Raw genomic sequence first — 113,880 nt, forward strand, 5'->3', positions numbered from 1 at the left:
GCAGCTTCCCACGAAAGGTGCCGTCGGGCTTCGCGGTCACAATGTTCAGTGCACCGCCTTCGGTGTTTCTGCCAAAAAGGGTACCTTGCGGCCCACGCAAAACCTCGATGCGCTCCAAGTCGAGGAAGCCAGTGTCGAATGCCAGGCTCGGTTGATAGACGCCATCGACGAAGGTTCCGACAGCGGGATCGTTGGATGCCGCCGCTCCGACGCCGCGAAGTACGAGATAGGTCTGGTTGGGAAGCGGCCCGAACGCCTGGTTCTGGCTGGTGAAGAGGCTCGGAACCGTCCCGATCAGGTTTGTCACATTGTCGATGCCCTTCTGTTCGAGGGCAGCTCCGCCGATCGCCGAGACCGCCACCGGGATATCCTGGAGGCGTTCTTCGCGCTTGCGGGCGGTAACGACAATGTCGAGCGATCCGCCCGATGAGGACGCGGAAGAATCTTGAGGCGCCTCGGGTGTCGCCTGCCCGAAGGCTGGCGTCGCCGATCCGGCCAGAACAGTAGCGGCAAGCAGGGCCGCTACCGACCCGTTCGTTCTATTCGACCGAGACATAAACCCCCCTTATTATTTGCTGGAAGGAGCCGTACGCATGCCGCGCCAGCTGCCTGTCCAACTTCATAAGGCGAACGTCCTCCTCGCTGCTTTTGCCAATCTCTCTTCAATCATTGCACTTATGTGAAATACCTTTGCCGCGTTGCGCGGGCAATGATCAGTCCTTCGCGAACAGATTTGCCTCTTCGATGCCCGCAAGTGCACAAGCTTCGTCATTGTCCGAGGTGTCGCCGGTAACGCCGACGGCACCCAGTGTCTGGCCGTCGCTGTCAACCACGATCACTCCTCCGGCGGCCGGCACCATACCGAGAGGCGCTATGCCTACGAGCGAGTTGAAAAATGTCGGTCGTTCGGCCGCGATCGCCGCGATCGAGCGGGAAGAGACGCCGAGATTCAAGGCGCCGGCCGCCTTCGCGATAGCAATTGCTGGTCGAAGATGCGACGCGCCGTCCGCTCGGTGCAGGACTATTGTATGACCTCCCGGATCGAGCACGGCTACGCATAGCGGCTTCAGTCCTTTTTCGGCACCGGCCTTGAGAGTGCGAAGTGCAATATTCTGGGCTTGCTTCAAGCTTAGGATCATTCTCGAAATCCTTCTGATGAATAATGTGGATCGAAGCTACGCGGCGAAGTCGCTGTCCAGGCGCATGGCGATCATCTCGGCAGTTGCAGCGGAAAGCGTCCAGCCAAGATGGCCGTGGCCGGTGTTGTAGTAGACGCCACGCACTCTCCCCGGCCTGACAACAGGCAGCATATCGGGCGTCATGGGGCGCAGGCCTGCCCATGGGGTGACGCTGTCAGTATCCATTTTGGGGAACAGGCGTTCCGACCAGCGCAGCAACGGGCGGATCCGGTCAGCGCGAATATCTAGGTTGAACCCATTGAACTCTGCGGTGCCGGCCACCCGGAATCGATCTGGACCGAGGCGGCTTGTGACGATCTTCGCAGCGTCGTCGAGCAGGCTGACACTCGGTGCAGCTGTTCGGCTCTGCTCGTCTCTCAAGTTTACAGTGATGGAATAGCCCTTCACCGGATAAATGTTTACTTTCTCGCCGAGCTTTCTGGCGATTTCTCGGCTTTCAACCCCTGCGCAGACAACGATGGCATCAGCTGTCTGAGAGGCGATCGGCCGACCACTCTCGTCATCGGTCAAGCTGATGGTACAAATCCGGTTCTGTATCTCCACTCGCCGGACAGCAGCTCCAAACTTGAAAATCACGCCTCGGCGTGCACACGCATCTGCGAGCCCGCGTGTGAACTTGTGGATGTCGCCCGTGGCGTCCCCCGGGGTGAAGAATCCGGCGTGAAGAGCGCCTTGCAGGCTCGGCTCGATCGCGCGCATTTCTCCAGCTGACACTGCGTGCCTTTCGAGCCCGCCCTTGAGGAGGAGGGCGTTGCCCACTTCGGCAGCACGAAACTCCTGTTCATTGTGGTAGAGATGAAGGATTCCGCATCGCTTCAGATCGAAATCGATGCCCTCTGCTTCCGCAATGGTGAACATATGCCTTCGCGCGTCGAGTGCGAGACGAACGGTCGCGATCGTGTTTCTTTCGTGCCGAAAGATATTGCCGCAAAACTCGGCGAGCCACCCGTATTTGTGAAGGCCGGGCTTGAGGTTCAGCAACAACGGCGCGTCATTTTTCAAGAGCCATCTCATACCCTTTGCGATGGTGGCCCAGCTGTTCCAGACTTCGGCATTGCTTGCGGAGAGCTGGCCACCGTTGGCAAATGAGGTGACCATCGCCGGATAGCGGCGACGATCGTAGACGGTGACTTCATGACCGCGGACAGCCAAGCTGTAGGCGGTTGTTACGCCGGTAATGCCGGCGCCGATGATGCTAATACGTGCCACTGGGAGCCGCTCCCCAAAAGGTGGTGGATGCGCCCCATCTGTCCGCTGTGCCTGAGATCGCTATCCCGTCGGCGGGCACCCAGGCGGGCGCCACTCTCCAGATATCTTGATGCCCTGCGGTCCTTTTGCCTGAGAGTTTCCGGGGCGGTTGCTCCTTCGGCGCCGGCGAACGGTCTCTCCCGCAATGGCAAGTCTGGCCTGCCTGGAAATGTGCGCTCAAGTCAATTCGGACGACCGAGAATGACGAAACCGCAAACGTCCTTCACATATCGTCAAAAGCAGCAGCTCCATGCCGATGCGAAGGATAAGGTTCGAAGGAAAATTCCGAACAGTTCCGAGGCTTATAATGCTTTCAAAAATTCGAGGCAGCGCGTCCGAAGCGCTTGAGGGTTTGCTGTTCGACGGAATGTCGATCATGTCGGGTGGCTTTGGCCTTTGCGGAAACCCGGAGAACCTTATCGCGGAGCTTTATCGAAGCGGTACCCGAGGGCTTACAGTGATTTCGAACAACGCGGGCGCAGAAGGCTTTGGTCTGTGGCAGCTGCTGCAAAGCAGGCAGATCAGTCGCATGATCGCATCGTATATTGGCGACAATCGTCTTTTTGAGCGGCAGTTCCTGGATGGTGACATCGAACTTGAGCTGAATCCGCAAGGTACGTTAGCCGAGCGCATTCGCGCCGGCGGCGCCGGCATTGCGGCATTCTATACCCGGACCGGGGTAGGAACCGTCGTCGCGCAAGACAAGCCTGTCGAAACTTTCGACGGCGATGAATATATTCGAGAGCGCTGGCTGAAAGCTGATCTTTCGATAGTCAAGGCTTGGCGGTCTGATCCCGAAGGCAATCTGGTTTTTCGAAAGACAGCGCGGAATTTCAACCCGATCATGGCGACAGCCGGACGGGTGACGGTCGCCGAGGTCGAGGAGATCGTGCCAGCTGGCGCCATCGACCCGGATGAAGTGCATACGCCCGGCATTTACGTCGATCGGATTGTTCGAGCGACGGGCCTCGAGAAGAAGATCGAAAAGCTGACGATTCGCGCTCGGGAGCCTGCATGATGGCTTGGTCGCGCGATCAGATGGCAGCGCGCGCTGCTCGAGAACTCAAGGACGGATTTTACGTAAATCTCGGAATCGGCATCCCTACGCTGGTTGCCAACCATGTCCCCGAAAACGTGACCGTCACGCTGCAAAGCGAAAATGGCATGCTCGGAGTGGGCCCTTACCCGTTCGCTGATGAAGCTGATGCAGACTTGATCAATGCCGGCAAGGAGACAGTCACCACGCTGCCGACTTCGAGTTTTTTCTCGTCTGCCGACAGCTTCGCCATGATCAGGGGCGGGCACATCGACATGGCCATCCTGGGAGGCATGCAAGTCGCGTCGAATGGCGACCTCGCCAACTGGACCATTCCGGGCAAGATGGTGAAGGGGATCGGAGGAGCGATGGATCTGGTTGCAGGCGTCAAGCGGGTGGTGGTCGTCATGGATCATACGTCCAAGGATGGCGCGCCCAAGATCGTCCAGAAATGTACTCTGCCCCTGACCGGCAGGTCGGTGGTTGATCTGATCATTACGGACCTCGGGGTGATGGAGTTAGACCCGCAAGCCGGAGTGCTTGCGCTGCTCGACATGGCACCATCCGTCTGCGTCGAGGAAATCGCTTCCAAGACGAATGCCCCTCTCTTTCTGGGCAAGCTCCGGGAGAATTGCCTGTGACAACGGACATCGCATATGCGCCTGACGACGCGGGCTTGCCACCACTCCTCTACCCAGAGTATCGCTCGACCGGATTGCGTAGTCCGCGTCACCCCTTGGTCAACGCTCCGCAGACTTTGACTGAGGTGAGCGGCCCCAGCGGTTGCTGGAGCGCTCTTATGGGTCAAGCCGAGGTAGACCTAACGTCGCAACATGGATCTGCTCCCCATGGCCAGCGCATCCGCATCTCTGGCAGGGTGCTGGATGACAGTGGTCGTCCGGTACCAAACACCATCGTCGAAATCTGGCAGGCGAACGCGGCCGGGCGGTATATCCATCGCAACGATAATTGGGACGCGCCGCTCGATCCGAACTTCACCGGAGCTGGTCGGGTGATTACCGATGATCAGGGCTGGTATTCCTTCACGACCATCCGGCCCGGAGCTTACCCTTGGGGTAACCATCACAATGCATGGCGCCCGGCTCATATTCACCTGTCGTTGCTTGGCCCCGCCTTCGCCACTCGTCTCGTCACCCAAATCTACTTTCCTGACGATCCATTGATCGAGATCGATCCGATCGCGAATGCGGTTCCGATGCCGTATCGCAATCGCCTCATCTGCCGGTTTGATATCGACACGACCATCGCCAACTGGGCGCTCGGATACCGTTTTGACATCGTGCTGAAGGGGGCAATGCAGACGCCCTTCGAGGGTACTGCCAATGGATAACGACTTGGAAAAGCGTAAAGCGTCTGCGCGGTTCGATAACCAGGATCCTCGATTATTCGGTCAAACTCCTTGGCAGACTGTAGGCCCCTTCTTCCACTACGGTCTGCCTTGGAAAGGCGGCGCTGACTTGGTGGGACTGTCAGATCTGGGAGCCCGACCGGAGCTCTTCGCGGATGATCACTATGTTCTGAATCGCCCGACGCGAACGGGCGCTCCCAGAGGGGATGTGATAGACATTGCTGGCCAGATTCTCGACGGAAATGGCGACCCGATTTCAGACGCATTGGTAGAAAGTTGGCAAGCCAACGCGTCGGGAAGATATTCCGGAGGGGCGGATAAGCGAGCCGAAATTCCACTCGATCCGGAGTTCATAGGGTTCGGCCGATGCGCTACCGACGAATCCGGCGTGTATCGCTTCCGCACTGTTTTCCCGGGCCGCGTGCCCGGACCAGGCAATTCGCTCCAAGCTCCCCACATCGCGTTATCGATCTTCGCGAGAGGGGTGCTGCGAAGACTTTGCACACGCCTGTATTTCGACGGCGCAGAAGGCAACGACACAGATGCCATCCTCTCCCTTGTGCCATCGGACCGTCGATCGACGCTTGTTGCGCGCCAGCGCGATGATGGAGTCTGGTGGCTCGATATTCACATCCAAGGTGATGCAGAGACGGTCTTCTTTTCGCTGTGAGCAGGCTCCTTCACGATCGTTCAGCGACAACGCCGGCGATGCTGGCGGTCTATGACGACCGCTCGACCGTCAAACACGCCCTGGAATTTGAGGCTGCATTGGCGCAGGCTCAAGCCGCAGAAGCGATCATCGAGGAACGCGTCGCCGATGAGATCGGCGCCGTCTGCGCGTCGCTCGCCATCGACCCTCAAATCCTCGCCGACGAGGCTGCGTTCGCAGGTACGCTCGCGATACCGCTGATCGGCAGGATCCGTTCGGCGATGGCGCCAGAGACGGCGATGGCGGTCCACAAGGGCGCGACCAGTCAGGACCTGGCTGACACGGTGATGATGATGCAGGCGAGAGAAGCCTCCGCATTGCTGATCGACGATGCCGATCGTCTCGACCTTGCCCTGACAGCCTTGGCGGAAAACTATCGCCGCGTGCCTGCCGTAGGCAGGACGTTGATGCAGAATGCGATGCCAATATCTTTTGGACTGCGGATCGCCCAATGGCGTGCGGGGATCGCCGAGGCAGCGGCGCGCATGCGAGCCGACGCCGGCGCGTACATATGCGTTCAGCTTGGCGGGGCCTCGGGGACGCGGGCAGGCATGTCGGGCAGAGGCTCTGCGGTCGCGCGCCGGCTATCCAGCGCGTTGCAGCTGAAACCTGCGCCTCCTTGGCATAGCCGCAGAATCGCCGTGGCCGCGATCGGCACGAGCGTCGGCATCCTGGTTGGCACCGTTGGCAAAATGGCAAAGGATATCGCCTTGCTGTCGCAGGACCATATTCGGGAAGCTCTTGAGCCGGTCGTCCCGGGCCGTGGCGGGTCCTCTGCGATGCCGCACAAACGGAACCCGACAGGCTGCCAAGTCGCTCTATCCGCTGCGCATCGCGCGCCCGGACTGGTTGCCACATTGCTGGGGGGCCTTCCCCAGGAACAGGAGCGGGGGCTCGGTGGATGGCAGACAGAGGCTTCAATTCTGGCGGATCTCTTTTCCATCGCCGCCGGAGCAATAGGCTCGATGGTCGTTACGATCGAAGGCCTCCAAATCGATGGAGATGCCATAGCTTGCAATCTCGCGGCTTCCGCCTTGGGGAATGACATAGGCGAAAGCGAAGGCATCGTCCGCGAACTTCTAAACCTCTGACGAGGGATATCGATGCCGTTCACAAAGCATAACGGGGTCCGGTTATACTGGAAGGAGCAAGGCTCCGCAGAGTTGCCAGCCATCGTCCTGATAAACTCAATCGGTACCGACATGAGCTTGTGGGACAAGGCGCTTCCTCATCTCCTGCCGCATTATCGGCTTATACGCCTTGACAACCGTGGTCATGGCGCTTCGGACGCGCCGGGGGGCGACTACAGCCTTGATGTGCTCGGTTCAGACACCGTCGCGGTGATGGACGCAGCGAATGTAGAAAAGGCGATCATTGCTGGGATTTCTCTCGGCGGGATGATCGCCATGGATATGGCGATCAACCATCCTCGGAGAGTGGCAGGCCTTGCATTGATCTGTACCTCCGCCACGATGGACAAGGCGATTTGGACAGACAGGGTCGCAGCCGTCCGGTCCAACGGCACGGAAGCCATCGCAGATGCCGCGATAAATCGCTTCTTCTCGCCGAAGTTCATCGAGAACCGTGCCGCAGAGGTGAGCTCGGCGTGGCGGGCGCTCGTGAACAGCTCCGACACCGGATATGCCGGCTGTGCCGCAGCAATTCGCGACATGGATATCGCGGACCGTCTCGGCGCCATCGCCGTGCCAACGCTCGTCATCACCGGAGACGATGATATCTCCACACCGTTTCTTGGACATGGGGAATTCCTGGCAGCAAGCATTCCCGATGCAAAAGCGGTGCGCCTCAAGACCGGGCATCTTCCCGCTATCGAGGATCCAGCAGCATTGGCATCGGCAATCGTTCGATTCTTCGGCACCAAATCGACTGTGACATCCGCCAGAGACATCCTTTTCGAGGCCGGTCTGGTGACACGGCGCGCAATTCTTGGCGACGAATGGGTAGACAGATCGCTCGCCGGACGCACTTCTTTCAACGAAGACTTTCAGGCTATGATCACCCGTATCGCTTGGAACGAAATATGGAGTCGTCCCGGCCTTGACGAGCGGACGCGGCGATTGATCGTTGTAGCCACAACTGCGAGTCTCGGAAGATGGGAAGAATATGCCCTTCACGTGCGCGCGGGGCTGGCTCAAGGAGGGTTCACGCAGGACGAACTCAAAGAAGTGCTGATGCAAATCGCCATCTACGCAGGGGTCCCCGTCGCCAATACCGCATTTGGTGAAGCTACCAAGATCATTTCCGAGATCGTTTAGCCAGACGTATCGAGAACGATCTGTTCTCATGAACGAAGACGATCGAATAACATCTATCTCGTTTGGAAGAGGACTGACCGAAGCCCACGGGCTAACCCGCTCGGAAAAATCAGCGCGCTGGGAAACATGCAGAGAAACGATCGGAAGGACGCATTGAACTCCGGAAGGGAGGTGGCCGCTGGCGTAATCCTCTTCTGGTTTGGAACAATGGTTTATGGGATCCTGCCACTCTACATCGGCACGCAGGCGCCACGATTGGCCTTGTCCCCCAATATGGCAGGATATATCGGGACGGCTTACCTCTGTGGGTTTGTGGCGAGCACCGCTTCAGCCGTCTGGTGGATTCCACGGTTCGGAATCCGCAAACTGTCCGCTATCGCCGGTATGATATCGCTCGCCCTGATAGGCACGAGCGGGCTTATCACCGATGTTGCCGTTCTTTACCCCTCGCTTTTTGCAGCCGGCCTCGGCTCCGGCGTGATCTATGCTATCGCGTGCCGCATAATCGGAAGCTCTGGTGATCCGGACCGAAACTTCGGATTTGGGACTGGAGGCCAGGTCGCAACGGTGGCTATCGTCATGGCCACGGCGACAGCTTGGGCCATTCCTTCGGCGGGCATGCCAGGCCTGACTTTCCTGACCGCGATCGCCATGCTTCTCTTCTTGTCGTGCGTGCCTTTCCTGCCCGGCCGCATCACGCAGTCCTTCGACGAACCCGCCGCGCACAGGCATGACGGCAGCTTGGCCAGTATTCTAAGCCTGCTTGCCATGCTCTTCCTGTTCGGCGGTGGAACGAGCATCTGGATCTTTGCGCAGCAGATCGGAGTTTCGCACGGCAACTCCCTTTCGGCGACGGGGTATGTTCTTTCTTTTGCCCTCATTGCCAACGCCGCTGGATGCATCGCGGCGTCGTGGATCAGTCGCCGTCTAGGTCGAGGGCCGCTCCTGATCGTCGTTCAATTCTGCCTGAGCGCTTTTTGCTTGCTTCTGGCATATGGGCACGCAGGCCTCCCATATTTCGCGATCGCGATCTTTGGGTGGTCGTTCTTCTATGGATTTTCTGTCGTAATCGGGATGTCCCTGATCGCCGTGGTCGATCGATCGGGAAGGGCGATTACCGGCGCCGGCGCCGTGCAGTCTCTTGGCGCCGCAATCGGCCCTGCCGTCGGCGGCAATATCGTAGGCGGCGGATCATTTGAATCGCTTGGCATCCTGAGTGCGTCGGCCGTGATAGTGTCGTTGCTGCTCGGCCTCACGGCGCTTCAATCTCACCGTCGCCATGCGCAAGACCGGTGAGGGTAGGAACATTGGAAACGAGCCTGCCCCGCGAACTCCTATGGATCGGCCCGCTTGCGGATGGGGTGGGCTTCAGGATCGCGAGCCCGGTGGACCTGCGCCGAGACTGCACTGCAACGGAGCGGTCTGGGTTCTGGCCCATCGAAATAGCCAAGAGGGCAATAATTTCGTCAACGCTCGCGACTTAGTCGCTTAGAAGCTCGACAAGCGAGCCGATGACGCGCTTGGGAGCCGCGTCGAGATATTCGTCTGGCATGCCGCTGCGGTTAACCCAAATTGTGTAAAATCCGGCCTTGGTAGCTCCTGCGATATCCCAGCGGTTCGACGAAACAAAGGCGATCTCCGCACGATCCAGTGCCCACCGCGACGAGTAGACGGAATAAGCCAGCGGATGCGTCTTGAAATTTCCAACCGCATCAATTGAGAACGGTGCCTCGAGTATCTCGTCAAGGCCGGCGGCCACCGTCGCCGTCCGAAGCATTGTCGACGTGCCATTTGACAGAAACGCCAGCCGAGCGCCCTTGGCTTTGAGGTCTGTCAGGGCCTCCAGCGCCCCGTCGTGGGGTTCAAGTCGCAGATATGCATCCAGAAGCTCCTTGCGAATTGCCGGATCGACGGATCCGAATAAACGCAGGACATGGTCCAAGGCATCCTGCGTCAGCTGCCAGAAATTTTCGTAGTTGCCCATCAAGGTACGCACCCACGAATATTCCAGCTGCTTCGCGCGCCATAGATCTGAGAAGGCCTGGAAATCCGGGCCGATGGATTCGGAGTGGCGACGCACGGCTGCATGGACATCGAGGACAGTACCATATGCATCGAACAGATATGCCGGCTTCATGATCGCTCGCCCTATCTCGACTATGTTGAAGTGGAAATTCACGGATGACTCGATAATAACATCTAAGTGGTATCGAGGCGCCGTTGTCGAACATCCTATCACCGCGACGTATCGGGTAGCAACTGTAATAGTATGATATCGACAGGGAATTGCACAGGTGCAAATCAAAGATCGATTTTGTCAAAACTAATGCTCGATCACATAATATGATCCATCTCAATTTCCGTATTGAATGATATTCACATCAGAAAGCGCGAATTTTCGGTAATCGACAGATTCGCAGGCTTGGAAGATGTGGGCCAATGGCGAAGGCCGGTGCGCGGGCCGCTTCGTTGCATTTTCCCGAGTGCGCCTGTCCGAGAAATAGTGCGGAGACGGTATCGATGACAAAGGCTATGACTGAAATAGGTAGGCTGTCGGTCTCCGGCGCGCTTGTGGATTTCGTCGAACAAGAGGTTCTTCCCGGCACCGACATCAGCGCTTCGGTATTCTGGCGAGGACTGGAAGCGATCTATTCCGCTTTTGCGCAAGAGAACGCTCAGTTGCTTCGAGTGCGCGACCGTATCCAGGAGCAACTCGATGGCTGGTACGACGCTCGTGCAAGCGAGCCTATAGACCAGAAAGCCTATCTAAGCTTCCTTCGATCGATCGGATACCTGGTCGACGAGCCGGCGCCTTTCCTTGTTGGCGCTGACAATGTCGACGAAGAACTGTCCGCGATATCGGGTCCGCAGCTGGTTGTGCCGATCTTGAATGCGCGCTTTCTTCTCAACGCTGCGAACGCGCGCTGGGGCAGCTTGTACGACGCACTCTACGGGAGCGACGTCGTCGGTACGAAGGTCGAGGCCGGCGGTTATGACGCCAAGCGCGGCGAAAAAGTCGTCGATTGGGCCAAGCGCTTCCTCGACAGGGCGATACCGCTTGCAAATGGGAGTTGGCGGCGCTGGAAAGGCGGGGAATTGTCGTTGTCCGACCCGGCGTTGTTGGCGGGACGAAATGGCGACAATCTGCTCTTTCGGCATAATGGCCTCCATATCGAGGTCGTCATTGATCACGATCACCCCATCGGCCGGGATGACCCGGCAGGCATCGCCGACATTATTCTCGAATCTGCAGTGTCGACCATATGCGATCTTGAGGATTCGGTTGCCGCAATCGATGCGGCAGACAAGATCGCGGCCTATCGCAACTGGCTCGGTCTGATGAAGGGCACCCTCGAGGACAGCTTTCAGAAGAATGGCCGAATGGTCACCCGCCGCCTGAATCCCGATCGCGCATATACAGCGTCAGATGGAAGCACATTCGCTCTTTCCGGCCGCAGCCTTCTTCTTGTCCGCAATGTGGGTCACTTGATGACAACTCCAGCGGTGCGCCTGCCCGATGGCTCGGAGGCTCCCGAGGGCATATTGGACGGCGTCCTGACTGCGGTCATCGCCCTGCATGATCTGAAGGGTCGAAAGGGCAATAGCCGGCGAGGCTCGCTCTATATCGTGAAGCCGAAAATGCACGGACCCGATGAGGCCGCTTTTACCGATCGGCTCTTCGATGCGATAGAGGATATGCTCAGCCTCCCTCGCTATACGATCAAAGTCGGGATCATGGACGAGGAGCGCCGTACGTCCGCCAATCTTGCTGCCTGCATCTACGCTGTGAGGAACCGGATCGTTTTCATAAATACGGGATTTCTCGATCGTACGGGCGACGAGATTCATACTTCGATGCTCGCTGGGCCGATGGTTCGGAAAAGCGAGATGAAGGCGGCCGATTGGATCGGCGCTTATGAAGATCGCAACGTCCAGATCGGACTAGCGTGCGGGCTCGGGGGCCGAGCACAGATCGGCAAGGGCATGTGGGCCGCCCCTGACATGATGGCGGATATGATTGCGCAGAAGATCGCGCACCCCCAGGCCGGCGCCAGCACGGCGTGGGTTCCGTCGCCTACCGCCGCAACGCTGCACGCCACCCATTATCATGCAGTCAATGTCTCAGTCCGCCAGGCGGAGCGACGCGGTGAACCGGTGGCGCCCCTAGAGCGGTTGCTAGCCCTGCCCTTGGCGGGGGGGCGAAACTGGCAAGAGGACGAGTTGCGAGAGGAGCTTGATAACAATACCCAAGGCATTCTCGGTTACGTCGTCCGATGGATTGACCAAGGTGTTGGCTGTTCGAAGGTCCCTGATATTCACGACGTTGGCCTGATGGAGGATAGGGCGACGCTCCGGATATCCTCGCAGCATATCGCAAACTGGCTGCTGCACGGCGTCGTCAGCGCCGACGACGTTGAAAACTCGCTTCGCCGGATGGCCGTAAAGGTGGACAGGCAGAATGCCGGTGATCGGATATATCTGCCGTTGATCAGCGGTGAAAAAGTAAGCTTGGCATTCGAAGCTGCGCGTTCGTTGATATTCGAGGGACGGGTGCAGCCCAACGGCTACACCGAGCCACTGCTTCATTCATACCGTGCTCGATACAAGCAGCAGCAGGCGGGAGGTTCCCCCGCATAATGCGTGCCGCAGGCACCCTCAGTGTTTCCGCCGTCGATCCCTGCGTTCCGCAGCACCTACCGCGCCGTATCCTCGCCGATTTGCGCGATGACGTGACCGGCTCCTCAATGACAGCATCGTCAAATTCGAGGTGATTGCTGAAGGCGCCCGACTTTCCGACATGCGCTTCGGTGTATTCCTCCAGCCCGGGTCAGTAAATGCCAAGTCTGAATGGATCTGCACTCCCTTAAGGGCAATCGACGCATGGCGCGCACTACGTCGTGCGCTGACTCGTTTGCGCTACCCTCGGTACTCAATAGCGTAGCCACGGCAGTGTATGACGGCAGGAAGTTCGAGTCCGTTTCGTGAGATGGCTGGATCGCGCCTCGTCTTGGTTGTTTGGAGCGCGACTCCTCGGCCCCAAAAAGCTGCCGCGCGCCAGCGTCAGGGATCGACGTAGTCGACGCCGATGCGGGATTGATGCTGCCCCGCCGCCATCAGGAAGCGTGTCGCGAACGCACTCCTTAACTGTGCAACAATTTCGAGGACAAAAGGCGCGTCTGCTTGCGCCGCCTCGCCCGGAAGTTCGGGCAGAGCTTCGATGTCCAACGCATTTGCATTTTCCCCGACCGGAGCGGGGATCTCCTGCGCTGGTGCTGCAGCCTCGGGGGCGGCTGCGGCTGGGAATCCCTGCGCCGCGGAGGCAGCGCGAAGGCCAGCCTCAGTAGCGAACCAACCGCTGGTGGTTGCACGCCCGCCGTCGCGGCTTACCCTCGTGCCGCCGGGAAGGACGAGCATCGTCAATGCCGGCTGCCGTCCCTTCTTGTCGAGCGCACGCAAGATCGTGATCTCACGCGTGCTTCCGACCACGACAAATTCCCCAGGCGTGAACCTTTCGGGCGGTGCCCCGGTCTTCTCCAGCTTGATTAGCTGGACGACGATCGGCCCGTCCTCGCGCGGGACGAGGTCACATGCCGGTGACGCGCACAGCCAAAAGGCGTCATCCGCGTCCCGCAGGACGGTTCCCGTCGTAACGTGACCGCCCCTGAAGGCATCCGATACCATGAAGGCATTTACGGCCGGCACGACCTTCTGCTGCCAATCGATGCTTCGATCCGCCGCGATATGTGCCAGCTCGCGGGCACGGATACGTCGGGCGCTCTCGCCGGCCGGCGCCGTGCCAAGCGTCGTGGAAAGCCGGGCGCTGAGAAGATCGTTGGCGGTCCTGGATATACCGTCGTGGGTCGCAAGCCGCCGCCTGATGATGTCTACGAAGCGGTCGATCAGACTTTGTGCCGAGCCCTCGATATCCGACGGCGACAATACTCCGCTTGCGGCCTCGTCGCTCTCCAAGAGATAAAGTCCGAGCCCGAGTGACAGGTCATCGTCCAGCCAGTTCTCGTGATGCGCGACGGCCTCCAACTCCAGCGCATTCTGGATTTCGGACAGAATCAGGCGGTAAATGTTCGGCTTCCACGCACGCAGCGCCGAACCCAGCCGCCCCCAAACGTATTCTCCCTCGTCCTCCTCGGAACTCGATGGCAGCTTCTGGACGATCGCTACGAAGCAGCTTCCGCAATGCACCCACATAGGCTGGTCGGGCCCGATGTTCAGACCGAGAGGAAGCTCACTTGCATCAGGCTCATAGTCGTCAACGAGGGTCGCGATCCATTGCCGGGCAACATAATCAGCCAAACTCTTGAGGTTGGAGAGATGGATTCCGGCGGTCTGCATGGACTGGCGCAGGTCGTTGTTCCAGCCGATCTTGCCGTCGGTCAAATAGTCACGCAGCCCCGGTGCGTCGATTTCATAAAAGCGCTCCTCTGCAAGGATATCCTCGGCCGCTTCGAGAATTTCCGGAGACGGCGCCGTGTCGTCCTGAACCGGGGCAAGCCCGCGCATTGCGGTCGCCACAGTCAGCGCCGTGTTGGCGTTAGCCTCGGCGGTATACAGCACCACCAGATTGAAGTGCGACGACACCGCGAGATGGCGCAGAATCTTGAGCGCCGTCTTCGATCCGGCTGCACCGAGCTGGTAATCAAGGAGAATTAGGTCGCTCTTTCGCGCCTTATCGAGAAGATGCACGTCCATGTCGTCCGGGACGCGCCAGTTCTGGATATCGCAGATGAGACCCTTGGCGTGCATGAAGCCATATATGTGCTTTGCGCGCGCGATCTCGCTGAACTCTTCGTCAGTGGCATCGCTCATCCGGAGATAGTCCGGAAACTGATCATCGATCAGGACGGCGGTGCGGATTGCGTCGTCGCGAAAGCTCCTTTCGACCGCATCGGCAAAGCGCGCCTCGAACGCTTCAAGCTCCACCTTCCAGCCCCCTCATCTCAATTATGAAGTTTGCGCCGGGCAGAATGTGCGGATCTTCCTCGGTCGCGTAACGGATCGCATGGCGGCCAGCCTCAAGGTTCACCCGGGACAGATACAGTCCGACGCCGCGACCGGAAGAGCGGCGCGTGTAGAACAGCTGAAAAAGACGCCAGACGTCATCCCGGTCGATACCGGGGCCGGTGTCACCGACAACGATCTTGCCATCGACAAAATCGAAGCGGATCACTCGCTCTTCCGACCGTCCGACCCAATAAACGGCGTTGTTCACGAGGTTGATGAACACCGGGTAGATGCGTGATTTGAGTTCGGTGAAGCGGATCGAGTCGAAAGCTGGCGTACTCTCAAGCCGGATGCCCCCGTCCGTGAAGACCGGCCCGAAGAAATCGCGGACATAATCAACGATAGCCTTGCCGGTGATCGTCTCTCGCAACCGGGCGCCGGCCAGTTGGAGAGGTGAGAGGAAGCGTAGCTTTTCGGTGAGTGACCGATGCGCGTCCATCGCCCGGGTGAAGGCCAGCGTCTTCTTGGCCGTGTCCGGCAGCTTCTCCAAGTTACGGCTCACCTCACTGTCGAGCGCTTCAAGCTCATGTCCGATGATCTCGACCGTGATTCCGAGCTGTGCGACCGCGTTCAGGTCACGAACCCGGCGATCGAGTTCTTCCCGATCCTCGTCAATCGTGGCGAGCGCCATCTCCGCGTCCACGCCTTCGATTATGGTCCGGATATTACGGACAATCGGCCGGTACCGGTCGTTGAATTCGTCTTCCAGCTCGCGCCGCACCGTTTCCAACAGGCCGAGAAGATCGTTCAGATCGGTGTCTTGCGACAGCTTGCGCAACAGGGGAGTCGTCGCTCGCTCGTATCGCGTCCGGTCGTCCTCAAGATTGGATGTCCAATTGGATGTGATCGCCTTGATACCCTCACGGATGTCACCTTGGAACCCCGAGAGAAGTTCGTTCAGTGCTTTCTCGTGCCGATCCCTGGCGGCTGCAGCGACCTCACGAGGCGAAGACGCACCGACCGTGGCCTCCATCTCGCGGAGCGCTTGGTCGGACAGCAGGATAAGATCGCTGGCTTCATCCAGTTCGTCCCTGAACGTTCGGTAGCGCGATTCAGCGTCGCCCAACGTGTTCGGGACGTCGAGAGGCGTCAGCGCGGCTAATTCCGCGCGAGCCAACTCGACCTCGGCGCGCATCATCGCGACCGTGTCCTTCGAAGCCGGCTGTTTCACATCTTCCAATCGTGAAGAGATGCTCTTCGCTCGCTCAGCCAATTGCGGCATGCGTTTGATCGCGTCGGCGAGGTAAGTCCTGAATTCGCCCCGCCGACGTTTACGCGCCTGCTCGGCCGCCTTGCGACCCTTGATGTTTCGCTTCTTGGTCTCCGCGATGCGCTCTTCGCGTTCCGGAGAGTCTGTTCCGAAATAATCTCTGGCCAGTTTGATGAGCAGGGCCTGGACGAGGAGACGAAGCTCGCGGCTCGCTCGGTTCTCGACCAGGCCTTCGCGGCCAGCCTTGTCCTTTAGCGCGGGATTTCCGGCGCGCGTGAAGGCAAGTCGTCCGAAACTCCGTCGGTGGGCCCAAAAGTAGCGTCCAGCGTGCTTCTGGCGAGTTTCTTCCAGTGAAAAGAAGTCGGCGTCGGCTGAGCCGTATGGCATCACGCGCAAGCCGTCGCGATACACCCGAACCCCACCGTACCGGTCGACGAGTTCCATTAGATCCTGATGCCGCTTGGCATTGTGCGTTGAGGCCATCGCGACCTGCTCGAACGTACCGATCGCAAATGCAAAGGGACCCGGCCGATCCGATCTTGCCGGGGGCAACGACCGCGGGGGCGGAATGATGCGTTCGCCTAAATCCTCACCGAACGCCCGGATTTTGCCGCGGAAAACTCCGGCCTCGTCGAAGGCGCCCTCGACGCTATGTTCAAGTTCTCGGAAATCGGAGAGATCGAACACATCCGAGGAAGCAAGGATACGACGCGGAACATCTCCATGATAGGCGAGAACCTCATAATCGAACACGACCGGCGCAGCCGACAGCGTGTCGGTGAAGCCGGTCAAAATATCCTTGAGCCTTTGCTTGACCTCCTTCGCTTCATCGTCGTCCGGCGCGGAGCCAAGCCAGACCGACAGTTCATGGTGGGCACCAAGTAGATACAGTGCGGTACCATGTGAGGCCAAATCCGCGAAGACGGGCCACTCTTCGAGGTGTCGGGCGGAAATCGGCATCTCCGACCAGAAGTCGATCATGGCCTCTGCGGTCGATCGTGCACCCGCCGCCTGTTCGGCGGCGGTGTAACGCTGCCAATCGGGTGACAGGATCAAGTCGCCTGTGGCAGATCTCTCCCCGAGATTGTCGAGTATCGCCGTTGCCATCGCCCGCAGCCCAACGGCCACTTCGCCGCGCTTGCCGAATGTACGTACAGGCAATGTGATCTGATCAAGTGACAGGAACGGGTTTTCGAAAAGGCGCCAATCGACCAGAACCGCCGAAATCGGACCATCTGCCTGTTGTGACAAAACAAGAGTCGCCGGCGCGAGAAAAGCGGCCGACAGACGTCCGATTCCTTTTTCGCCCTGCCGCTCGCGTGCGGAGCCGGTGAAATCGGCCGGTGGCGCCGGCGGTGGGCCATCAATCTTTGATTCGGTACCGATGACGAGCCACTTCTCGACGAAATCCTGCGCCGACATGCCGATACCGTCGTCGAAGACTGCGGCAACGGCCGGGTCACCGTCGAAGATATTGAGCGATACCTGTGTCGCGTAGGCATCCCACGCATTCTTCCAAAGCTCGCTGACCGCCGTCGGAGCGTCGGCGATCTGACCGCGCCCGAGATGATCGATCGTTCGCGCACGCGTTCGGAAGGAAACGTTCTCCGCAGCCCGTTCCAGCGACCGGCCGGTTTGATCCGTATCGGTCATGGTTTGTGGGGCCACCCGTTGCTATAACCGCAGCATGGCGGACCATATGACACCGGAACAGCGTTCGCGCGCAATGTCACGCGTCGGCGGCAAGGATACGGCGCCCGAATTATATGTTCGACGCGCGTTGCATGCCGTCGGGCTCCGCTTTCGCCTTCATCGTCGCGACCTTCCCGGAAAGCCCGATATGGTCCTCCCGCGGCATCGCACCGTCGTCTTGGTCCATGGATGCTTTTGGCATGGCCATGACTGCCCGCGAGGTGCTCGGCCTCAATCAAACCAGGAGTTTTGGGCGGCGAAGCTCGATCGCAACATCGACCGCGATCACAGCACGCGAATACGCCTGGAAGCGCTCGGTTGGCACGTCGAAACAGTATGGGAATGTGCGCTCGACCTTGGAGTGGAGCGGATAGTGCGCCGACTTCAGCCATCGGCCGACACAAGGGCGTCAGAGAGATAACGCGAAAAATATTCGGCCAGCCTGGGCGGCACTGCGTTGCCGATCATGCGCGCGACCGGTTCGATCATGTCGGTTGGATAGAAGACATAGTCCTGCGGGAAAGACTGGAGGATTGCGGCTTCCCTCAGCGAAATTCCGCGCACCTGACTCGTGTCAAAATGGCCGAAGCGTCCATTCGAGATGCTATGGCATTTCGTCGTAATCGTGGGAGACGGTCGATCCGGGTCCATTCGCGTATAGACATCGGTAAAGCAACGCACCTTGAGCTTCGCGTTCACCTTCCGGTGGCACGCCAGCGAGAGGTCGCCGTGAGGGGTGTTGTCGAGATAGACATTTGACTCGCCGGGTTTAGCCGAAGCCAGACGCTTCAAGTTGAGGTCGCTCAGAGTCCGGGTCTTGTGGTTCGGGATTGTTGCGTGCTGCGCCCCGGCGGGAAGCGACGGCAGATGACCGATTGCCGAACGGACCGATCGGACCGCAGCCGCCGTGTCCTCGAGAGGGACCACCAGATCACCGTCGTGGCCCGGCTCCAGAAACTCCGGCCGCGCCAGCTCCCGTGGAGCAGCAATGAGGATCGAACGACGGCGAAACTGCGGAACGCCGAAATCGGACGTGCAGACGACATTCGAGCCGGTCGCATAACCAAGCTTCCTGAGCTGACTACGAAAATCGTTCCAGACGCCACCATATTTCGGATCGCCGATGCCTTGGACGTTTTCCGACAGGATCATCTCCGGGCGAAACCGCGCAACAAATTTTGCCGCTTCACGCAGCAGATTGCTATCGCGTTCGCGACCTTCCTTCCGGGCGTTGCTGAGTTCCTTGCGGGAAAGCTTTGTGAAGGGCTGGCATGGCGCGCAGATCGCGAACATGAGAGGCGCACCGGGTGCTTCCGCCCTATATTTCTCGATCAGCTTCTCAAGATCGTCGAACAGTTCTGCCTGCTCGCCATCCGGATAGGCATCGGTTGCGGGGAAGATATCCCGCCTGATGAACCGCGGGGTCGAGAAATCAATGGTCGTATTGGGATTGTTCTCGACATAGGTCTGCCGGCAGCGATTGTCCTTATCGACACCGGCGATGACGTAGCCCCCAGCATCGATCAGACCGCGCGTGGTCCCGCCCGCACCGCAGAAAAAATCGACCGCCAAGAACGCGGGCCGCTGCCGACGCGCGGCGCTCATGGACGGTGCGGTCATGAGTTTTTCGTCGGCTTCGTGGACGCGGCAAGTGTCCGAATTGCGGTTACCTCGGCGGGTGAGAATATCCGCCAACCATTCCGGTCGCGCCGCTGCGCATCCTTAACTTTGCCGTCTTTAATCCACCGAAGAAGGGTCGGTTTCGAGATGCCGGCCGCCGCCGCCGTCTCGGCAATGTGTAGATCGCCAGTTTCGCTCATGCCGCCCTCCCGACTGCCTTCAACTATACTCAACCATGGTCAACGTCAACACGACGTTAAGTTCCGGTTGTGAGTCAGGTTGTGGCCGAGTGTAGGGCTCCGGGCCTTGACGGTCCTTTGAGAGCCGATCAACCTAGCCACGACGGTCTGCCCAAAATGATGAATTTCGGCTTGCGGGGGGCAACGATCTGTCGGGTTCTCGTCCTTTTTGTTCATCTTTTCATGCGGAAAGTAGCGCCGAACAGCATGTAGCGGCGGCCTATTTCGCTGTTTGGCGGCTTATGACGGTTCTAGCGTAGTAGTAGCGGCGATTCATACTCATCGCTTTCGTCCTGCTTGGGGCACCATAACCCATAATCGACCTTCAGACGCGTAACGGCTCCGGCGGAACCCGCATGGCAGGCCGTGCATTGCATTCGCATTCCGCTATGGAGGTTTGCAGATGGTGCAACGCGCCTATTGGAAGGGTCAGATCCGCCTCGCACTGGTGTCGATCCCGGTCGAAATCTATCCGGCAACCAAATCGGGGGCCAGCGTCAGCTTTCGCCAGATCCACGAACCGAGCGGCAAGCCGGTCAAATATGAAAAGGTCGTGCCCGGCATCGGCGCCATCGATACCGATGATATCGTTAAGGGCTATGAGGTGTCTAAGGGCCAGTATGTCCTGCTCGACGAAGAAGAGATTGAGGCGGTCAAGCTGGAGAGCAAGCGGACGCTCGAGCTTGTCCAATTCGTCGACGCGAGCGACATCGACATCCTCTATTATGAAAAGCCCTATTATGTTGTCCCCGCCGACGATCTGGCCGAGGAAGCCTATATCGTCCTGCGCGAAGCGCTGCGGCGAACGAAGAAGGTGGGGCTGGGACAGCTTGCGCTGCGCGGTCAGGAACAGCTCGTTGGGCTGCGTCCCTGCGGCAAGGGGCTGGTGCTCGAAGTGCTGCGCTATGCCGAGGAAGTGAACAAGGCGGCCAGCTATTTCCGCGACGTGTCCGCGAGCAAGCCCGACGCCGACCTTCTCGATCTCGCCGAAACGCTGATCGACAAGAAGAGCGGCAAGTTCGACGCCGCCGACTATCACAATCACTATGTCGATGCGCTGAAGCGCGTCATCGCCAAGAAAACGAAAGCCAAGGGCAAGCGCGTGCTCGAGGATGTCGGGGAACCCGCCGATGTGCGCGAAGGATCGAATGTCATTGATCTGATGGCGGCGCTCAAGGCGTCGGTCGACGGCAAGAAAACGGCCGCCGCTGCGACGAAGAAGAAGGCGCCCGCCAAAAAGGCGCCGGCGAAAAAGCGGGCATAGTCTCGTGAGCGCCGGATTGCCCTCGGCTATTGTGTGCCCCTGCGAAGGCAGGGGTCCATCATCCGGCCTCGCGCCATTTTCCTACGGTTCGGCTCGCGTCGCCTGCATCGGTGATGGGCCCCTGCCTTCGCAGGGGCGCAGACAAGGTAGAACGCGATGACCCGTGCCGACCCTCTCGCCCAATATAACAAGAAGCGCGATTTCAAGCGGACGTCCGAACCCGCGGGCAAGGTTGCGAAGGGGGGCGGCAATCGCTTCATCGTCCAGAAACACGACGCGACGCGCCTCCATTACGACTTCCGGCTCGAAGTTGATGGCGTGCTGAAAAGCTGGGCGGTCACCAAGGGGCCGAGCGCGAACCCCGACGACAAGCGGCTCGCGGTGCGCACCGAAGATCATCCGATGGCCTATGCCGATTTCGAGGGGGTGATCCCCAAGGGCGAATATGGCGGCGGTTCGGTGATGCTGTGGGATCGCGGCACCTGGGCGCCGGTCGCGGGAAAGAGCGCGAAGGATCTGGAAAAGGGCCATCTTCACTTCACCCTCGACGGCGAGCGGATGAAGGGCGAATGGCTGCTCGTCCGCATGAAGCCCCGCGCCGGCGAAAAGCGCGAAAACTGGCTGCTCCGCAAGATCGACGACGCCTATGCGGGCGGCAGCGACGACTTGACCGGCCGATACCTCACCAGCGTCCTCACCGATCGCCCGATGGCCGAGATCGCGGGCGACGAGGACGGCGAGCAATCCCTGAAGGGCGCAAAGGGCGAAGCGTTCGCGAAGAAGATGGCGGCAGCGGCGGCGCACAATCGCAAGGTCACCAAAGGCTCAAAAGTCGGCACCAAGCCGCCCAAATTCCGCAAGCTGCAGCTCGCGACGCTCGTCGACAGCGTGCCGGCCGGCAACAACTGGTTCCACGAGATCAAGTTCGACGGCTATCGCGCGCTCGTCGCCGCGGCGGGGGATCAGGTCGTCGTCTATACGCGCAGCGGGCTCGACTGGACCGACAAGTTCGCCCCGCTCGCCCGCCATATCGCCGCGCTGAACCTGCCGCCGTGCCTGATCGACGGCGAGATCGTCGCCTATGGCAAGGACGGCAACCCCGACTTCTCCTCGCTCCAGGCGGTCCTGAAGCGCGGCCATGGCGCGCAGGACGAGGCGACCGACCTCCACTTCTTCGCCTTCGACCTGCTCGAAGAGAACGGCAAGCCGCTCACCGCGCTCGGCAATCTCGAACGCAAGGAACGTCTCGAGGCGCTGCTCCGCGATGCAGCGCCGCCGATTGCGGTCGCCGATCATGTCATCGGCGCGGGCGAAAAGCTCTATGAGGCGATGTGCGGCGCAGGGCAGGAGGGCATCATCGCCAAGCGCGCCGATGCACCCTATGCCGGCCGCCGGTCGAAAAACTGGATGAAGGTCAAATGCACCCGTCGCCAGGAATTCATCATCGTCGGCTGGAAGGAGAGTTCGGCGAAGACACGTCCCTTCGCCTCGCTAATCCTCGCGCAGCGCGAAAAGGGCGAACTCGTCTATAAGGGCAATGTCGGCACCGGCTTCGATGCCGATACGATGGCGATGCTCGCCGCGAAATTCGCGGGCCGCGCGCGCAAGACTGCGCCGGTCGATGTCGACAAGGCGGCGGCGCGCAAGGTCCATTGGGTAAGGCCCGACCTTGTCGCCGAGATCGCCTTCGCCGAATATACCGCCGGCGGCTCGGTCCGCCACGCGAGCTTCGTCGGGCTGCGCGCCGACAAGGAGGCGAAGGACGTGAAACCCGAAACCAAGGCCAAGGCTCCCGGCCCGGTCAGCGACGTGAAGATCAGCAGCCGCGAGCGCGTCATCTTCCCCGAGGCAAAAGCGACGAAGGGCGACCTCGCCGACTATTATGCCGCGGTGGCGCCGGTCATGCTCCCGCACCTCGCGCGCCGCCCGGTCAGCCTCGTCCGCTGCCCGCAGGGGCGCGCGAAGCAATGCTTTTTCCAGAAGCATGATTCGGGCAGCTTCGGCCCGCACGTCTACCACGTTCCGATCGAAGAGAAGGACGGCGGCGTTGAGGATTATCTCTATGTCGAGGATACGGACGGCATCCTCGCCTGCGTCCAGATGGGGACGATCGAATTTCACGGCTGGGGCAGCCACGTCGATACGCTCGAACAGCCCGACCGTATGGTCTTCGACCTCGACCCCGACGAAGGGCTCGACTTCGCCGACGTCAAAAAGGCCGCGGCGGATTTGAAGCGCCAACTCGCCGACATCGGCCTCGTCAGCTTCGCGATGCTCTCGGGCGGCAAGGGCGTCCATGTCGTCGTGCCGCTCGATCCGGGGCACAGCTGGGACGCGCACAAGGATTTTGCGAAGCGCTTTGCCGAGGCGATGAGCCTTGCCGAACCCGATCGTTTCGTCGCGACGATGAGCAAGGCAAAGCGCAAGGGAAAGATCTTCATCGACTGGCTGCGCAACCAGCGCGGCAGCACCGCGATCATGCCCTATTCGGCGCGCGCGCGGACGGGGGCGCCGGTGGCGGTTCCCGTCGATTGGGACGGGCTGGCCGCCATCGACAGCGCGCGCCACTGGACGATCGCAGATGCCCGCACCTTGCTCGATCGCGCCGCGAGCCCCACGCTGAAGGGATGGGGATTTGCGCGGCAGACGCTGCCCGCGATCTGACCCCGCATCGGCGCTGCGATCCTCCCGCTTTCGAGGCCCGCAAAATAACGATGCTTAGCCATTTAATGTTGCAATTCTGGCACCGTTAAAATGGGGAAAATGTGCAAATTATTCATAATCGGGATGCATGCTTATCGGGTGGTTCGGTCAACTTGTTGAAAGCAGGTTAACCTAACTCGGGACATGTTTGAATATTTTGCAGAATTCGGATATTCTTGCCCGACTAGGCGTGAATATTCTCCGTTAGTTCGATGCCATTTCCTTCCATCGGGATGGCATTGTGGATCAGGAGGATGGAATGATCGAACCCCGCTTTTCGGGCACGGCGCACGAACCCAGGGCCGCGACCGATGGCGATCGTCGTGGGGGGGACCGTTACCGGACGGTCTGGCGGATCGCAAAAGTCGTGCGCGACAATGATGTCGGGCTGTGGCGCGTGCGCAATATTTCCGATCGCGGCATGCAGCTTGCGGCCGACGTTCCCGTCCATGTCGACGAAAATCTGGACATCTATCTGTCCGACAGTGTCGTGCTGAAGGGCAAGATCGTATGGGCCGACGGTGGCCGCTGCGGCGTCGCCTTTCACGAGGAGATCGACGGCGCCGGCGTGCTCAAACAGCTTGCTGCCGAACAGCGCGCTTATGGCTATCGCGCCCCGCGCATCCCGCTCCACTCGCGCGCCAAGGCGCAGGTCGATGGGGTCGAAAGCATCATCGAGCTTGTCGACATGTCGCAAAGCGGCGCGGGCTTCGTCCATGGCGGACATCTTGAGGTCGGGCGCCATCTGCACCTGACGCTGGCCGACGGGCTGGAGCGCAAGGCGATCGTGCGATGGGCGCGCGGCGGCCGCGGGGGACTGTGGTTTACCGAACCGCTGAACCGCGTCGATCTGGAAAGCATTCGCCGCTTCGAGGGCTGAACCGTTCAGGCGATCGCCTTTGCCGTGCCGTCGCGGACGATCTTCGCCCAAGGGTTGAGATCGGCTTCGGCAACCTTGACCAGCCGGTTGTGGTCGCGGTGCCGGAAAGGCTCGTCGCGGCCATGCACCATCAGCATCGTGTCGGAGACATAGCTCCACGATCCGTCAGCATGGAATTCGACGTCGAGCTGATAGCTGTCGGTACGGAACGCCGCTTCCAGAAACGCGGTCGAGCAGATGCCATATTCGGTCTGGCCGCGCTCGGCGCGGACCGACAGCTTGCGCGCATCGGGCACCGCGTGCCCCGCCGCAATCGCGATCTGGCCGCGCGGGATCGCCAGCGTCTGCAGGATCAGCCCGGTCGCCGGTTCGTAGAGCCAGTAACCGACCTGGTCATGGAAGGTGATATCCTCTTCGGGCGTGTTGATGTGCAGATGGTAGCGCAGGCCATAGAATAGCTGCGGCCCGTTCGCTTGCGGGTCGATCGGCTGCATTTCGACCCGTTCGTAATAGTTGCGGGTTTCGGGGCCGTCGGCCTTCGGATTGACATCGACGCCGCGCTTTCCTTCCCAGATACCGGCGAAGTGGCGCAGCGGGCCGAGATTGGCGAGCGTGTCGGGATCGACATTCTCGGGCTCGGTGAAGATGTCGTTCGGCACGTCCATGCGTTATCCCCCAATCCGCGCGGTCAGATGTCCTCGGCCAGCCGTCCGTAAAGCTGGGGCCGGCGGTCGCGGAAAAAGCCCATGCCCGCACGATGCTTCGCCGCGCGGTCGAGATCGATCGTTTCGACCAGCACCCCCGTTTCGGCGGCGCCGAACGCCTGCGTCAGATCGCCCCATTCGTCGGTTATGAAGCTGTGGCCATAGAAATTCGCGTCACCCTCTGCGCCGATGCGGTTGGCGGCGATCACCGGCATGCAGTTCGACACCGCATGACCCTGCATCGCGCGGCGCCACATGTGGCGGGTGTCGAGGTCGGCGTCATAGGGCTCGCTGCCGATCGCGGTCGGGTAGAAAAGCAGTTCGGCGCCCATCAGCGCCATCGCACGCGCGCATTCGGGATACCATTGGTCCCAACACACCCCGACGCCGATGCGGGTGCCAAAGACGTCCCACACCTTGAACCCCGTGTTGCCGGGGCGGAAATAATATTTCTCTTCATAGCCCGGCCCATCGGGGATGTGGCTTTTGCGATAGATACCCATGATCGCGCCATCGGGGCCGATCATTGCGAGCGTGTTGTAATAATGCGGCCCGTCCTTCTCGAAGAAGCTGGTCGGGATCGCGACCTTCAGCTTCGCGGCGAGCGCCTGCATCGCCTTGACGCTCGGATGCTCGGCGGTCGGGTGGGCGCTAGCGAACAGCGCCTCTTCTTCGACCTGGCAGAAATAGGGGCCTTCAAACAGCTCGGGCGGCAGGATGACCTGCGCGCCCTTGGCCGCCGCCTCCTCGACGAGCGCCGTGACCGCGTCGATATTGGGTTGCACGGGTCCGGGAAGGGGGAGCTGGAGCGCGGCGACGGTGATGGTACGGGTCATGAGGCGGATATAAGCAAGCCAGCGCATCTTGCCACCGCAAAAGCGGATGAGCCGTTGGCGTTGTTAGGATCGGGGGGCGTCGGCTAGCGACCGATGGCGGTCATTGGGCCATCAAAGCTGTGACGCGTCCCACGGCGACAGCCGTAAAGGTTCTCTTTGTTGCACGATCGTCGAAGCCGCTTCCTGCCTTAACGTTGCCGCGTCCGATGCGAGGTTGGACATGCGCTCGGCCTTTAGATGAAGCACCGATGTTCGATCCCCGGGGCCATTCAACACACGCCCGAACATTTCGGCTGCTTCATCGTTACGCCCGACTAGCCCTGCTGCGACCCCGGCGTTGTAGAGCATCCAACTTGGGTGCGCCGGTGCCTGTCGCGCTTCGGTCCGTGCCTGTTCCAGGAGAATCTCGGCCGTATCGGGTAGGGAACTAAACATTGCCGCAAGTCGCCGTGCTCCATCGGCCGCTCGGTCGGCGAGGCGCGCGACTGCCACCGCAAATTGTTCGTCCGATAAGTATTCCTCGAAGCCTTCCAAGCGTCCGCCGAAGTCGAAGCTGATCGGCGCAACGTCCATCCCAAGCCAGTGTGCTCCGACGTTAAGATAGCTGCCCTTGCTCCAAGAGCTTGGCTGGAACTCGACAACAGTGAGCCACCAAGAATGATCGAAGAACCATAAGCGCGATTGCCCTTTGCGCTGAAAGCCTAAGGGCCTCAGCGCCGCTGTTGCGGCGTTGGCAATGATCTTGTCGTGTGGGCCCGGTATTCGTCCTCCGCGCCAAAACCTATTCGCGCTTTCGTCGGTTTCCTACCCCAACACCGACGCTTGCACCACCATCCGTGCCCACGCGTCGCCTCACGCCGGCACCTGCTGGCTCGAGCAATGGAAGCTGCCGCCGCCGGCTATGATTCCGCGCGCTGGAACGCCGACCGCGCGGCGATCGGGGAACAGCGCCGCGAGCGCCTCGACCGCCGCAGCATCGTTGGCGACGCCATAGGCCGGGACGACAACAACCGTGTTGCCGATGTAGAAGTTCATATAGCTCGCCGCGACGATCTCGCCGTCCATCTCGACCCGGCCGGGCGAGGGGATGTCGACAATCTCGATGCCGCCGAACGCCGCGGCGCGCGCGCGCGCATCCTCGTAAATGTCGGCGTTGGGGTCGTCACTGCCCGGCGCCACGGGCAAGGCGAGCCGTCCTTCGCCCACGAAGCGGGCGAGATTGTCGACATGGCCGTCGGTATGATCGCCGACCAGCCCCTTGCCGAGCCACAGCAGGCGGTCGATGCCGAGCGACTGGTGCAGCCTTACGGCAATGTCCGCGCGCGTCAGCGACGGGTTGCGGTTGATGTTGAGCAGGCATTCCTCGGTCGTGACGCAAAGCCCGGTGCCGTCGACGTCGATCCCGCCGCCTTCGAGCACCCAATCCTGCTCATCGACGGGCAGGCCACTTTCCGCCGCGAGCGCCGCGCCGACTTCCTGATCGCCCGGCATGACGAATTTCTCGCCCCACCAGTTGAAACGAAAGTTGCGCGCGCGCCTTTTCAGGCCCGTTCCCACAATGATCGGCCCCGTGTCGCGCAGCCAGATGTCGCCGAGCGGCTGCACCAGGATGCGCACCCCGGGATCGACGAGAGCCGCAGCAATCTGCGCCTGTCGCTCGTCATTGACGACCAGCCGCACCTCCTCGCCGCGGCCGCCGTCGTGGACAACGTTGGCAAAAGCAGCGACATCGGCACGCGCCGCATCGATTTGCCCCGCCCACTCGTCATCGAGGTGCGGAAAGCCGATCCACACTGCGGCGTGCGGCGCCCATTCGGCGGGCATGGGGAGCGTCATGGGCGCCGCCTCGCTTATTTGCCTTCGCGCGATTTGTCGCGCGCGGCGCGGAACTCGTCGCCTTCGTTCCAGTTGGGCCAGCTATCGGTCGATGCGAGCATCCGGCCCGCGGCATAATAGAGGCGGAGATCGGCGAGCATGCCGTCCCAATTCTTTATCGCCGCATATTCGTCGCCGGGCGCGTGGTAGCGGTTCTTCTCATAATCCTCGGCGGCCTTCTTGCCGGCGTCCTTGCCGCCCGCGACCAGATCTTCGCCGGCGCCGAAGTTGAAGAAGGGCACGCCGCGCTTGGCGAAGCTGAAGTGATCCGAGCGATAGTAGAAGCCCTTTTCGGGGGTCGGTTCATCGACAATCGTCACCTTCGCCGCCTTGGCGATCTTTTCCAGATAGGCGTCGAGCTGCGACTTGCCGCGGCCGACGACGACGATGTCCTTCGCGGGCCCATTGGGGTTGAGCGCGTCCATATTCACGCCGCCCACCGTCTGCGCGAGCGGGAACACCGGGTTCGCGGCATAATATTCCGATCCGAGCAGACCCGATTCCTCCGCCGTCACTGCCAGGAAAACGATGCTGCGATCGGGCGCGCCCGCCTTCTGATAGGCCTGCGCCAGCGTCACCAGCGCGGCGGTGCCGGTCGCATTATCGACGGCGCCGTTGCAGATATCGTCGCCGTTCACCGGGGTGCAGCGGCCAAGATGGTCCCAATGCGCGGTGTAGAGCACATATTCGTCGGGCCGCTTCTTGCCGGGCAGAATGCCGATGATGTTATGCGACAGCTTCTTGGAAATCTGATTGTCGAAGCTGAGCGACGCCTTGACGCCGGTGAGCGGAACGGCCTTGAAACCCTTCTTGCCCGCCGCTTCGCGCAGCGCGTCGAAGTCCTGCCCGGCGCTCGCGAACAATTCCTTCGCCTTGTCGAACTGGATCCAGCCGTTGGCGGCAGTCTGATCGGCGCCGCCATCCTTCTTTTCGGCGAGATATTGGGTGCCGGTGTTGCTGCTTTCCACGACGTTCCAGCCATAAGCGGCGGGTTCGGTGTCGTGGACGATCAGCGCGGCGGCGGCGCCCTGACGCGCCGCTTCTTCATATTTGTAGCTCCAGCGGCCGTAATAGGTCATCGCGCGGCCGTTGAATTCGCCTTTGGCTTCCGGGGTTTGCCAGTCGGGGTCGTTGACGAGGATGACCACCGTCTTGCCCTTCACATCGAGCCCGGCATAATCGTTCCAGCCCTTTTCAGGCGCGTTGATGCCATAGCCGACGAAGACGACGTCGCTGTCCTTGATTTCGGTTTTCGGCTGCACACGATAGCTGAACGCGACATAATCCTTCGCATATTGCAGCGTGACCGGCGCCTTGCCGCCGGTGAAGCGCAGCGGCGTCGCATTCTTTGCGGTGATCTCGACCAGCGGGACTTCCTGCGTCCACTGGCCGTTGTTGCCGGGCTTCAGCCCCGCCGCCGCGAACTGGCTCGTCAGATAGGCGATCGTTTTTTCCTCGCCCTTCGTTCCGGGCGCGCGGCCTTCATAGGCATCCGACGACAATTCCTTGGTCACATCCTGCAAAGTCTGGAGCGACAAGTCGGGGAACTGGACATCGGGCAAGACGGCAACCGCGTCGGCCGCCGTGGCGCCGGTCGTCGGCGCATCGGCGTTGCACCCGGCAACGCCGAGCAGAACCGCAAGAGCTGCGGTGGTTCGGGGGAAGCGAAGCATGGAATTTCCTTGGATTTTCGTGTTCGACGAGGGGGCTTTTGCCAGCCGGGCCGCCCCGATGCAAGAAGGGCGGCCCTTTCGGACCGCCCCCTTGATGTCGCTTCGGTGGAAACCGGATCAGCGCGAATAGAATTCGACGACCAGATTGGGTTCCATCTTCACCGGATAGGGCACTTCGTCGAGCGTCGGCACGCGGACGAAGGTCGCCTTGGTGCCGTCGAGCGCCAGATATTCGGGCAGGTCGCGCTCGGGCAAGCTCTGCGCTTCGGCGACCAGCGCCATTTCCTGCGCCTTCTTGCCGAGGGTGACTTCGTCGCCCGGCTTCACGAGGCGGCTCGCGATGTTGCACTTCACGCCGTTCACATAGACGTGACCGTGGCTGACGAGCTGGCGCGCCGAGAAGATCGTCGGCGCGAACTTGGCGCGATAGACGAGCGCGTCGAGGCGGCGTTCAAGCAGGCCGATCAGATTCTGGCCGGTGTCGCCCTTCATACGCGCGGCTTCGATATAGTTCTTCTTGAACTGCTTTTCGGTGATGTCGCCGTAATAGCCCTTGAGCTTCTGCTTGGCGCGGAGCTGGATGCCGAAGTCCGACATCTTGCCCTTGCGGCGCTGACCGTGCTGGCCGGGGCCATATTCGCGGCGGTTGACCGGGCTCTTCGGGCGACCCCAGATGTTTTCGCCCATCCGGCGGTCGAGTTTATACTTGGCGCTCTGGCGCTTCGACATTTGCGTCTCCAATTTGCTGTGTGCCGAAGGATCTCGGCGGGTCCCGGATCGCACCACAGGAACGCTGTCCTGTGCGACCGCCGCTTCACCGGGGTGCGGGGTCAATTTGCGAAGGCGCGCGGTTAGACGGTAGGCGCGGCCGAGTCAAGTCGTGCCGGACGCTGGACGGCGCGCAAAAAGGCGCTAAAGGCAGCGCGCATGACCTCTGCCAAACTTCCCGACCAATGCGAAACCATGGCCGACGTGCGCGCCGGCGTCGATCAGGTCGACCGCGAGCTTGTCGCGCTGCTGGTACGCCGGTTCGGCTATATGGACGCAGCGGCGCGGATCAAGACCGAGCGCAGCGCCGTTCGCGACGAGCCGCGCAAGGCACAGGTGCTCGACAATGTTGCGCGCGAGGCCGGAAGCGCGGGCCTCGACCCGCAGCGTATCCGCGCGGTGTGGAACGAACTGGTCGAACAGTCGATCGCCTATGAGGCCGTCCGCTGGGACCGCCTGCGCACCGACTGACCGTCGCTCAATTGGTGGCGGCGGTACCGGGCTTGTCGCCATCGGCGTGGGCATCGTCCTTTGGCGGTGCCGATTCGACGACGGTGCGGCAGATGCGCTTCGGCACCGCGCTGCCGGTGCTTTCGACCTTTTCGCAAATCTTCTTCGGCTTGGCCGACTTTGCCGGCGGAGGGGCTTCGGTTCCCGCCGCTGCAAGGGCGAGCGAAAGCATCAGGCTCATCATCTTCAGTCTACTCCCGGGGAGAGCCGCGTCGCAATTCTGCGGCGGCGGGCCAACGATGCTGCACCGCAGCACGATGCGAAGAAATTGTCAATTCCGTTGCGGCGGACGACTTACCGCGCGCGGGGCGTGCGGCCCAATATGGTCACGATCCCGTGCATCATCCGGATGTCGTTGTGCGACCAGCCGGTCTTCGTCAGCGCGGTGCGCAGCGTCCGCAGCGTTGCCTCGGTCCGTTCCTCGGGAAAGAAATAGCCGGCCTTGTCGAGGTCGCGGACGAAATGCTGGATCAACTCCTCTAGCTCGCCGTGCGGGGCGGGGGGATCGAGCGGGACGTCCGGCGGGCTGGCGAGCGCGATGCCTCCCTTGCCCCCGCTCGGGACATGCTTCGACCATTCATAGGCGAGCAGGATCACCGCCTGCGCGAGATTGAGCGACCCGAACTGGGGGTTGATCGGCACCGTGACGATGCTGTGGGCCAACGCGACGTCGTCGGTTTCCAGTCCCGAGCGCTCGGGCCCGAAGATATAGGCCGACCGTCCGGCGCTGGCATGAACCTGACTTGCCGCCTCTTCGGGCGTGAACACGGGCTTGGAAACCCCGCGCTTGCGCACGGTGGTCGCATAGATGGTCTGGCAATCGGCGACCGCATCGGCCAGCGTATTGAATACCTGCGCCTCGGCCAGCACCACGTCGGCCCCCGATGCGGCGGGCCCCGCATCGGGGTTCGGCCAGCCATCGCGCGGCGCGACGAGGCGCAGTTCGGTCAACCCGAAATTGAGCATCGCGCGCGCTGCCTTGCCGATATTCTCGCCAAGTTGGGGGCGCACGAGGACAATGACGGGGGGAGGGGCCAGATCCGTCACGGTCAGCCCTGCTTCGCTGCCTCGGTGATCGACGAGGCGAATTCCTCGAAATCCCGGGCTTCGGTGAAGTCGCGATAGACGCTGGCGAAGCGGATATAGGCGACATTGTCGAAGCCCTTGAGCGCTTCCATCACCATCGCGCCGATCTGCGTCGCCTGAACCTCGTTATCGCCCGAGGTTTCGAGCTGGCGCTGGATGCCCGACACCAGCCGTTCAATCCGCGCGCCGTCGATCGGGCGTTTGCGGCATGCGATCTGGACGCTGCGCATCAGCTTTTCGCGGTCGAAGGGTTCGCGGCGGCCGTCGGCCTTGAGGACGGCAACTTCGCGCAACTGAATCCGCTCGAAGGTGGTGAAGCGCGCGCCGCAATCCTCGCACTGGCGGCGGCGGCGGATGGCGGCGCCGTCCTCGGTCGGACGGCTGTCCTTCACCTGGCTGTCTTCATGTCCGCAATAGGGGCAGCGCATGGGTTAGCGCTTCACCCGCGTATAGAGCGCGATCGCCGCGCCCGCGAACAGGCCGACCGGCCAGGTCACGACGGGCAGCACCGCACCCGCGATCGCGCCGACGACGCCGCCGGTGATGACCGGCCGCGTCGAGGGATGATCGATCCCCTGCTTGCCCATCGCCTTGACCTCTTCGATCGTCAGTTCGACCAGCGTCGGTTCTTCGGGGTGCTGCCGCGCCATCGCCCTTATCCCTGATAGATGGGGAAGCGTTCGCACAGCGTGCGGACGCGGCCGCGGACATTCGCCTCGGCATCGGCATCGCCCTGCTCGCCCTTGTCGCGCAGCGCTTCGAGCACGTCGGCGACCATGTCGCCGATTTCCTCGAACTCGGCGATGCCGAAGCCGCGCGTCGTGCCCGCGGGCGATCCGACGCGGATGCCGCTGGTCTTGACCGGCGGCAGCGGATCGAAGGGCACGCCATTCTTGTTGCAGGTGATCGCCGAGCGTTCGAGCGCTTCGTCGGCGTCGCGGCCGGTGATGCCGAGCGGACGCAGGTCAATGAGCGCCAGATGCGTGTCGGTGCCGCCCGCGACGACATCAGCACCGCGCGCTTTCAACCGGTTAGCGAGCGCCTGCGCGTTGGCGATCGTCGCTTTCGCATAGTCCTTGAACTCGGGGCGCAGCGCCTCGCCAAAGGCGACCGCCTTGGCGGCGATGACGTGCATCAGCGGGCCGCCCTGGAGGCCGGGGAACACCGCCGAGTTGATGCGCTTCGCAATCGCCTCGTCATTGGTCAGGATCATGCCGCCGCGCGGGCCGCGCAGCGTCTTGTGCGTCGTCGTGGTGACGACATGCGCATGCTCCATCGGCGAGGGGTGGGCGCCGCCGGCGACGAGGCCCGCGAAATGCGCCATATCGACCATCAGCAGCGCGCCGACATCGTCGGCGATAGCGCGGAAGCGCGCGAAGTCGAGCGTGCGCGGATAGGCCGAGCCGCCCGCGATGATGAGCGCGGGGCGATGTTCCTTCGCCAAGGCTTCGACCTGGTCGAAATCAACCAGATGATCGTCGGCGTGCACGCCATATTGGACGGCGTTGAACCATTTGCCCGACATGGCGGGCGCCGCACCGTGGGTCAGGTGGCCGCCGGCGTCGAGGCTCATGCCGAGGATCGTGGCGCCGGGCTTGGTCAGCGCCAGCATCACCGCCCCGTTCGCCTGCGCGCCCGAGTGCGGCTGGACGTTCGCGAAGTTGCAGTCGAAAAGCTGCTTCGCGCGATCGATCGCGAGCTGTTCGACTTCATCCGACGGCGCGCAGCCCTGATAATAGCGACGCCCCGGATAGCCTTCGGCATATTTGTTGGTGAAGACCGACCCCTGCGCCTCGAGCACCGCCTTGGAGACGATGTTTTCCGAGGCGATCAGTTCGATCTGATATTGTTCGCGTTCCAGCTCATGCTTCATCGCCGCGGCGACCGCAGGGTCGGTGGCGGCGACGCCGTCGGTGAAATAGCCGGCCGATTTGATGGGCTTGTCGAGCGTGTCGGTGGTCATTGGCTGTTCTCCAGGACGGGCGGATGGGAAAGCTTGTCGACGCGGCGCGCGTGGTGGTCGCCGGCGAAGTCGGTAGTCAGGAAGGCGGTGACGCAGGCCTTGGCCATGTCGATGCCGGTCAGGCGCGCGCCCATCGCGATGACGTTCGCGTCATTATGTTCGCGGGCGAGCTTCGCCGAAAGCGGCTCGGACACCAGCGCGCAGCGGCACGCGGGGTTGCGGTTGACCGAGATCGAAATGCCGATGCCCGATCCGCACAGTGCGACGCCCTTGTCGGCGCTGCCATTGGCGACGGCATCGGCGAGGCGGTAGCCATAATCGGGATAATCGACGCTCTCGGGGCCATGGGTGCCGAGGTCGGCAACTTCATGCCCTTCGCCGCGCAGCCAGTCGGCAAGCAGCGCCTTCAGGTCGGTGGCGGCATGGTCGGATGCAATGGCGATGCGCACGGCGCGTCTCCCGCTGGGGCGTTGAGGGAATCGGATGAGCGCGCTTTAAGCGAAGCGCTGCGGATTGGCCATAAGCGGCAGCGGCTTTTTCGCCGCTATTTTGTCACAAAGCGGGTTTGACCGGCCGGCCTGCCGCCCGTAGAGCGCCGGGCATGGGCGACACGCTGCTTTCGATCGTCATGCTGGGTGCAATTGCGCTGTTGGTCGGCGCGGTCATGGTGTTTCGCAGCGGCGACCGCCGCCGCGCGCTGCTGATGATCGTCGCGGCGCTGATCATGTTCGCCAATGTCGCGATCTGGCTGGTTCCGGTGAAATGATGTCGGTCCTCCCTGTCGCGCAGCGATGGGGAGGGGGACCGCTCGCGAAGCGAGTGGTCGAGGGGCGGCGGAGTCGCGCTATTTGCCCCTCCGTCAGCCCTTCAGGCTGCCACCTCCCCATGGCTTCGCCACAGGGAGGATTTGAAGCTCAGCGGATCGGTGAATCGGGCGCGAGCCGCATGTCGAGATAATTGTCGAGAGACTTCATGAGCTGATCGAGTTCATGTTCGAAGAAATGATTAGCGCGCGGAATCTCGTCGTGGTGGATGGTGATTCCCTTTTGGGTGCGCAGCTTGTCGACGAGCTTCTGGATCGCGCCCGGCGGGACGATTTCGTCCTGGCCGCCAGCAACGATGATACCCGACGACGGGCAGGGCGCGAGGAAGCTGAAGTCGTACATGTTCGCCGGCGGCGCGACCGACAGGAAGCCGCGGATTTCAGGGCGCCGCATCAGAAGCTGCATACCGATCCACGCGCCGAAGCTGAAGCCGGCGACCCAGGTCGTCTGCGCCTCGGGGTGGATCGACTGGACCCAGTCGAGCGCCGCCGCGGCATCGGACAATTCGCCGATGCCATTGTCGAACGTGCCCTGGCTGCGGCCGACGCCGCGGAAGTTGAAGCGGAGCACGGCGAAGCCGCGCGCGACGAAGCTCTTGTACATCGCCTGGGTGATGCGGTCGTTCATCGTGCCGCCACCCTGCGGGTGCGGGTGAAGGATCAGCGCAACCGGTGCGCGCGGACGCGGCGGGGGCGAGAAACGACCTTCGATGCGGCCCTCGGGGCCGGGGAAAATGACGTCGGGCATGGAAGCACCTCTTATCTTTTCTGAGCTCCCGGCCGAATCGCCGGTTGGCGGGGTGGCGGAGCGAAGGTGGCGCCTATATAGAAAACAGGTCTCAACTTGCAACTTTTGCGAATCGTTCGCAATAGAAGGCGATTCTTGCTCTCGTTGGTCATCCGACGAGAAAGAGAGAGCGTCGCTCGACACCAACGCGATTAGCGGGCAAATGCCGCAAATGATCTACCTCGATTATCAGGCCACGACCCCGCTCGCTCCCGAAGCGCGCGAGGCGATGCTGCGATGGCTTGGCGATGACGGCGACAGCTTTGCGAACCCCGCGAGCACGCACAAGGCAGGGCGCGCGGCGGCGGCGGCGGTCGAGGTTGCGCGCGATCAGGTGGCGGCGCTGTTGCCGTGCGGGGGGCGCGTCATCTTCACGTCGGGCGCGACCGAGGCCCTGAACTGGGCGCTCTTCTGCGGCGCGCGCGCGATGCCCGGCGGGGTTGCGGGACTCAGCATCGAACATGCCGCATCGCTCCAGTGCCTCGAGCGGCTGGACGCGGCGATCCTGCCGGTCGATGCCGCGGGGCTGGCACTGCCGCCCGATGCGGCGCTGATTCCCGAAGGGGGCATCGTCGCGACAATGCTGGTCAACAACGAGGTCGGGACGATCCAGCCGGTCGCCGATTTCGCGGCGGCGGCGCATGCGAAGAACAGCCTGCTGCTGTGCGACGCGGTGCAGGGGTTCGGCCGCATCGCGATTCCCGAAGGGCCCGACCTGATCGCTGTATCGGCGCACAAGATTCACGGACCCAAGGGGATCGGCGCGCTGTGGATTCGCGACGGCGTCGATCTGCCGCCGCTGATGCTGGGCGGCGCGCAGGAACAGGGGCTGCGGTCGGGGACCGTCTCGCCTGCGCTCTGTGCCGGCTTCGGCGCCGCTGCGGCGCTGGCGGCGGACCGCCGGGATGCCGACGCTGCGCATGTCGAGCGCTTGTGGTCGCTCGCGATGGACATGCTGCCCGAGTGGACGATCAACGGCGCCGAAAGCCAGCGCTATCACGGCAATCTCAATATCCGGCGCGAAGGGGTGAACGGGCTGCGGCTGATGTCCGATGCGCGCGGCGTCGCCTTTTCGCTGGGCAGCGCCTGTGGCAGCGGATCGGGCAAGGTCAGCCATGTGCTACGCGCGATGGGCATGAGCGAAGCCGACGCGCGCGCCTCCATCCGTCTCGGTTGGGGGCGCTATACGTCCGAACAGGCGTTGCGCGACGGGCTGAATGCCATCAAGGATGCGGTCCGCTTGCAGGGAGGGAATTGATGCGCGTCACCTTCATCCATGCCGATGGCAAGGGGCGCACCGAAGTCGTCGCGGAACCGGGTTCGATCCTGCTCGACGTGGCGCAGGCGCATATGATGCCGCTGGAAGGCACGTGCGAGGGGCAGATGGCCTGTTCGACCTGCCATGTCATCGTCGCAAAGGAGGATTTCGGCCGCCTGCCGCCCGCCAGCGAGATGGAGGAGGATATGCTCGATCTTGCCGCCGGGGTGCGCCGGACCAGCCGCCTGTCGTGCCAGATCGTACTGACCGAGGATCTCGATGGTCTGACCGTTCATATCCCGTCCGAAAGCCGCAACATGCAGGGGCCGCGCTGATGCGTCGCCGGCGCGCCGTGGGCCTTGCCCTGACGCTCGCCGCCGTCGTCACGCTGGCCGGGTGCGCGTCGTCGCCCGCAGCGACCAACAGCGCCCGCGACAGCGCGCAGGCGAGCGTCGCGAACCGGATCGCGGCACTGGAGAAGAAAAGCGGCGGTCGGCTGGGCGTTGCCGTGACCGACCAGTTCGGGAAGCTGATCGTCGGCCACCGCGCCGACGAGCGCTTTGCGATGTGCTCCACCTTCAAGCTGCTGCTCGCCGCGCAGACGCTGACCGCAGCGAAGAACGGTGTGTCGCTGCGCACGCCGCTGCCCTTCACGCGCGCCGATCTGCTGCCGCACTCGCCGGGCGCCGAGCGCCTGCTCGATGCGGAGGGGAAGGGTGAATATCGCATCGGCTTCGCTGCCGAGGATGCCGTCGTGCTCAGCGACAATCTCGCCGCGAACCTGCTGCTCGATCATTTCGGCGGGCCGACCGCCTTCACCGATCATGTGCAGGCGACCGGCGATCTGGTGACGCGGCTCGACCGGGTGGAGCCCGATCTCAACGCCAATATTCCGGGCGATCCGCGCGATACCACCAGCCCTGCGGCGATGGCGAAGAGCGCCGCCGCCTACATCTTCGGCGACAAGCTCGACCCCGCCTATCGCACCATGCTGCGCGACTGGTTGGTCAAGAGCGAGACCGGGCTTGGGCGCATCCGCGCCGGCCTGCCCCGAACCTGGCACGTCGGCGACAAGACCGGGACGTGCGGCACCGCCTATAATGACGTGGCGTTCGTCGAGGAGCCGGGGGGCGACAAATATATGATCGCCATCTATCTAGACCGCCCCGCGTTGAAGGGCGACGCCGCCAACGCGATCATCGCCGATGTGGCGCGCGTGGTGGCGGGCGACCGCACCGAATAGCCGCGCCGCTTGCAATTCGCGCCCGCCGCCGCCATATGCGCGCCGGGAGTCGGGCGGACGCAGTCTTCGCCAACCCGGTCAGGTCCGGAAGGAAGCAGCCGCAACGAATTCGCTGCGGGTCGTTCCGGCTCCCACCCCTCATGAAATTCAGAGCTGTCCGGACTGGCTTTATTCGTCCTTGCTCTTGTCGAAATGGCCCGCCAATCCTCTGTAGATTGGGGGAGGAATATATGCACCTGTGGGCAGCGATCGCGACGATTTTGGCGATGGCGACGTCTGGACAGACTTTCGCCGCGGAACCCGCGGCCACCGGCGCCTCCTTGTCGCGATTGTGCGGACTCCAGAAGGCCGGGCCATATCGGTTCGGAGTGCCGAGGTATGAAGCGCGGTTGGGCGAATCTAAGCCGGGCCGCGAACCTTTTCCCGCCCCGTTCAGCCGCGTAAACCTTGTCACGACCAACTGGTCCGGCCGTGTGATGCTGGTCGAGTTTCGGGGCCCGATGGCTGAGTCGGACGCGGGATCGGCAGCCGAGACTGCGATGGTAGCGGCGTTCCAATGCAATGGCTGGCGTCCTCTGTTCGATGCGGCCGACGAGTCCGTGCCGACCGCTCCTGAGATCGCGGATGCCGATCATATTTTCATGCGGACAACAGACGAAAAGGGGATGTCGGGAACCCTATACGCGGGGTTGAGCTGGCGCGCCGGCCAACTCACGCTTGCTTGCGGGCGTGCCGATCTGCTGGCGCTCGACAGGCTCGAAGCTGAGGGGGTGCTGCCCGAGGATGCACGGCGGCCCCAGGAACCGGCGCCGGTTACAGCGGCACCGCTTACGTCTGCCCGATGCATCGATCTGGAGACGCAGGCGCAGGCAGCGGCAATGTTCGATGGCGGGACCGACGCCTATGTCGATCAGGTCGGCGATCAACAGGATTATTGGGATAGGCTGGCGCGGTGGCAGCGCTGGCGCCTTGAAAAGTCGGGCAAGGTCGATGCGGCCCGTCTCGACGAGCTGCAATATGCGGCGGAGGACGCCCGTAACGCAGCTGCGCAAGAGGATCCGCTGGCGGCTATGACCGGTGCACTTGAGGCGATGCCGGAGCTGGAAGAGGCCCGGAAATCGCGTGAGCCGCGACGGATATGCGAAGCCTATGCGAGGGTTGCAAATTTCGTGGCGAATGATCAGTGGCAGCGCGCGGAGCGTTCAAAGGCCGTGAGCGCGGCATGGGCGGCGGAAGCTGCGCGACTGGATATTCCGCTGGATTAAGCTCTTCGTTTTTCCTCCGGTCATAGCCAAGACTACGGCTTGACCGCCCGGAATTGCCAGCACACCCTGCGCGTCGCAGCAGGGGAGGATGGGCATGAGATATTTTGTTCCGGCCGGACTGGGCATGGCGGTCTTGCTCGTAATGGGGGCGGTGCAGACCTCGACGGCGTATGAGATCAAACCGAAACAGCCCAATCATGAACGGCTGACCGCGCTGGCCGAGCGGTGCCTTGCCGCCGCCGCCGGTGCCTTGCCCAGCCATTGCCCGCTGCCCCGCACCGCAGCCGAATTTGCCGCGACCGACATCGGCGGTTCGGTCTATGCCGATGCCGTCCGCTGGCCGGACGATCCGACGCGCCAGATCAGCGCGACGGGCCTGGGCAAGATTGCGGTCAACCTTGGCGCCGAACGCTGCAAGAAGCATGTCGGGCCGGGCAAGCCCTTTGGCGGCCTGATGTGCAACAGCCATTATGGCGCGCTGCAATTCCTGCACGCCATGCGCCCGACTGCGGGCGAGGCGCCATCCGAAACCCGCGCCAAGATTCTCGGATGGACGCGCGCCGCCTTTTCCATCGCAACAGGGCAGGGCGTCGATGCGACGACGGGCTACTGCGCCTATTTCCGAAGCCAATCTCCCGCGCTTGCCGAGGCTTTTGCCCCGCCCGACTTTCCCTATTGCGACGACCGGACCGAAGACGGGAAAGGCGATAAGGCGTGGCGCGTGCATACGCTGTTCACGCTCGAATGCCGCAATCCCTTCACCTCGACCAAATGCAGCGAATTGACCGGCGACGCGGCCGCCGATCTGGCACGCAAGCGCGCGGCCGGGGCTTTGCTGCATCTGATCCAGGACAGCTTCTCGCAAAGCCATACGGCGCGCGGCGGCGCCTTTCCCGCCGGTCCCTACAGCGCCCGCGTCGTGTGCCTGCCGGTGCGCGAATATTATGATTATGCCCAGAATAGCCGCGTCCATCCGGCCGCCGACAAGGCGCCGACCTTCGACCTTGCAGGCTGCGCCGACGGGCCGGTGGCCGATCCGATCACCGCGTCGGCGCAGATGCTCTGGTTGATCGAGCAGCGCGCGAATCCCGATGCGGCGGTCAAGCTGATGGCGGAGGCGGTTCTGGGCGCGGCGACCTGACGCGCGGCGACGCGCGCATACCCTTCGACAATCGGCGCGGCGCATCCTAAAGACCGGCTATGGACGATTCCGCCGACGACACTCCGATGCTGGGCATGGACTTGCCAGAGGCAGCACCCGCGCCTCCCTCGAACGGGCCTTACCGCGTCCTTGCCCGCAAATATCGGCCGCAGACCTTTGCCGAACTGATCGGGCAGGATGCGATGGTGCGGACGCTCGGCAACGCGATCGCGCGCGACCGGCTGGCGCACGCCTTTCTGATGACCGGGGTGCGCGGGGTCGGCAAGACGTCGACCGCGCGGCTGATCGCCAAGGCGCTCAACTGCATCGGTCCTGACGGGCAGGGCGGGCCGACGATCGATCCGTGCGGGGTGTGCGAGCCGTGCCGCGCGATCACCGAGGGGCGCCATATCGACGTGATCGAGATGGACGCCGCATCGAACACCGGCGTCGACGATGTGCGCGAGATTATCGAGGCGGTGCGCTATGCTGCGGTGTCGGCGCGCTACAAGATCTATATCATCGACGAAGTGCATATGTTGTCGCGTAACGCGTTCAATGCGCTGCTGAAAACGCTGGAAGAACCGCCGCCGCACGTCAAATTCCTGTTCGCGACGACCGAGGTGAACAAGGTGCCGGTGACGGTGCTGTCGCGCTGTCAGCGGTTCGACCTGCGGCGCATCACCCCCGACATGCTGTTCGCGCATTTCAGTTCGATCCTGCAGAAAGAAGGGGTCGAGGCCGAGGCGCCTGCCATCTGGCTGATCGCCAATGCCGCTGAAGGATCGGTGCGCGACGGGCTCTCGATCCTCGACCAGGCGATCGCCCACGCCGATCTGGAGGCCGATGGTGCGGGCGGCGGGCGGATTTCGGCCGATCAGGTCCGCACGATGCTGGGCCTGTCGGATCGCACGGCGATCGCGCAACTGATGGCGACCGTGCTCGGCGGCGATGCGGGCGCCGCGATCGACCTTGCGCGCGCGCAATATGCGCTGGGGATCGAACCGGTGGCGATGGTGCGCGGGTTGATGGACCTGACGCATGCGGTAACGCTGGCCAAGGTAGCGCGCCATGACGATCCGGCGCTGGCCGCCGCCGACCGCGAACGGATCGGCGACTGGGCGCAGAAGCTGGGCTTCGCGCCGCTCAACCGCCTGTGGCAATTGCTGCTCAAGGGGCATGACGAGGTGCTGCGCGCGAACAATCCGCTCGAGCATCTGGAAATGCTGTTGCTGCGCGTGATCTATGCCGCATCGCTGCCCGATCCTGGCGAACTGGCGAAGCTGCTCGAATCGGGCGGCGTTCCGGCGATGCCGCTTGCAGCGCCGCAACCCACGCCTGCCGGCGATACGCCCGGCGCGCCGGTTGCGGCCGACACGCCGCCGCCGGCGGTCGAGGCGGCGGAGGCACCGCCCCCTGCGGCGCTGACCATCGCGCAGATTCACCAACTGCTCGAATCGATCGGCAATCACCGGCTTGCGGTCGACCTTTACGATCATCTGCGGCTGATCGCGCTCGAACCGGGGACGCTGACGTTCGCGCCCGTGCCGGCGCTCGGCGAAGGCTTTGCCCGCGACATGGCCGACGCATTGCTTGCAGCAACGGGAAATCGCTGGTCGGTGCGCGCGGGCGAGGGTGAAGGCCGGCCCAGCCTGGCGCAAATGCGCGCCGCGAAACTGGCCGATAATGATGCGCGGATCCGCGAACTGCCCGTGGTAAAGGCCGTTTTGGCGGCATTTCCCGACGCAAGACTTGTCGAGGATGGCGACAATCGTCATAAGTCCGCCCCATGAAATCGATCGAAGAAATGATGAAGGCGGCGCAGGAAGCGGCTGCCACGGTGCAGGCCCAGATGCAGGAGGCGCAGGCCAAGCTCGACAATGTCGAGGTCGAGGGCGTTTCGGGCGGCGGTCTGGTCAGGATTACGGCGACCGCCAAGGGCCGGATCAAGGCGATTGCGATCGACGACAGCCTGATGGTTCCCGCCGAAAAGCAGATGCTCGAAGACCTGCTTGCCGCTGCGTTCAATGACGCGCGCGAAAAGGCCGATCAGGCGAGCAACGAGGAAATGGGCAAGATGACCAGCGGCCTGCCGCTGCCGCCCGGGTTCAAGCTGCCGTTTTGACGAATTGATCCTCCCTGTGGCGAAGCCATGGGGAAGGGGGACCGCCGCCGCAGGCGGTGGTGGAGGGGCGACGACATTGCGTCGCTGGCCCCTCCGTCAGCCCTTCGGGCTGCCACCTCCCCATGGCTTTGCCACAGGGAAGAGAGATGCCCATTCACCGCACCGTCATTGAATGCGCGCCAAGTTACGCCATATTAGCGATAACCACCCTATTAAAAGGGCGGCGCGCGGTCTTGCGCCCGCTCAGGAGCCCTGATGAACCAGTCTTTTCCCCTTCTGCCCCTGCGGGACATTGTCGTCTTTCCGCACATGATTGTGCCGCTGTTCGTCGGCCGCGATCGTTCGGTCGCCGCGCTCGAAGCGGCGATGGAAGCCGATAAGGAAATTTTTCTCGTCGCCCAGCTCGATCCGGGCGAGGACGACCCCGTGCGCGATGACCTTTACGATACCGGCGTCATCGCGACGGTGCTGCAACTTCTGAAACTGCCCGACGGCACCGTCCGCGTGCTGGTCGAAGGCAAGCAGCGCGCCAAGCTTCAGTCGCTCGACGATGACGGCAAGGCCGTGATGGCAACGGTCGAGCCGATCGCTGATGCCGTCGACGACAGTGTCGATACCGCGGCGCTGATGCGCTCGGTCGTCGACCAGTTCGAAAGCTATGCCAAGCTCAACAAGAAGATGCCGGCCGAAACCGCGGTGCAGTTGTCGCAGATCGACGATTCGTCGCGCCTCGCCGACTCGGTTGCCGGCAACCTCAACATCAAGGTCGCCGACAAGCAGGCGCTGCTTGTCGAGAATGCGCCTGCGAAGCGGCTCGAAATGGTGTTCGCCTTCATGGAAGGCGAACTCGGCGTGCTGCAGGTAGAAAAGAAGATCCGCGGCCGCGTGAAGCGCCAGATGGAAAAGAGCCAGCGCGAATATTATCTCAACGAACAGTTGAAGGCGATCCAGCGCGAACTCGGCAACGACAATGGCGAGGGCGGCGACGATCTCGCGGAACTGCAGGCCAAGATCGATGGCCTGAAGATGTCGAAGGAAGCCAAGGCCAAGGCGAACGCCGAGCTCAAGAAGCTGCGTGCGATGGCGCCGATGTCGGCCGAGGCGACCGTCGTTCGCAACTATCTCGACACGCTGATCGGCCTGCCTTGGGGCAAGAAGTCGAAGCTGAAAAAGGACATCGCGAAGGCGCAGGACGTCCTCGACGCCGATCATTTCGCGCTCGAAAAGGTCAAGGACCGGATCGTCGAATATCTGGCAGTGCAGGCACGCACCAACAAGCTGAAGGGGCCGATCCTGTGCCTCGTCGGTCCTCCGGGCGTCGGCAAGACCTCGCTCGGCCGCAGCATCGCCAAGGCGACGGGCCGCGAGTTCGTGCGCCAGTCGCTCGGCGGCGTGCGCGACGAGGCCGAAATCCGCGGCCACCGCCGCACCTATATCGGCTCGCTGCCGGGCAAGATCGTGACCAACCTTAAAAAGGCCGGCACGATGAACCCGCTGTTCCTGCTCGACGAAATCGACAAGCTGGGCCAGGATTTCCGCGGCGATCCGGCATCGGCGCTGCTCGAGGTGCTCGACCCCGAACAGAATGCGAAGTTCCAGGACCATTATCTGGAGGTCGACGTCGACCTTTCGGACATCATGTTCGTGACCACCGCCAACTCGCTCAACCTGCCGCAACCGCTGCTCGATCGCATGGAGATCATCCGGCTCGAAGGCTATACCGAGGACGAGAAGGTCGAGATCGCCAAGCGTCATCTGATCGCCAAGCAGGTCGAGGCGCACGGGCTGAAGGCCGGCGAGTTCGAGCTGACCGACGAAGGTCTGCGCGACCTGATCCGCTATTATACCCGCGAAGCGGGCGTCCGGACCCTCGAGCGCGAGATTGCGCGTCTGGCGCGCAAGGCGCTGCGCAAGATCCTCGAAGGGAAGGCGGAAAGCGTCGTGGTGACGCCCGAAAACCTCTCCGAATTTGCGGGCGTGCGCAAATTTCGCCACGGCGTTTCGGACCGCGAGGATCAGGTGGGCGCGGTTACCGGCCTTGCCTGGACCGAAGTCGGCGGCGAACTGCTGACGATCGAAGCCGTCACTGCGGCGGGCAAGGGGCAAGTACGCACCACCGGCAAGCTGGGCGAGGTGATGACCGAGTCGGTGCAGGCCGCGCTGTCCTTCGTCAAGGCGCGGGCGCCCGCCTATGGTATCAAGCCCAGCCTGTTCGCGCGCAAGGACATCCACATCCACCTGCCTGAAGGCGCGGTGCCCAAGGACGGGCCCTCGGCCGGCGTCGGCATGGTTACGGCGATGGTGTCGACGCTGACCGGCATCGCGGTGCGCAAGGACGTTGCGATGACCGGCGAGGTTACGCTGCGCGGCCGCGTGCTGGCGATCGGCGGCCTCAAGGAAAAGCTGCTTGCGGCTCTGAGGGGCGGCATCACGACCGTTTTCATTCCCGAAGAGAATGAAAAGGACCTGGTCGAGATTCCGGCGAACATTACCGCTGCGCTGAAGATCATTCCGGTGAGTCATGTCGATCAGGTGCTCGCCGAGGCGCTGGTCAGCCCTGTCGAGCCGATCGAATGGACCGAAGCCGACGAATTGGCCGCTTCGCCGCCGATTTCGGCGGGTGGAGACCCCGAATCGGCGATTCGGCACTGACCGGACCGCCGACGGGGCTTCCGCAAGGGCCTTTTCATCGCAAAATCGGCATTTTGGCCGGTTTCGCGCCGCTTTTTGCTTTGACAAGGCGGGGCGAAACATCGTTAGTGGCGCGCCATGGCTTCGGGCCATGAGAATCATTCAACAACCACACACAGGGGTTCCTTAGGCATGAACAAACAAGACCTGATCGCCGCCGTCGCTGACTCGAGCGGCCTCACCAAGGGCGATGCGAGCAAGGCTGTCGAAGCTGTGTTCGATTCGATCACCGGCGCGCTGAAGAAGGGCGGCGAAGTCCGTCTCGTCGGCTTCGGCACCTTCGCGGTCAGCAAGCGCAAGGCGTCGACCGGCCGCAACCCGCGCACCGGCGAAACGATGACCATCGCGGCGTCGAATCAGCCGAAGTTCAAGGCCGGCAAGGCCCTCAAGGACGCCGTCAACTAATCGCTGGCGCTTCTTGACGAAGAAACATCTCGGGCCGTGGCGCAAGCTGCGGCCCGATTTGCATTTCGGGGGTGCCGAGTCGCAAATCGGCGTTGCAATCGCGGCGCGAGCGGTTATGGACGACCCGCTTTCGGACGCGGCGCAGCCGCTTCGGTCCGGGACGGGCGCGTAGCTCAGCGGTAGAGCACACCCTTCACACGGGTGGGGTCACAGGTTCAATCCCTGTCGCGCCCACCATGGCCCGGTGGCATGGTCGGTGGTTGTCGCATTGCGAAACATCGGCTGACGGGGCCATTCATCGCCTATTCAATGCATAGGGGCTAAATCTCCCGGCATGATCCGCACCCTGACCTTCTCGATCGCCTCGGCGCTGCTGCTTGCTGCAGCCGGCCCGGCGGCTGCGCGCGGCGATCGCAACCGCGACCAGGACAATTTGCGCGAAGCGGCGGCACAGGGGCAGGTGATCCCGCTCAACCGCCTGATCGCCGATGTCCGTTCGCGCGCCCCCTACAGCAATATGACCTATCTCGGCGGCCCGCAGTTCGATGCGCGCCAGATGGTCTATGCCCTCAAGTTCATGGACGGCAGCCAGGTGGTGATCGTCTATGTCGACGCGCGCACCGGCCGGATCGTCGGCCGCAGACCCTGACATTTTTCGCTGCAACGACATTTTGCGATGATCGTTGCGTCTTGGTAGAGAGGCGTTCGGCCCACCCTGTCCGGCGGGCTCGCAGACGAAAGGTGCCTGAATGCGGATTTTGATTGTCGAAGACGAACCCACGCTGGGTCCGCAGCTCAAGGCGACGCTGGAGGGGAACGGCTATGCCGTCGACCTTGCCACCGATGGCGAAGACGGGCACTTCCTAGGCTCGACCGAAGATTATGACGCCGCGATCCTCGACCTCGGCCTGCCCGAAGTCGATGGGCTGACGGTGCTCGATCGCTGGCGCCGCGAAAAGCGCAACTTTCCCGTTCTCGTGCTGACCGCGCGCGACAGCTGGTCGGACAAGGTCGCCGGGCTCGACGCGGGCGCCGACGATTATCTCGCCAAGCCGTTCCAGACCGAGGAATTGATCGCTCGTCTGCGCGCGCTGATCCGCCGCGCCTCGGGCAATGCGTCGAGCGAGTTGATCGCGGGCAAGGTGCGGCTCGACACGCGCTCGGGCCGCGTCACGCTCGATGGCGAGCCGGTCAAGCTGACCGCGCAGGAGTATAAGCTCCTGTCGTACCTGCTGCATCACAAAGGCAAGGTCGTGTCGCGCACCGAACTGATCGAACATATCTATGATCAGGATTTCGATCGCGATTCGAACACGATCGAGGTGTTCGTCACCCGCATCCGCAAGAAGCTGGGTGCCGACATCATCACGACAATCCGCGGCCTCGGATATCAGCTCGACGATCCGCAGGGCTGATCATGGCCGAGGCCGACGCCGCCTCGCCGATCGCGCCCGGCACCGAAACCCGCACGGAGCCGGCTGCGCTGGCGAGCCTGACGACCGGCTCGCTCGCGCGGCGCATGATTGCGATTGCGGCGCTGTGGATTTCGGTGCTGCTGATCGGCGGCGGCTTCGCGCTCGACCGGGTGCTGACCGGCGCGATCACGCGCAACTTCGATTCGAGCCTCGAATATGTGCTGATCGCGATGATCCGCTCGTCCGAGATCGGCCCCGATGGCGAGGTGCGGCTGATCGAGCCGCTGGGTGACCAGCGCTTCCTCGAGCCCTATAGCGGCCTTTATTGGCAGATCAGCGGCGGCGGGCAGGAGCCCTATCGCTCGCGCTCGCTGTGGGAACGGACCCTCAAATCGCCCAAGCCGCACGTCGATACCGGGCTCCATACCTATGACAGCACGCAGTTTCCCGACGAACAGCTCCGCATATTGGAGCGCAACGTCATCCTTCCGGGCAGCAAGACCAACTGGCGTTTCCAGATCGCACAGTCGCGTCAGGCGCTCGACGAGCAAATCCGCGCGGTGCGCGCGACGCTGATTCCCAGCCTGGGGCTGCTTGGCGTCGGGCTGATCGTCCTCGCCGCGCTGCAGACCTTTTACGGCCTCTGGCCGCTGCGCCACATCCGGCGCGCGATCGCGGCGATGCGCGGCGGTGAAAACCGACGCGTCATCGCGCCGCTGCCGCTGGAGGTGCAGCCGATGGTCGAGGAATTGAACGCGCTGCTCGCGCATAACGAAAAGCAGGCAGAGGAGGCGCGGCTGCACGCCGGCAATCTGGCGCATGCGCTCAAGACGCCGCTGACCGTGCTGCTCAACAGCGCCGCGGGGTCGGACAGCGAACTCGCCGAAACGATCCGACGCGAGGCGGCGACGATGCGTCGACAGGTCGATCATCATCTGGCGCGCGCGCGGGCGGTCGGGCGCCGCGGGGCGGCGCAGGCGCGCGCCGCTGTCTGGGACAGCGTCGACAGCGTGCTGCGCGCGCTGACCCGCCTCCATCCCGACGTGCGTTTCGACGAGGCGGGCGACAAGACGCTGGTGGCACGGGTCGAGCGGCAGGATCTGGACGAATTGATCGGAAACCTGCTCGAAAATGCGGCCAAATATGGCGGCGGGAGCGTTTTCGTGACCGTGCAGCGCGCGGGCGGCATGGCCGAGATACTGATTGAGGACGACGGCCCCGGCATTTCGCCCGCCGACCGTCAGCGTATCTTCGACCGCGGCGTCCGGCTCGACAGCGGCAAGCCGGGGACGGGGCTTGGCCTTGCCATCGTCCGTGATGTCGCTGAAATCTATGGCGGCAGCGTCGCGCTCGAAGAGAGCGAGGATCTTGGCGGGACGCTCGTACGGCTCAAACTGCCCGCCGGTTAGGTGTGCTGCGCAAAAGAAAAGGCCCACCGGCGGACCGGCGGGCCTTCGATTGTGGAAATATGCGGGGCCGGTGCGACGTGCCTGAAAGGCGGCCGGCCCGTGGCTGCGTTATGGCGCGAGTATCGCGACGGTCAGATAGACCAGCAGCGGCAGGCCGAAGCCCAGCAAAGTCAGTGCCACAAAGGCGACGCGCGTCCACAAGACGTCGAAGCCGAAGTGGTCCGCCATGCCGGCGCACACGCCGAAGACCATGCCATCGCGACGATTCTTGCGAAAACCCTGTTTCATTTCTTTCCTTTCCGTCCCGGTCCCTCCGGGACCGGCGTTGTTCGTGGGTGGGGGCGGCTGGTCAGATGACCAGCCGGCCGAGTTCCGCACCGTTCGGGCCAGCAGCGGCCAGGAACATGATCGAGCAGTAGAGCGTGGCAACCGCCGCGATGGCGTAGCTCTTGAGCGATTCGGTGTTGAAATGAGCCATGATATAATCCTTTCGTTCCTCCCACCCGGACCATCCGGTGGATGCCAGTAGCAATGCAGGAGGCGTGCCAATTTCATTCATTGGCGGTTAACCGCGGTTTTTTCGAGGTTGAAACTATATTTCAGCGGGAAAAAATCAATGATGTGGTGAAAATTGCCTTAAATTGGAATTTTTTGCGTTTGGCCTTTGGTAGGCAGCAATGATGCGCGGGACTCGCATCGCACACAGGGCTGGGGTAGGCGCAACGCAGATGACGCTGATCCGCCTTTCGTTGACCGATTTCCGCAATCACGCGGGGGCCGATCTGGCGGCCGGGCCCGGCCTCGTCGCGCTTCACGGCGACAATGGCGCGGGCAAGACCAATATATTGGAGGCGATATCGCTGCTCGCGCCGGGGCGCGGGCTTCGGCGCGCGGCGCTACCCGATATGGTGCGCGACGGCGCTGCCGGCGGCTTCGCAGTGTTCGGCGAGGTGCAGGGTGATCCTGCCCTCGCCCCCGTGGCGCTTGGCACCGGGGTCGAACCCTCGGCGCCGGGGCGCCGGGTCGTCCGGATCAATGGCAGCGCCGCGGCGGCGACGGCACTCGGCGACTGGCTCGCCATCCTCTGGCTCACCCCGGCTATGGACCGTTTGTTCGTGGAAACGGCGGGCAATCGGCGACGCTTCCTCGACCGCCTCGTCCTCGCCCTTGACCCCCGCCATGCCCAGCATGGCAATCGTTATGAGGCGGCGATGCGCGCGCGCGGCAAATTGCTCGCCGACCTTTCCGCCGCCGATCCGCAATGGCTGGCGAGCCTAGAGGCGCAGCTGGCCGAGCATGGTGCGGCGATCGATGCGGCGCGCCAGCGGACGCTCGCGGCCCTGTTCGCCGAACTGGCGGAACAGCCCGACGCGCCCTTCGCGCGTCCGCTCCTCACCCTTGTCGATGCCGATGGCGCCCCGCGCAGCGCGGCGTATGAACCGGCGGCACTGCGCGATCTGTTCGCGGCGCGGCGCCGGATCGACGCAGCGGCCGGGCGCGCGACCGCGGGGCCGCACCGCGACGACCTTTCCGCCGTCCATGCGGCGAGCGGTCGCGCCGCCGCGCGCTGTTCGACCGGCGAGCAGAAGGCGATGCTGCTTTCGCTCGTCCTTGCGCACAGCGATTGCGTGGCGCGCGCGCGGGGGCAGCGGCCGATACTGCTGCTCGACGAAGTCGCCGCGCATCTCGACCCGCTGCGCCGCGCGGCGCTTTACGCGCGCCTCGCCGGGCAGGGCGGGCAGGCGTGGCTCACCGGCACCGAGGCGGGGCTGTTCGACGCGATGCCGGGGCCGGTGACGCGCTTTCGGGTTGCGGGCGGGCGGATCGCGCCGGGCTAGGGCGTCGCCGCACCGTGACGAACGCTGCGCCTTTCCACGCTTCGCCCGCTTGTGCGGCCCGTCGTTCGTCCGTAACGCTGAGGCGAATCTCCGGCGCCCGACCGGACGGATATGGGAGCAATGCGCGTGACGAGTGACGTGATGACAGAGCCGCTGGTGGCGCTCGATCCGGCCTGGCCGAAAATGTCGATGGCCGATGCAACCGCGGTGCTGACCGCGCCCGGCGCGCGCTTCGAGATGGAGACGGTAACGATCCGCGGTGTCCCGACGCGCGTCTGGAAAAATGCCCCCAACGATCTGGGCGTCCTTCTCGACATGTCGCGCACCCATGGCGCGCGACTGTTCACCATCCTCGACGACGACCGCGTCAGCTTCGAGGCGAATTGGCGCGCGACCGCGGCGCTGGCGCAGGCGTTGCAGGACATGGGCGTCGGCAAGGGTGACCGCGTCGCCTTTGCGATGCGCAACCTGCCCGAATGGCCAATGGTCTTTTTCGCGATCACGACGATCGGCGCGATCGCAGTGCCGCTCAACGCGTGGTGGACCGGTGCCGAACTGGCCTATGGCATCCGCGATTCGGGGGCGAAGGTTGTGATCGTCGATGGCGAGCGGCTGGAGCGGCTGCGCGATCATCGCGAAGAACTGGGCGGCGTATCGCGCTGGATCGTCGCGCGCGGCGGCGCTGAAGACGACGCGACGGCGATCGAGGATATCGTCGGCGCACCCGCAAGCTGGGCGGCGCTTCCCGATATCGCGCGGCCCGTCGTTGCGATCGATCCCGATGACGAGGCGACGATCTTCTACACCAGCGGCACGACGGGCAATCCCAAGGGCGCGCTCGGCACCCATCGCAATCTGATGAGCAACATCCTCTCGGGCGGCTTTTCGGCGGCGCGCAGCTTTCTGCGCCGCGGCGAAGCGATCCCCGATCCGCAGCCGCGCACGACGCTGACCGTCATCCCGATGTTTCACGTCACCGCCTGTTCGGCCAGCCTGATGGGCAGCATGGCGGCAGGCAATACGACGATTTTCATGCGAAAATGGGACGTGGTGCAGGCGATGGAGATCATCGCGCGCGAAAAGGTCAATGTGACCGGCGGCGTGCCGACGATCGCCTGGCAGCTGATCGAGCACCCCGACCGCGCCAATTACGATCTCTCGTCGATCGAAGCGATCGCCTATGGCGGCGCGCCGTCGGCGCCCGAACTCGTCAAGCGCATCTATGAAGAATTCGGGGCGCTGCCCGGCAACGGCTGGGGGATGACCGAAACGATGGCGACAGTGACGTCGCATTCGTCGGAAGATTATCTCAATCGTCCGACCAGCGCCGGGCCGGCGGTTGCGGTCGCCGACCTTGAAATCCGCGACGATGACGGCGTGACGGTGCTGCCGACGGGAACGGTCGGCGAGCTGTGGGCGCGCGGCCCGATGATCGTCAAAGGCTATTGGAACAAGCCCGAGGCGACGGCCGTAACCTTTGTCGACGGCTGGGTGCGCACCGGCGATCTCGCGCGCCTCGATGACGAAGGCTTCGTCTATATCGTCGACCGGGCGAAGGACATGGTGCTGCGCGGCGGCGAGAATATCTATTCGTCGGAAGTCGAAAACGCGCTCTACGAACATCCGGCGGTCACCGATTGCGCGATCATCGGCATCCCGCATCGCACGCTGGGCGAAGAACCCGCGGCGGTCGTCCATCTGGCGCCGGGGATGACGGCAAGCGAGAGCGAATTGCAGGATTGGGTGCGCGCGCGGCTCGCCGCGTTCAAGGTGCCGGTGGCGGTGCATTTCGTCGCCGACACGCTGCCGCGCAACGCCAATGGCAAGATATTGAAGAAGGATCTGAAGGCGCTGTTCGCCGACCGCGCAAGCTGACGGACGTTTTGGGACGAGCGGGGAGTGCGGCTTTGCCGCCCCCGCGACGTCTTCCGGGCAAAGGATAGGCCTTTGCCAAATTTTCTATACGATTTTCCGCTCCATGTTCGCTGGCCGCGCGGCGCGATGATCCTGCCTCTGCTGACTCTCGCAGCCTGCGGCGCACCGCATTCGCCCTCCGATCAGGCGATTGCGACCTTCTCTCTGACGACGCGCGCGGGGATTACCGATTATGCGGTCGATCCCGATCCGCTCAAACATGCCGCTGCCGGCTATTTTCGCGATGTGGCGGTGGCGGCGCCAGACGAATCGGTCGGGCAGTTTCGCGCTCGCGTCGCCACCGCCATCTATTCCGAAAAAGGCGTCCACGCGTCGCTCGGTTCGGCGGCGCAGCAGGCGATCGTGCCGCGGCTCGCCGCGCTCGATGCCGCCGCGCGGAAGGACGACCGGCAGGGTGCGGGACTCGCGGCGCTCGAAATCTATCGCGCGCTGGTCGAGGATATGGCGACCGTGTCGAAGGCGACAACGGCGATGGCGCTGATCGATTATGCGCAATTGGCCGGGACCGCGCGCCTTGGGGCGGCGCGGCCCGATTGGTCCGGCGTCGATGCGGCGATGGCGGTGGCGGGGCAACATTGGGATGACATAGCGGGTGACGTCGGCGACACGGCGCTGGCGGGCCAGATGGGTGCGGCGCTGAAGGCGGCACAGGATGGCGCGGCGCGGCGCGACGATTCCGCAACCGAACAGGCGCTGCAGGCCGCACGGCCATCGATCGATCGCCTGATCGCCTATTTCAAACGGACATAGCCGAGAGGACCGCGTGCGGCGGTCGGTGTGAGCGGCGCGAGGCGATAGCGCGCGACATAGCCGATATGGTCGGACAGCATGCGGCCGTCGGCGCCGCGCCCGAACGGCACCGATATGGCTTCAGCGGTGAGCGCGGCAAAGCGTGTCGATGCAAATAATTGCCAGTCCTTCGAGCGGCGAAAGCTTTCGAGCGCGGCGCGGGGGAGGCCGCTTGTGCTGCGCGAGCAGGCGTGCATCGCATCGTCGAGCGCGCCGGTGCGGCCATTTCCCCACCAGCCGTCCGTTGCCGACGCGAAGGCGCGGGCGCGCGGCGCGATCTTGCCGACGTTGAAATCACCGGCAAAGATGATCGGATAGCGATGCCATGGGCTTTGCGCCATGAACCGTCCGGCAGCGTCGAGCTGGCGGCGATAGGCATAGTCGGCGCGCTCATCCGAAACCCCCGACGCGCCGCGCGAATTGAAATGTGCGGTGGTGACGACGACCGGCGTTGCCGCGCCCGGCACCGCGACGAGCGCCATCAATATGCCCTTGTTGGCAAGGCAGTCATAACCGGCACAGGCATAGGCCGGAAAGGGCGCGCGGCGTACCGCGAGGATCGGATAGTCCGACAGCAGTTGCAGCCCGCTGCCGAGCAGCTTGCCCGACCGCTCGCCCTTGAACCACGATGCCGCGGCAGCGAAGCGGCGGTCGGCGTCGGTTGCGGGCAGGCTGCTTCGATCGGCGGCGGCCGGGCCGTCCACGACATAGCGATAGCCGCTTTCTGCGCCGATCCGCTGGGCGGAGCGCGTGAAGGCTTCCTGCAGCACGACGATGTGCGGCTGGATTCCCGCCTGCCGCATCGCGCGCAGCCGCGCCGCGATCTGTCCGAAATCATCGCTGCGCCCCCAGGCAAGCGGCCAGGGAAGACCATGGATATTGTAGGTGAGGACACTGATCGGCGTTGCGGAGGCTGGCGACGGCGCGGCGGTGGCGGTGCAACTTGCGGCAAACGCCGCCGCCAGCGTAGCGATCCGGAGCGCGCGGCGGGACAGGATTTGGGACATGGGGCAAGACTCCCGCTACGCAATTCGACCATCGCCCCTGTCAAATGGACGGCGCCGCGCGCGATTTTCCGCATCGGCACGAAAAAAGCGTCGCATTGCCGATCGATGGGCGCGATCCGATTGCGGCTTGCGCGCGGCATTGGTATGGGGCGGCGCATGATCGCCGACGGTCTGGATGGGGCGTTCCTGGCCCACCGCGCAGCGCTGGAACGTTTCGTGCGGGCCCGCTGCGGCGACGCGTCGGACGCCGAGGATATTCTGCAGGATTTGTGGATCAAGATCGGCGGGATCGCGGCGGTTCCAGACGATCCGTTCTCCTATCTCTATCGGGTCGCCGACAATCTGGTGATCGATCGCCGCCGCTCGGCGCAGCGCCGCGAGCGGCGCGACGATGCGTGGAGCGCGCTGGCAACGGGCGACGCGGGCGAGGCGTCGCCGGCTCCATCGGCCGAGCGCACGGCGATCGCGAAGAGCGAGCTTGCCCGCGTCGCGGCGCTGTTTGACGAACTGGGCGAGCCGACCACCGGCATCTTCCGCAGCTACCGCATCGACGGCACACCGCAGCGCGATATTGCCGCGCATTTCGGCCTCAGCCTGAGCGCTGTCGAAAAACATCTACAAAAGGCCTACAAGGCCGTATTGCAATTACGTGACAAACTCGATGCGGAAAATGACTGACCATACCGTCCTAGCTGCGAAGGGACGGTTTTAGGCATGGCAAACGGCGCGGCAGAAAAGGAAGCGGTGGGCTGGTTCGTCCGGCAGCGCGACCCCGCGCATGCCGATTGGCCCGCCTTCACCGCGTGGCTGAAGGCCGATCCGGCGCACGCCGCAGCCTATGACCGGGTAGCGATCGCCGATGCGGCGATGACCGAGGCCCTCGCCGCGCGCCCCTTGGCCGCGGATCGCCCCGACGCCGCGCCTGCCAACGACAATGCCCCCGGATTCTTCCGCCGCTCTGGTGCAGTCGCCGCCGCGCTGCTTGTCGCGGTGAGCGCATGGCCGGTCTACCGCGTCGCGGTGCCGACCTATGCGGTCGAGACCGCGCTCGGCGAGCAGCGCAGCGTGACGCTGGACGACGGGACGGTGATAGACTTAAACGGCGGAACGCGCGTGACACTCGACCGCCGCAATCCGCGCATCGCCACGCTCGAAAGCGGCGAGGCGGTGTTCCGCGTCACCCACGATCCGGCCGATCCCTTCACCGTCGTATCGGGCGATATGCGGCTGCGCGATATCGGCACGGTCTTCAACGTCGCGCGCGAGGACGGACGTGCCGAAGTGAGCGTTGCCGAAGGTGCGGTGATGTTCGATCCCGATCGCGCGGCCCTGCTGCTCCGCGCGGGGCAGCGGCTGCTCATCGCACATAGCGGCGCGGCGCCGGTCGTCACCCGCGTCGATCCCGCAACGGTGGCGGGGTGGAAGACGGGCCGGCTCGATTTCACCGCGACACCGCTGTCGGATATTGCACCCGACCTGTCGCGCGCGCTTGGCGCCCCGATCGCCGTCGATCCCGCCATCGCCGATCGCACCTTTACGGGCACGATCCTGATCGACGGCAAGGATAGGGCCGCTATAGAAAAGATCGCGATCCTGATGGGCGTTTCGGCCCGCAAGGTCGGCGAGGAGTGGCGACTGACCGCGAACTGATGGTGCAGCGTTACAGGCAATGGGCGGCGGCCAGCCTCGTGGCGGCTCTGGCCCCCGCGTCGGTCCATGCCGCCGAGACGCATCGCTTTGCCATCGCTGCCGGCCGGCTCGACCAGGCGATCCTCGACCTCGGGCGCCAGGGCGGCGTCAGCGTCGCGCTTGCCGATCCTGCGATGGGCGAGATCCGGGTGCGCCGCGTCGCCGGCACGATGGACGTCGAAACCGCGCTCGCGCGGCTGCTGCGCGGCACCGGGCTGGGCGTGACGATCATCGACGCGCGCAGCTTTCGCATTGTGCGCGTCCCCGTCCGGGCGCGCCCGGCACCGCCGCCGCGCCGCCCGGCGCCGCGCCCCGCGGCTCCGCGCCCGGCCGACTCCGCGCCGCCCGAAGAGATTATCGTCACGGCCAGCAAGCGCGACACCTCGCTCGCCGACTATCCCGCTGCGGTCACGGTGATGCGCCTCGATGACAGTTTCGCGGGCGCGCCCGGGCAGCATGGTTCGGACGTCATCGTGCGCCAGCTTCCGTCGGTCAATTCGACCAACCTCGGCCCCGGCCGCAACAAACTGTTCATTCGCGGCGTCGCCGATTCAAGCTTCACCGGCCCGACGCAGGCGACGGTTGGGCAATATTTCGGCTACGCGCGGCTCAACTATAACGCGCCCGATCCCGACATCGCGCTCTATGACATCGACAAGATCGAGGTGCTGGAAGGGCCGCAGGGGACGCTTTACGGCGCCGGATCGCTCGGCGGCATCATCCGCATCGATCCGGCAAAGCCCGATAGCGGCGGTTTCGCGGCGCGGATGCAAGCGGGCTATGCACTGACCCAGCACGGCGCCGACAGCCACGATGCGGCGGCGACGCTCAACCTGCCGCTGTTGACCGACCGTGCTGCGCTGCGTGTCGTCGGCTATCATCGCATCGATGGCGGCTATATCGACGACAGCGCCCGCGGGCTGAGCAACGTCAACCGCAGCCGCATCTTCGGCGGGCGCGCGGCGCTGCGTGTGACACCGGGCGACGGCTGGACGATCGATGCGGGCTGGGTGCGGCAGGACATCCAGACGCGCGACGGTCAATATTCGGAGGCCGGGCTGCCCGACCTGACGCGGCAGAGCCTGATCGCGCAGCCCTTCGACAATGATTATTCGCTGCTTTACGCGACGGTCGAAAGAAGCTGGGGTCCGCTGGTGCTGCGATCGACTGGTGCGATCGTGTCGCACGATCTGGCGAACCGCTTCGATGCGTCGGCGCTCGGCGGCGGGAACCCCTTGGCCTTTACGCAGGATATTGGGATCCGCCAGCACGCCAATGAAACCACGCTGTCGCGGCAGGGCGCGCACGGGCATGGCTGGATCGCGGGGATCGGCATCACCGACGGGAAGGACCGGACCCGGCGCGCGCTTGGCGACCCCGCCGCGCCCGCCCCGATTGCCGATATTCTGAACGAACGCAGCGAGGTGGCGCTGTTCGGCGAATGGACCTTCGGCCTGGCGCCGCGGCTCAGCGCCAGCCTCGGCGGCCGCTATGCCCATACGCGTTTTTCGGGCGAGTTGATCGATCCCGCCAACCCGAACCCGCCCGAACCGCGCCGCGCCGTCGACTATTTCGTACCCGCCGCGTCGCTGCGCTGGAAGCCGGGGGGCGGGTGGCTGATCTACGGGCGCTATCAGGAGGGATTCCGACCCGGCGGCTTGTCGGTGAGCAGCCCGGGAAGCGCGGTCGCCTTCCAGTCGGACACCATTGCGACGTTCGAACTCGGCGCGCGGCGGGGCGCGCCCGATCATGATCCGCTCAGCGTGGCGCTGTCGGGCTCATACGCGCGCTGGGAATCGATCCAGGCCGACCTCGTCGATGCGCAGGGTTTTCCCTACACGGACAATATCGGCAATGGTTCGATTCTCGGATTCAGCGCGTCTGCGACGTGGAACGCCACCCCGTCGCTGCGCCTCGACGGCAGCGCCTTTCTCAACCACAGCAGCCTGACCCAGGCCGCACCGGCCTATGCGCGGGCGGAGGACAATGATCTGCCCAATATCGCGCAGTGGGGCGCGCGGGTGGGCGCGCGCTGGGTGCAGAGCGTCGGCGCCGATGCCCGCCTGTCGATTGCCGCCGATGCGCGCTATGTCGGCAAATCCTATCTCGGCGTCGGCAATCTGCTCGACATCAGCCAGGGCCGCTATGTCGACACGGCTCTGAACCTGCGTCTCGAGCGCGGGCGTTTCGGCTTTGCGCTAGGTGTCACGAACCTGTTCAACGCCGATCGTAACCGCTTTTCCTATGGGAACCCCTTCACTGTGGTCGCCGGTCGGCAGGAAACGCCGCTGCGGCCCCGCACCGTCAGGATTGGCCTGGATGCAGCCTTTTGAACGGAGGTTCAGCCGCGCGCGGCGGCGGCGCCTTTGCGGGCGCGGCGCGGGTGCGAGGCGCCTTGTCCGCGTTGCGGCTGCCCCAGACGAGCAAGCGATAGACCATCGCCATCAAGGACATGTCAGTCATGCGGCCCTCCGATAAATCCTCGCGCAAATTCCTCGCCTCGATCCACGACGTCAGCCCGCGCTTCGCCGACGAGGTCGATCGCCTGCTCGATCAACTCGTCCGCCACCTTGGTGGGCCGAAGGTCGCGATGCTGGTCGTTCCCGACCATTGGGACAGCGCGCCGATCGCCGAAGACCGGGGCTTTCAGAGCCGCCTGCGCGGCTGGGCCGACGCGGGTGTTGAAATGTTTGTGCATGGCTGGGCGCATCGCGACGACAGCCGGCACAGCGGAGCGGTCGACGGCTTCCGCGCGCGCCACATGACGGCGGGCGAGGGCGAGTTCCTCGGCCTTGACCATGCCACCGCGCTGGCGCGGATGACGGCGGCCAAGAAACTGGTTGAGGACGTGACAGGGGTTGCCGCAACCGGTTTCATCGCGCCCGCGTGGCTCTACGGAGCTGGGGCTCTGTCCGCTTTGCCACAGGCCGGATTTACGATGGCCGAGGATCATATGAAGGTGTGGAATCCGCAAACCGGCGCGGTGCTCGCGCGCGGTCCGGTCATCACCTGGGCAAGCCGCAGCAGGGCGCGGATTGCCAGTTCCTTGTTGTTTTCTGCGCTCGCGCGGCATGCGCTGAAGCCGATGCGCGACGTGCGCGTCGCGTTGCATCCGGGCGATGCGCATGTGCCCAGCCTTGTGACCAGCATCGACAAATGCTGTGCCGCGCTGCTCGCCGGACGCCGGGTCGCCCGCTATGGGGATCTCGCGGCCGATCATGCCGCCACCCGCGACGAACGCGCGGCGATCAGCGCGTCATAATGGCGGAGCAGGTCCGCGACATGGTCGCGGTCCGACCGGACGGCGATGGCGGCACGGCGCGCCGCCTGACGGACCGCCGCGCGATCGCGCGCGCAGAAGCGGGCGATGGCCTGCGTCGCTGCGGCGGCATCGCGTGCGGCATAGGTTTCCGCAAAATCCTGGCGAGCGATCTCGGCACAGCCGCCCTCGTCGGGGACGATCAACGGCAGGCTCGACGCCAGCGCTTCCGACGCCACCAGGCCGAAGGTTTCGCCTTCGCATCCGTGGATCAGCGCGTCGCAGCTCGCCATCAGCGTTGCCAGTTGCGGCCGGTCATAGATTGGCTGGAACATGCGGATATGCGGATTGCCGCCGACCTGCTTGCGCAGCGCGGCGCTCGCCGGTCCCTTGCCGATCAGGATCAGGCCGACGGGTTCGCGGGCGGCGGCCGCCTGCACCGCGTCGATCACCATGTCCCATCGCTTTTCGCCATGGTGCCGCCCGATGCCGACCAGCAGCGTGGCGCTTTCGGGAAGGTCGCATTGCGCCAGCAGGTCGGCGCGCAGGCTGGCGTCGCGCAGGGTCGGTGAAAAGGCGGCGCGATCGATGCCCAGCGCGACGCAATGCGCCGGACCGATGTGGCGGTCGCTCAGCCGCTTGCCCAGCGAATCGCCGCAGACCACCAGACTGTCGAACAGCGGCATCGCGCGGCGCAGATAACGATTGAACCATTCGAAGGCGGCGTCGATCTTTTCGCGCGAGGCGATCCGTCCGAACCAGCGCTGCGGATAGGATACGACCGGGTCGCTGTGCAGGAAAAAGACCTTCGCGGCGTCGCCGGCCCATTTTCCGACGATCCACGCGGGGCGCCAGGGCGAAGAGGCTTCGACGACATCGGGGTGCAACCGGTCGAGCCAGGCATGGATCGGCGCCGCATCCCAGAACATGCGATAATTGGCATCGAACGGCAGCGGCGGCGCCTTGACCCAGATGATCCGGCCGCCGGTCGCGCGCACTTCCTCGCGATCCTCGGCGCCGGGCGCGAGGACGATCAGTTCGTGGCCGGCTTCGGCAAGCAACTGCATCTTGCGGTCGACATAGGAGCGGATGCCGCCGCCGGTGGGGGAATAGAATTCGCAGACGTCGACGATCCGCATCACCTCAATCCTTCTTGACCGGCGAAAAGCCCAGGCCGTGGAAATAATTCATCATCACGTGCATTTCCGTGACACCGCTGCCCAGCGTCACCGCGGCCTTTGCCGATTTGGGTTTGCTCCACCCCAATTTGGGATTGCCGGGAAAGCCGACGCCGTCGGAGGAAAAGCTGAACTTGTGCTTGCCGTCGCGGTCGTGGATCATCGCGAAGCTGAAGCGGCCAGGCCGCGGCGCCCGGATGCACACCGCGACCGGACCGGCGGCGGGGGCCGCAAATTCGATGCGGCGGAAATCCTTGCCCGCTTTCTGAAGGACGAAATCATCCTCCAGAAAATCCTTGTCGTTGCTCGGGAACAGCTCGACCCGGATCCGTCCCTTGCGGTCCTTCAGCCCGTCGAGCCAGACGAGCAGCGCCGGCGTTGTCGAACCCGCGGCGCAGGCGGGCGCGTCGCCATAGACCGCGGCGCGTGCGGACGGCACCATTGCGGCTGAAGCCAGCATGGCGGCGGCGAGGGCAGGGAAGCGGAAGCGGGTCATGCGGCCGCTCCCTTGCGCAGCGGCAGCCAGGTCAGCGCAAAGACGATGACGTGGCAGAGCAGGGTCAGCGCGACTGTCAGAGCCACGAGCCGCGTCACCGCGGCGTCGTTGCCGACCAGAAAGACCGCCAGATTGGCAAAGACGATGTCCTTGTTGGGGACGAGCGGCAGGCGCGCGACGAGTTGGCGTCCCGTCACGAGCAGCATCCAGAGCGCGAGCGGCACGAGCGGCAGCGCAAGATGCCAGCACAGCGCGAGCAGCCCGGTGTAGGCGATGGTGCGGACGAGGTGGATCAGGAACACCCAGCGCAGTTCACTCGCAGGAAGCGAGAACAGGCGGCCGCGGAAGAGCAGGATGGCGAGCGACAGGGCGAGCATGACCCCTACCGACCCCAGGATCGGGCGGATATGCTCGGCGGGCAGCAGCGAATAGGCGAAGGGCGTGGCGATAGCGAGCAGTGCCAGCGTGAAGATGTTGCCGACGACCGCCGACAGGATGCTGACATCCTTGATCGCCGCGAAAGGCGCCGCGACCATGTTGAGCCGCGTCCGGGCCCAGGCGTAGAAATAGGCTTCCCCCGAATAGCCGAGCAAAATCTCGTTCGCGACCAGCTTGCGCAGGATCGGCACGATGCCCGACAGCGGCAGGCCCCACAGCCGCCGGAAAATCACCAGATCGGACAGCGGCTGCACCGCATAGATGGCAAGGAAGACCAGATAGAATAGCGGGTTGGTGGGCAGCGCCTCGTGCAGCGCGGCCAGTCCGCCGCCCAAAAGCTTGCGTATCAGTCCGGCGAGCAGCGCCAGGCTGAGCAGGCCGCTGACCAGCGCCGGCCAGCGGCTGCGGATTGGTGTCAGCGGCTCAAGTGCGGCGAGGGGGGGCGTCGGTGTGGGGGCTGTGGCAACCGTCAATCCGTTCACGCTTTTATCCCGTTAGTATCGTTTCCAGCGATTTTTCGCTTCTTCAGCTTCAGACGCCGCGGCGCGGCCGATCCCGCATCGGCGCGGTGCGGAAAATCGACGCGCGCGGCGTCTTGTCGATGGAAGGGCGTCCGACACGGGCGCCGGTATGGCATCGGAAAGGCCTGCGGCGTGGCGCGAGCGCAGCACATCGTCATCATTTTCCACGATTTTTCGTTCGGAGGGACCGAGGTGATCGCGCTGCGGCTGGCGCGCGAATGGGTGGCGCAGGGGCGCCGCGTCACCTTGCTTTGCGGCACATTCGATGGTCCGCTGCGCTCCGCCGTGCCGCGCGGGGTACACACCGAACGCCTCGAACCCGAAATTCCCAGAACGCCGCTTTCGCGCCTGCGCCTGCGGCGTGCGCTGTCGGCGGCGATCGCTCGCCTGCGGCCGGACGTCCTCTTTCTGCCGGGCAATTTTCATCATGTGCTGGCGGGCGCCGTGCGCGATTTGCCGCGGCGGCCGAAGGTCGTGGCGAAGATCAGCAATCCGCTGGCGCCTTCGGCGATCCCGGCGCTACGCGCGCTGCTTGCGCGGGCCTTTCGTGGGGCGGCGCGCGATGTCGACTGGTTCGCCGCCATGTCGACCGGGCTCGCGGACGATGTGCGTGCGCTGACGGGACGCGCGGAGGTCAGCGTGATCTTCGATCCCAATATCGACACGATCATAAATTTGCCGGCAGCCAGGAAGGTGCCGGGCACCGGGCCGCTGCATCTGCTGGCGGCGGGGCGACTCGTCGAGCAGAAGGATTTCGGTCTCGCGGTGCGCGTTGTCGCCGAACTGGCCAAGCATCGCGACGTGCGGCTGACCATTGCGGGCGACGGGCCCGACGCGCCGCGGCTGGCGCGGCTGGCGCGGCGTTTGGGCGTTGCGGACCGGATTGCGCTACCGGGGCGCCTGGCATCGATCGGGCCGGCGCTCGACCATGCCGACCTGCTGCTGATTACCTCGCGCTACGAAGGCGGGCCTGCCGTTGCGGTCGAAGCGCTCGAACGCGGCGTTCCGGTTATCGCCACCGACTGTTCGCATTTCCTGCGAGATTTGCTCGCGGACGGTGATTGCGGCGCGATCGTCCCCAGCCGCGAACCGGCGGCGATTGCCGAGGCGATGCTCGAATGGATCGACCGGCAGGATCGCCGACCCTTTTCTCCGGCGGTCGTTACCGAGCCTTTCGGCACGGCTTTCGCTGCGCGCCGCTATCTCGATCTTTTCGACCGTCTGGCCGGGGCGGGCGGTTGCGCCGCGGCGGTCAGCAGGTCAACGCCGCCGCGAACAGGCAGCGAAAGCGCTCGACGCACTCGGCCCCTTCTTCGGCATCGAGTTCGAAATTATCGACCTTCATGATCGTCCGCAGGACGCCGACGCCCATCAGGATCGCCAGCAGCATATTGGCGCGCATCTCGCCCTGATCGCCGCCGATCGTTCCGGCGAGCGGCTCCAGAACGTCGCGGTTCACCAGTTCGCGGATGATATCGCCCGCCTTGGGAGACGAGGCCGAGCGCAGCATGATGACGAACATCTCCATGCGATGATGGCGGTCGGCGTCGTCGTCTTCGGCGACGAGTTGCGCCAGAAAACCGGGTAATTCGTCGATGCTTTTGGGCTCGCGGAACAGATGCGGCTTTGCTTCGTCGCTGACGACTTCGCGGAACAGCCCTTCCTTGCCGCCGAAATAGCGGCTGATCAGCGCGACATCGACCCCGGCATCACCCGCAATGTCGCGCAGTCCGACATTTTCATACGCCTCGCGCAGAAAGCGTTGGTGCGCGGCCGCCAATATCGACGCGCGGGTTGCAACGGCATCGCGCCGCTTGATGGTTGAGCTTCTCTCCATTTTTGCGTCCATAATGGTGAATGAGAATAAATCAACAACTGTTGACTTACGATGAACGGCCCACTAGTTGACAGCGACCGTCATCGCGCAACTTCCCCCCTCCCTGTGGCGCGATGGCGGAACGCTTCAACAGAAAAGACAAGATCATGCAAAAGCGCTTTCTCCTCGCGCCCGTCCTGTGCCTTTCGTTCGCGCTGGCTGCCTGTTCGGGCGGCGGCGACCAAGGACAGGGCGGTCCGCCGTCGCTTCCCGTCACCGTGTCTCAGCCCCTCGTCCGCGACGTGACGGAGTGGGATGATTTTGTCGGCCGTTTCGAAGCGATCGACAGTGTCGAAGTGCGGCCGCGCGCCTCGGGATATTTGCAGCGCGTACACTTTGCCGACGGCCAATATGTGCGGGCCGGGCAGCTTCTCTTTTCGATCGATGCGCGCCCGAACCAGGCGGCGCTCGATCAGGCGCGCGCGCAGTTGGCGCGCGCCAACGCGACCTTGGCGAACGCAAAAACCGAATTCGCGCGCTCGGCGACACTGGCCGCATCGCAAGCGGCGAGTACCGAGGAGGTCGAGCAGCGCCGTGCCGCGGTGCGCGCCGGCGAAGCCGATGTGGCGGCGGCGCAGGCCGCGGTGCGATCGGCGCAGCTCAACGTCGGCTTCACGCGCGTGACCGCACCGATTTCGGGGCGTATTTCGCAGCGGCTGGTCGATCCCGGCAATGCGGTCACCGCCGATCAGACGGTGTTGACGACGATCGTGTCGACGAGCCCCATCCATTTCAGCTTCCAGGGTTCCGAGGCGAGCCTGCTCGGCTATGAACGCCGCGGCGACAAGCTCGACGGCGCGCCGGTGCGTATCCGCCTGCAAGGACAGCAGGATTATGCGATTTCGGGCCGGATCGACTTTGTCGACAACGCACTGTCGAACGGATCGGGGACGATCACCGTCCGCGCCGTCGTGCCCAACCCCGATGGCAAGCTGCGCCCGGGCATGTTCGGCCAGCTTCAGCTTGCGGCTTCGGCGCCGCACGCCGCCGTCATGGTTCCCGACACCGCCATCGTCACCGATGCGGCGCGGCGCCTGGTCTATGTGATCGGCGACAAGAATGTGGTGCAGGCGCGCCCGGTCGAGCTTGGCCCCGTCATCGACGGGCTGCGCGTGATCCGTTCGGGCATCACCGCCAAGGATCGCGTCGTCGTCGGCGGCATCCAGCGCGCGATGCTGGGCAAGCCCGCGAAGATCGAGGCGGGCCGGATCGGTGCCGATGGCAAGGTCGTGCCCGCCAAGGCGGCCGCGAAGCCTGCCGCGGCGGGCGCTGCAGCGGGCAAGGGCGGCGCACAGTGAATTTCAGCCGATTTTTCGTCGACCGCCCGATCTTCGCGGCGGTCATCGCCATCTTCATCACGCTGATCGGCGCCTTTGCCTATCCGCAGCTTCCGCTCGCCCAATATCCGGAGATCGCGCCGCCGACGATCAGCATCACCGCATCCTATCCCGGCGCCTCGCCCGACACGATCGCCGAAACGGTGTCGTCGACCATCGAGCAGGAGGTCAACGGCGTCGAGAATATGCTCTATATCCAGTCGTCCTCGACGCAGGGTCTGGCGCAGATAACGGTGACATTCCAGCCAGGCACCGACCTCGATGCGGCGCAGGTGCTCGTTCAGAACCGCGTTGCGCTCGCCGAACCGCGCCTGCCCGAACAGGTGCGCCAGATCGGCGTGCAGGTGAACAAGCAGGAAACCGGCTTCCTGATGATCGTCGCGCTGACGACGACCGATCCGGCGATCGACCTCGATTATGTCGGCAACTATGCCAATTCGACGCTGCGCGACCGGCTGCTGCGCCTGAAGGGCGTCGGCGGGGTGCAGATTTTCGGCGGCGGCTATTATTCGATGCGCGTGTGGATCGACCCCGACAAGGCCGCCGCGCGCAACCTGACCGCGACCGAGATTGTCGCGGCGCTGCAGAGCCAGAATGTCCAAGTCGCCGGCGGCTCGGTCGGCGCGCCGCCCTATGGCAAGGGCAATCCCGCGTTCGAGCTTCCGGTCGAAGTGCCGGGACGCCTCGTGACGCCCGAACAATTCGCCAATGTCGTGATCAAGACCGATACGCAGAATGGCGCGATCACGCGGCTGAAGGACGTCGCGCGGGTCGAGCTTGGCAGTCAGGATTATGGCGTGCGCGGCGTTTTCAACGGCCAGCCGGGCGTCGGCATGGCGGTGATCCAGCAGCCGGGCGCCAACGCGCTCGATGCCGCGAAGCTGGTGCTCGACGAGGTCAAGGCGGCGTCGAAGGACTTCCCGCCGGGGCTGGAATATCAGATCCCCTTCAACCCGACCGAATATGTGCAGGCGTCGGTAAGCGCGGTGCAGGAAACGCTGATCGAGGCGATCATCCTCGTCGTCATCGTCGTGCTCGTCTTTCTGCAGACCTGGCGCGCGGCGATCATCCCGATCATCGCGATTCCGGTGGCGCTCATCGGCACCTTTGCGGTGCAGCTGGCGCTCGGCTTTTCGATCAACTCGCTGTCGCTGTTCGCGCTGGTGCTCGCGGTCGGCATCGTCGTCGACGACGCGATCGTGGTCGTCGAGGCGGTCGAGAAGCATATTCGTCAGGGCCTCACCCCGCGCGAAGCCGCGCACCGGACGATGAGCGAAGTGTCGGGCGCGCTGATCGCGATCGGCCTCGTCCTTGTCGCGGTGTTCGTGCCGACGGCCTTCATCCCCGGCATCCCCGGTATCTTCTATCAGCAATTCGCGGTAACGATCGCGGCGGCGACGGTCTTTTCGTTGCTGACGTCGCTTACCCTGTCGCCCGCGATGGCGGCGCTGCTGCTAAAGCCACACGAGGAGCATCACGCCGAACCGAAAAACCGGATCATGCGCGTGGTGCGCCGCGCCGCGAACAGGTTCAACGACGGGTTCGACCGACTGTCCGAACGCTATGGCACCACCACCGCGTCGCTGATCCGCAAGACGGCGCTGATGCTGGGCATCTATGCGGTACTGCTCGCCGCGACCGGCTGGCGCCTCGCAGATACGCCGACGGGCTTCATCCCCGATCAGGATCAGGGCGTGCTGATCGGCGTGGTTCAGCTTCCGCCCGGCGCGTCGCTCGATCGCACGAGCGAGGTGCTGGCGCGCGCGCAGAAGACGGTGTCGCAGATCGACGGCGTCGAGAGCATCGCGACCTTTTCGGGGCTCGACGGCGCGAGCTTTTCGACCGCATCGAACGCGGGCACGATGTTCATCCGTCTGAAGGACTGGAGCGAGCGCGGCAGCGATCTGAGTGCGAGCGCCCTGTCGGGCAAGCTGTCGGGCGCGCTCGCGATGGCGCTCCCTGAAGCGAACGCCTTCGTCATTGCGCCGCCCGCGGTGCAGGGCCTCGGCAACGGCAACGGCTTCACCATGATGCTGCAGGCGCGCGAGGGGCAAAGCTATCGCGACCTCGAAAAGGTGACGCAGGCGATGATGGGCGGAGCGCAGCAGGTGCCCGACGTCACGCAGGTCTTTTCGCTGTTCAACACCGGAAGCCCGCGCATCTTCGCCGATGTCGATCGTGACAAGGCGCAGATATTGGGCGTCGACCCGAGCCAGGTCTACGCCGCGCTCGGCACCTATCTTGCCTCGACCTATGTCAACGACTTCAACTTCCTTGGCCGCACCTTCCGCGTCACGGCTCAGGCCGAACCAAGCGCGCGCAGCCGGATCGAGGATGTGGGCCGATTGCAGGTGCGGTCCTCGTCGGGCGAGATGGTTCCGCTCTCGTCGGTCGCGACCTTCCGCGACGACAGCGGTCCGACCCGCGTCGTGCGTTACAATCTGTTCCCCGCGGTCGAACTGCAGGGACAGGCGGCGCCGGGCGTCTCATCGGGTGCGGCGTTGACCTCGATGGAGGGACTGGCCGCGAAGACGATGCCGCAGGGCTTTTCCTATGAATGGACGGGCCTTGCCTATCAGGAAAAGCAGGCGGGGAGCAGCGCGGTGCTGATCTTCCTGCTCGCGGTGGTCTTCGTCTTCCTGGTGCTGGCGGCGCAATATGAATCGCTGCCGCTGCCGCTCGCGGTGATCCTGATCGTGCCGATGTGCATATTGGCGGCGATGCTTGGCGTGAACCTGCGCGGGATGGACAATAATATCCTGACGCAAGTCGGGCTGGTCGTGCTGATTGCGCTCGCGGCGAAGAACGCGATCCTGATCGTCGAATTCGCCAAGCAGGCGGAGGAAGAGGAGGGGATGGCTCCGCTCGACGCCGCGGTTCACGCCGCGCAGTCGCGCCTGCGTCCGATCCTGATGACCAGCTTTGCCTTCATCTTCGGCGTCATTCCGCTCGCGGTGGCAAGCGGGCCGGGGCAGGAAATGCGCCAGGCACTCGGCACGGCGGTGACGTTCGGCATGCTCGGCGTCACCATATTCGGGCTGATCTTCACGCCGATCTTCTACGTCGTGTCGCGCAAGCTGGGCTATCGCGTCCAGCAATGGTTCGCGCGCGGCCGCACCAACAAGGGCGGCGATGCGCCGCTGGAGATGCCATGATGAGCCGTAATGTCCTGCTGGCCGGTGCCGCCGCGCTTGCACTGTCGGGCTGTGCCGTCGGTCCGGCCTATGTGTCGCCGACCCCCGCCGCTCCCGGACAGACGCCTTTCCTCGAGGCAGGCAAATCGCCCGCCTTCACCGGCGAGCAGCCGGCGGGGCATTGGTGGAGCCTGTTCGGCGACCCGACGCTCGACGCGCTCGTCGAAGAGGCGCTCGCCGCCAATACCGATCTGCGCGTCGCCGCCGCCAATCTGGCACAGGCGCGCGCGGTGTTGAAGGAATCGCGAGCGGGGCGCCTGCCGACCACCGGAATAAGCGCCAGCGGCACCTACGCCCGCCAGCCGGGCAGTGTCACCGGCATCGGCCCGGTCGAGGGCGAAAGCTATGATGTCGGGCTCGACATCGGTTATCAGGTCGATCTGTTCGGGCGCGTCGAAAGTGCGATCCGCGCGAGCCGCGCAGATGCCGACGCGGTGCAGGCGGCCTTCGACCTGACGCGCATCACGGTCGCGGCGGAAACGACGCGCGCCTATGCTGACGTCTGCGCCTACAACCGCCAGCTTGCGGTGGCGGAGGAAACGCTGCGCATTCAGGAACAGACCTTCGACCTGACGCGCCGGCTGTTCGAAGGCGGGCGCGCGACGCGGCTCGACACCGGGCAGGCAGGGGCGCTGTTGGAACAGACGCGCGCGACCCTGCCGACCTTGAAGGCGCAGCGCGCCGGGGCGCTCTATCGCCTTGCGCTGCTGACTGGCAAGCCGCCCGCCGAAGCGCCGCAGGCCGCGTTGCAATGCCAGGCGCCGCCCGAACTCGACCGTCCGATTCCGGTCGGTGACGGCGCCGCGCTGCTCGCCCGTCGCCCGGATATTCGCCGGGCCGAGCGCCAGCTCGCCGCCGCCGCGGCGCGCGTCAATGTTGCGACCGCCGACCTTTATCCCAGCATCAGCATCGGCGGGTCTGTGGGATCGACCGCCGACGCGGTGTCGGGGCTGGGCAAGTCCGACAGCTTCCGCTTTTCGATCGGGCCGCTGATTTCGTGGAGCTTTCCGAACATCGCGGTCGCGCGTTCGCGGCTGAAGCAGGCGGAGGCCGGCGCCGACGCGGCGCTGGCGACCTTCGACGGCACCTGGCTCGGCGCGCTTCAGGAAACCGAAAGCGCGCTCGCCAACTATGCCGGCGAACTCGACCGGCTTGCCGCGCTACGCCGTGCAGCGGACGAAGCGGGCGAGGCGGCGCGGATCGCGCGGCTTCGCTATCAGGCGGGGCGCGAGAATTTTCAGGTCGTACTCGATGCCGAGCGCTCGTTGGCGCAGATCCAGGCGAGCATCGCCCAGTCCGAACAGCAGCGCGCGACCTATCTGGTCGCGCTGTTCCTGGCGCTGGGCGGCGGCTGGCAGGACGGCGCCGCCTAAGGCGCCGATCTCGTGAAAGAAAAAGGCCGGTGCAGCGTGGGCTGCGCCGGCCTTTTTCATGGCTGCTTTGCCGGTCAGAGCGTCGCGTCGTCGTCGGCGGGCGAGTGGAATTCGTGCCACAAGCCGTTCAATATGCCGAAGCCGACCGCGAGGCCGAGGCCGAGTACCCAGGTAAAATACCACATGGCGTGTTCCTCCGGTCAGTAGAAATCGAGGTTGGTGCGAACGTCGTCGAGCGTGACGCGACCGAACAACACCTTGAGCACCCACGCCGTGTAGGCGAGGACGATGGGCAGGAAGATCAGGGTCACGACGAGCATGATCCACAAGGTGAGGTGGCTCGACGAGGCATTCCAGACCATCAGGCTCGAATGCGGGTCGATCGAGCTGGGCAGGATGAAAGGGAACATCGACAGGCCGACCGTCGAGATGATCCCGACCACCGCGAGCGCCGAGCCGACGAAGAGCAGGCTCTGCTTGCGCCCGGCGATCGCGACATAGGCGAGGATCGGGCCCAGGAAGCCGAGGATCGGCGCGAGCAGCATCCACGGGTGGCGCCCATAATTGTCGAGCCATGCGCCCGCCGCCGGGACTGACGTTGCCCACAGCGGGTTCGAGGGGCCGGCGGGATCGAGTTCGCCCTCCAGCCGGTAGCCAATGTTCGTCGTGGCGACCATCGCGCCGCCGATTGCGAACAGCGCGATGACGAGCAGCGCGGCGATCTTGCCCCAGCGGCGCGCCCGGTCCATCACGACGCCGTCTTCGGCCTTGAGCGCGAGCCAGCCGGCGCCGTGCAGCACGACCATCGCCACCGACAGCAGGCCGGTGAGCAAGGTGAAGGGCGAAAAGAGGCCGAGCAGCGAGCCTTCGTAAAAGGCGCGCAGGTCGCTATCGAGGCGGAAGGGTGCGCCCAGAAGGACGTTGCCGACCGCGACCCCGAACACCAGTGCGGGGACGAAACCGCCGACGAACAGCGCCCAATCCCAGCGGCTGCGCCAGGCGGGATCGTCGTGCTTCGAGCGATATTTGAATGCCACGGGGCGCAGGATCAGCGCCGCGAGGACAAGGAATATCGCGAGATAGAAGCCCGAAAAGCTGATCGCATAGACAAAGGGCCATGCGGCGAAGATCGCGCCGCCGCCTAGGATCAGCCAAACCTGATGCCCCTCCCAAGTCGGGGCGATGCTGTTGATTGCCAGCCGCCGTTCCTCGTCGGTCCGCGCGATGAAGGGCAGCAGCGCGGCGACGCCGAGGTCGTAGCCGTCGGTGAGCGTGAAGCCGATCAGCAGCACGCCGAGAAGCAGCCACCAGATCAGGCGGAGCGTTTCATAGTCGAAGGGAATCGCCATCGTCTGATCCTCCTTATTCGGCCGGCAGCGGGGTATAGCCCGCGTCGGTGGGTTCGATGCCCGAGGCAAGGTCGCGGCCGCGCTTGGACTCGGGGCCCTTGCGGATCGCCGCGAGCATCAGCCGCACCTCGATGAAAGCGAGCGCGCTGTAGAGCAGGGTGAAGGCCGCGATGGTCGTCCAGACCTGCGCCACCGTCAGGCTCGATGCGCCGAGGAAGGTCGGCAGCACGCCCTCGATCGCCCATGGCTGGCGGCCATATTCGGCGAGCACCCAGCCCATTTCGGCGGCCAGCCACGGCAGCGGCATGATGATCACCGCGGCGCGCAGGAACCACTTCACATCGAAGCGCCGCACCGTCGCATAATAGAAGGCGAGGGCGAAGAAGCCGATGAAGAAGAAGCCGAGCCCCGCCATGAAGCGGAACAGCCAGAAGGTGACCGGGACGTTGGGCACCGTGTCCCACGCCGCCTGCATGACCTGGTCGGCGGTCGCGTTGCGCGGATCGGGGACATAACGCTTGAGCAGCATCGCATAGCCGAGGTTGCTGCGGTTCGCCTCGAAGATCGCGCGCGCGGTTGCGTTGGTGCGATCGGCCTTCAGATCCTCGAGCGCGCCATAGGCGAGCTTGCCGCTTTCGATGCGTTCCTGCGCGTGGAGGACCAGTTCGTTGATCCCCTGGACCTGCCCGGTCAGGCTGCGCGTCGAAATCAGGCCGAGGACATAGGGTATCTTGATTTCATAGCGCGTCTCGCGGTCCTTGACCGACGGCAGGCCGAAGAGCGTGAGCCCGGCGGGCGCCATTTCGGTGTGCCACATTGCCTCGATCGCGGCGAGTTTCATCTTCTGATGATCGGTGAGCGCATAGCCCGATTCGTCGCCGAGGACGACCACCGACAGCGAGGAGGCGAGGCCGAAGGCCGCGGCGACGGTCAGCGAGCGCTTCGCGAGCGCGGTGTAACGGCCGCGGAGCAGATACCAGGCCGAAATGCCGAGAACGAAGACCGAGGCGGTGACATAGCCGGCGCTGACCGTGTGGACGAACTTCGCCTGCGCGACGGGGTTGAACAGCACCGAATAAAAGTCGACGACTTCCATGCGCATCGTGTCGGGATTGAAGCGCGACCCGACCGGATTCTGCATCCAGCCGTTGGCGATCAGAATCCAAAGCGCCGAAAGATTGGAACCCAGCGCGACGAGGAAGGTGACGAGGAGATGGAGCTGCTTGGACAATTTGTCCCAGCCGAAGAACATCAGCCCGACGAAGGTCGCCTCGAGGAAAAAGGCCATGAGCCCCTCGATCGCGAGCGGCGCGCCGAAGATGTCGCCGACATAGTGCGAATAATAGGACCAGTTCATCCCGAATTCGAACTCCATCGTCAGGCCGGTCGCGACCCCGAGGACGAAGTTGATCCCGAACAGGCGGGCCCAGAAACGCGTGATGGTACGCCAGATTTCCCTTTCGGTGATGACATAGATGCTCTCCATGATCACCAGCATGAAGGAAAGCCCCAGCGTCAGCGGAACGAAGAGGAAATGGTACATCGCCGTAAGGGCGAATTGCAGGCGGGATAATTCGACTACGGCCAGGTCCATGGCGCCACTCCTGAACAGCGACTCGGCGGGGTGCCGCACGGCTTGCGGCATCGTCATTTAATGAATATGGGAATGTGTGAATATTAGAAAAATGTCAAGTAGAGATAACGCCACATCTGCAGCACCCGCCGCCAGCCGCGGTGCCTTGGCCGCTTGGCTTGGCGATGCCGTTGCCGCGGTGCTCTTCGCGCTCGCGCTCGCGCAATTGCTGGCGCTCCACGTCGCGCGCGACCTTCGCGGCGGCGGAGGGGGCGACGCGGGATTCGGCATTGCGGGCTGGGCGTGGATGCTGCTGCTGATTGGCGCGGCGCTGGCACGCGGCGCTTTGCAGGGCGGCGCCTTTGCGATCGGCCTGCGCCACGCCGCGCGCTTTGCCGCCGAGCTGCGCGCGCGCGTCGCGCCCGCGCTCATGGTGAGCGCGGCGGGGCGCGGACGCCTGATCGGTGAAGATGCCGAACTAGCGGTGACCGCGATCGACCGCATCGAGCCCTATGTTGCGCGTTTCCTGCCGCTGCGCCGCGCCGCGATGCTTTCGCCGCTGCTGATCGCGCTGGCGGCGCTGCTCGCAAGCAGTGTCGCCGCGGCGATCCTGTTCGGCACGCTGTTGCCCTTCGCGATCGGTATGGCGCTCGCCGGCAGCGCCGCGGCGCGGGCGAGCGAGGCGCAATTGGGGGCGCTGTCGCGGCTCGGCGGCTTGTTCGTCGACCGGGTTCGCGCGCTGCCGCTGATCCTCTCCTATGGCGCCGAGGATCGCGTCACGCGTCAGATCGGCGGGGCGGCGCGCGATCTGGCGGAACGGACGCTGGGCGTGCTGCGCATCGCCTTTGCATCGAGCGCGATCCTCGAATTTTTCAGCGCGCTCGCGGTCGCGCTCGTCGCGGTTTATTGTGGCTTTTCGCTGCTCGGCCTGCTGCCCTTTCGCGCGCCCGAAAGCCTCGACTTCGCCGAAGCCTTTTACGTTCTTGCGCTCGCGCCCGAATTTTATCTCGGCATGCGCCGCCTGGCCGCGGCCTATCACGACAAGCAGCAAGGCGAAGCGGCGCTGGCGGCGCTTGCCGCCGCGGAGGCACCGATCGCCGATCACGCAGTCGCACCGCCGTTACCCGGCGCACCGGCGGCTCTTGTCGTCGATGCGTGGGTTGTTCGGCACCCCGAAGGCGCGGCGATCGGACCGATCAGCGCGCGCTGGATCGGCCCCGGCCTTCACCTGATCGTCGGGCCGAGCGGATCGGGCAAGACCAGCCTCCTCCGCGCGTTGATCGGGCAGGTGTCCGTCGAGTCGGGGCGCCTTTACGCCGACGATGCCGCGGTCGACCCACGCGCGCTCGCCTCGCTGTGCGGCTGGGCGGGTCAGCGGCCCTTGCTGTTGCCCGGGAGTCTCCGCGCCAATCTGCTCGTAGGAGAGGCGAAGGCGCGCGATGCTGCGATCATTGCCGAACTCGACGTGCTCGGTCTTTCGGCGCTGATTACCGCGCGTGGCGGCGGGATCGACTGGGTTGTCGATGACCGCGGCAGCGGGTTGTCGGGCGGCGAACGGCGACGGATCGGGCTGGCGCGCGCGCTGCTGTCGCCCCGCCCGCTGCTGCTGCTCGACGAGCCGACTGCCGACCTCGACGCCGCGAGTGCGGCGCGCGTCGTCGCGGTGTTGCAGGCCGCTGCGACGACCCGGACGATCGTCGCGGCGACGCACGATCCGGCGCTGATCGCCGCGGCGGACAGCGTGGTGGAAATCGGATGATCGCGGCATTGCTCCGATCCGCGCGCGCGGGCCAGCGCCGCGCGGTGTTGCTCGGCATGGCGGCAGCTGCAGTCGCTGCGCTGTCGGCGATCGGCCTGCTCGCGGTGTCGGGCTGGTTCCTGACCGGTGCGGCGATTGCCGGCCTGACCGGCGCGGCGGCGGTCAAGGCGTTCAATTATCTGGTGCCCAGCGCCGCCATCCGCGGGCTGGCGATCTTGCGCACGCTGTCGCGCTATGGCGAGCGGCTGTTCAGCCATCAGGCGATGCTGTTTGCCCTTGCCGAGGTGCGTGCCGTGCTGTTTGCGCGGTTGATCGCGGCACCGCCGGCGACGGCGCTTCTCCACAATCGCGGCGATGTCACGGCGCGGCTTGGTGGCGACGTCGAAACGCTGGAGGAGGCACTGCTGCGCACGACGCTGGTACCGTCGGGCATCGCAACGCTCGCGGGGACGATGCTGTTGATGGCACTCGCGGGCTGGGCTGCTGCAGCGGCCTTGCTGGGCGCAGCGGGGGCAAGTTTTGCAGTCGCGCGCCGGATCGGGCGCGACCGGATCGCCCCGGCGCTCGACGCCGAAAGCGCAGCGCTCGGTGCGCTCAAGCGATGCTATGTCGAACTGGCGGCCGGGGGCGACGATATTGCGGTCTATGGGCTTGCCGCCGACGTGCGAGCGGCAATCGCGGCGGCCGAAGCGCCGCTCCACCGCGCCCGCGCGGCGATGGCCGGCGCCGACACGCTGGTGTCGATCGTGCATTGGGGGCTGACCGGTGCGGCGGTGGCCGCGATCGTCGCGCTGTCGCCCGCTAGCGCCCCGGTTGTCGCGCTCGCAGCGCTTGCTGCGACCGCTGCTATGGAGATCGTCGGCGGCCTCGCCCGGCTCGACATTCAACGCTGGAAGAGCCGCGGTGCGCGCGCGCGGCTCGATGCGATGTTTCCGGACGTCGCCGCCCCGGCGAGCGATGGTGCGCCGGCGCAGCCGATCGTCGAACTGGCGGTCGCGGGCGCCCTGTACCGCATTGTTCCGGGCGACCGCGTTCTGCTCGCCGGGCGGTCGGGGAGCGGCAAGACGCGGTTGCTCGAAACGCTGACGGGGCTGCGCGACGATGCGCCCGAAGATGTGCGGATCGGCGGATTGCTTGCGGTAGGCTTGCCGCTCGCGGCGCGGCGGTCGCTGTTCGCGCTCGCGGCGCAGGACGCGGCGATGATCGCGGGCAGCGTGGCCGACAATCTGTCGCTCGCACGGCCGGGCATCACGCGCGACGAGATGCAGGCGGCGCTGACCGTTGCCTGCCTTGACGATGTCGTTGCGCAATTGCCCGGTGGGCTCGACTGCCGGCTGGGCGACGACGGCGCGCGGCTGTCGGGCGGACAGCGCAAGCGGCTGTCGCTGGCGCGAGCGCTGCTGGCGCAGCGGCCGTTCCTGCTGCTCGACGAACCGAGCGAAGGGCTCGACGGGGCGACCGAAGCGCGGCTGATCGTGCGACTGGGCGACTGGCTTGCGGAGGCGGGAAGCGGGTTGATCCTCGTCAGCCACCGCCCCGCAATGCGGGCGCTTGCCACGCGGCAGATCGAGATGGACGGCGATCCCGGCTAGCGCCAGGATCCTAGCGCAAGATTCTCGCGAAATGGGCGGCGCTGGCGGAGGCGTCGCGGGTGCTCGTCGTCGCGGCGGGACTGACGCCGAACTGGTCGGCGAACGCGCGGACGGGCGCGAGCGCTTCGGGTTTCAGGCGGTAGAAAATCTGCTTCGCCTCGCGCCGCGTTTCGACGATCCGCGCGTTGCGCAGCACGCCGAGTTGCTGGCTGAGCAGCGGCTGGCCGATGCCGGTCGCGCTTTCGATCTGCCCCACAGCAAGTTCCTGATCGCGCACGGCGAAGATCAGCTTGAGCCGCACCGGATGCGCCAGGACGCGCAGCAGTTCGACCAGATCGTCGTCGATGAGCGCCTCACCGGTCATTGCGCCCTGGCATCCTTCGCGAGCGTGTAGAACCAGCCGGTCGGATTGTCGGCCGCGAGCACGCCTTCGGTGGCGAGTTCGGGCGGGACGAGGAGGTCGTCGCCGGGCTGCCAACCCGCGGGCGTCATCGCCGACCCGTCGCTCGTGCGCTGGAGCGCCGCGACGGTGCGCACCATCTCGTCGACCGAGCGGCCGACGGTCAGCGGATAGATGGTCAGCGCACGGACGACGCCGTCGGGATCGATGAAAAAGGCCGCGCGCACCGTCGCGGCGCTGAAGGACTGGGCGTCGACCATGCCGAAAGCGTGCGCGATTTCGAGCGAGGGGTCCTCGACGATCGGAAAGGGGATGGCGACGCCCAAGTCGTCGCGCAGCGCGCGGATCCACGCGAGATGCGAAAAAAGGCTGTCGACCGAATGGGCGAGCAGCGCGCAATCGAGCGCGGCAAAGCGGTCGGCGGCACGTGCGATGGCCAGAAACTCGCTGGTGCAGACAGGGGTGAAATCGCCTGGGTGCGAAAAGAAGAGCAGCCACCGGCCGCGATAATCGCTGAGCCGCACCGGTCCGGCGGTGCTGCGCGCGATGAAATCGGGCGCGGTGTCGCCGATGCGGATCGGGCGCGCAGCGGGCCGGTTGTCGCTGTTGTCGGGCATCGGGATTCCTCTGGGAGCTTCCTCTCGCTCGACAGCGATCATATATAATTCATAATATCGTGTAAATGTGATATGCGCTCAGCCGAGCATGGCCCCGGCGCTGTGGTAGAGCATATAGGCGGCCACGACGAGAACGAGCAGCGCGAACAGCGTGTTGAGCCGTCCAGTTCTGGCCGACAGGCGCTGCGCACCCTTGAGCCCCAGCCAGCTTCCCAGCGCGCCGCCCGCGATGAACAGCCCGGCAAGCTGCCAGTCGACGAGGCCCGACCAGGCATAGTTGGCGGCGGTGGTGAGCCCGAAGGCGGTTACCGCGACCAGCGAGGTGCCGACCGCGTTGATCATCGGCATTCCCGTCGCGGCGACGATGCCGGGGACGATCAGAAAGCCGCCGCCGATGCCGAAAAAGCCGCTGAACGCTCCGCTGCCGAGGCCGTAGCCGAGCAGGCGCGGCGCATTTTCCCGGCTGATCCGCACCGCGGGATCGCCGATCTGGCCGCGCTTGCGCAGCATGATGACCGCGATGACGACCATCAGCAGCGCGAAGAGAAAGAGCAGCTTGGCGCCGTCGAAGCTCTTGCCGAGGGTCGATCCGGCGAAGGCGCCGACGATTCCGGCGCCGGCGAAGGTCAGCCCGCACGGCCAGCGCACATTGCCAGCGCGCGCATGGTTGGTCAGCCCAACCGCCGCATTGGCGGCGACGGCGAGTGCTGCGGTCCCGATCGCGACATGCGGCTGCGGCACCCCGACGAGATAGACCATCAGCGGCACCGCAAGGATCGACCCGCCGCCGCCGACGAGCCCGAGCGTGAAGCCGACGAGCACGCCGGAGAGCGCGCCGAGGATCATCTGGGCGAGGCTGATCGTCATGGGATCGGTCATCGCGCGCGCTATCCTACAGCTTATCGAGCGGCAGCTTCAGATATCGGGTGCCGTTCGCTTCAGGTTCGGGGAAATGACCCGCGCGCATATTGACCTGGATCGACGGGAGGATCAGCCGCGGCATCGACAGCGTCTTGTCGCGCGCCTCGCGCATCGCGACGAACTGATCTTCGTCCACGCCTTCGTGGACATGAACGTTGGCGGTGCGCTCGGCCGCGATCGTCGTTTCCCAAGCAAAGCTGTCGCGGTCCGGCGCCTTGTAATCGTGGCAGAGGAACAGCCGCGTTTCGCCGGGAAGCGACAGCAAGCGCTGGATCGAGCGATAGAGGGTGCGCGCATCGCCGCCGGGAAAGTCGGCGCGCGCGGTGCCATAGTCGGGCATGAACAAGGTATCGCCGGTGAACAGCGCATCGCCGATGATCCACACCATGCACGCCGGCGTGTGGCCGGGGGTGTGGAGGACCATCCCCTCGATCTCGCCGAGCATGAAGCGCTCGCCGTCGGCCATCAGCCGGTCGAACTGCGAGCCGTCGCGCGCGAAGCGCTCATCTTCGTTGAAAATGGCGCCGAACACCGTCTGCACCGTTTCGATATGCCGACCGATGACGATCTGGCCGCCGAGCTTCGCTTGCAGATAGGGGGCAGCGGAGAGGTGGTCGGCATGGGCGTGGGTTTCGATCTGCCATTCGACGGTCAGCCCTTCGCGGCGGACATAATCGACGATCGCGTCGGCCGACGCATGGCCGGTGCGGCCCGAAGGCTGGTCGAAATCGAGTACCGAGTCGATGATTGCCGCCTTGCGCGTCGCGGGGTCGTGGACGACGTGCGTCGCGGTGAAGGTAGGTTCGTCGAAGAAGCTTTTGACGACGGGGATAAGGCCGGTTGCCCGCGCCTTGTCGATCAGCGCGGCGGCGGAATCGCGGTGAAGGTCGTCCATGCGATCATTCCTTCGTTTAAAATATTAGATAAAACTAATATAGTGAGGCGGCGCCGTTTGTCCAGTGGAGGAGGAGGCCTATTCGATACCGCAGAGCAGGCGGAGGCGCCACGCCGCGGTCTGCACCGATGCCTGCGCTTCGGCGAGCCGCGCGGTCGCGGCGATCGCTTCGCGTTCGGCATCGAGCTCGGCGAGCGGGGGGCGGGCGCCCGAGCGCACTTCGAGGCGGGTGCCGCGTAGCGCCTCGCGCGCCGCGGCGTCGCCATCGCGCGCGGCATCGAGCGCGCGTTCGGCGCTGTCGAGCCCGCTCCACGCCTCGATCACCGCCTGGGTGACGTCGTCGCGCGCCTGACGCAGCCGCGCTTCGCTGGCCGAGAGTTTCGATTGCGCCTCGCGGACGCGCGCGCTGCCCGCGCCGCTGTCGAAGAAGGTCCAGCGCCCGCGCAGCCCGACGGTGACACTGTCGGCGCGATAGTCGGGGAAAAATTGGTCGCGGATCCGCGCGCCCTCGGCAAAGACGCCGAGCTGCGGGCGGTTGGTCGCCTTGGCGGCGCGCACTCCCGCGGCGGCGCCGTCGACGCCGGCATCGGCCTGCGCGAGCAGGACATTCGCGGCGACGGCGGCCTCGACCGCTTCGCCGAGCGTCGCGGGAACCTCGGGGCGCGGGGGCAGGGGGGCGAGATCGCCGACAGGCTTGCCGGTCAGCCGCTCGAGGCGGGCGAGCGCGGCGGTGAGGCGGCCCTGGGCCTGGACAAGACCGGCCTGTCCCTCGGCGCGGCGTGCTTTCGCCTGGGCGACCTCGCTGCTCGTCGCATCGCCGACGTCGTAGCGCAGGCCGGTATGACGAACGATCTCGCCCAGCGCATCGACTAGCTTGCCATAGCTCGCGACAAGATCGCGCGCGGTGAGCACTTCGGCATAGGCGCCGACAGTCGCGAGGGTCAGATTCTGGCGCGCCATATCCTTGCCAAGCGTCGCAGCGCGGCTGCCCGCTGCGGCCTGATCGATCGCGGCGCTGATCCGTCCACCGGCGTAGAGCGGGTATTCGCCGACCAGTTGCACGGCGCTGGGGGTCACGTTTTGCGCGGTTAGACCGAAATAGCCGCCAGGGTCGAGCCGGCCGGTGCCGACGCTGCCCTCGACACTGGCGGTGGGACCGGCGGCGGCGCGCGCCTGCGCGAGCCGCGCAGCGGCGGCATCGGCATCGGCTGCCGCCGCTTCGAGCGCGGGCGAGTGCGCGCGCGCGTCGGCGATGGCGGTCGCCAGATCCTGCGCCGCCGCGGGGTGCGGCAGCGCGAGCGCGGCAAGGCATGCCGCCGTCAGCAGGGTCGCGGCGCGCTTCACTTAAAGGCGGCTCCCTGCCGCACGCCGAGACGCTTGAAAATGGCCGCCGCGGGACAGAAGCCGGTGAAGCTTGCCTGGATCATGTTGAGCCCCGCAAAGGCGGCGAGTCCGATCCACCAAGGATGGACGAACCAGGCGAGCAGCACGCTCGTCAGCACGACGAGGCCCGCGAAGCGCAAAACGGCACGATCGAGGTTCATGGGTCTTCCTTTCGTCAGAAGCGGAGTTTTTTGATCCCGAGCGCATGCATCGCGAGCTTTTCGTAAAAGGGCTCGCTCTCGCCCTTGCGGACCTTGCGCAGGAAATATTTTTCGAAGCCGATCTTCGCGAGATGGACCCACTTGCCTGACGACGACCAGTTGAGGTTGCGTGGCGGGATCTGTGGCTGCGCGACAAAGGCGACGCCGCCGTCGCCGAAGTCGGCGAGGCAGACGGCGTTCCACGTCGCCTCATGCTTCGGTGGCTGACCGGCGAGTTCGAGTTTCAGATTCTGCGCGATCGCGGTGACCATCGATTCGATCATGAAGCCCGTCTTGGGCACGCCCACCGGGACCGGGGTCGGGCCGACCGGCGGAATCGCGACGCAGACGCCGAGCGAATAGATGTTGGCGAAGGTCGGATTGCGCTGATGCTTGTCGGCGATGATGAAGCCGCGCGGATTGGTCAGTCCTTCGATGCCGAAGACGGCATCGACGCCGCGAAAGGCGGGCAGCAGCATCGAATAGCCGAAGGGCAGGTCGTGCTTGGCCTTGACGCTGCCGTCCTCGGCGACTTCCTCGACATGCGCCATGCCGGCCTCGAAGCTGGTGACGCGCGCATTGGTGATCCATTTGATGTGACGGTTGCGCAGCTCGCTTTCGAGCAGGCTCTTGGTATCGCCGACGCCATCGAGGCCGAGATGGCCGATATAGGGTTCGGCGGTGACGAAGGTCATCGGCACCCGGTCGCGCAGCTTGCGGCGCTTGAGTTCGGTGTCGAGGATCAGCGCGAATTCATAGGCCGGCCCATAACAGGAGGCGCCCTGTGCGGCGCCGACGACGATCGGCCCCGGATTTTCGCAGAAGCGGTCGAAGGCATCGGCCGCGGCGGCGGCATGATCGGTGGCGCATACCGATACGGTGTTCGCCTCCGGCCCGAAGCCCTCGATCTCGTCGAAGGCGAGTTTCGGCCCGGTTGCGATGACCAGATAATCATAATCGATGAAGGCGCCGTCGTTCAGTTCGACCCGATTTTCCTTGGGGTGGACGCGCTTCGCGCCGACCGCGGTGAAATCGATGCCCTTGCGCTTCATGACGGGGGGCAGGTGAACGCAGATCGCTTCGGGTTCGCGCCAGCGGACCGCGACCCAGGGGTTGGAGGGGACGAACCAGTAATTTTCCTGGTCGGAAATCACCATCACCTCGGCCTTGCCCTTGGAAACCTCCCGTATTTCGTAAGCGGCAATGGTGCCCCCGAGTCCGGCGCCCAGAACGACGATCCGCGGTAACGACATGCTTTCTCTCCTTGTTCCGGCGCTGGCTGGCTCCGGCTTTTTCAAATGGTTCGGTGTGCGGCCAGTTCGGTGAGTCGGACCCGATTGCTGTCGGCATAATATTAGATATTGCGAATATTACAACTAAGTAATATTATCAGTGTCGAAATCTGGCCGCGCCGGTTAGCGTGCCGGTCAACCGAGGAGTTTCGTCATGCTGAGCCTATTCCGCAAACCGCGCCATAAGGAGATTCCCGCACAGCAGCTTGCGGCTTTGCTTGACCAAAAGCGTGCGATTCTGGTCGATGTCCGCGAATCGGACGAATTCGCGAGCGGCCATGTCGCGGGCGCGCTGTCGATGCCGCTGTCGCGGTTTCAGGCAAGCGCGCTTCCGGCGGGCGACAAGCCGGTCATCCTGACCTGCGCCGCGGGTCGCCGTTCGGCGATGGCGCTCGACAAGGCGGCGGCGGGGCGGCCCGACATCGACACCCATCTTGCGGGCGGCATGGGCGCCTGGCGCGCGGCCGGCCTGCCGGTCGTGACGGGGAATTGACGATGCGCCCATCATCCCTGCTCACCTCTGCGCTGCTCAGCGCCGCCCTGTTTGCGGCATCGCTGTCGCTCGCCGGCTGTGGCGGCGAGACGACTGCGCCCGCCGAAAAGAGCGCGGCCGTGACGGGCGAAAGGCTGGCGTTGCAGCCGGTGACGATCACCGACTGGAAGGATGTTGGCGCGCTGGTAACGAGCGTCGATATGGCCGACGCCCGCGCGCGTATTCCCGGCATCCTCGACAGTCTGAGTGTTCGCGAAGGCGACATGGTGCGCAAGGGACAGGTGATCGGCCGCGTCGTCGACAGCCGCCTCGGCTATGAAGGCGCGGCCTATGGCGCGCAGACGGCGGCGGCCCAGGCGCAGGCTGCACAGGCCGATGCCGAGCTGGAGCGCGTGCGCTACCTCCATGCCAATGGCGTCTATGCGCAGGCGCGGCTCGATCAGGCCGAAGCGCAGGCGCGTGCGGCGCGGGCACAGGTTTCGGCGGCGCGGGCGCAGCAATCGGCGGTCGGTGCGGTCGCCGGACAGGGCGCGGTGGTCGCCCCCTCGACAGGGCGCGTGCTGATCGCGCAGGTTCCGGCGGGTTCGGCGGTCGCGCCCGGCACGTCGATCGCGACGATCACCTCGGGACCGATGGTCCTGCGCCTCGAACTGCCCGAAACCTTGGCCGACAAGGTTCATGTCGGAAGCGCGGTGCTGGCGACGGGGCTTTCGGACGACAAGGGCGCGGCACCGCCGCGCGCCGGCGTCGGCCGCGTCTATCCCGCGGTCAGCGGCGGGCAGATGTCGGCCGACGTTCCGATCCCCGGACTTGCCAGCACGATGGTCGGTCGCCGCGTCGCGGCGCGCGTTGCGGTCGGCGAGCGGCAGGCGCTCGTCGTTCCGCGCCGCTTCGTCGAAACCAGCTATGGCATCGACTATGTGACGATCATCGTCGGCAAGGATGCGACGTCGCGGGTGCCGGTCCAGATCGCGCCGACCGACGATCCGGCGCGGGTCGAGATATTGTCGGGCGCGGGCAAGGGCGACACGCTGATCGCGGTGGCGCGCGGGGCGGCAGGCAAATGAGCCTGGGCCTGTCGGGGCGGCTGACGCGCGCGACGATCCGCAGTCCGCTGACGCCGCTGATGCTGCTCGCCGCCATAATGGTGGGGCTGCTCGCGATCATGACGATCCCGCGCGAGGAGGAGCCACAGATCAGCGTGCCGATGGTCGACCTGATGGTCGCCGCGCCCGGCCTGTCCGCGAGCGATGCAGTCGAGCTGATCGGCAAGCCGCTGGAGACGATCGTCAAGAGCGTCGACGGCGTCGAACATGTTTATACCCAGGCCGAAGACGACGGGGTGATGGTCACCGCGCGCTTCCTGGTCGGGTCCGATCCCGACGACGCCGCCATCCGTATCAACGAGCGGCTGTCGGCGAATATGGACAAGCTGCCGCAGGGCATCCAGCCGCCGCAGGTGACGGTGCGCGGGATCGGCGATGTGCCGATCGTGGTGCTGACGCTGTCGCCCAAGGCCGGCGCGCGCGGCGACTGGAACGAGCAGGCGCTGCGGTCGCTCGCCGCCCGGTTGCGGACCGAGGTTGCGAAGGTCGACAATGTCGGCCTGACCTTCATCACCGGCGGACAGGAGGAACAGCTTCGCGTCGTTCCCGATCCGGCGAGACTCGCCGCGCATGGCGTCTCGCTCGGCGCGCTGATGGACGCGGTGGGACAGGCAAACCGCAGCTTCCCGCTCGGAACGGTGCGCGAAGGCGGCGCGGCGACCGCCGTCGTTGCCGGACAGACGGTCCGCAGCGCCGAGCAACTGGCGACGATCACGGTGCGCGCCGCCAACGGCAATCCCGTCTATCTGCGCGATGTCGCGACGGTCACGCAGGGGCCGGGTGAGGATCAGGCGCGAGCATGGCGCTGGGCCAAGGGCGCGGGCGATCGCTGGTCGATGGCGCCCGCGGTCAGCCTGGCCATCGCGAAGCGTTCGGGGGCCAATGCCGTCAATGTTTCGGACGCTGTGGTCGCGCGGGTCGAGGCGCTGCGCGGCAGCCTGATCCCGCCGGGCGTCGAGGTCGCGGTGACGCGCAATTATGGCGAAAGCGCCAATGAAAAGGCGAACGAGCTGATCTTCCACCTCGGACTCGCGACGGTGTCGATCGTCATTCTGATCGGCTTCGCGATCGGCTGGCGCGAGGCGGGGGTGACGGCAGTGGTCATCCCGACCACGATCCTGCTCACCATGTTCGCGTCGAACATCATGGGCTTCACGATCAACCGCGTCAGCCTGTTCGCGCTGATCTTTTCGATCGGCATCCTGGTCGATGACGCGATCGTGATGATCGAGAATATCGCGCGCCACTGGGCGATGGCCGACGGGCGCAGCCGGATCGACGCGACGGTCGATGCGGTCGCCGAGGTCGGCAATCCGACGATCATCGCGACGCTGACCGTCGTCGCGGCGCTGCTTCCCATGCTGTTCGTATCGGGACTGATGGGCCCCTATATGGCGCCGATCCCGATCAACGCCTCGGCGGCGATGCTCTTTTCCTTCTTCGTCGCGGTGATCATCGCGCCGTGGCTGATGGTGCGCTTTGCGCGCGATACGCTGGCGCAGGGCGCGCACGACCATGCGGGCGGGGGCAAGCTCGGCGCGCTCTATGGCCGCGTCGCCATCCGCGTGATCCGCGATCGCAAGAGCGCGCGCAATTTCCTGATTGCCGTCGGCGCCGCGACGCTCGTCGCCTGCTCGATGTTCTATTTCAAGGCGGTGACGGTGAAGCTGCTGCCCTTCGACAACAAGTCGGAGGTGCAGCTTGTCCTCGACATGCCCGAGGGCACGTCGCTCGAGACGACGGGGCGCACGCTCGACGCCGCCGCGGCGGTGGTGCGGCAGATTCCCGAGGCGCGGTCGATGGAAGCCTATGCGGGCACCTCGGCGCCGTTCAATTTCAACGGCCTCGTGCGGCACTATTTCCTGCGCAATCGGCCCGAGATGGGCGATTTGATGGTGACGCTGACGCCCAAGGGCGAGCGCGACCGGTCGAGCCACGCCATTGCGCTCGATCTGCGCCAGCGGCTGAAGAAAGCGCTGCCGCTGCCCGCCGGTGAGTCGATCAAGGTCGTCGAAACCCCGCCGGGACCGCCGGTGCTCGCGACGCTGCTCGCCGAAATATATGGTCCCGACGAAGCGACGCGGCGCAAGACCGCCGCGCAGGTCGAGGCGCTGTTCCGCACCGTCCCCTATGTCGTGGATGTCGACAACAGCTTCGGCGTCCCGCGCCCCCGCCTGCGGCTGATACCCGATCGGGCGCAGATGGACGCCTATGGCATTTCGGAGCGCCAGCTTTTCGACAGTATCGGCGCGCTGCTGGGCGGGCAGACCGTCGGCTATGCGCCGCGCGGCGACGGGCGCGATCCGCTGCCGATCCGCATCGCGCTCGATCAGTCGCAGCGCAGCTGGAGCGCCGACCTTGCCGCGACGCCGGTTGCGACGATGGGACCGGGCGGGCGGCTCGTCCAGCTCGGCGAGATCGTCGATGCGCGCGAGGAGGCAGGATCACCCGCGCTGTTCCGCCGCAACGGCCGCGCCGCCGATATGGTCACCGCCGAACTGGCGGGCGAATATGAAGCGCCCATCTATGGCATCTTCGCGGTCGACGATGCGATCGAGGCGTTCGACTGGAAGGCGCACGGGATGGAAAAGCCGGTGGTCCGCTTCAACGGTCAGCCCGACGATGAACAGGTGCCGACCCTGCTGTGGGACGGCGAGTGGGAGATCACCTGGGTGACCTTCCGCGACATGGGCGCCGCCTTCATGGTTGCGCTCCTGGGCATCTATGTCCTGGTCGTCGGGCAGTTCCGCAATTTCAAGATTCCGCTCGTCATCCTGACGCCGATCCCGCTGACGCTCGTCGGTATCGTGCTGGGGCATATGCTGTTCGGCGCGCCCTTTACTGCGACGTCGATGATCGGCTTCATCGCGCTGGCCGGGATTATCGTCCGCAATTCGATCCTGCTGGTCGACTTCATCAACCATGCGAAGGGCGAGGGCAAACCGCTGCGCGATACGCTGCTCGAAGCGGGGATGATCCGCTTCAAGCCGATCGTGCTGACGGCGGCGGCGGCGATGATCGGGGCGGCGACGATCCTGACCGACCCGATCTTTCAGGGCCTTGCGATTTCGCTGCTCTTCGGACTCGCCTCCTCGACACTGCTCACCGTGCTCGTTATTCCCGCGATTTACATCGTCCTGCGCGACGATGGCCGTGAAGGAACTCTCTCCCCATGACCAAGCCGACCGACCTTTCGATCCTGAAACGCGATGCGCGCGAGATGGCCGACTATTTGAAGCTGCTCGCGCATCCCGAGCGGCTGCTGATGCTGTGCCAGATGGACGAGCGCGAAGTGTCGGTCGGCGAACTCACCGAACTCAGCGGGCTGTCGCAATCGGCCGTGTCGCAGCATCTGGCGCGCTTTCGCGACCAGGGCATCGTGTCGGCGCGCGGCGAGGCGCAGACGCGCTATTACAGCCTGTCCGACGCCAAGATGCAGCGCATCATCGCGGCGCTGTGCGAGGCATGTCACGGGCACGAAGCGGCTTAACACTTGACCCGGAGCCGCCGCCGCGCTTGGAGCGCCGACGTGTTCCGGATACGCAAAACCCGTCTGCTGATCGCCGCCGCGCGGCAACGCCGGCGGCTGCGCGAGAGCGAAGCCGCGTTCATCCTGCTCGCCGCGCTGGCGGGGCTGGCGGCTGGGGTGCTGACCAACATCCAGCAATTTCTGGCGCATGGCATACAGCAGCTTCTTTACGGCGTCACGATCAACCGGCTGAGCGCGCTCGGTGAGATCCATCATCCGTGGAAGCTGATCGCGCTGCCCATCGGCGGCCTTCTGCTCGTCCTGCTCGCGCGCGGCCTGCGCAACCGCAAGCGCATGCCCGTCGACGTGGTCGAGGCGAACGCGCTGCACGGCGGACGCATTCCCTTTGCCGACAATCTGGTGATCGCGTCGCAGACGATTATCTCGAACGGTGCTGGCGCGTCGGTGGGGCTCGAAGCCGCCTATGCGCAGATGGGCGGCGGCTTCGCCTCGCAGCTCGGCCAGTGGTTCGCACTGCGCCGCAACGATCTGCGCACGCTGGTCGGCGCCGGGGCGGGCGGGGCGATCGGCGCGGCCTTCGGCGCCCCGCTGACCGGCGCCTTCTATGCGTTCGAGATCGTCATCGGCAACTATACCCCCGCCGCGATCGCCCCGGTGATGGTCGCGGCGCTGTCGGCCGTGTTCGTCAGCCGCGCGCTCGGCGTCGATCCCTATCTGATCGCGACGACCGTCGACCGCGCTTTTTCGACCGCCGACTATCTTGCCTATGCGTTGCTCGGGCTGGTTGCCGCGCTGTTCGGCATCCTCATCATGCGGCTCGTCACCTTCGCCGAAATTCGCGTTCAGGGATGGCAAAGGATCGCAGGCTGGCGGCCACTGATCGGCGGCTTGCTGCTGATCCCCTTGGCGCTGGTGTCGCCGCAGACGCTGTCGGCGGGGCATGGCGCGCTGCACCTTGATCTGGTGCTCCGCCCGGCGCTGTCCTTCCTCGCCATCGTGCTGCTGCTCAAGATCGCGGCGTCGGTCGTGTCGCTCAGCTTCGGCTTTCGCGGCGGGCTGTTCTTTGCCTCGCTGTTCCTGGGGTCGCTGATCGGACAGATCTTTGCGGGACTCGTCAACATGAGCCCCCTCGGCATCGCACTCGATCCCAATGACGCGGCGCTGGTCGGCATGGCGGCGCTCAGCGTCTCGGTCGTTGGCGGGCCGATGACGCTCGCGGTGCTGATGCTCGAGACGACGCATGATTTCGCGCTGATGGGCGTGGTGCTGACCGCGACGCTGGTGTCGAGCGCGCTGACGCGCGAATGGTTCGGCTACAGCTTCTCGACCTGGCGCCTGCATTTGCGCGGCTCGAAGATCCGCAGTCCGCGCGACATTGGCCGGTTGCTGACGCTCACCGCCGGACGGATCATGCGCACCGACTGGACCGCCGTCCCCGCCGCCATGACCGTCGCCGATTTCCGCCTGCGCGTGCCGCTCGGTTCGACGGCCAAGGCCGTACTCACCGATGGCGAGGGCCGCTATGGCGGGATCGTCGTCACAGCCGCGGCCTATCATCCCGACATTGCGGGCGACGCCCCGATCGCCAGCCTTGCGACGCTCACCGACGACACGCTGCACCCCGCAACCGGGGTCGAGGCGATGATCGCAGCCTTCGATGCCGCCTGGGCCGATGAACTCGCGGTGGTCGACGATGGCGGAAAGGTGATCGGCGTCGTCACCGAAAAACATGCACGGCGCCGCTATTTCGAGGCGCTCGAAGAGGCGCAGCGCGACCTGTTCGGAGAAAGCTGAAAAATTTGCGCCGGCGGATGGGGCCGCCGGTGCACCTCCCTAAGGGGGGAGGGAGAGGAGAACAGCGTATCGTGCTTTGCCCCGCCGCTGTGGGCGCAATCGGCGGTCGGCGCGCCTGCGCTGCGCCGAAACGCGATTATCGCGCCACGAAGGTTGCGGGAGATAGTGCGGGAGGCCGGGGGGCGCCGCGCCGGTGTTAGCGGGTGGCGCTCGCCGCCATCACCTGCCGCCCGTCGCTCGCGAAAGCCCCAAGAACGATATCGTCGCCGTCTCCGCGCAGCGCCAGATGCAATTGCTCGCCGCAGATCGCCGGAGACGTGCCGCGGAAATCGAAGCGGGTGAGGGCGTTGTCGCCAAAGTGCCGCGCCGCGAGGTCGAGGAGCAGCGTTGCGGTGAGCGGGCCGTGGACGACGAGGCCGCGATAGCCCTCTTCTTCGGTCGCATAAGGTAGGTCGTAGTGGATGCGGTGGCTGTTGAAGGTCAGCGCCGAGTAGCGGAACAGCAGCGCCTCCGACGGAACGAGCATGCGGTTTGCGTCCCAGCCCGTCGGATCGAAGCGGCCCTCGCCCGGCGGCGGCGGGGCTGGTGGGGCGCCGGCGGGCGCGGGTTCGCGGAAAACGATGGTCTGCGTCTCGCGCACCGCGAGTTCGCCGTCGCCATGCGTTTCGTGCGCGACCTCGGCAAAGACGAGCGCGCCGCTGCCGCCCTGCTTTTCGGTGATCGCGGCGACGCGCGAGCTGCGCATTACCGTCTGGCCGGGGCGCAGGGGATTGAGGAATTCGATCTTGCTTGAGGCCCACATGCGGCGCGGGAGGGGGATGGGGGGCAGGAAGCTGTCGTCGCTATCCTCGCGCACGGGGTGGCCGTCGGCGCCCAGGATCGCCGTCGGTGCACCGGGGAGGCAGAGGCACCAGTGATAGGCTTGCGGAACGCTATCGTCGGCGGGCGCGGAGCGGTCGAGCGTCGCGAGCCAGCGCTTCACCGCGCCGCCATCGACATGATCGTGGCGGATATCCTCGCGGCCGATCCAGGCGCTCCAATCATTCATCAATTGCGTCCTCCGGTCAGCCCGCGCGCGATCACCTGCGCCTGAATCTCGGCCGCGCCCTCGAAGATGTTGAGGATGCGGGCATCGCAGAGCACCCGGCTGATCTCATATTCAAGTGCATAGCCGTTGCCGCCGTGGATTTGCAGCGCGGCGTCGGCGTTCGCCCAGGCGGCGCGCGCGCTGAGCAGCTTTGCCATACCGGCTTCGATGTCACAGCGTTTGCCGCTATCCTTGGCGCGCGCGGCGGCGTAGCTGAGTTCGCGCGCCATCACGAAGTCGACAAGGCTCATCGCCAGCTTGTCCGAAACACGCGGAAAATGGAGGATCGCCTTGCCGAACTGCTTGCGGGTGCGCGCATAGTCGAGCCCGAGTTCGAGCGCGCGGCGCGCGACGCCGACCGCGCGCGCGGCGGTCTGGATGCGCGCGCCCTCGAAGGTGCGCATGAGCTGCTTGAAGCCCTGACCTTCCTCGCCGCCGAGCAGCGCGTCGGAGGGTGCGGTCATGGCGTCGAATTGCAATGCATATTCGCGCATCCCGCGATAGCCGAGCACCTCGATCTCGCTGCCGGTCATGCCGGCGGCGGGGAAGGGATCGGCCTCGCTCCCGCGCGGCTTCGGGACGAGCAGCATCGACAGGCCGGCATAGCCTTTCGCGTCGGGCAGGGTGCGCGCGAGCAGGGTCATCAGGTCCGATCGTGCGGCGTGGGTGATCCAGTTTTTGGCGCCGTCGATGACCCAATGGTCGCCGTCGCGGCGGGCGCGGGTTTGCAGCGCGCCGAGGTCGGAGCCGACATCGGGTTCGGTGAACACCGCGGTCGGCAGGATTTCGCCGCTCGCGATCCGCGGCAGCCATTCGGCCTTCTGCGCATCGGTGCCGCCATGAACGATCAACTCGCCCGCGATCTCGGACCGGGTGCCGAGCGAACCGGTACCGATCCAGCCGCGCGATAGTTCCTCGGTGACGATGCACATGACGAGCTTGCCGAGGCCGAGGCCGCCAAATTCCTCGGGAATACAGACGCCAAAGGTGCCTAGCTCAGCCATCGCTTGAACCGTCGCATCGGGGATCAGCTCATTGGCGAGGTGCCAGCTATGCGCGTGCGGGATGATCGCGGCGTCGGTGAAGCGGCGATACTGGTCGCGGATCGCGTCGAGGTCGGCGTCGTGGAGCGTCTCGCTTGGCCATTGATTTTCGGCTAGCGCGGTGGCGACTTTAGCGCGGGTGGCGGCATGGTCGGCGTCGAGCAGGTTCGCGCAGGCGTCGGCGAGCACGCGCGCCGCAGCGCTGAGGCCAAGATCGGCGGGGCGGAAAATCTCGTTCTGGCCCATCGGCAGGCCGCCGGTGAGCTGGCCGATGCTCTCGGCGAAGGCGAGGGTGGCGATCTGCGCGTTGAGCGGGATCGAGTCATTGCCAGCGCCAAGCCAATCGAGCGTCGCTTCGAGCGCCGCGACCGTCGTTGCGACCCACGCGAAGCCATGCGCGGCGCGCTGCTCGCTGTCGATTGGGGTGGCCGCCAGCCGCTCGGCGAGCGCGGCTTGCGCCGCACCGCGATACGCCTGCGCGGCAAGCAGCGCGGCGTTCAGATTAGCGTGCATCACCAAAAATCCGTTCGCCCTGAGCCTGTCGAAGGGCTGTTCTTCTCTTCAACGCGGCGAAGGAAGGACGGTGCTTCGACAAGCTCAGCACGAACGGCTTTTTGCGGAGAGGCCGCTCCAATGTTCATTGGTCGGATATCCTTCAAGCCGCGCGCTCGAAGATCGCGGCGATGCCTTGGCCGCCGCCGATACACATGGTTTCAAGGCCGTAGCGGCCATTCCTGCGAACGAGTTCGCGCGTCAGATTGGCGAGGATGCGGCCGCCGGTCGCGCCGATCGGATGGCCGAGCGAGATGCCCGAGCCGTTGACGTTGAGGATTTCGTTCCGGCTGTCGTCGTCGGACCAGCCCCAGCCCTTGAGCACCGCGAGCACCTGCGGCGCGAAGGCTTCGTTGAGTTCGACAAGGTCGATGTCGCCCCAGCCGAGGCCATTGCGCGCGAAGAGGCGTTCGACGGCCGGGACGGGGCCGATGCCCATGCGGCTGGGGTCGCAGCCCGCCGCAGCCGAGCTGTGATACCAGGCGATGGGGGTCAGCCCGAGTTCGTCGAGCTTGTCTTCGGCGACCACGAGGCACGCGGCGGCGGCGTCATTCTGTTGGCTGGCGTTGCCCGCGGTGACGACGCCGCCTTCGAGTGCGCGCAATTTGCCCAATGTTTCCATCGTCGCGTCGGCGCGGTAGCCTTCGTCGTGGGCGAAGACGACCGGGTCGCCCTTTTTCTGCGGGACCGAGACGGGGACGAGTTCGTCATCGAACAGGCCATTCGCCCAGGCGGCGGCGGCGCGCTGGTGGCTGCGCACGGCATAGGCGTCGCAGGCCTCGCGGCTGATGTCATAATCCTTGGCGAGATTTTCTGCGGTCTCGATCATCCCGGTGATGACGCCGAAGCGTTCGACGGGCTGCGACATCAGCCGCCCGCGGGTCAGCCGGTCGTGGAGCGTGAGGTTCCCCGCCCGCACGCCCTTGCGGATATCGGTCGAATAATGCTCGACGTTCGACATCGATTCGACGCCGCCCGCGACGACGACGTCGGACATGCCGGTCTGGACCATCATTGCGGCGTTGACGACCGCCTGCAGTCCCGAGCCGCAGCGGCGGTCGAGCTGGTAGCCCGGCACGTCGAGCGGCAGCCCTGCTGCAAGCCACGACCAGTGGCCGATCGCCGGCGCTTCGCCATTGCCATAGCCCTGCGAAAAGACGACGTCATCGACGCGCGCGGGGTCGATCTTCGTGCGCTCCATGAGCGCCTTCAGAATGACCGCGCCGAGGGCGCCGGCGGTCATGGAGGACAGCGAGCCGCCGAACTTGCCGACGGCGGTGCGGATCGGGGCGACGATGGCGGCGCGGCGAAGGGTCATTTGGGGTCTCCGGTTTGTGTTCGTTCAAAATGCCACGTGCCCCCGCGAAGGCGGGGGCCCACAGAGAGAAGAAGGGAAGGCTAGGCGACACCGACGATACCGGCATCAATCAGGCGGGCGATTTCGCCCGAGGAGAGCGAAAGGCGCGAGGTCAGCACTTCTTCACTGTGCTGGCCGTTGAGCGGGGCAGGGCGCGGGGGTTCGCGTTCCGCCTGCGGGATGGTCGCGAAGGCGCCCGCGGCGGGGTAGGCGAAGCCGCTGGGGTTCTGCGCCGCGCCGAAGATCGGGTTGTTCGCGACGAGCGCCGGGTCCTGAACCGCATCAAGCATCGTGCGGTAGAGCGAATAGACGATCCCGCCCGCATCGAAGGCGGCGGCGAGATCGGCATGGTCGCGATTTGCGATGGCTTTCTCGAACAAGGGGTAGAGCGCATCGCGGTGGTCGAAGCGGAGGCCGTCGTCCTTGGCGAACGAGACGCCGCGCGCCGCCTCGATGCTCGCGATGGCGTCGCCGAGATTGAGCGCCGCAATCAGGTTCGCCCATTGGCGCGGCGTGACGACGACGATCATCGTCCGCTGGCCGTCGCGGGTCACGAAGTCGCGACCGAACAGGCCGTAAACCGCGTTGCCGAGCCGCGGGCGGCTTTCGCCCGAATAGAGGACTTCGGCGACACCGCCGAGGTTGGCGACGGTGCCGATCGCGACGTCCGACAGGGGTATGCGGACCTCGCCGCCTTCGCCGCTGACGCTGCGCCGCTGGATCGCGGCGAGCAGCGCAAAGGCGGCATAGGCACCGGTGAGCAGGTCCCAGGCGGGCAGGACATGGTTGACCGGCTCGGGCCCGGCGCCGGTTAGCATCGGATAGCCGACGCTGTTGTTCACCGTATAATCGAGCGCGGGCGAGCCGTCGGCCCAGCCCATGACGCGGACGGTGATGAGGTCGGCGCGGCCTTCGGCGAGCGTGTCGTGCGACAGGAAGCCGCCCGCCGGAAAGTTGGTGATGAACTGGCCGGTCGCGCGGACCAGTTGCTGCAGCAACTCGCGTCCCTCTGGCCGGGACAGATCGAGCGCCACCGACTTTTTCGCCCGGTTCAGATTTTCCCAATAGAGCGAATTATTCTCTGCGGTCACCGGCCAGCGGCGGAAATCGGGGCCGCCGCCGATCTGGTCAACGCGGATCACCTCGGCGCCGAACTGCGCGCAGTAGAGCCCGGCCGTGGGCGAGGCGACGAAGGAGGACGCCTCGATGACCGAGAGGCCGGAGAGGAGGTTATACATGGCGTGTTCCGTCGTCCCCCGCTCCCGTCATCCCGGCGAAGGCCGGGATCTCGCCGGTGCATTCAAACGCTACGGCGAGATCCCGGCCTTCGCCGGGATGACGATAGGGTGTGAGGCGGCGCTCCACCCTCAATTCGCCGCCGCAAACTCGCGCAGCATATGCTTGGCGATCTGGAGCTGCAGGATCTGCGTCGTCCCTTCGTAGATGCGATAGATGCGCGCATCGCGGAAGAAACGCTCGGCGTCATATTCGGCGAGATAGCCCGCGCCGCCATAAACCTGCACGCACGCATCGACGACGCGGCCGCACATTTCGCTGGCGAAGACCTTGAACGCCGCCGCCTTGCGCAGGACATTCTCGCCCGCGTCGGCGCGGCGGGTGACGTCCTCCATCATGCATTCGGCGCCATAGATATCGATCTCGCTCTGCGCGAGCATCTGCTGGATCAGCTGGAAATTGGCGATCGGTTCGCCGAACGCCTTGCGTTCGGTCGCATAGCGTACCGCGCTGTCGAGCGCGCGGCGGGCATAGGCGGTCGCCGCGGCGCCGACCGACATGCGGCCGTTGTCGAGGCTCATCATCGCATAGGCAAAGCCTTTGCCGAGCTCGCCGCCCAGCAGCGCTTCGCCGCCAACGCGAACATCCTCCATGATCACGTCGGCGATGTGACTGCCCGCCTGGCCCATCTTCTTGTCCGACTTGCCGATCGATACACCGGGGGCGTCCATTGGCACGACGAACGCCGAGACATGGGCGTTCTTCGGCAGATTTTCCTTGCTCGTCCGCGCCATGATCAGGCCGACCTTGGCGAAGGGCGAGTTGGTGATGTAGCGTTTGGTGCCGTTCAAGACCCAGCCATTGTCGGTCTGCGTCGCGGTCGTCTGGAGCCCCGCCGAGTCCGATCCCGAGCCGGGTTCGGTGAGGCCGAAGCAGGCGATCTCGCCCGCCGCGACGCGCGGCAGCCATTCGGCCTTCTGCGCCTCGGTCCCGCCATTCTTCAATGCCGAGGCGAACATGCCGATGTTGATCGAGATGATCGAGCGGAACGCCGGCATCGCATAGCTGATCGTGTGGATCGTGCGGATATACTGGCTGACGTTCATCCCCGCGCCGCCAAATTCCTCCGGGATCGTCAGTCCGAAGAGGCCCATGTCGCGCATCTCGGACAGGATATCGTCGGGGATCGCGTCGCTCTCGATGATCTCCTTCTCGGCGGGGAGAAGGCGATCGCGGACATAGCGTTCGAGTTGTTCGATGAACTGTTCGAAGACGTCCGCGTCCATGCCGGGATTGCTCATCTTAAAGTCCTCAGATCGGGTCGTAAGGGAAAACATGCGCCGACACCTCGTCGGCGCGCGCGAAAGCTGGGCGGAAGGCGGGGATCAACTCGTCGGCAATCGCTTCGGCGGTCCAGCCTTCGAGCTTCGCCATCGAGCGGACCGGGCGCGGCTTCGAGAAAAGCAATATCTCGTTCTTGCGCACGCTGAAGATCTGGTTGGTCACATCCTTCGACAGGTCGGACGCGAGATAGGCGACGAGCGGCGCGATCTTGTCGGGCGACATTTCCTGCAACCGCTTGACGCGCTCTTGCTCTGCCGGGGTCGTCGCCGGGATCGAACTGGTCATGCGGCTCCACGCGAAGGGCGCGATGCAGTTCGAGCGCACCCCGACGCGCGCCATGTCGAGCGCGATCGATTGCGACAGCGCGACGACGCCGAGCTTGGCGGCGGAATAATTGGCCTGGCCGATGTTACCGATAAGCCCGCTGGTCGAGGTGAAGTGGATAAAGCTGCCCGACTGCTGCTCGCGGAAGTACGGCGTCGCGGCCTTCGAGACGTTGAAGACGCCGGTGAGGTTGACCTCGATGACGCTCTTCCAATCCTCGTAGCTCATCTTGTGCCAGATGGTGTCGCGCAGGATGCCGGCGTTGTTCACGACGGCATCGATGCGGCCGAACTTTGCGACCGCATCCTCGATGATGCCGGCGGCTTCCTTGGGATCGGCGACATTGCCGAAATTGGCGGCAGCCTTGCCGCCCGCGGCGACAATGTCGTTCGCGGTGGTCTCCGCCGGGGCAGCGTCGCCGCCATTGCCCGCCTGCGCGACGCCGGGGTCGTTGACGATGACCGCTGCGCCTTGCGCGGCGCAGTGGAGCGCCAGTTCGCGCCCGATGCCGCGTCCCGCGCCGGTAATCGCGACCACTTTGCCGTCCAGACAACCGCTCATGTCACTCTCCCGTCGAATCAATCGATAGCGCGATAGGGCGGGCAATGCATCATTTCAACATTGGGAATTGTTCTTTCATATATATGAAAATATAGAAGAGCCATGACTGGTCCCGTGCGTTCCGTTTCTCTGGCTTTCGCGATTCTGCGCCTGCTCGCCGACGCGGGACCGCTGACGCTGTCGGACATCGGGCGTAGCCTCGGCCTCAGTCCGTCCAGTTGCCTCAATCTTCTCAAGACGCTGGCGGGTGAAGGCGCGATCGAGCGCGCCGAGCCGGGCAAGCGGTACCGGCTGACGGCGGCCTGGCAGGCGGCTGCGCTGCTGCGCGACAATGGCGGCGCCGCGGCGCTTGCCGAACGCGCCCGCCCCCTGATGCTTCGCTTTGCGCAGCGCAGTGAGGCGGCGGTCGGCCTGTGGGCGGCGGTGTCGCGCGAGCGGATGCAATTGCTCGCGCATGCCGAAAGCGATGCCGGAATGCGGCTGCGCCTCGCCGACGAACAGCGCCAGCCGCTCGGCGGGGGCGCGGCCGGCCGGGCGCTCGCGGCGGCGCAGGGCGTCGATGCCCCTGAACTTGCGCGTCGCTTTGCACCGGTGCGCTGGCAGGCCGCGCTCGATTTCGAGACCTATGCCGCGCAGGTGCGCGAGGCGGCGGCGAAGGGCTTTGCCGTCGACGAGGGCTTCGCGCATCGCGGCGTCGTGACCGTGGCCGCAGGGCTGGCCGAGCCACGCCCCGGCTTTTGCCTGTCGGCGTCGATCGTCGCGGGGTCGCGCAGCGCGGCAGAGATCGAAGCGCTTGGGGATGCGCTGCGGCAATTGCGCGATGCGCTCGGCGCAGGCGGGGTCGCCGACGCAGGGCGATAAGCTCTGGAGTTCATGCAATGGCGGGACCATAGTGGGCGTCCAATCGCTCGGGATACGACCATGGCCGAAGGCAAGCCCCGCTACACCCCCTACAAGCAGCCCGCGGGCGGATGGGGCGCCGCCGCGGCCACCGCAAAAGTGCTGCTCGAACAAAGCGTCGTTACCAAGGGATCGCGCGCGCTGCTGTCGATGAACCAACCGGGCGGTTTCAAATGTCCGAGCTGCGCCTTTCCTGATGCGAGTTGCACCAAGAAGCTGGAATTCTGCGAGAATGGGGCCAAGGCGCTCGCGCATGAGGCGACGAAATTCCGGGTCACGCGCGACTTCTTCGCGGCGTACAGCGTCACCGAGCTCATGGCGCAGTCGGACTATTGGCTCGAGATGCAGGGGCGGCTCACCGAGCCGATGCGCTATGACGCCGCGACCGACCATTATGTGCCGGTGAGCTGGGACGACGCCTTTGCGCTGATCGGCCGGCACCTGCGCGCGCTCGACGATCCCGACCAGGCCGAATTCTATACCTCCGGTCGCACTCCGAACGAGGCGGCGTTCCTTTATTCGATCTTCGTGCGCGAGTTCGGCACCAACAATTTTCCCGATTGTTCGAACATGTGCCATGAGCCGACGAGCCGCGGCCTGCCGCCCGCGATCGGGGTGGGCAAAGGGACGGTGATCCTCGACGATTTCGACCATGCCGAGGCCATCTTCGTGATCGGACAGAACCCCGGCACCAACGCGCCGCGCATGATGACCTGCCTCGTCGAAGCGCGGCGGCGCGGGGTTCCGATTGTCGCGGTCAATCCGATGCCCGAACGCGCGCTGATCCGCTTCACCGAGCCGCAGGACATCGCGCAGATGGCGACCTTCGGCTCGACGCCGATCGCCAGCGAATTCGTGCATGTGAAGATCGGCGGCGATCTTGCGCTGATCAAGGGCATGATGCGCGCGATGTTCGAGCGCGAAGCCGCGGGCGAAACGATCTTCGACCATGATTTCATCGCCGAGCATACCGAAGGCTTCGAGGAACTGCGCGACGATATCATGGCGCAGGACTGGGGCGAGATGGTCGCGGTGTCGGGCATTTCGGAAGAGCAGATTCGCCGATGCGCCGAAGTCTATATCCGCTCCAACGCCACGATCATCTGTTACGGCATGGGGCTGACCCAGCATCAACTGGGATCGCGGCTGCTCCAGCAAGTTGCGGCGCTGCTGCTGCTCAAGGGCAATTACGGCAAGCCCGGCGCCGGCATCTCCCCGATCCGCGGCCATTCGAACGTGCAGGGCGATCGCACCGTCGGCATCGACGAAAAGCCGACCGAGGCTTATCTCGATCGCGTGCGCGATGTCTTCGGCTTCGAGCCGCCGCGCGCACACGGCCATCACACCGTCGAATCGGTCGAGGCGATGATGGCGGGCACCGCGAAGGTCTTCATCGGGCTGGGCGGCAATTTCGTGCGCGCGGTGCCCGATACCGACCGCGCCTATGACGCGATGCGCAAGCTGGACCTGACCGTCGGCATCGCGACCAAGCTCAACCGCGGGCATCTGGTGCATGGCAAGGATGCGCTCATCCTGCCGGTCATCGCGCGATCCGAACGCATCGAAACCGCGGCGGGCGAGCAATTCGTCACGATCGAGGATTCGATGTCGAACGTCACCGCCTCGGGCGGGGTGCTCGATCCGGCGAGCGAACATCTGTTGCCGGAGGTCGAGATCGTCTGCCGCATGGCAATGGCGGCCTTGCCGGACAGCAAGGTCGATTGGGCGAGCTATATCGACGATTATGCCCGCATCCGCGACCGGATCGCCGATGTCTATCCTGCCGTCTACGCCGATTTCGGCGAGCGCATCAAAGCGCCCAAAGGCTTTCATCTCGACATCGCGCCGCGGCGGCGCGCGTGGCTGACCCCGAACGGGAAAGCCAACTTCCTGCCGCTGCCCGGACTGCACGTCGATGCGCCGGTCGAGGATCCCGGCATGCTGCGGCTGGCGACGGTGCGATCGCACGATCAGTTCAACACGACGATCTACAGCTATAATGATCGCTATCGCGGCGTGTACAACGACCGGATGGTGGTGTTCATGAATGCCGAGGACATGGCGGCGCGCGGCTTGGCCGAAGGCGCGAAGATCACGCTGGAAACGATCAGCACCGACGGCATCGTGCGGCGGGTCGAGGGGCTGACCGCGATCGACTATCCGATGCCGGCAGGTTCCATCGCGGGCTATTATCCCGAACTCAACCCGCTGCTGCCGCTCGCCTATTATGACCCGATCAGCGGCTGTCCGGCGGCAAAGTCGATCCCGGTGCGGGTCGTCGGCGCCTAAGCGAAACGATCGAGATCGGGCGGTCGGTTGATGTTCGGCAGTTCGACATCGCTCTCGACCGCACGCGCACCGATGCGGCGGGCGAAGCTGCGCACCGACCGGTCGTCCTCTTCGCTGAGAAGCGCGTCGAGCAGCGTCAGCGCCTGCACCGGCCACAGACCGATAACCGGCTGCGCGGCGACAAACGCGGGCGGCGGGGCAAGCAGGTCGCGCAGATTCGCGGGTAGCCGCAAGCAGTCGACCGGCACCGTCAGCACCGCATCGAAGCCTTCGTTTGCGGCATAAGAAAGCGCCCCGGCGATGCCGCCGAGCGGGCCGAGGCCGGGCTGCGGCCGGTCGGGTATCGCGGCGACGCGCCCGTTTTCGCGCCCGACGATGACGATCCGGTCGCATTGCGGCTTCAGCGCCGCGACGGCATGATCGAGGAGCGTCGTGCCGCCCAAGAGCGCCTGCGCCTTGTCCGAGCCGAAGCGGCGCGACTGCCCGCCGGCGAGCACCGCGCCGAGCAGCCTCATGCGATCATGCCCTGCGCGTCGGAGATGATAAGGGCATTGTCGGCGCGCGCCAGCGAGACGAGCGTCAGCCCGGCCGATGCGGCGCGCTCGGCGGCCAGGCTGGTGGGCGCCGAGATGGTGACGAGCATCGGGCAACCCGCGCGCACCGTCTTTTCGACCAGTTCATAGCTGCAGCGCGCCGACAGCAGGATGAAGCCGCCCGCCGGATCGGTAGCGCCGCGCGCGAGCGCACCGACAAGCTTGTCGAGCGCATTGTGCCGGCCGACATCTTCGCGAACGAGCAGAATGTCGCCATCGGGGTCGCAGAAAGCGGCGGCGTGAGCGGCGCCGGTCGCACGCCCGAGCGGTTGCCGCTCGGGGAGCGCCGCAAGCGCGCGCGCGATCGCCGCGCGCGGCACGGTGACGCGCGCGGTCACGGGGGGCAGCGGGCGCAGCACCGCGTCGATATTTTCGAGGCCGCACAGGCCGCAACTGCTCTCGCTCACGCGCGTCCGGGCGCGGTCGAGCGCGCGCGCGGCGCAAGCGGGGGAAAGCCAGAGTCGCAGCGCTTGGCCGCCGGGAACCGGCTGCGCGTCGATCCGGTCGATCTGCGCTGCCGTATCGACGAACCCCTCGGCCAGTGCAAATCCGACGCCGAAATCTTCGAGATCGGCGGGCGTCGCCATCATCACGGCATAGGCGAGCCCCTGAACCTCGATCGAGACCGGCATTTCGACCGCGATCATGCGCTCGATGTCGGCATCGCCCGCCACCCCCAGACCCATCCGGCGCACCGGGCGCGGAAGGAAGGGCGGGGTATCGGCCATCAATAGGACCGCAGCATGCCGAGGACATGCTCGGCGAGGAAGGAGAGGATGAGGTTCGTCGAGATCGGCGCGACCTGATAGAGGCGCGTCTCGCGGAACTTGCGCTCGACGTCATATTCCTCGGCAAAGCCGAAGCCGCCGTGGGTCTGGATGCAGACATTGCCGGCTTCGACCGACGCGTCGGCGGCGAGCATCTTTGCCATATTGGCCTCCGCGCCGTTGGGCTGTGCGGCTTCATAGAGCCGGGCGGCTTCGTGAACCATCAATTCGGCGGCGCGCATATTGGCATAGGCACGGGCGATCGGGAAGGAGATGCCCTGGTTCTGGCCAATCGCGCGGCCGAAAACATGGCGTTCGTTCGCATAGTCGGCGGACTTCCGGATGAACCATTTGGCGTCGCCGACACATTCGGCGGCGATCAACGTCCGTTCGGCGTTCATGCCCGAGAGGATGTAACGGAAGCCTTTTCCTTCCTCGCCCAACAGGTTGGCGACCGGAATGCGCATATTGTCGAAGAAGACCTCGGTCGTCGCATGATTCATCATCGTGCGGATCGGGCGGATGGTGAGCGACCCGTCGGCCAGCGCCTTTTTCATGTCGACGATGAAGGTCGAGAGGCCTTCGGTCTTTTTCGCCGCCTGATCCTTGGGGGTCGTGCGCGCGAGGAGCAGCATCAGGTCGCTATGCTCGGCGCGGCTGGTCCAGATTTTCTGGCCGTTCACGACATAATCGTCGCCATCGCGCACCGCGACGGTGCGCAGCGCGGTCGTGTCGGTGCCGCTCGTCGGCTCGGTGACGCCGAAGGCTTGCAGGCGCAACTCGCCGGTTGCAATTTTGGGCAGATAGGCTTGCTTCTGTTCTTCCGACCCGTGGCGCAGGATCGACCCCATGATGTACATCTGCGCATGGCAGGCGCCGCCATTGCAGCCTTCGGCTTGGATCGTCTCGAGGATCGCCGCCGCCGCCGACAGGCCGAGCCCCGATCCGCCATATTCTTCGGGGATCAGCACCGAGAGATAGCCCGCGTCGGTCAGAGCCTTGACGAAGGCGGTGGGATATTCGCGCCTTACGTCGAGTTCGCGCCAATATTCGCCCGGAAACTCGGCGCACAGCCGCCGCACGCCCTCACGAATCTCGGGAAAATGCTCGCTGTCATAGGGGCTGAGCTGCATCGTCGCTGGTCCAATCCTCTCTTTGCTTCGCGCCGCTTATGCCGAAGCGCCGCGCCGCCGCAACCATCAAGCGTGAGAGGGAGGGCGGCCGATCACTCGGCCTCGGTGCTCAACCCCAGCGCCGGGATGCCTATCGACCGGCGTCCGCCGAAATCCGACCGCACCACCACCGCGCCCTGCCGCTCCATATATTCGACGAGGCGGCGGACCCGGCCCGGCGAGCGCGTGCCATAAGCCGCGCCGAGCGCATCGTCGTCCGGGCAGGGCGATCCCTCCATCGCGGCGCGCCCGATCAGCAGGAAGGGCGCGAGCATGTCGTCGGGCAGGCGCGCCGCCGCGTCGAGCAGGTCGTGCCATTGCGGCTCGGCGGGATCGAAGATGCCCGCCTTCGCGAGCGCGAAGCGGCGCCGGAACTGCGCAAGGTCGAGCGGCACCTGCCGCAGCTTCTGCATCCGGCAGCGCACCGAAAAATCCTGATAGAGAAAGGATTCGGCATGAAAGCCGCACGCCGGGTCGGCGAGCATGTCGCGCAGCGCCGCGATGACCACGGGTTCGGGATCGATCGCCGGTGCCGGCTCCGACGGCGGGCCGTCGTCGATGGGCGATGTGGCGTCTTCGGCGGGGACGACGAAGCGCTCCATCAACTCCTGGGCCGCGACCGGGCGTGGGGCCGGGGCGGGGTGCGGCACGGGTTGGGCGTCGAGATTGGCGAAGAGCATCGTCTGCATATCGGCCGGCTCGGCGCTTGGCAGCGGCAACAGGCTGTGCGTGCCTGCGCGCGTCGCGGTGCGGGTCGAGCCGATACGGATCGATACCGGCCGCCGCGTGATCGCGGGACCAAGGCCGAGAAAGCAGCCGCGGTCGAGGTCGCGTATCTGCTCGGCCTGGCGGCGCTCCATGCCGAGCAGGTCGGCGGCGCGCGCCATGTCGATGTCGAGGAAGGTGCGCCCCATCAGGAAATTGCTCGCCTCCGCGGCAACATTCTTGGCGAGCTTTGCGAGCCGCTGCGTCGCGATGGCGCCGGCGAGGCCGCGCTTGCGGCCGCGGCACATCAAATTGGTCATCGCCGACAGCGAGGCGCGCCGGACCGCGTCGGATACTTCGCCCGCCGCGCTCGGCGCGAACATCTGGGCTTCGTCGACGACGACGAGCGCCGGGAACCAGTGTGCGCGCGGCGCATCGAACAAGGCGTTCAGGAAGACCGCGACGCAGCTCATCTGCGCCTCGATCTCCAGCGTGTCGAGGCTGAGGACGACCGAGGCGCGGTGTTCGCGGATGCGCGCGCCCATCGCCGCGATTTCGGCCTCGCTATAATCGCCTGCGTTGACGACGATGTGCGAATATTGGTCGGCGAGGGTGACGAAATCGCCCTCGGGATCGATCACGATCTGCTGGACGAGTCCCGCGCTTTCTTCGAGGAGGCGGCGGAGCAGGTGCGATTTGCCCGAACCCGAATTGCCCTGGACCAACAGGCGCGTCGCCAGCAATTCCTGGACATTGACATGAACGGGCCGCTGCGCGCCGTCGATTCCGATTTCGATGCTGTTGTCCACTGCGCAGCCCCTAACGAGGCGCCCGCGCCGTGACAACCGGGCTCGGCGTCCGGCGACGGCGCTCGCCTTGTCAGCGGATGATCGTCCCGCCTTTCATCACATGATCGATCCGTTCGAGGACGCGGATATCGGTCAGCGGGTCGGCCTTCACCGCGATCAGGTCGCCATAGCGGCCCGGCGCCACCGCGCCGACATCGCTACGGCCCATTTCTTCCGAAGCGCGGCCGGTCGCGGCCTGGATCGCCTGCATCGGCGTCATGCCATAACGGACCATATAGGCGAATTGCCGCGCGTTGAGCCCGTGCGGATAGACCCCCGCGTCGGTCGCGAAGCCGATCTTGATTCCCAATTCGACGGCCCGCCTGAACGCCGCGCGCTGCGTGTCGGTGGTTTCGCGATTCTTGCGCAAATATTCCTCGGGCCAACCCTCTTTCGTCCCGATGTCGTTGATGTAATCGCCGTTGTAGATGTCCATCGCGAGCCAGGTGCCGTGCGCCTTCGCCATTTGCAGCGCCTCTTCGTCGACGAGGCTTGCATGCTCGATGCTGTCGACCCCGGCACGGATCGCATTCTTGATCCCTTCGGCGCCATGCGCGTGAGCCGTGACGCGCTTGCCGCGTGCGTGGGCGACCGTCACGACGGCGCGAAGCTGATCCTCGGTGAGTTCGGGCGCACCGGGTTCGGTGCCGATCGCCAGCACCGCGCCGGTCGCAATCGTCTTGATGAAATCGGCGCCATGATCGAGCAGAAAGGCGGTCTTGTCCGCCGCCTCTTCGGGCGTCGCGGCGACTCCCAGCCGCATATCGGGCGGGAGCTGGTCATTGGGGACGACGCCGTTGAGTTCGCCGCCGCCGCCGGGGATGGTGATATAGGCGCCCGCGACCCGCATGCGCGGCCCCGGTACATCGCCGCGGTCGATCGCATTGCGGAGCGCGAGATCGGTCAGCCCGCGATAGGTGCCGACGTCGCGCACGCTGGTGAAGCCGGCGTCGAGCGTCACGCGTGCGTTGCGCGCGCCGACGAGCGCGGTTTCGGCGGGCGAGGCCTTCATCGGTGCGGCAAGATCGGCGCTCTGCCCCAGATCGGCGAGGTGCGTGTGCAGGTCGATCAGCCCGGGCAGCACGGTATAGGCCGACCAGTCGACGACCTGCGCGCCGTCGGGCGCCTTGCCGCACGGCGCGACCGCGACGATATGCTCGTCGGCGATGGTGATGCACTGGCCGGTGCGAACGGTGTCGGTCAGCCCGTCGATCAGGCGCCCGGCCTTTACATAGATGCTTGCCGCCGAAGCGGGCGCGGATGCCGCCGCCAGCGCGGCGATCAGAGCGAAACGTTGAAGGTGTCGCACTGGCGCGGATCTCCGGTTTCCAGGCCGCGGCGCAGCCAGCTCATGCGCTGTTCGCTCGTGCCGTGGGTGAAACTTTCAGGAACGGGACGCTGCCCGGCCGAGCGCATCAGCGTATCGTCGCCGATCGCGTTGGCGGCGCGCATCGCTTCTTCCATATCGCCGGGTTCCATCACCGGCTGACCGTCCTTCGTCCGCGCGCGATTGGCCCAGACGCCGGCGTAGCAGTCGGCCTGCAGCTCCATGCGAACCTGCAGTGCATTGCCCTCGGCCTGTGACGATCGCGCCTGCATCTGGCGAACCTTGTCCGAAATGCCGGTCAGCGTCTGGATGTGGTGACCGACTTCGTGCGCGACGACATAGGCCTGCGCCGCATCGCCGGCGGCGCCGAAGCGGCTCGCCAGTTCGTTGAAGAAAGCGGTGTCGAGGTAGACCCCTTGATCTACAGGGCAGTAGAACGGGCCCATCGCGGCCTGTGCCGCGCCGCAGCCCGACCGGTTTTCGTCGGTGAAGAAATTGAGCGTCGGCTTGCGATAGCCGTCGACAAGCTGCCCCCAGACCTGATGCGTCGAGCCGAAGACGTTGCAGGCGAATTTCTCCGCCGCCGTGTCGCAGGCAACCCCCTGCGGTGCGCCGCGGCTTTGCGCCATCGGGTCGGCGCTTCCGCCGCCGGTGCTGAGCAGGCTGGCGCCGGGACCGAGAAAGACGAAGGCGAGCACGCCGAGCAGCAGGATCGTCCCGCAGCCCATCTTGCGCCCGAGCAGCATCGGCAGCAGGCCGACGAGCAATCCGCCCATGCCGCCGCCCCCGCCGCCGAATCCGCCCCCGCCGCGACCGAGATCGCGAATATCGTCGCCGGGATCATAATCGTCGAGGCGCATGCCTGTCTCCGCCGTCAAAGCCTTGTCGTAAAACGGTTGTGGCAGCAGCACCCCGCAATTGGAAGGGGATTCGCGCTGCACAGCGCCCTTGCATTGTTCGCTGTTGCGGCGCACAAAAGACGTGGGTGCCGACCCAAAAGAGGATCGTTTCCGAGTCCATGCCTCGCCGCGCTGCCCGAGCCGCCCTGCCGCTTCCCGACCTTGTGGTGCTTGTCCTGCAGGGGGGCGGTGCGCTTGGCGCCTTTCAGGCCGGCGTTTACGAAGCGCTGATCGATCTGGGGATCGAACTCGACTGGGTCGCGGGTATTTCGATCGGTGCGATCAACGCCGCCATCATCGCGGGCAATCCGCGCGACGAGGCGGTCGGAAAGATGCGCGCCTTTTGGGAAGGCGTGTCGTCGGCGCTGCCCTCGCTACCGGTGGTCGACAATGATGCGGTGCGTGAGTGGGTGCATCTGGGCGCTGCCGCGCAGGTCGCGAGCTTCGGGGTCCCCGGTTTTTTCGTTCCGCGCATCCCGCCGCCGCTTTTCGCCGAACGGCAGACGCCTGCCGCGGTCAGCTATTATGATACGACGCCGCTGATCGCGACGCTCGACCGGCTGATCGACTGGGATCGGCTCAACACGGGCAACGTCCGGCTTTCGGTGGGCGCGGTCGCGGTCGAGACGGGCAATTTCCGTTATTTCGATACCCGCACCGACCGGATCGACGCGCGGCATATCATGGCGTCGGGCGCCTTGCCGCCGGGACTGCCGCCGATCGAGATCGACGGGCATTGGTATTGGGATGGCGGGCTGGTGTCGAACACGCCGCTCGAGCATGTGGTCGAGGCGGCGCACGAGGATATGCTCGTCTTTCAGGTCGATCTTTTCCCGGCGCGCGGCGATCGTCCGCACGATCTGGAAGAGGCCTGGTCGCGCGAAAAGGATATCCGCTATTCGAGCCGTACGCGGCGCATTTCCGACGGACTGGTGCGGCGGCGCAAGGAGCATGCGTTGATCGACCGGATGCTGGCGAAGTTGCCGCCCGAGGCGCGCGATCTGCCCGAGGTCAAGGCGGTGCAGAAGATGGTCGATTGCAAGGCGCTGAACGTCGTGCAGCTCATCCATCAACCGCCCGCCTGGCAGACCGGTGCGCGCGATTTCGAATTCTCGCGCTCGACGATGGAGGCCAATTGGGCACTCGGCCGCGCCGCGGTCGAAGCGGCGATGAAGGACGGGCATCTTCTTGCCGAAAGCATCGCCGAAGGGCGATCGGACAGTTTCGCGGTGCAGGCCGACCTGCTGCGGCCGAAGGCCGGCTGACCGTCATCATTATCTCCCCCCGAAGAAAGGATTATTTATGCGACTGCAAGGCAAGACGGCTCTCGTCACCGGATCGACGTCGGGCATCGGCCTCGGCATTGCCAAGGCGCTCGCCTCCGAGGGCGCGAACATCATCATCAACGGCTTCGGCGAAGAGGCGGCGATCGAAGCCGAACGCGCGGCGCTGCAGGTGCTGAACGGCGGCAAGGCCGTCTATGATGGTGCCGACCTGACCAAGCCCGACGAAATCGAAGCGATGTTCAAGCGCGCCGACAAGGACATGGGCGGCGTCGACATCCTCGTGAACAATGCGGGCATGCAATATGTCGCGCCGGTCGAGGATTTCCCGGTCGAAAAATGGGACATGATCATCGCGCTCAACCTGACCGCGGCCTTTCACACCATTCGCCACGCGGTTCCGGGGATGCGCAAGAAAGGATGGGGTCGGATCATCGGTACCGCATCGGCGCACTCGCTCGTCGCCTCGCCGTTCAAATCGGCCTATGTCACCGCAAAGCACGGCCTTGCGGGCCTGACCAAGACGGTTGCGCTGGAAGTTGCCGAAGCCGGCATCACCGTCAATTGCATCAGCCCGGGCTATGTCTGGACGCCGCTCGTCGAGAACCAGATCCCCGATACGATGAAGGCGCGGCATATGACGCGCGAGCAGGTCATCAACGACGTGCTGCTCGCCGGTCAGCCGACCAAGCAGTTCGTTACGGTCGAACAGGTGGCCGCGATCGCCGCCTTCCTGACCCGCGACGAGGCCGCGAACATCACCGGCGCCAATCTGAGCGTCGATGGCGGCTGGACCGCCGCCTGAGGGCGCTTGCGCGCGTCCCGCCCTTGAGCATTCGTCCGTCGCCTCCTAAGGGTTAACCAAAGCCGATCAGGAGAGACGGAGAATGCGGGGTCGCACTACGCTTGTTTCCACCCTGGCGCTGGGGTTGACCCTTGGCGCCTGCCAGACCGTGCCCTCCGTGCCGCCTTCGGCGGCCGACGCCCCTGCGTCCGCAGGAACGTGGCGCGCGACGGCGACCGATCAGGACAAGGAACGCATACGCAGCTGGCACAAGAGCTGGCAGGCGGCGCTGACCGATGCGCGCGCGAAAGGCTATGGCGCCGATATCGAGCGCGAGGGCGTTTTGCTCGAGCCGATGGCGGCGCTGCCCAATCCGCACATTCCCGCCGGCGATTACCGGTGCCGGACGATCAAGCTCGGTACGCAGGGGCGCAGCACGCTCGCCTATATCGCCTATGACTGGTTCCGGTGCCGCATCGCCGACGAGCAGGGCATCGCGAGCTTCGTCAAGCTGACCGGATCGCAGCGCCCCGTGGGCCTGATCTTTCCCGACAGCCTGAACCGGCAGGTCTTTCTGGGCACGCTGCAGCTTGGCGACGAACGGCTGGCCATCGATTATGGTACCGACCGCATGCGCGATATGGCGGGGCTGGTCGAACGGATCGGCGACAATCGCTGGCGGCTGGTGCTGCCCGCGCCGGCCTATGAATCCTTGCTCGACGTGATCGAGCTGGTTCCCGCAAACTGACGGACAAATTTGGCGGGCGAGATTGACGGACAAAGGGGGATTTATGCGGATTTTGTGGACGGGCGTTGCGGCACTGGCGCTGACGATGCCGGCGGCGGCGCAATCGCTGGGCGATCAGGTGCAGCAGCAGATGCCCTCGCTGATGACGATCTACAAGGATCTGCACGCCAACCCCGAACTCAGCTTCATGGAGGTGCGCTCGGCCGGCATTCTCGCCGCCGAAGCGCGCAAGCTCGGCTTCGATGTCACCGAAAAGGTTGGCGGAACCGGCGTCGTCGCCGTGATGAAGAACGGCCCCGGTCCGGTGGTGCTGGTGCGCGCGGACATGGACGGATTGCCGGTGACCGAACAGACGGGCCTGCCCGGTGCGTCAAAGGTTCGCGTGACCACCAAGGAAGGCGTCGAAACCGGCGTGATGCATGCGTGCGGCCACGATACGCACATGACGTCGTGGATCGGCACCGCGCGGCTGATGGCGGCGAACAAGGATAAATGGTCGGGAACGCTGGTGATGATCGGCCAACCCGCCGAGGAGCGCGGCGCGGGCGCCCGGATGATGCTCGAAGATGGGCTCTATACCCGCTTTCCCAAGCCGCAATATGCGCTCGCCTTCCACGACGCGGCGCAGTTTCCGGCCGGAGCGATCGGCTATACGCCGGGCTATGCGCTCGCCAATGTCGATAGCGTCGACATATTGGTGAAGGGGGTCGGTGGTCATGGCGCCTATCCGCAGGCAACCAAGGATCCGATCGTGCTGGCGAGCCGGATCGTCACCGCGCTGCAAACGCTCGTGTCGCGTGAAATCAGCCCGCTCGTCAGCGCGGTCGTCACCGTGGGCAGTTTCCATGCCGGGGCAAAGCATAATATCATCCCCGACGAGGCGCGGCTGCAGTTGACGGTTCGCAGCTATACCGACGAGGTGCGCAACCATCTGCTCGACGGCATTGCGCGCGTAGCGAAAGGCGAAGCGATCGCCGCAGGCCTCCCCGACGACAAATTGCCGGTGGTCAGCGTCGAAAAGGACGAATTCACGCCCTCGACCTTCAACACCCCCGATTTTACCGAGGATATGGCAGCGTTCCTGACGACGCGCTTTGGCGACAAGCGCGTGATCAAGATGCCGCCGGTCATGGGCGGCGAGGATTTCGGCCGCTTCTCACGCGACGACAAGGACATCAAGAGCCTGATCATCTGGGTCGGCGGCGTGCCGCAGGCCGAACTCGATGCGGCGAAGAAGGAAGGGCGGACCCTGCCCAGCCTTCACTCGCCCTTCTGGGCGCCCGACGCGCCCGCCGTCATCTCGACCGCGACCGAGGCGCTGACGTCGATGGCGATGAAGCTGATGCCGAAGGGGTAATCGGCGACTTGGGGCCGACGCGCTGACCTGATTCTGGCGCTCGGCCCTGCGCACGCTCGATCTGGCCCCGGCGCCATTTCCCAAATAAATTGGGATGGACCTGTTGGTGGCCCTGTGGTGAGCAAAAGCCATGTCTGCGCATGACCCATTTCCCGGCTTGTCCGCACGCCTGACCGACCGGGAAATGGAAGTTTTGCGCCTGCTGGTCGCGGGACATACCGTCAAGACCATCGCGGCGCGTCTGGGGCGTTCGGAAACCTCGATCAACGAGCGCCTGCGCTCCGCCCGCCGCAAGACGGGGGTCGGCAGCAGCCGCGAATTGGCGCGCCTTCTCGATCTCCAAAAAACTTGTGACGAAAATATCGATCTTCCGAAACGACACCCCGATGTGGAGCCGTTGGCGCACACCGCAACCATCGGGGTTCGCGGTTCGAAAGGATTGATCGCCATGCTCTTTGCAATATCCCTGGCCGCCGCCGGATTGATGTTTGCGGCCGCCCCGTCCGATGACCAGCCGGGTTCATCGAACGCCGCCCATGATACGGCATCGCGTTCCTTGCCGCTGGTCGGAAGCTGGTCGCTGGACGCATCGCAGTTGCCCGAAAAAGAACGGCCCCGGCGGGTGACGATCAGCTTCCGGCCGGCGCAGGACGGCAAGTGGACGACGCGCGTCGAAATCGTCGCGCCCGACGGCTCGGTCAAATATTCGGAATCGACCGCCGCGCTCGATGGCGTCGCCGTGCCGATCACCGGCAATATGGGGTTCATCGACACCGTCGCCCTGCGTCAGCCGGCACCGGACACGTTGGTGATGACTTTGGGAAAGGCAGGCACCCGGGTGTCGACGCGGGTCTATACCGTCGCCAAGGATCTGAAATCGATGACCGAAACGATCGTCTGGTCGAGCGACAATAGCCAAAAGCTGGAAACCACGCATTTCAATCGCGTCGAGTGATCGACGCGTAGCGTCCCGCCGCCGGCAGGCGTCCTCCCAAATGTCCCCGGGAGGACTTGCAAGCGGCGGGGCGCTATCCTACATTTGAAAAGTGCGGGCCGGGCCCCTCTGGCGTCGGCGGGATATTTCCCGCCACGTGATGTCGGACCGCATCGGGTGACACCGATGCCTTGGCGGCCCATCCTCCCCCCTACCAAAGGGCCCGGCATCGGCGTCACCTGCTTTTGAGCAATCTCAATCAGGAGGCGCCTTATGTCCATGAATACCCACATTTATCGATTGACCGTGCTGCACCGCAAGCTCGACGACGCCGTGCGTCGCGAGCGCGGACGGCGTGGCGGCGATCCGTTTCGCCTGTTGCGGCTGAAGAAGCTGAAGCTGGCGGTCAAGGATCGCCTTGCCATGCTCGCGCGGCGCCCGGCCTTCGGCCGCTAACCATCGATAATCCATGATATGGGCGCGTCGCTTGCGAGCGGCGCGTCCCTTCTTTTGGGACGGACGCATATGGAATTTCTGTTTTCCGACTGGCTCGGCACGCCGGTCTGGTTCTGGGCCGCCTTCATCGGCCTTGTCGTCGCGCTGACCGCATTCGACCTTGGCATCCTGCACAAGGAGAACAAGGAGATGGGGATCGGCGAGAGCCTGAAGCTCTCGGCGCTCTATATCGGCATCGCGCTGGCCTTCGGCGCCTGGATCTGGGCGGAGAAGGGCGGCGAGGCCGGCCTGCAATATTATACGGGCTTCTTCATCGAGAAGGCGCTGTCGATCGACAATATCTTCGTTATCTCGCTGATCTTCGCGACTTTTGCCATCCCCGCGCGCTATCAGTATCGCGCGCTGCTGTGGGGCATCGTCGCGGTGATCGTGCTGCGCGGGATCATGATCGCGGGCGGCGCGGCGCTGGTTACCGAATATGAATGGCTGCTCTATGTCTTCGCCGCCTTTCTGGTCTTCACCGGCGTCAAGATGCTGTTCGCGAGCGACAAGCCGATGGACGTTGCGGGCAATCCGGTCGTCCGCTGGCTGTCACGGCACATTCCGATCACGCCCGACCTGCACGGCGAAAAATTCTTCGTCCGCACGATCGACAAGAAGAGCGGCAAGCTCGCGCTCGCCGCGACGCCGTTGTTCCTGGCGCTGGTGGTCATCAATCTGGCCGACCTCGTGTTCGCGGTCGATAGTGTGCCGGCGATCTTCGCGATCACGACCGACACCTTCATCGTCTATACGTCGAACATCATGGCGATCCTCGGTCTTCGCGCGCTCTATTTCGCGCTCGCCGCGATGGTGCACCGTTTCCACTATCTGAAATATGCGCTGGCGCTGGTGCTCGTCTTCATCGGGTCGAAGATCTTCGTCGCCGACTTCCTGCTCGGCGGGGCCAAATTCCCGCCGCTGATCAGCCTGGGCGTCACGGTCGCGTTGATCGCCGGCGGCGTGCTCTGGTCGCTCGTTAAGACGAAGGACGGCGACGCATCGGCATCCACATAGGAAGCGTGCGGGCCGTCTTTACCTCCCGACAGGGTGGAGGCGGCCCGAACTGCAGCCTGCATGGGAACTCCAGCAGAAAATGCCGGAGCGGCCAGCGGACCGGATTAGATCGACAGGACGAGCGTGTCTTCGTCCTTCGGCGCCACGGGCTCAAAGGCCGGGAGCGGGTCGAAGCCTTCGTCGACCAGCTCGGTCTGCGCCAGTCCATCGAGCTTGAAATGGCCGAGCCGGCGCTCGTCGTCGGAACGCCAATTCTTGTCGAGGTTGAGCGCGCTGACGAACAGCGCGCCGTGGCGTTCGAACATCAGATGCGGCGCGAGGCGCATCACATTGCCATTGTAGCGCGCAGTCACGGTTCGCTTGCGCGCGATAGCTTCCATCAGTTTCAGTCGGGTATCGTTCATGGGGAGATGCCGTTTGTGGGGAGAGGGATTTTTCTATTTCCCCCATAATGCACGCAAATCGGCGGGATACAAGGCCAATGGGGTAAGTCACCGTATCCAGGCAAAAATGCCCGCCGGACATCGATCGACGTCCGGCGGGCAGGCTTTCCTCCCCAGGAAAGCTCGGAAGGCGCGGGGGGCAACGAAAACCCCCGCGCCAAACTGGGTCAGGCGGCGAACTGGTTCATCGTATTGTCCTTGCCCGCGGCCTTCAGAGCCGCTTCGCCGGCGAAATATTCCTTGTGGTCGTCGCCGATGTCGCTGCCCGACATGTTCTGATGCTTCACGCAGGCGATGCCCTGGCGGATTTCCTTGCGCTGGACGCCCTTGACGTAGCCGAGCATCGCTTCGTCGCCGAAATATTCCTTGGCGAGATTGTCGGTGCTGAGCGCCGCAGTGTGATAGGTCGGCAGCGTGATGAGGTGGTGGAAGATGCCCGCCCGCTTCGCCGCGTCGCGCTGGAAGGTGCGGATGCGGTTGTCGGCTTCGATCGACAGCTCCGTCTCGTCATAATCGGCGCTCATCAGCTTGGCGCGATCATAGGCGCTGACGTCCTTGCCTTCGGCCTGCCAGCTGTCGAACACCTGCTGGCGGAAGTTGAGCGTCCAGTTGAAGCTCGGCGAATTATTATAGGCGAGTTTCGCATTGGGGACGACTTCGCGGATGCGATCGACCATGCCGGCGATCTGTTCGATGTGCGGCTTTTCGGTTTCGATCCACAGCAGGTCGGCGCCGTTCTGAAGGCTGGCGATGCAGTCCATAACGCAGCGATCCTCGCCAGTTCCGGGGCGGAACTGATAAAGGTTCGAGGGCAGGCGCTTCGGGCGCATCAGCTTGCCGTCGCGGTTGATCAGGACGTCGCCGGGGTTGCCCGCGCCTTCGACCTCTTCGCAGTCGAGGAAGCTGTTATACCGGTCGCCAAGGTCGCCGGGTTCCTTCGAGAAGGCGATCTGCTTGGTCAGGCCCGCGCCGAGGCTGTCGGTGCGCGTCACGATGATCCCATCCTCGACGCCGAGTTCCATGAAGGCGTAGCGGCAGGCGCGGATCTTCGCGATAAAGTCTTCGTGCGGCACGGTGACCTTGCCGTCCTGGTGACCGCACTGCTTTTCGTCCGAAACCTGATTTTCGATCTGCAGCGCGCAGGCGCCGGCTTCGATCATCTTCTTGGCGAGCAGGTAGGTCGCCTCGGCATTGCCGAAGCCCGCGTCGATGTCGGCAATGATCGGCACGACATGCGTTTCATAATTGTCGATTGCGGCCTGAACCTGCTTGGCCTTGAGTTCGTCGCCCTCGGCGCGCGCGGCGTCGAGATCGCGGAACAGCATGCCGAGTTCGCGGGCGTCGGCCTGACGCAGGAAGGTGTAGATTTCCTCGATCAGCGCCGGGACGCTGGTCTTTTCGTGCATCGACTGGTCGGGCAGCGGACCGAATTCGCTGCGCAGCGCCGCAATCATCCAGCCCGACAGATAGATGTAGCGGCCCTTGGTGGTGCCGAAATGCTTCTTGACCGAGATCATCTTCTGCTGCGCGATGAAGCCGTGCCAGCAGCCGAGCGACTGGGTGTAGTTGGCGGGATCGG

General features: G+C 64.8%; 106 protein-coding genes, 1 tRNA gene, 1 other RNA gene and 1 riboswitch (2 of these 109 running past the window's edge). Of the genes, 56 read left to right on the forward strand and 52 right to left on the reverse strand.

What is annotated here, in order from left to right; all coding sequences use genetic code 11:
- The 3 genes from MU856_RS04875 to MU856_RS04885 form a co-directional block, all read right to left on the reverse strand.
- Window positions 1–556 carry the start of a TonB-dependent receptor gene (locus MU856_RS04875; protein ID WP_174834963.1) on the reverse strand. The gene continues 1,634 nt to the left of window position 1, outside the view, so the window shows 556 of its 2,190 coding nt (coding positions 1–556); its start codon is at window positions 554–556; its stop codon lies off the left edge, out of view.
- Between the two features lie 157 nt (window positions 557–713).
- A complete protein-coding gene (locus MU856_RS04880) occupies window positions 714–1,139 on the reverse strand; it encodes a GlcG/HbpS family heme-binding protein (protein ID WP_155178461.1) in 426 nt (141 codons plus the stop codon).
- Window positions 1,140–1,175: 36 nt separating this feature from the next.
- Window positions 1,176–2,408, reverse strand: a complete 1,233-nt coding sequence (locus MU856_RS04885) for a D-amino acid dehydrogenase (RefSeq protein ID WP_155178463.1) — start codon at window positions 2,406–2,408, stop codon at window positions 1,176–1,178.
- 107 nt (window positions 2,409–2,515) lie between these two features.
- Window positions 2,516–2,600: riboswitch (glycine riboswitch) on the reverse strand.
- A gap of 154 nt (window positions 2,601–2,754) precedes the next feature.
- Between MU856_RS04885 and MU856_RS04890 the strand changes: the two genes are divergently transcribed.
- The 7 genes from MU856_RS04890 to MU856_RS04920 all read left to right on the forward strand — a co-directional run bounded on the left by MU856_RS04890 (window position 2,755) and on the right by MU856_RS04920 (window position 9,133).
- A complete protein-coding gene (locus MU856_RS04890) occupies window positions 2,755–3,465 on the forward strand; it encodes a CoA transferase subunit A (protein ID WP_155178465.1) in 711 nt (236 codons plus the stop codon).
- The gene (locus MU856_RS04895; protein WP_155184414.1) at window positions 3,465–4,124 is read left to right on the forward strand and encodes a 3-oxoacid CoA-transferase subunit B; all 660 of its coding nucleotides are present in this window, start codon (window positions 3,465–3,467) and stop codon (window positions 4,122–4,124) included. Before MU856_RS04890 ends, MU856_RS04895 begins: the two co-directional genes overlap by 1 nt.
- Window positions 4,121–4,834, forward strand: a complete 714-nt coding sequence (pcaH, locus tag MU856_RS04900) for a protocatechuate 3,4-dioxygenase subunit beta (protein WP_155178467.1) — start codon at window positions 4,121–4,123, stop codon at window positions 4,832–4,834. Before MU856_RS04895 ends, pcaH begins: the two co-directional genes overlap by 4 nt.
- A complete protein-coding gene (pcaG, locus tag MU856_RS04905) occupies window positions 4,827–5,522 on the forward strand; it encodes a protocatechuate 3,4-dioxygenase subunit alpha (protein ID WP_155178469.1) in 696 nt (231 codons plus the stop codon). The genes pcaH and pcaG overlap by 8 nt, the downstream gene beginning before the upstream one ends.
- The gene (locus MU856_RS04910) at window positions 5,519–6,652 is read left to right on the forward strand and encodes a lyase family protein (protein ID WP_155178471.1); all 1,134 of its coding nucleotides are present in this window, start codon (window positions 5,519–5,521) and stop codon (window positions 6,650–6,652) included. Before pcaG ends, MU856_RS04910 begins: the two co-directional genes overlap by 4 nt.
- Window positions 6,653–6,664: 12 nt before the next feature.
- Complete coding sequence (pcaD, locus tag MU856_RS04915; protein WP_155178473.1) at window positions 6,665–7,837, forward strand: 3-oxoadipate enol-lactonase; 1,173 nt, start codon at window positions 6,665–6,667, stop codon at window positions 7,835–7,837.
- 126 nt (window positions 7,838–7,963) lie between these two features.
- Window positions 7,964–9,133: an MFS transporter gene (locus MU856_RS04920; RefSeq protein WP_155178475.1), complete on the forward strand. Its 1,170-nt coding sequence runs from the start codon at window positions 7,964–7,966 to the stop codon at window positions 9,131–9,133.
- A gap of 184 nt (window positions 9,134–9,317) precedes the next feature.
- Here the strand turns inward: MU856_RS04920 and MU856_RS04925 are convergent, their stop codons facing one another.
- Window positions 9,318–9,974: a haloacid dehalogenase type II gene (locus MU856_RS04925; RefSeq protein ID WP_230461246.1), complete on the reverse strand. Its 657-nt coding sequence runs from the start codon at window positions 9,972–9,974 to the stop codon at window positions 9,318–9,320.
- Window positions 9,975–10,357: 383 nt separating this feature from the next.
- Between MU856_RS04925 and MU856_RS04930 the strand changes: the two genes are divergently transcribed.
- A complete protein-coding gene (locus MU856_RS04930) occupies window positions 10,358–12,475 on the forward strand; it encodes a malate synthase G (RefSeq protein WP_155184420.1) in 2,118 nt (705 codons plus the stop codon).
- 423 nt (window positions 12,476–12,898) lie between these two features.
- Here MU856_RS04930 and MU856_RS04935 read toward each other — a convergent pair whose 3' ends face one another.
- Both MU856_RS04935 and MU856_RS04940 read right to left on the reverse strand, forming a co-directional pair.
- Window positions 12,899–14,776 (reverse strand): response regulator receiver domain, encoded by a 1,878-nt coding sequence (locus tag MU856_RS04935; protein ID WP_155178477.1) that lies wholly within the window; start codon window positions 14,774–14,776, stop codon window positions 12,899–12,901.
- On the reverse strand, window positions 14,766–17,720 hold the full coding sequence (locus MU856_RS04940) for an ATP-binding protein (protein ID WP_174834962.1): 2,955 nt from the start codon (window positions 17,718–17,720) through the stop codon (window positions 14,766–14,768). The genes MU856_RS04935 and MU856_RS04940 overlap by 11 nt, the downstream gene beginning before the upstream one ends.
- 73 nt (window positions 17,721–17,793) lie before the next feature.
- On the opposite strand from MU856_RS04940, the gene MU856_RS04945 reads away from it, so the two are divergent.
- Window positions 17,794–18,180 carry a very short patch repair endonuclease gene (locus MU856_RS04945; protein ID WP_230461331.1) on the forward strand — a complete coding sequence of 129 codons (387 nt, stop codon included), beginning with the start codon at window positions 17,794–17,796 and terminating at the stop codon, window positions 18,178–18,180.
- Here MU856_RS04945 and MU856_RS04950 read toward each other — a convergent pair.
- Together MU856_RS04950 and MU856_RS04955 are read right to left on the reverse strand one after the other, a co-directional pair.
- On the reverse strand, window positions 18,144–19,379 hold the full coding sequence (locus tag MU856_RS04950; RefSeq protein WP_155178483.1) for a DNA cytosine methyltransferase: 1,236 nt from the start codon (window positions 19,377–19,379) through the stop codon (window positions 18,144–18,146). The two genes, MU856_RS04945 and MU856_RS04950, sit on opposite strands and share 37 nt — an antisense overlap.
- Entirely contained in the window at window positions 19,376–19,579 is a 204-nt protein-coding gene (locus tag MU856_RS04955; protein ID WP_155178486.1) for a MerR family transcriptional regulator, read from the reverse strand. Before MU856_RS04955 ends, MU856_RS04950 begins: the two co-directional genes overlap by 4 nt.
- A 442-nt stretch (window positions 19,580–20,021) precedes the next feature.
- On the opposite strand from MU856_RS04955, the gene MU856_RS04960 reads away from it, so the two are divergent.
- The 3 genes from MU856_RS04960 to MU856_RS04970 all read left to right on the forward strand — a co-directional run bounded on the left by MU856_RS04960 (window position 20,022) and on the right by MU856_RS04970 (window position 24,465).
- Entirely contained in the window at window positions 20,022–20,882 is an 861-nt protein-coding gene (locus tag MU856_RS04960) for a Ku protein (protein ID WP_263588494.1), read from the forward strand.
- Between the two features lie 156 nt (window positions 20,883–21,038).
- On the forward strand, window positions 21,039–23,546 hold the full coding sequence (gene ligD / locus MU856_RS04965) for a DNA ligase D (RefSeq protein ID WP_263588495.1): 2,508 nt from the start codon (window positions 21,039–21,041) through the stop codon (window positions 23,544–23,546).
- 298 nt (window positions 23,547–23,844) lie between these two features.
- Window positions 23,845–24,465: a PilZ domain-containing protein gene (locus tag MU856_RS04970; protein WP_058813295.1), complete on the forward strand. Its 621-nt coding sequence runs from the start codon at window positions 23,845–23,847 to the stop codon at window positions 24,463–24,465.
- Between the two features lie 5 nt (window positions 24,466–24,470).
- Here the strand turns inward: MU856_RS04970 and MU856_RS04975 are convergent, their stop codons facing one another.
- From MU856_RS04975 to rpsD, 6 genes are all read right to left on the reverse strand, one after another.
- A complete protein-coding gene (locus MU856_RS04975) occupies window positions 24,471–25,130 on the reverse strand; it encodes an FABP family protein (protein WP_186403050.1) in 660 nt (219 codons plus the stop codon).
- 23 nt (window positions 25,131–25,153) lie between these two features.
- Window positions 25,154–26,005: an N-carbamoylputrescine amidase gene (gene aguB / locus MU856_RS04980; RefSeq protein WP_186403049.1), complete on the reverse strand. Its 852-nt coding sequence runs from the start codon at window positions 26,003–26,005 to the stop codon at window positions 25,154–25,156.
- 111 nt (window positions 26,006–26,116) lie between these two features.
- On the reverse strand, window positions 26,117–26,578 hold the full coding sequence (locus MU856_RS04985) for a hypothetical protein (RefSeq protein ID WP_263588496.1): 462 nt from the start codon (window positions 26,576–26,578) through the stop codon (window positions 26,117–26,119).
- Window positions 26,579–26,857: 279 nt separating this feature from the next.
- Entirely contained in the window at window positions 26,858–27,841 is a 984-nt protein-coding gene (locus MU856_RS04990) for an agmatine deiminase family protein (RefSeq protein ID WP_263588497.1), read from the reverse strand.
- A 14-nt stretch (window positions 27,842–27,855) separates the two neighbouring features.
- On the reverse strand, window positions 27,856–29,553 hold the full coding sequence (locus tag MU856_RS04995) for a M28 family metallopeptidase (RefSeq protein WP_062902253.1): 1,698 nt from the start codon (window positions 29,551–29,553) through the stop codon (window positions 27,856–27,858).
- Between the two features lie 117 nt (window positions 29,554–29,670).
- Window positions 29,671–30,282, reverse strand: coding sequence for a 30S ribosomal protein S4 (gene rpsD / locus MU856_RS05000; RefSeq protein ID WP_003044490.1), 612 nt, complete (start codon window positions 30,280–30,282; stop codon window positions 29,671–29,673).
- Between the two features lie 198 nt (window positions 30,283–30,480).
- Here rpsD and MU856_RS05005 point away from each other — a divergent pair, with 198 nt between their 5' ends.
- Complete coding sequence (locus MU856_RS05005; RefSeq protein ID WP_062902254.1) at window positions 30,481–30,792, forward strand: chorismate mutase; 312 nt, start codon at window positions 30,481–30,483, stop codon at window positions 30,790–30,792.
- A 7-nt stretch (window positions 30,793–30,799) separates the two neighbouring features.
- Here MU856_RS05005 and MU856_RS05010 read toward each other — a convergent pair whose 3' ends face one another.
- The 6 genes from MU856_RS05010 to rpiB all read right to left on the reverse strand — a co-directional run bounded on the left by MU856_RS05010 (window position 30,800) and on the right by rpiB (window position 34,329).
- The gene (locus MU856_RS05010) at window positions 30,800–31,015 is read right to left on the reverse strand and encodes a hypothetical protein (RefSeq protein ID WP_062902255.1); all 216 of its coding nucleotides are present in this window, start codon (window positions 31,013–31,015) and stop codon (window positions 30,800–30,802) included.
- A 110-nt stretch (window positions 31,016–31,125) separates the two neighbouring features.
- On the reverse strand, window positions 31,126–31,878 hold the full coding sequence (locus tag MU856_RS05015; RefSeq protein WP_062902256.1) for an RNA methyltransferase: 753 nt from the start codon (window positions 31,876–31,878) through the stop codon (window positions 31,126–31,128).
- Between the two features lie 2 nt (window positions 31,879–31,880).
- Window positions 31,881–32,345 carry a transcriptional regulator NrdR gene (gene nrdR, locus MU856_RS05020; protein ID WP_062902257.1) on the reverse strand — a complete coding sequence of 155 codons (465 nt, stop codon included), beginning with the start codon at window positions 32,343–32,345 and terminating at the stop codon, window positions 31,881–31,883.
- Between the two features lie 3 nt (window positions 32,346–32,348).
- Window positions 32,349–32,567: a hypothetical protein gene (locus tag MU856_RS05025; protein WP_062766734.1), complete on the reverse strand. Its 219-nt coding sequence runs from the start codon at window positions 32,565–32,567 to the stop codon at window positions 32,349–32,351.
- Window positions 32,568–32,572: 5 nt separating this feature from the next.
- Complete coding sequence (gene glyA, locus MU856_RS05030) at window positions 32,573–33,880, reverse strand: serine hydroxymethyltransferase (RefSeq protein ID WP_263588498.1); 1,308 nt, start codon at window positions 33,878–33,880, stop codon at window positions 32,573–32,575.
- A complete protein-coding gene (gene rpiB, locus MU856_RS05035; protein WP_263588499.1) occupies window positions 33,877–34,329 on the reverse strand; it encodes a ribose 5-phosphate isomerase B in 453 nt (150 codons plus the stop codon). Before rpiB ends, glyA begins: the two co-directional genes overlap by 4 nt.
- 152 nt (window positions 34,330–34,481) lie before the next feature.
- Between rpiB and MU856_RS05040 the strand changes: the two genes are divergently transcribed.
- A complete protein-coding gene (locus MU856_RS05040) occupies window positions 34,482–34,646 on the forward strand; it encodes a hypothetical protein (RefSeq protein WP_003044469.1) in 165 nt (54 codons plus the stop codon).
- Window positions 34,647–34,794: 148 nt separating this feature from the next.
- Here MU856_RS05040 and MU856_RS05045 read toward each other — a convergent pair whose 3' ends face one another.
- Complete coding sequence (locus tag MU856_RS05045; RefSeq protein ID WP_003044467.1) at window positions 34,795–35,451, reverse strand: alpha/beta hydrolase; 657 nt, start codon at window positions 35,449–35,451, stop codon at window positions 34,795–34,797.
- Between the two features lie 211 nt (window positions 35,452–35,662).
- Here MU856_RS05045 and MU856_RS05050 point away from each other — a divergent pair, with 211 nt between their 5' ends.
- From MU856_RS05050 to MU856_RS05115, 14 genes are all read left to right on the forward strand, one after another.
- Complete coding sequence (locus tag MU856_RS05050) at window positions 35,663–36,748, forward strand: cysteine desulfurase family protein (protein ID WP_263588500.1); 1,086 nt, start codon at window positions 35,663–35,665, stop codon at window positions 36,746–36,748.
- A complete protein-coding gene (locus MU856_RS05055) occupies window positions 36,745–37,083 on the forward strand; it encodes a 2Fe-2S iron-sulfur cluster-binding protein (RefSeq protein ID WP_120694163.1) in 339 nt (112 codons plus the stop codon). The genes MU856_RS05050 and MU856_RS05055 overlap by 4 nt, the downstream gene beginning before the upstream one ends.
- On the forward strand, window positions 37,083–37,991 hold the full coding sequence (bla, locus tag MU856_RS05060) for a class A beta-lactamase (protein WP_263588501.1): 909 nt from the start codon (window positions 37,083–37,085) through the stop codon (window positions 37,989–37,991). The genes MU856_RS05055 and bla overlap by 1 nt, the downstream gene beginning before the upstream one ends.
- A 41-nt stretch (window positions 37,992–38,032) precedes the next feature.
- Window positions 38,033–38,130, forward strand: an RNA gene (gene ffs, locus MU856_RS05065) — signal recognition particle sRNA small type.
- 334 nt (window positions 38,131–38,464) lie between these two features.
- On the forward strand, window positions 38,465–39,256 hold the full coding sequence (locus tag MU856_RS05070; protein WP_263588502.1) for a hypothetical protein: 792 nt from the start codon (window positions 38,465–38,467) through the stop codon (window positions 39,254–39,256).
- Between the two features lie 94 nt (window positions 39,257–39,350).
- Window positions 39,351–40,397: a hypothetical protein gene (locus MU856_RS05075; RefSeq protein WP_263588503.1), complete on the forward strand. Its 1,047-nt coding sequence runs from the start codon at window positions 39,351–39,353 to the stop codon at window positions 40,395–40,397.
- Window positions 40,398–40,456: 59 nt separating this feature from the next.
- On the forward strand, window positions 40,457–42,190 hold the full coding sequence (locus MU856_RS05080; protein WP_412072815.1) for a DNA polymerase III subunit gamma/tau: 1,734 nt from the start codon (window positions 40,457–40,459) through the stop codon (window positions 42,188–42,190).
- A complete protein-coding gene (locus MU856_RS05085) occupies window positions 42,187–42,522 on the forward strand; it encodes a YbaB/EbfC family nucleoid-associated protein (protein ID WP_003044450.1) in 336 nt (111 codons plus the stop codon). The genes MU856_RS05080 and MU856_RS05085 overlap by 4 nt, the downstream gene beginning before the upstream one ends.
- Before the next feature lie 255 nt (window positions 42,523–42,777).
- Window positions 42,778–45,174: an endopeptidase La gene (gene lon / locus MU856_RS05090; protein ID WP_263588504.1), complete on the forward strand. Its 2,397-nt coding sequence runs from the start codon at window positions 42,778–42,780 to the stop codon at window positions 45,172–45,174.
- Between the two features lie 171 nt (window positions 45,175–45,345).
- Window positions 45,346–45,618, forward strand: coding sequence for an HU family DNA-binding protein (locus MU856_RS05095; protein WP_003044445.1), 273 nt, complete (start codon window positions 45,346–45,348; stop codon window positions 45,616–45,618).
- A gap of 162 nt (window positions 45,619–45,780) precedes the next feature.
- A tRNA-Val gene (locus tag MU856_RS05100) sits at window positions 45,781–45,855 on the forward strand.
- A 97-nt stretch (window positions 45,856–45,952) separates the two neighbouring features.
- Window positions 45,953–46,267 (forward strand): PepSY domain-containing protein, encoded by a 315-nt coding sequence (locus tag MU856_RS05105; protein WP_263588505.1) that lies wholly within the window; start codon window positions 45,953–45,955, stop codon window positions 46,265–46,267.
- A 100-nt stretch (window positions 46,268–46,367) separates the two neighbouring features.
- Complete coding sequence (locus MU856_RS05110) at window positions 46,368–47,033, forward strand: response regulator transcription factor (protein ID WP_003044440.1); 666 nt, start codon at window positions 46,368–46,370, stop codon at window positions 47,031–47,033.
- 104 nt (window positions 47,034–47,137) lie between these two features.
- Window positions 47,138–48,442, forward strand: coding sequence for a HAMP domain-containing sensor histidine kinase (locus MU856_RS05115; protein ID WP_318153208.1), 1,305 nt, complete (start codon window positions 47,138–47,140; stop codon window positions 48,440–48,442).
- Window positions 48,443–48,550: 108 nt separating this feature from the next.
- On the opposite strand, the gene MU856_RS05120 is transcribed toward MU856_RS05115, so the two are convergent.
- Both MU856_RS05120 and MU856_RS05125 read right to left on the reverse strand, forming a co-directional pair.
- Window positions 48,551–48,730: a PspC domain-containing protein gene (locus MU856_RS05120; protein ID WP_003044434.1), complete on the reverse strand. Its 180-nt coding sequence runs from the start codon at window positions 48,728–48,730 to the stop codon at window positions 48,551–48,553.
- Between the two features lie 61 nt (window positions 48,731–48,791).
- Window positions 48,792–48,920: a hypothetical protein gene (locus MU856_RS05125; protein WP_255265911.1), complete on the reverse strand. Its 129-nt coding sequence runs from the start codon at window positions 48,918–48,920 to the stop codon at window positions 48,792–48,794.
- A gap of 41 nt (window positions 48,921–48,961) precedes the next feature.
- On the opposite strand from MU856_RS05125, the gene MU856_RS05130 reads away from it, so the two are divergent.
- From MU856_RS05130 to MU856_RS05145, 4 genes are all read left to right on the forward strand, one after another.
- Window positions 48,962–49,123, forward strand: a complete 162-nt coding sequence (locus MU856_RS05130; protein ID WP_263588507.1) for a hypothetical protein — start codon at window positions 48,962–48,964, stop codon at window positions 49,121–49,123.
- Window positions 49,124–49,170: 47 nt separating this feature from the next.
- Complete coding sequence (gene recF / locus MU856_RS05135; protein WP_263588508.1) at window positions 49,171–50,280, forward strand: DNA replication/repair protein RecF; 1,110 nt, start codon at window positions 49,171–49,173, stop codon at window positions 50,278–50,280.
- Window positions 50,281–50,400: 120 nt separating this feature from the next.
- Window positions 50,401–52,155 carry a class I adenylate-forming enzyme family protein gene (locus tag MU856_RS05140; protein ID WP_263588509.1) on the forward strand — a complete coding sequence of 585 codons (1,755 nt, stop codon included), beginning with the start codon at window positions 50,401–50,403 and terminating at the stop codon, window positions 52,153–52,155.
- Window positions 52,156–52,227: 72 nt separating this feature from the next.
- Window positions 52,228–52,965, forward strand: coding sequence for a hypothetical protein (locus MU856_RS05145; RefSeq protein WP_263588510.1), 738 nt, complete (start codon window positions 52,228–52,230; stop codon window positions 52,963–52,965).
- Here the strand turns inward: MU856_RS05145 and MU856_RS05150 are convergent.
- Window positions 52,947–54,011: an endonuclease/exonuclease/phosphatase family protein gene (locus tag MU856_RS05150; protein ID WP_263588511.1), complete on the reverse strand. Its 1,065-nt coding sequence runs from the start codon at window positions 54,009–54,011 to the stop codon at window positions 52,947–52,949. The genes MU856_RS05145 and MU856_RS05150 overlap by 19 nt on opposite strands.
- 156 nt (window positions 54,012–54,167) lie before the next feature.
- On the opposite strand from MU856_RS05150, the gene MU856_RS05155 reads away from it, so the two are divergent.
- From MU856_RS05155 to MU856_RS05170, 4 genes are all read left to right on the forward strand, one after another.
- Entirely contained in the window at window positions 54,168–54,689 is a 522-nt protein-coding gene (locus MU856_RS05155) for an RNA polymerase sigma factor (RefSeq protein ID WP_263588512.1), read from the forward strand.
- Window positions 54,690–54,725: 36 nt separating this feature from the next.
- A complete protein-coding gene (locus MU856_RS05160) occupies window positions 54,726–55,661 on the forward strand; it encodes a FecR family protein (RefSeq protein WP_263588513.1) in 936 nt (311 codons plus the stop codon).
- Window positions 55,640–58,033 carry a TonB-dependent receptor domain-containing protein gene (locus MU856_RS05165; protein WP_263588514.1) on the forward strand — a complete coding sequence of 798 codons (2,394 nt, stop codon included), beginning with the start codon at window positions 55,640–55,642 and terminating at the stop codon, window positions 58,031–58,033. Before MU856_RS05160 ends, MU856_RS05165 begins: the two co-directional genes overlap by 22 nt.
- A gap of 128 nt (window positions 58,034–58,161) precedes the next feature.
- A complete protein-coding gene (locus MU856_RS05170; RefSeq protein WP_263588515.1) occupies window positions 58,162–58,962 on the forward strand; it encodes a polysaccharide deacetylase family protein in 801 nt (266 codons plus the stop codon).
- On the opposite strand, the gene MU856_RS05175 is transcribed toward MU856_RS05170, so the two are convergent.
- Genes MU856_RS05175 through MU856_RS05185 form a run of 3 tightly spaced genes read right to left on the reverse strand, consistent with a single transcriptional unit; the run spans window position 58,917 to window position 61,406 of the window.
- The gene (locus tag MU856_RS05175; protein ID WP_263588516.1) at window positions 58,917–60,098 is read right to left on the reverse strand and encodes a glycosyltransferase; all 1,182 of its coding nucleotides are present in this window, start codon (window positions 60,096–60,098) and stop codon (window positions 58,917–58,919) included. The two genes, MU856_RS05170 and MU856_RS05175, sit on opposite strands and share 46 nt — an antisense overlap.
- Window positions 60,099–60,102: 4 nt before the next feature.
- Entirely contained in the window at window positions 60,103–60,633 is a 531-nt protein-coding gene (locus MU856_RS05180; protein WP_062902273.1) for a DUF2141 domain-containing protein, read from the reverse strand.
- Window positions 60,630–61,406 (reverse strand): hypothetical protein, encoded by a 777-nt coding sequence (locus MU856_RS05185; protein ID WP_263588517.1) that lies wholly within the window; start codon window positions 61,404–61,406, stop codon window positions 60,630–60,632. The genes MU856_RS05180 and MU856_RS05185 overlap by 4 nt, the downstream gene beginning before the upstream one ends.
- Here MU856_RS05185 and MU856_RS05190 point away from each other — a divergent pair.
- Window positions 61,380–62,939, forward strand: coding sequence for a glycosyltransferase (locus MU856_RS05190; protein ID WP_263588518.1), 1,560 nt, complete (start codon window positions 61,380–61,382; stop codon window positions 62,937–62,939). The two genes, MU856_RS05185 and MU856_RS05190, sit on opposite strands and share 27 nt — an antisense overlap.
- On the opposite strand, the gene MU856_RS05195 is transcribed toward MU856_RS05190, so the two are convergent.
- Entirely contained in the window at window positions 62,845–63,429 is a 585-nt protein-coding gene (locus MU856_RS05195; protein WP_165760685.1) for a TetR/AcrR family transcriptional regulator, read from the reverse strand. The genes MU856_RS05190 and MU856_RS05195 overlap by 95 nt on opposite strands.
- A 146-nt stretch (window positions 63,430–63,575) precedes the next feature.
- Between MU856_RS05195 and MU856_RS05200 the strand changes: the two genes are divergently transcribed.
- From MU856_RS05200 to MU856_RS05210, 3 genes are read left to right on the forward strand one after another with little or no spacing between them, the layout of a single operon-like run.
- On the forward strand, window positions 63,576–64,766 hold the full coding sequence (locus MU856_RS05200) for an efflux RND transporter periplasmic adaptor subunit (RefSeq protein ID WP_263588519.1): 1,191 nt from the start codon (window positions 63,576–63,578) through the stop codon (window positions 64,764–64,766).
- On the forward strand, window positions 64,763–67,960 hold the full coding sequence (locus MU856_RS05205) for an efflux RND transporter permease subunit (protein ID WP_263588520.1): 3,198 nt from the start codon (window positions 64,763–64,765) through the stop codon (window positions 67,958–67,960). The genes MU856_RS05200 and MU856_RS05205 overlap by 4 nt, the downstream gene beginning before the upstream one ends.
- The gene (locus tag MU856_RS05210; RefSeq protein WP_318153200.1) at window positions 67,957–69,372 is read left to right on the forward strand and encodes a TolC family protein; all 1,416 of its coding nucleotides are present in this window, start codon (window positions 67,957–67,959) and stop codon (window positions 69,370–69,372) included. The genes MU856_RS05205 and MU856_RS05210 overlap by 4 nt, the downstream gene beginning before the upstream one ends.
- Window positions 69,373–69,446: 74 nt before the next feature.
- Here MU856_RS05210 and cydX read toward each other — a convergent pair whose 3' ends face one another.
- The 3 genes from cydX to MU856_RS05225 are packed head-to-tail and all read right to left on the reverse strand — an operon-like array spanning window position 69,447 to window position 72,315.
- Window positions 69,447–69,557 (reverse strand): cytochrome bd-I oxidase subunit CydX, encoded by a 111-nt coding sequence (cydX, locus tag MU856_RS05215; protein WP_003044383.1) that lies wholly within the window; start codon window positions 69,555–69,557, stop codon window positions 69,447–69,449.
- Between the two features lie 15 nt (window positions 69,558–69,572).
- Window positions 69,573–70,721, reverse strand: a complete 1,149-nt coding sequence (gene cydB / locus MU856_RS05220; protein ID WP_263588521.1) for a cytochrome d ubiquinol oxidase subunit II — start codon at window positions 70,719–70,721, stop codon at window positions 69,573–69,575.
- Window positions 70,722–70,734: 13 nt separating this feature from the next.
- Window positions 70,735–72,315: a cytochrome ubiquinol oxidase subunit I gene (locus MU856_RS05225; RefSeq protein WP_062903186.1), complete on the reverse strand. Its 1,581-nt coding sequence runs from the start codon at window positions 72,313–72,315 to the stop codon at window positions 70,735–70,737.
- 91 nt (window positions 72,316–72,406) lie between these two features.
- Between MU856_RS05225 and MU856_RS05230 the strand changes: the two genes are divergently transcribed.
- Together MU856_RS05230 and MU856_RS05235 are read left to right on the forward strand one after the other, a co-directional pair.
- A complete protein-coding gene (locus MU856_RS05230; protein ID WP_412072816.1) occupies window positions 72,407–74,053 on the forward strand; it encodes an ATP-binding cassette domain-containing protein in 1,647 nt (548 codons plus the stop codon).
- Window positions 74,050–75,645, forward strand: coding sequence for an amino acid ABC transporter ATP-binding/permease protein (locus MU856_RS05235; RefSeq protein ID WP_217373332.1), 1,596 nt, complete (start codon window positions 74,050–74,052; stop codon window positions 75,643–75,645). Before MU856_RS05230 ends, MU856_RS05235 begins: the two co-directional genes overlap by 4 nt.
- Before the next feature lie 10 nt (window positions 75,646–75,655).
- Here MU856_RS05235 and MU856_RS05240 read toward each other — a convergent pair whose 3' ends face one another.
- From MU856_RS05240 to MU856_RS05270, 7 genes are all read right to left on the reverse strand, one after another.
- Entirely contained in the window at window positions 75,656–76,009 is a 354-nt protein-coding gene (locus MU856_RS05240) for an ArsR/SmtB family transcription factor (protein ID WP_062902280.1), read from the reverse strand.
- A complete protein-coding gene (locus tag MU856_RS05245) occupies window positions 76,006–76,662 on the reverse strand; it encodes a peroxiredoxin (RefSeq protein ID WP_217373333.1) in 657 nt (218 codons plus the stop codon). The genes MU856_RS05240 and MU856_RS05245 overlap by 4 nt, the downstream gene beginning before the upstream one ends.
- A 78-nt stretch (window positions 76,663–76,740) precedes the next feature.
- Complete coding sequence (locus MU856_RS05250; protein WP_412072817.1) at window positions 76,741–77,541, reverse strand: sulfite exporter TauE/SafE family protein; 801 nt, start codon at window positions 77,539–77,541, stop codon at window positions 76,741–76,743.
- Between the two features lie 13 nt (window positions 77,542–77,554).
- Window positions 77,555–78,478 carry an MBL fold metallo-hydrolase gene (locus MU856_RS05255; RefSeq protein ID WP_062902282.1) on the reverse strand — a complete coding sequence of 308 codons (924 nt, stop codon included), beginning with the start codon at window positions 78,476–78,478 and terminating at the stop codon, window positions 77,555–77,557.
- 78 nt (window positions 78,479–78,556) lie between these two features.
- Window positions 78,557–79,822 carry a TolC family protein gene (locus tag MU856_RS05260; protein WP_263588523.1) on the reverse strand — a complete coding sequence of 422 codons (1,266 nt, stop codon included), beginning with the start codon at window positions 79,820–79,822 and terminating at the stop codon, window positions 78,557–78,559.
- Complete coding sequence (locus tag MU856_RS05265; protein WP_058811342.1) at window positions 79,819–80,022, reverse strand: DUF2892 domain-containing protein; 204 nt, start codon at window positions 80,020–80,022, stop codon at window positions 79,819–79,821. The genes MU856_RS05260 and MU856_RS05265 overlap by 4 nt, the downstream gene beginning before the upstream one ends.
- 14 nt (window positions 80,023–80,036) lie before the next feature.
- Window positions 80,037–81,314: an NAD(P)/FAD-dependent oxidoreductase gene (locus MU856_RS05270; protein ID WP_263588524.1), complete on the reverse strand. Its 1,278-nt coding sequence runs from the start codon at window positions 81,312–81,314 to the stop codon at window positions 80,037–80,039.
- Window positions 81,315–81,507: 193 nt separating this feature from the next.
- On the opposite strand from MU856_RS05270, the gene MU856_RS05275 reads away from it, so the two are divergent.
- The 5 genes from MU856_RS05275 to MU856_RS05295 are packed head-to-tail and all read left to right on the forward strand — an operon-like array spanning window position 81,508 to window position 88,236.
- Window positions 81,508–81,846: a rhodanese-like domain-containing protein gene (locus MU856_RS05275; RefSeq protein ID WP_062902285.1), complete on the forward strand. Its 339-nt coding sequence runs from the start codon at window positions 81,508–81,510 to the stop codon at window positions 81,844–81,846.
- Between the two features lie 2 nt (window positions 81,847–81,848).
- Window positions 81,849–82,913 (forward strand): efflux RND transporter periplasmic adaptor subunit, encoded by a 1,065-nt coding sequence (locus MU856_RS05280; RefSeq protein ID WP_263588525.1) that lies wholly within the window; start codon window positions 81,849–81,851, stop codon window positions 82,911–82,913.
- Window positions 82,910–86,128, forward strand: a complete 3,219-nt coding sequence (locus tag MU856_RS05285) for an efflux RND transporter permease subunit (RefSeq protein WP_263588526.1) — start codon at window positions 82,910–82,912, stop codon at window positions 86,126–86,128. Before MU856_RS05280 ends, MU856_RS05285 begins: the two co-directional genes overlap by 4 nt.
- Window positions 86,125–86,442: an ArsR/SmtB family transcription factor gene (locus tag MU856_RS05290; RefSeq protein WP_062766819.1), complete on the forward strand. Its 318-nt coding sequence runs from the start codon at window positions 86,125–86,127 to the stop codon at window positions 86,440–86,442. The genes MU856_RS05285 and MU856_RS05290 overlap by 4 nt, the downstream gene beginning before the upstream one ends.
- Before the next feature lie 39 nt (window positions 86,443–86,481).
- On the forward strand, window positions 86,482–88,236 hold the full coding sequence (locus MU856_RS05295; RefSeq protein ID WP_263588527.1) for a chloride channel protein: 1,755 nt from the start codon (window positions 86,482–86,484) through the stop codon (window positions 88,234–88,236).
- 196 nt (window positions 88,237–88,432) lie between these two features.
- Here MU856_RS05295 and MU856_RS05300 read toward each other — a convergent pair whose 3' ends face one another.
- The 6 genes from MU856_RS05300 to MU856_RS05325 form a co-directional block, all read right to left on the reverse strand.
- Window positions 88,433–89,284 (reverse strand): MaoC family dehydratase N-terminal domain-containing protein, encoded by an 852-nt coding sequence (locus MU856_RS05300; protein ID WP_263588528.1) that lies wholly within the window; start codon window positions 89,282–89,284, stop codon window positions 88,433–88,435.
- On the reverse strand, window positions 89,284–90,879 hold the full coding sequence (locus MU856_RS05305; protein WP_263588529.1) for an acyl-CoA dehydrogenase family protein: 1,596 nt from the start codon (window positions 90,877–90,879) through the stop codon (window positions 89,284–89,286). Before MU856_RS05305 ends, MU856_RS05300 begins: the two co-directional genes overlap by 1 nt.
- Window positions 90,880–91,021: 142 nt before the next feature.
- Window positions 91,022–92,236 (reverse strand): acetyl-CoA C-acetyltransferase, encoded by a 1,215-nt coding sequence (locus tag MU856_RS05310; protein WP_062902291.1) that lies wholly within the window; start codon window positions 92,234–92,236, stop codon window positions 91,022–91,024.
- Between the two features lie 80 nt (window positions 92,237–92,316).
- Window positions 92,317–93,513 (reverse strand): CoA transferase, encoded by a 1,197-nt coding sequence (locus MU856_RS05315; RefSeq protein ID WP_062902292.1) that lies wholly within the window; start codon window positions 93,511–93,513, stop codon window positions 92,317–92,319.
- A 129-nt stretch (window positions 93,514–93,642) separates the two neighbouring features.
- Window positions 93,643–94,812 (reverse strand): acyl-CoA dehydrogenase family protein, encoded by a 1,170-nt coding sequence (locus tag MU856_RS05320; protein WP_062902293.1) that lies wholly within the window; start codon window positions 94,810–94,812, stop codon window positions 93,643–93,645.
- Window positions 94,813–94,822: 10 nt separating this feature from the next.
- A complete protein-coding gene (locus MU856_RS05325) occupies window positions 94,823–95,740 on the reverse strand; it encodes an SDR family NAD(P)-dependent oxidoreductase (RefSeq protein ID WP_263588530.1) in 918 nt (305 codons plus the stop codon).
- 114 nt (window positions 95,741–95,854) lie between these two features.
- Here MU856_RS05325 and MU856_RS05330 point away from each other — a divergent pair, with 114 nt between their 5' ends.
- The gene (locus tag MU856_RS05330; RefSeq protein ID WP_263588531.1) at window positions 95,855–96,601 is read left to right on the forward strand and encodes a helix-turn-helix domain-containing protein; all 747 of its coding nucleotides are present in this window, start codon (window positions 95,855–95,857) and stop codon (window positions 96,599–96,601) included.
- A gap of 60 nt (window positions 96,602–96,661) precedes the next feature.
- Window positions 96,662–98,929: an FdhF/YdeP family oxidoreductase gene (locus MU856_RS05335; RefSeq protein WP_062902296.1), complete on the forward strand. Its 2,268-nt coding sequence runs from the start codon at window positions 96,662–96,664 to the stop codon at window positions 98,927–98,929.
- Here MU856_RS05335 and MU856_RS05340 read toward each other — a convergent pair.
- From MU856_RS05340 to MU856_RS05365, 6 genes are all read right to left on the reverse strand, one after another.
- Window positions 98,926–99,444, reverse strand: coding sequence for a molybdenum cofactor guanylyltransferase (locus MU856_RS05340; protein WP_062902297.1), 519 nt, complete (start codon window positions 99,442–99,444; stop codon window positions 98,926–98,928). The two genes, MU856_RS05335 and MU856_RS05340, sit on opposite strands and share 4 nt — an antisense overlap.
- Window positions 99,441–100,250 carry a formate dehydrogenase accessory sulfurtransferase FdhD gene (fdhD, locus tag MU856_RS05345; protein ID WP_062902298.1) on the reverse strand — a complete coding sequence of 270 codons (810 nt, stop codon included), beginning with the start codon at window positions 100,248–100,250 and terminating at the stop codon, window positions 99,441–99,443. The genes MU856_RS05340 and fdhD overlap by 4 nt, the downstream gene beginning before the upstream one ends.
- Complete coding sequence (locus MU856_RS05350) at window positions 100,250–101,422, reverse strand: acyl-CoA dehydrogenase family protein (protein WP_062902299.1); 1,173 nt, start codon at window positions 101,420–101,422, stop codon at window positions 100,250–100,252. The genes fdhD and MU856_RS05350 overlap by 1 nt, the downstream gene beginning before the upstream one ends.
- A 92-nt stretch (window positions 101,423–101,514) precedes the next feature.
- Window positions 101,515–102,975, reverse strand: a complete 1,461-nt coding sequence (locus MU856_RS05355; protein WP_062902300.1) for a helicase HerA domain-containing protein — start codon at window positions 102,973–102,975, stop codon at window positions 101,515–101,517.
- Window positions 102,976–103,045: 70 nt separating this feature from the next.
- Entirely contained in the window at window positions 103,046–104,323 is a 1,278-nt protein-coding gene (locus MU856_RS05360) for a metal-dependent hydrolase family protein (protein WP_062902301.1), read from the reverse strand.
- Window positions 104,296–105,201 carry a neutral zinc metallopeptidase gene (locus MU856_RS05365; protein ID WP_217373348.1) on the reverse strand — a complete coding sequence of 302 codons (906 nt, stop codon included), beginning with the start codon at window positions 105,199–105,201 and terminating at the stop codon, window positions 104,296–104,298. The genes MU856_RS05360 and MU856_RS05365 overlap by 28 nt, the downstream gene beginning before the upstream one ends.
- A gap of 158 nt (window positions 105,202–105,359) precedes the next feature.
- Here MU856_RS05365 and MU856_RS05370 point away from each other — a divergent pair, with 158 nt between their 5' ends.
- The 7 genes from MU856_RS05370 to MU856_RS05400 all read left to right on the forward strand — a co-directional run bounded on the left by MU856_RS05370 (window position 105,360) and on the right by MU856_RS05400 (window position 111,858).
- Window positions 105,360–106,505 carry a patatin-like phospholipase family protein gene (locus MU856_RS05370; protein ID WP_062766861.1) on the forward strand — a complete coding sequence of 382 codons (1,146 nt, stop codon included), beginning with the start codon at window positions 105,360–105,362 and terminating at the stop codon, window positions 106,503–106,505.
- A 37-nt stretch (window positions 106,506–106,542) separates the two neighbouring features.
- A complete protein-coding gene (locus tag MU856_RS05375) occupies window positions 106,543–107,328 on the forward strand; it encodes a 3-hydroxybutyrate dehydrogenase (RefSeq protein ID WP_263588532.1) in 786 nt (261 codons plus the stop codon).
- An 82-nt stretch (window positions 107,329–107,410) separates the two neighbouring features.
- Complete coding sequence (locus MU856_RS05380) at window positions 107,411–108,055, forward strand: DUF4893 domain-containing protein (protein ID WP_263588533.1); 645 nt, start codon at window positions 107,411–107,413, stop codon at window positions 108,053–108,055.
- Between the two features lie 43 nt (window positions 108,056–108,098).
- Window positions 108,099–109,412 carry an amidohydrolase gene (locus MU856_RS05385; RefSeq protein WP_263588534.1) on the forward strand — a complete coding sequence of 438 codons (1,314 nt, stop codon included), beginning with the start codon at window positions 108,099–108,101 and terminating at the stop codon, window positions 109,410–109,412.
- Between the two features lie 130 nt (window positions 109,413–109,542).
- Window positions 109,543–110,367, forward strand: coding sequence for a helix-turn-helix domain-containing protein (locus MU856_RS05390; protein ID WP_263588535.1), 825 nt, complete (start codon window positions 109,543–109,545; stop codon window positions 110,365–110,367).
- Window positions 110,368–110,619: 252 nt separating this feature from the next.
- Entirely contained in the window at window positions 110,620–110,802 is a 183-nt protein-coding gene (locus MU856_RS05395; RefSeq protein ID WP_234180278.1) for a DUF465 domain-containing protein, read from the forward strand.
- A gap of 69 nt (window positions 110,803–110,871) precedes the next feature.
- Complete coding sequence (locus tag MU856_RS05400) at window positions 110,872–111,858, forward strand: TerC family protein (protein WP_062766869.1); 987 nt, start codon at window positions 110,872–110,874, stop codon at window positions 111,856–111,858.
- Window positions 111,859–111,962: 104 nt separating this feature from the next.
- Here the strand turns inward: MU856_RS05400 and MU856_RS05405 are convergent, their stop codons facing one another.
- The gene (locus MU856_RS05405) at window positions 111,963–112,262 is read right to left on the reverse strand and encodes a hypothetical protein (RefSeq protein WP_003044268.1); all 300 of its coding nucleotides are present in this window, start codon (window positions 112,260–112,262) and stop codon (window positions 111,963–111,965) included.
- Between the two features lie 206 nt (window positions 112,263–112,468).
- A protein-coding gene (locus tag MU856_RS05410; protein WP_062902306.1) for an isocitrate lyase crosses the window boundary here: on the reverse strand, window positions 112,469–113,880 show its 3' portion. The gene runs 181 nt beyond the window's last position; the window shows 1,412 of its 1,593 coding nt (coding positions 182–1,593); its start codon lies beyond the right edge, outside the window; it ends in the stop codon at window positions 112,469–112,471.

The organism is Sphingopyxis sp. GC21 (genome assembly GCF_025727575.1).
GTDB classification, from domain to species: domain Bacteria; phylum Pseudomonadota; class Alphaproteobacteria; order Sphingomonadales; family Sphingomonadaceae; genus Sphingopyxis; species Sphingopyxis terrae_A.

Coding starts and splice junctions, on each gene's coding strand:
- MU856_RS05095 (WP_003044445.1), top strand. CDS start 45,346: ATGAACAAACAAGACCTGATCGCCGCCGTCGCTGACTCGAGCGGCCTC.
- MU856_RS05320 (WP_062902293.1), bottom strand. CDS start 94,812: ATGAGCAATCCCGGCATGGACGCGGACGTCTTCGAACAGTTCATCGAA.
- MU856_RS04985 (WP_263588496.1), bottom strand. CDS start 26,578: ATGGACGTTGCGCCGATCAGCTTCGACTTCGGCGGACGCTTGGAAGGC.
- MU856_RS05285 (WP_263588526.1), top strand. CDS start 82,910: ATGAGCCTGGGCCTGTCGGGGCGGCTGACGCGCGCGACGATCCGCAGT.
- MU856_RS05040 (WP_003044469.1), top strand. CDS start 34,482: ATGGGCGACACGCTGCTTTCGATCGTCATGCTGGGTGCAATTGCGCTG.
- MU856_RS05130 (WP_263588507.1), top strand. CDS start 48,962: ATGCCAGTAGCAATGCAGGAGGCGTGCCAATTTCATTCATTGGCGGTT.
- MU856_RS05180 (WP_062902273.1), bottom strand. CDS start 60,633: ATGACCCGCTTCCGCTTCCCTGCCCTCGCCGCCGCCATGCTGGCTTCA.
- cydB (WP_263588521.1), bottom strand. CDS start 70,721: ATGGCGATTCCCTTCGACTATGAAACGCTCCGCCTGATCTGGTGGCTG.
- MU856_RS04895 (WP_155184414.1), top strand. CDS start 3,465: ATGGCTTGGTCGCGCGATCAGATGGCAGCGCGCGCTGCTCGAGAACTC.
- MU856_RS05050 (WP_263588500.1), top strand. CDS start 35,663: ATGATCTACCTCGATTATCAGGCCACGACCCCGCTCGCTCCCGAAGCG.
- MU856_RS05230 (WP_412072816.1), top strand. CDS start 72,407: ATGTCAAGTAGAGATAACGCCACATCTGCAGCACCCGCCGCCAGCCGC.
- MU856_RS05270 (WP_263588524.1), bottom strand. CDS start 81,314: ATGTCGTTACCGCGGATCGTCGTTCTGGGCGCCGGACTCGGGGGCACC.
- MU856_RS05195 (WP_165760685.1), bottom strand. CDS start 63,429: ATGGAGAGAAGCTCAACCATCAAGCGGCGCGATGCCGTTGCAACCCGC.
- MU856_RS05365 (WP_217373348.1), bottom strand. CDS start 105,201: ATGCGCCTCGACGATTATGATCCCGGCGACGATATTCGCGATCTCGGT.
- MU856_RS05240 (WP_062902280.1), bottom strand. CDS start 76,009: ATGACCGGTGAGGCGCTCATCGACGACGATCTGGTCGAACTGCTGCGC.
- MU856_RS04995 (WP_062902253.1), bottom strand. CDS start 29,553: ATGCTTCGCTTCCCCCGAACCACCGCAGCTCTTGCGGTTCTGCTCGGC.
- ligD (WP_263588495.1), top strand. CDS start 21,039: ATGACCCGTGCCGACCCTCTCGCCCAATATAACAAGAAGCGCGATTTC.
- MU856_RS05380 (WP_263588533.1), top strand. CDS start 107,411: ATGCGGGGTCGCACTACGCTTGTTTCCACCCTGGCGCTGGGGTTGACC.
- pcaD (WP_155178473.1), top strand. CDS start 6,665: ATGCCGTTCACAAAGCATAACGGGGTCCGGTTATACTGGAAGGAGCAA.
- MU856_RS05075 (WP_263588503.1), top strand. CDS start 39,351: ATGAGATATTTTGTTCCGGCCGGACTGGGCATGGCGGTCTTGCTCGTA.
- MU856_RS04960 (WP_263588494.1), top strand. CDS start 20,022: ATGGTGCAACGCGCCTATTGGAAGGGTCAGATCCGCCTCGCACTGGTG.
- MU856_RS05005 (WP_062902254.1), top strand. CDS start 30,481: ATGACCTCTGCCAAACTTCCCGACCAATGCGAAACCATGGCCGACGTG.
- MU856_RS04945 (WP_230461331.1), top strand. CDS start 17,794: ATGTCACGCGTCGGCGGCAAGGATACGGCGCCCGAATTATATGTTCGA.
- MU856_RS04925 (WP_230461246.1), bottom strand. CDS start 9,974: ATGAAGCCGGCATATCTGTTCGATGCATATGGTACTGTCCTCGATGTC.
- nrdR (WP_062902257.1), bottom strand. CDS start 32,345: ATGCGCTGCCCCTATTGCGGACATGAAGACAGCCAGGTGAAGGACAGC.
- MU856_RS04880 (WP_155178461.1), bottom strand. CDS start 1,139: ATGATCCTAAGCTTGAAGCAAGCCCAGAATATTGCACTTCGCACTCTC.
- MU856_RS05150 (WP_263588511.1), bottom strand. CDS start 54,011: ATGTCCCAAATCCTGTCCCGCCGCGCGCTCCGGATCGCTACGCTGGCG.
- MU856_RS05235 (WP_217373332.1), top strand. CDS start 74,050: ATGATCGCGGCATTGCTCCGATCCGCGCGCGCGGGCCAGCGCCGCGCG.
- MU856_RS05340 (WP_062902297.1), bottom strand. CDS start 99,444: ATGAGGCTGCTCGGCGCGGTGCTCGCCGGCGGGCAGTCGCGCCGCTTC.
- MU856_RS05300 (WP_263588528.1), bottom strand. CDS start 89,284: ATGAATGATTGGAGCGCCTGGATCGGCCGCGAGGATATCCGCCACGAT.
- aguB (WP_186403049.1), bottom strand. CDS start 26,005: ATGACCCGTACCATCACCGTCGCCGCGCTCCAGCTCCCCCTTCCCGGA.
- MU856_RS05025 (WP_062766734.1), bottom strand. CDS start 32,567: ATGGCGCGGCAGCACCCCGAAGAACCGACGCTGGTCGAACTGACGATC.
- MU856_RS04950 (WP_155178483.1), bottom strand. CDS start 19,379: ATGACCGCACCGTCCATGAGCGCCGCGCGTCGGCAGCGGCCCGCGTTC.
- recF (WP_263588508.1), top strand. CDS start 49,171: ATGACGCTGATCCGCCTTTCGTTGACCGATTTCCGCAATCACGCGGGG.
- MU856_RS05310 (WP_062902291.1), bottom strand. CDS start 92,236: ATGACCCTTCGCCGCGCCGCCATCGTCGCCCCGATCCGCACCGCCGTC.
- MU856_RS04890 (WP_155178465.1), top strand. CDS start 2,755: ATGCTTTCAAAAATTCGAGGCAGCGCGTCCGAAGCGCTTGAGGGTTTG.
- MU856_RS05315 (WP_062902292.1), bottom strand. CDS start 93,513: ATGTATAACCTCCTCTCCGGCCTCTCGGTCATCGAGGCGTCCTCCTTC.
- MU856_RS05225 (WP_062903186.1), bottom strand. CDS start 72,315: ATGGACCTGGCCGTAGTCGAATTATCCCGCCTGCAATTCGCCCTTACG.
- MU856_RS04970 (WP_058813295.1), top strand. CDS start 23,845: ATGATCGAACCCCGCTTTTCGGGCACGGCGCACGAACCCAGGGCCGCG.
- pcaG (WP_155178469.1), top strand. CDS start 4,827: ATGGATAACGACTTGGAAAAGCGTAAAGCGTCTGCGCGGTTCGATAAC.
- MU856_RS05155 (WP_263588512.1), top strand. CDS start 54,168: ATGATCGCCGACGGTCTGGATGGGGCGTTCCTGGCCCACCGCGCAGCG.
- MU856_RS05275 (WP_062902285.1), top strand. CDS start 81,508: ATGCTGAGCCTATTCCGCAAACCGCGCCATAAGGAGATTCCCGCACAG.
- MU856_RS05010 (WP_062902255.1), bottom strand. CDS start 31,015: ATGATGAGCCTGATGCTTTCGCTCGCCCTTGCAGCGGCGGGAACCGAA.
- MU856_RS05105 (WP_263588505.1), top strand. CDS start 45,953: ATGATCCGCACCCTGACCTTCTCGATCGCCTCGGCGCTGCTGCTTGCT.
- MU856_RS05045 (WP_003044467.1), bottom strand. CDS start 35,451: ATGCCCGACGTCATTTTCCCCGGCCCCGAGGGCCGCATCGAAGGTCGT.
- rpsD (WP_003044490.1), bottom strand. CDS start 30,282: ATGTCGAAGCGCCAGAGCGCCAAGTATAAACTCGACCGCCGGATGGGC.
- MU856_RS05085 (WP_003044450.1), top strand. CDS start 42,187: ATGAAATCGATCGAAGAAATGATGAAGGCGGCGCAGGAAGCGGCTGCC.
- MU856_RS05290 (WP_062766819.1), top strand. CDS start 86,125: ATGACCAAGCCGACCGACCTTTCGATCCTGAAACGCGATGCGCGCGAG.
- MU856_RS05325 (WP_263588530.1), bottom strand. CDS start 95,740: ATGAGCGGTTGTCTGGACGGCAAAGTGGTCGCGATTACCGGCGCGGGA.
- MU856_RS04975 (WP_186403050.1), bottom strand. CDS start 25,130: ATGGACGTGCCGAACGACATCTTCACCGAGCCCGAGAATGTCGATCCC.
- MU856_RS05210 (WP_318153200.1), top strand. CDS start 67,957: ATGATGAGCCGTAATGTCCTGCTGGCCGGTGCCGCCGCGCTTGCACTG.
- MU856_RS05250 (WP_412072817.1), bottom strand. CDS start 77,541: ATGACCGATCCCATGACGATCAGCCTCGCCCAGATGATCCTCGGCGCG.
- glyA (WP_263588498.1), bottom strand. CDS start 33,880: ATGACCACCGACACGCTCGACAAGCCCATCAAATCGGCCGGCTATTTC.
- bla (WP_263588501.1), top strand. CDS start 37,083: ATGCGTCGCCGGCGCGCCGTGGGCCTTGCCCTGACGCTCGCCGCCGTC.
- MU856_RS04930 (WP_155184420.1), top strand. CDS start 10,358: ATGACAAAGGCTATGACTGAAATAGGTAGGCTGTCGGTCTCCGGCGCG.
- fdhD (WP_062902298.1), bottom strand. CDS start 100,250: ATGGCCGATACCCCGCCCTTCCTTCCGCGCCCGGTGCGCCGGATGGGT.
- MU856_RS05110 (WP_003044440.1), top strand. CDS start 46,368: ATGCGGATTTTGATTGTCGAAGACGAACCCACGCTGGGTCCGCAGCTC.
- lon (WP_263588504.1), top strand. CDS start 42,778: ATGAACCAGTCTTTTCCCCTTCTGCCCCTGCGGGACATTGTCGTCTTT.
- MU856_RS05280 (WP_263588525.1), top strand. CDS start 81,849: ATGCGCCCATCATCCCTGCTCACCTCTGCGCTGCTCAGCGCCGCCCTG.
- MU856_RS05375 (WP_263588532.1), top strand. CDS start 106,543: ATGCGACTGCAAGGCAAGACGGCTCTCGTCACCGGATCGACGTCGGGC.
- MU856_RS05120 (WP_003044434.1), bottom strand. CDS start 48,730: ATGAAACAGGGTTTTCGCAAGAATCGTCGCGATGGCATGGTCTTCGGC.
- MU856_RS05245 (WP_217373333.1), bottom strand. CDS start 76,662: ATGCCCGACAACAGCGACAACCGGCCCGCTGCGCGCCCGATCCGCATC.
- MU856_RS05390 (WP_263588535.1), top strand. CDS start 109,543: ATGTCTGCGCATGACCCATTTCCCGGCTTGTCCGCACGCCTGACCGAC.
- MU856_RS05200 (WP_263588519.1), top strand. CDS start 63,576: ATGCAAAAGCGCTTTCTCCTCGCGCCCGTCCTGTGCCTTTCGTTCGCG.
- MU856_RS05125 (WP_255265911.1), bottom strand. CDS start 48,920: ATGGCTCATTTCAACACCGAATCGCTCAAGAGCTACGCCATCGCGGCG.
- MU856_RS05160 (WP_263588513.1), top strand. CDS start 54,726: ATGGCAAACGGCGCGGCAGAAAAGGAAGCGGTGGGCTGGTTCGTCCGG.
- MU856_RS05170 (WP_263588515.1), top strand. CDS start 58,162: ATGCGGCCCTCCGATAAATCCTCGCGCAAATTCCTCGCCTCGATCCAC.
- MU856_RS05175 (WP_263588516.1), bottom strand. CDS start 60,098: ATGCGGATCGTCGACGTCTGCGAATTCTATTCCCCCACCGGCGGCGGC.
- MU856_RS05115 (WP_318153208.1), top strand. CDS start 47,138: ATGATTGCGATTGCGGCGCTGTGGATTTCGGTGCTGCTGATCGGCGGC.
- MU856_RS04920 (WP_155178475.1), top strand. CDS start 7,964: ATGCAGAGAAACGATCGGAAGGACGCATTGAACTCCGGAAGGGAGGTG.
- MU856_RS05140 (WP_263588509.1), top strand. CDS start 50,401: ATGCGCGTGACGAGTGACGTGATGACAGAGCCGCTGGTGGCGCTCGAT.
- MU856_RS05080 (WP_412072815.1), top strand. CDS start 40,457: ATGGACGATTCCGCCGACGACACTCCGATGCTGGGCATGGACTTGCCA.
- MU856_RS05255 (WP_062902282.1), bottom strand. CDS start 78,478: ATGGACGACCTTCACCGCGATTCCGCCGCCGCGCTGATCGACAAGGCG.
- cydX (WP_003044383.1), bottom strand. CDS start 69,557: ATGTGGTATTTTACCTGGGTACTCGGCCTCGGCCTCGCGGTCGGCTTC.
- MU856_RS05335 (WP_062902296.1), top strand. CDS start 96,662: ATGGCCGAAGGCAAGCCCCGCTACACCCCCTACAAGCAGCCCGCGGGC.
- MU856_RS05405 (WP_003044268.1), bottom strand. CDS start 112,262: ATGAACGATACCCGACTGAAACTGATGGAAGCTATCGCGCGCAAGCGA.
- MU856_RS05305 (WP_263588529.1), bottom strand. CDS start 90,879: ATGCACGCTAATCTGAACGCCGCGCTGCTTGCCGCGCAGGCGTATCGC.
- MU856_RS04940 (WP_174834962.1), bottom strand. CDS start 17,720: ATGACCGATACGGATCAAACCGGCCGGTCGCTGGAACGGGCTGCGGAG.
- MU856_RS05350 (WP_062902299.1), bottom strand. CDS start 101,422: ATGCAGCTCAGCCCCTATGACAGCGAGCATTTTCCCGAGATTCGTGAG.
- MU856_RS05400 (WP_062766869.1), top strand. CDS start 110,872: ATGGAATTTCTGTTTTCCGACTGGCTCGGCACGCCGGTCTGGTTCTGG.
- MU856_RS05385 (WP_263588534.1), top strand. CDS start 108,099: ATGCGGATTTTGTGGACGGGCGTTGCGGCACTGGCGCTGACGATGCCG.
- MU856_RS05370 (WP_062766861.1), top strand. CDS start 105,360: ATGCCTCGCCGCGCTGCCCGAGCCGCCCTGCCGCTTCCCGACCTTGTG.
- MU856_RS05265 (WP_058811342.1), bottom strand. CDS start 80,022: ATGAACCTCGATCGTGCCGTTTTGCGCTTCGCGGGCCTCGTCGTGCTG.
- MU856_RS04990 (WP_263588497.1), bottom strand. CDS start 27,841: ATGACGCTCCCCATGCCCGCCGAATGGGCGCCGCACGCCGCAGTGTGG.
- MU856_RS04955 (WP_155178486.1), bottom strand. CDS start 19,579: ATGAGCGAAACTGGCGATCTACACATTGCCGAGACGGCGGCGGCGGCC.
- MU856_RS05395 (WP_234180278.1), top strand. CDS start 110,620: ATGTCCATGAATACCCACATTTATCGATTGACCGTGCTGCACCGCAAG.